This window comes from Virgibacillus salexigens (genome assembly GCF_014905415.1).
GTDB classification, from domain to species: domain Bacteria; phylum Bacillota; class Bacilli; order Bacillales; family Amphibacillaceae; genus Virgibacillus; species Virgibacillus salexigens.
The window spans coordinates 1,095,758-1,211,100 of record NZ_BNEO01000002.1; the positions used below are offsets into that span (position 1 = coordinate 1,095,758).

The 115,343-nt window shown below is 36.4% G+C and carries 108 protein-coding genes, 2 pseudogenes and 2 other annotated features (2 of these 112 running past the window's edge); of the genes and pseudogenes, 24 read left to right on the forward strand and 86 right to left on the reverse strand.

What is annotated here, in order from left to right; translation table 11 throughout:
• From JKP73_RS13520 to JKP73_RS13540, 5 genes are all read left to right on the forward strand, one after another.
• Positions 1-1,554: the 3' portion of a DUF6583 family protein gene (locus tag JKP73_RS13520; RefSeq protein WP_160807041.1), read on the forward strand. Its footprint begins 15 nt before the window's first position; only the last 1,554 of its 1,569 coding nucleotides appear in the window; its start codon lies beyond the left edge, outside the window; its stop codon occupies positions 1,552-1,554.
• A gap of 53 nt (positions 1,555-1,607) precedes the next feature.
• Positions 1,608-2,828, forward strand: coding sequence for an ABC transporter permease (locus JKP73_RS13525; protein ID WP_160807040.1), 1,221 nt, complete (start codon positions 1,608-1,610; stop codon positions 2,826-2,828).
• Positions 2,825-3,967 (forward strand): ABC transporter permease, encoded by a 1,143-nt coding sequence (locus JKP73_RS13530; protein WP_021290918.1) that lies wholly within the window; start codon positions 2,825-2,827, stop codon positions 3,965-3,967. The genes JKP73_RS13525 and JKP73_RS13530 overlap by 4 nt, the downstream gene beginning before the upstream one ends.
• A 7-nt stretch (positions 3,968-3,974) precedes the next feature.
• Positions 3,975-4,622 carry an ABC transporter ATP-binding protein gene (locus JKP73_RS13535; RefSeq protein ID WP_308436502.1) on the forward strand — a complete coding sequence of 216 codons (648 nt, stop codon included), beginning with the start codon at positions 3,975-3,977 and terminating at the stop codon, positions 4,620-4,622.
• Between the two features lie 70 nt (positions 4,623-4,692).
• On the forward strand, positions 4,693-5,313 hold the full coding sequence (locus tag JKP73_RS13540; RefSeq protein ID WP_160807038.1) for a lytic transglycosylase domain-containing protein: 621 nt from the start codon (positions 4,693-4,695) through the stop codon (positions 5,311-5,313).
• A gap of 52 nt (positions 5,314-5,365) precedes the next feature.
• On the opposite strand, the gene JKP73_RS13545 is transcribed toward JKP73_RS13540, so the two are convergent.
• The 5 genes and pseudogenes from JKP73_RS13545 to dut form a co-directional block, all read right to left on the reverse strand.
• Positions 5,366-6,451 (reverse strand): M42 family metallopeptidase, encoded by a 1,086-nt coding sequence (locus JKP73_RS13545; RefSeq protein WP_160807037.1) that lies wholly within the window; start codon positions 6,449-6,451, stop codon positions 5,366-5,368.
• Positions 6,452-6,721: 270 nt separating this feature from the next.
• A pseudogene (locus JKP73_RS13550) lies at positions 6,722-7,838 on the reverse strand (ATP-binding cassette domain-containing protein).
• Complete coding sequence (locus JKP73_RS13555; protein WP_200411410.1) at positions 7,826-7,972, reverse strand: hypothetical protein; 147 nt, start codon at positions 7,970-7,972, stop codon at positions 7,826-7,828. The pseudogene JKP73_RS13550 and the gene JKP73_RS13555 overlap by 13 nt, the downstream one beginning before the upstream one ends.
• 368 nt (positions 7,973-8,340) lie before the next feature.
• On the reverse strand, positions 8,341-8,385 hold the full coding sequence (locus tag JKP73_RS23620) for an erythromycin resistance leader peptide (RefSeq protein ID WP_148530710.1): 45 nt from the start codon (positions 8,383-8,385) through the stop codon (positions 8,341-8,343).
• A 120-nt stretch (positions 8,386-8,505) separates the two neighbouring features.
• Positions 8,506-8,943, reverse strand: a complete 438-nt coding sequence (gene dut / locus JKP73_RS13565) for a dUTP diphosphatase (RefSeq protein ID WP_021290911.1) — start codon at positions 8,941-8,943, stop codon at positions 8,506-8,508.
• 362 nt (positions 8,944-9,305) lie between these two features.
• Between dut and JKP73_RS13570 the strand changes: the two genes are divergently transcribed.
• Positions 9,306-9,698 (forward strand): hypothetical protein, encoded by a 393-nt coding sequence (locus tag JKP73_RS13570; protein ID WP_021290910.1) that lies wholly within the window; start codon positions 9,306-9,308, stop codon positions 9,696-9,698.
• A 408-nt stretch (positions 9,699-10,106) separates the two neighbouring features.
• Here the strand turns inward: JKP73_RS13570 and JKP73_RS13575 are convergent.
• The 31 genes and pseudogenes from JKP73_RS13575 to citZ all read right to left on the reverse strand — a co-directional run bounded on the left by JKP73_RS13575 (position 10,107) and on the right by citZ (position 46,186).
• A pseudogene (locus tag JKP73_RS13575) lies at positions 10,107-10,678 on the reverse strand (TVP38/TMEM64 family protein).
• Between the two features lie 78 nt (positions 10,679-10,756).
• Positions 10,757-11,122: a DUF1294 domain-containing protein gene (locus JKP73_RS13580; protein ID WP_308436504.1), complete on the reverse strand. Its 366-nt coding sequence runs from the start codon at positions 11,120-11,122 to the stop codon at positions 10,757-10,759.
• A 46-nt stretch (positions 11,123-11,168) separates the two neighbouring features.
• The gene (gene rplT / locus JKP73_RS13585) at positions 11,169-11,525 is read right to left on the reverse strand and encodes a 50S ribosomal protein L20 (protein ID WP_021290907.1); all 357 of its coding nucleotides are present in this window, start codon (positions 11,523-11,525) and stop codon (positions 11,169-11,171) included.
• A 67-nt stretch (positions 11,526-11,592) separates the two neighbouring features.
• The gene (gene rpmI / locus JKP73_RS13590) at positions 11,593-11,790 is read right to left on the reverse strand and encodes a 50S ribosomal protein L35 (protein WP_021290906.1); all 198 of its coding nucleotides are present in this window, start codon (positions 11,788-11,790) and stop codon (positions 11,593-11,595) included.
• Positions 11,791-11,844: 54 nt separating this feature from the next.
• Positions 11,845-12,348 (reverse strand): translation initiation factor IF-3, encoded by a 504-nt coding sequence (gene infC, locus JKP73_RS13595; RefSeq protein WP_031335472.1) that lies wholly within the window; start codon positions 12,346-12,348, stop codon positions 11,845-11,847.
• A 72-nt stretch (positions 12,349-12,420) separates the two neighbouring features.
• Positions 12,421-12,543, reverse strand: a sequence feature (ribosomal protein L20 leader region).
• Positions 12,544-12,624: 81 nt separating this feature from the next.
• Positions 12,625-12,921 carry an MGMT family protein gene (locus JKP73_RS13600; protein WP_021290904.1) on the reverse strand — a complete coding sequence of 99 codons (297 nt, stop codon included), beginning with the start codon at positions 12,919-12,921 and terminating at the stop codon, positions 12,625-12,627.
• A gap of 41 nt (positions 12,922-12,962) precedes the next feature.
• Positions 12,963-14,903, reverse strand: a complete 1,941-nt coding sequence (gene thrS, locus JKP73_RS13605; protein ID WP_200411457.1) for a threonine--tRNA ligase — start codon at positions 14,901-14,903, stop codon at positions 12,963-12,965.
• Positions 14,904-15,239: 336 nt separating this feature from the next.
• Positions 15,240-16,082 carry a sporulation protein YtxC gene (ytxC, locus tag JKP73_RS13610; protein WP_021290902.1) on the reverse strand — a complete coding sequence of 281 codons (843 nt, stop codon included), beginning with the start codon at positions 16,080-16,082 and terminating at the stop codon, positions 15,240-15,242.
• A gap of 141 nt (positions 16,083-16,223) precedes the next feature.
• A complete protein-coding gene (locus tag JKP73_RS13615) occupies positions 16,224-17,249 on the reverse strand; it encodes a bifunctional 3-deoxy-7-phosphoheptulonate synthase/chorismate mutase (RefSeq protein ID WP_031335468.1) in 1,026 nt (341 codons plus the stop codon).
• A 34-nt stretch (positions 17,250-17,283) separates the two neighbouring features.
• On the reverse strand, positions 17,284-17,973 hold the full coding sequence (locus JKP73_RS13620) for a 4'-phosphopantetheinyl transferase family protein (protein ID WP_021290900.1): 690 nt from the start codon (positions 17,971-17,973) through the stop codon (positions 17,284-17,286).
• 40 nt (positions 17,974-18,013) lie between these two features.
• Positions 18,014-18,220: an MbtH family protein gene (locus JKP73_RS13625; protein ID WP_021290899.1), complete on the reverse strand. Its 207-nt coding sequence runs from the start codon at positions 18,218-18,220 to the stop codon at positions 18,014-18,016.
• Positions 18,221-18,240: 20 nt separating this feature from the next.
• The gene (locus JKP73_RS13630) at positions 18,241-25,380 is read right to left on the reverse strand and encodes a non-ribosomal peptide synthetase (RefSeq protein ID WP_200411411.1); all 7,140 of its coding nucleotides are present in this window, start codon (positions 25,378-25,380) and stop codon (positions 18,241-18,243) included.
• A gap of 26 nt (positions 25,381-25,406) precedes the next feature.
• Entirely contained in the window at positions 25,407-26,288 is an 882-nt protein-coding gene (locus tag JKP73_RS13635; RefSeq protein ID WP_160807277.1) for an isochorismatase, read from the reverse strand.
• Between the two features lie 30 nt (positions 26,289-26,318).
• Positions 26,319-27,932 carry a (2,3-dihydroxybenzoyl)adenylate synthase gene (locus JKP73_RS13640; protein ID WP_160807032.1) on the reverse strand — a complete coding sequence of 538 codons (1,614 nt, stop codon included), beginning with the start codon at positions 27,930-27,932 and terminating at the stop codon, positions 26,319-26,321.
• Positions 27,933-27,957: 25 nt separating this feature from the next.
• On the reverse strand, positions 27,958-29,133 hold the full coding sequence (gene dhbC, locus JKP73_RS13645) for an isochorismate synthase DhbC (protein ID WP_021290895.1): 1,176 nt from the start codon (positions 29,131-29,133) through the stop codon (positions 27,958-27,960).
• A gap of 30 nt (positions 29,134-29,163) precedes the next feature.
• Positions 29,164-29,949 carry a 2,3-dihydro-2,3-dihydroxybenzoate dehydrogenase gene (locus JKP73_RS13650; protein ID WP_200411412.1) on the reverse strand — a complete coding sequence of 262 codons (786 nt, stop codon included), beginning with the start codon at positions 29,947-29,949 and terminating at the stop codon, positions 29,164-29,166.
• Between the two features lie 494 nt (positions 29,950-30,443).
• On the reverse strand, positions 30,444-31,370 hold the full coding sequence (gene dnaI, locus JKP73_RS13655) for a primosomal protein DnaI (RefSeq protein WP_021290893.1): 927 nt from the start codon (positions 31,368-31,370) through the stop codon (positions 30,444-30,446).
• Positions 31,371-31,391: 21 nt separating this feature from the next.
• Entirely contained in the window at positions 31,392-32,732 is a 1,341-nt protein-coding gene (locus JKP73_RS13660) for a replication initiation and membrane attachment family protein (protein WP_200411458.1), read from the reverse strand.
• 25 nt (positions 32,733-32,757) lie between these two features.
• Entirely contained in the window at positions 32,758-33,222 is a 465-nt protein-coding gene (gene nrdR / locus JKP73_RS13665) for a transcriptional regulator NrdR (RefSeq protein WP_021290891.1), read from the reverse strand.
• 28 nt (positions 33,223-33,250) lie between these two features.
• The gene (locus JKP73_RS13670; protein ID WP_021290890.1) at positions 33,251-33,646 is read right to left on the reverse strand and encodes a hypothetical protein; all 396 of its coding nucleotides are present in this window, start codon (positions 33,644-33,646) and stop codon (positions 33,251-33,253) included.
• A gap of 155 nt (positions 33,647-33,801) precedes the next feature.
• The gene (gene speD, locus JKP73_RS13675) at positions 33,802-34,185 is read right to left on the reverse strand and encodes an adenosylmethionine decarboxylase (RefSeq protein WP_038243289.1); all 384 of its coding nucleotides are present in this window, start codon (positions 34,183-34,185) and stop codon (positions 33,802-33,804) included.
• A gap of 177 nt (positions 34,186-34,362) precedes the next feature.
• On the reverse strand, positions 34,363-35,394 hold the full coding sequence (locus JKP73_RS13680) for a glyceraldehyde-3-phosphate dehydrogenase (RefSeq protein WP_200411413.1): 1,032 nt from the start codon (positions 35,392-35,394) through the stop codon (positions 34,363-34,365).
• A 214-nt stretch (positions 35,395-35,608) separates the two neighbouring features.
• Positions 35,609-36,208, reverse strand: a complete 600-nt coding sequence (gene coaE, locus JKP73_RS13685) for a dephospho-CoA kinase (protein WP_200411459.1) — start codon at positions 36,206-36,208, stop codon at positions 35,609-35,611.
• A 4-nt stretch (positions 36,209-36,212) separates the two neighbouring features.
• Positions 36,213-37,046 carry a DNA-formamidopyrimidine glycosylase gene (mutM, locus tag JKP73_RS13690; RefSeq protein ID WP_021290886.1) on the reverse strand — a complete coding sequence of 278 codons (834 nt, stop codon included), beginning with the start codon at positions 37,044-37,046 and terminating at the stop codon, positions 36,213-36,215.
• A gap of 12 nt (positions 37,047-37,058) precedes the next feature.
• Complete coding sequence (gene polA / locus JKP73_RS13695) at positions 37,059-39,695, reverse strand: DNA polymerase I (RefSeq protein WP_021290885.1); 2,637 nt, start codon at positions 39,693-39,695, stop codon at positions 37,059-37,061.
• 95 nt (positions 39,696-39,790) lie between these two features.
• Positions 39,791-41,182, reverse strand: coding sequence for a two-component system histidine kinase PnpS (gene pnpS / locus JKP73_RS13700; protein ID WP_021290884.1), 1,392 nt, complete (start codon positions 41,180-41,182; stop codon positions 39,791-39,793).
• Complete coding sequence (locus JKP73_RS13705) at positions 41,182-41,874, reverse strand: response regulator transcription factor (RefSeq protein ID WP_021290883.1); 693 nt, start codon at positions 41,872-41,874, stop codon at positions 41,182-41,184. Before JKP73_RS13705 ends, pnpS begins: the two co-directional genes overlap by 1 nt.
• 205 nt (positions 41,875-42,079) lie before the next feature.
• Positions 42,080-42,556, reverse strand: a complete 477-nt coding sequence (locus JKP73_RS13710) for a MaoC/PaaZ C-terminal domain-containing protein (protein WP_021290882.1) — start codon at positions 42,554-42,556, stop codon at positions 42,080-42,082.
• 139 nt (positions 42,557-42,695) lie between these two features.
• Entirely contained in the window at positions 42,696-43,634 is a 939-nt protein-coding gene (gene mdh, locus JKP73_RS13715) for a malate dehydrogenase (protein ID WP_021290881.1), read from the reverse strand.
• 20 nt (positions 43,635-43,654) lie between these two features.
• The gene (icd, locus tag JKP73_RS13720; RefSeq protein WP_200411414.1) at positions 43,655-44,926 is read right to left on the reverse strand and encodes an NADP-dependent isocitrate dehydrogenase; all 1,272 of its coding nucleotides are present in this window, start codon (positions 44,924-44,926) and stop codon (positions 43,655-43,657) included.
• A 141-nt stretch (positions 44,927-45,067) separates the two neighbouring features.
• On the reverse strand, positions 45,068-46,186 hold the full coding sequence (gene citZ / locus JKP73_RS13725) for a citrate synthase (RefSeq protein WP_200411415.1): 1,119 nt from the start codon (positions 46,184-46,186) through the stop codon (positions 45,068-45,070).
• 320 nt (positions 46,187-46,506) lie between these two features.
• Here citZ and ytvI point away from each other — a divergent pair, with 320 nt between their 5' ends.
• The gene (gene ytvI / locus JKP73_RS13730; RefSeq protein ID WP_200411416.1) at positions 46,507-47,613 is read left to right on the forward strand and encodes a sporulation integral membrane protein YtvI; all 1,107 of its coding nucleotides are present in this window, start codon (positions 46,507-46,509) and stop codon (positions 47,611-47,613) included.
• Here the strand turns inward: ytvI and JKP73_RS13735 are convergent, their stop codons facing one another.
• The 8 genes from JKP73_RS13735 to dnaE form a co-directional block, all read right to left on the reverse strand.
• Complete coding sequence (locus tag JKP73_RS13735) at positions 47,614-48,003, reverse strand: FxsA family protein (protein WP_021290877.1); 390 nt, start codon at positions 48,001-48,003, stop codon at positions 47,614-47,616. It abuts the gene before it with no gap.
• 129 nt (positions 48,004-48,132) lie between these two features.
• Positions 48,133-49,893 carry a pyruvate kinase gene (pyk, locus tag JKP73_RS13740; protein ID WP_200411417.1) on the reverse strand — a complete coding sequence of 587 codons (1,761 nt, stop codon included), beginning with the start codon at positions 49,891-49,893 and terminating at the stop codon, positions 48,133-48,135.
• A 42-nt stretch (positions 49,894-49,935) separates the two neighbouring features.
• Positions 49,936-50,895, reverse strand: a complete 960-nt coding sequence (gene pfkA, locus JKP73_RS13745) for a 6-phosphofructokinase (protein WP_021290875.1) — start codon at positions 50,893-50,895, stop codon at positions 49,936-49,938.
• Between the two features lie 297 nt (positions 50,896-51,192).
• Positions 51,193-52,152, reverse strand: a complete 960-nt coding sequence (gene accA / locus JKP73_RS13750) for an acetyl-CoA carboxylase carboxyl transferase subunit alpha (RefSeq protein WP_038243275.1) — start codon at positions 52,150-52,152, stop codon at positions 51,193-51,195.
• Complete coding sequence (accD, locus tag JKP73_RS13755) at positions 52,149-53,009, reverse strand: acetyl-CoA carboxylase, carboxyltransferase subunit beta (RefSeq protein ID WP_021290873.1); 861 nt, start codon at positions 53,007-53,009, stop codon at positions 52,149-52,151. The genes accA and accD overlap by 4 nt, the downstream gene beginning before the upstream one ends.
• Before the next feature lie 108 nt (positions 53,010-53,117).
• Positions 53,118-53,744: a FadR/GntR family transcriptional regulator gene (locus tag JKP73_RS13760; RefSeq protein ID WP_021290872.1), complete on the reverse strand. Its 627-nt coding sequence runs from the start codon at positions 53,742-53,744 to the stop codon at positions 53,118-53,120.
• Positions 53,745-53,764: 20 nt separating this feature from the next.
• A complete protein-coding gene (ystJ, locus tag JKP73_RS13765; protein ID WP_021290871.1) occupies positions 53,765-55,003 on the reverse strand; it encodes an NADP-dependent malic enzyme in 1,239 nt (412 codons plus the stop codon).
• A 121-nt stretch (positions 55,004-55,124) separates the two neighbouring features.
• Positions 55,125-58,475, reverse strand: coding sequence for a DNA polymerase III subunit alpha (gene dnaE, locus JKP73_RS13770; RefSeq protein ID WP_038243272.1), 3,351 nt, complete (start codon positions 58,473-58,475; stop codon positions 55,125-55,127).
• A gap of 141 nt (positions 58,476-58,616) precedes the next feature.
• Between dnaE and ytrH the strand changes: the two genes are divergently transcribed.
• The 3 genes from ytrH to JKP73_RS13785 all read left to right on the forward strand — a co-directional run bounded on the left by ytrH (position 58,617) and on the right by JKP73_RS13785 (position 59,780).
• A complete protein-coding gene (gene ytrH, locus JKP73_RS13775) occupies positions 58,617-58,949 on the forward strand; it encodes a sporulation membrane protein YtrH (RefSeq protein ID WP_021290869.1) in 333 nt (110 codons plus the stop codon).
• Complete coding sequence (gene ytrI / locus JKP73_RS13780) at positions 58,949-59,452, forward strand: sporulation membrane protein YtrI (RefSeq protein WP_021290868.1); 504 nt, start codon at positions 58,949-58,951, stop codon at positions 59,450-59,452. Before ytrH ends, ytrI begins: the two co-directional genes overlap by 1 nt.
• Positions 59,453-59,582: 130 nt before the next feature.
• Positions 59,583-59,780, forward strand: a complete 198-nt coding sequence (locus JKP73_RS13785) for a YtzJ family protein (RefSeq protein ID WP_021290867.1) — start codon at positions 59,583-59,585, stop codon at positions 59,778-59,780.
• A 41-nt stretch (positions 59,781-59,821) separates the two neighbouring features.
• Here the strand turns inward: JKP73_RS13785 and JKP73_RS13790 are convergent, their stop codons facing one another.
• The gene (locus JKP73_RS13790) at positions 59,822-60,775 is read right to left on the reverse strand and encodes a DHH family phosphoesterase (protein ID WP_038245057.1); all 954 of its coding nucleotides are present in this window, start codon (positions 60,773-60,775) and stop codon (positions 59,822-59,824) included.
• A gap of 97 nt (positions 60,776-60,872) precedes the next feature.
• Here JKP73_RS13790 and JKP73_RS13795 point away from each other — a divergent pair, with 97 nt between their 5' ends.
• Entirely contained in the window at positions 60,873-61,166 is a 294-nt protein-coding gene (locus JKP73_RS13795) for a YtpI family protein (protein ID WP_200411418.1), read from the forward strand.
• Between the two features lie 42 nt (positions 61,167-61,208).
• Here the strand turns inward: JKP73_RS13795 and JKP73_RS13800 are convergent, their stop codons facing one another.
• The 4 genes from JKP73_RS13800 to JKP73_RS13815 form a co-directional block, all read right to left on the reverse strand.
• Complete coding sequence (locus tag JKP73_RS13800) at positions 61,209-62,516, reverse strand: DRTGG domain-containing protein (RefSeq protein WP_021290864.1); 1,308 nt, start codon at positions 62,514-62,516, stop codon at positions 61,209-61,211.
• Between the two features lie 73 nt (positions 62,517-62,589).
• On the reverse strand, positions 62,590-62,820 hold the full coding sequence (locus JKP73_RS13805) for a hypothetical protein (RefSeq protein ID WP_200411419.1): 231 nt from the start codon (positions 62,818-62,820) through the stop codon (positions 62,590-62,592).
• Between the two features lie 89 nt (positions 62,821-62,909).
• Positions 62,910-63,677 (reverse strand): prepilin peptidase, encoded by a 768-nt coding sequence (locus JKP73_RS13810; RefSeq protein ID WP_031335457.1) that lies wholly within the window; start codon positions 63,675-63,677, stop codon positions 62,910-62,912.
• A 260-nt stretch (positions 63,678-63,937) separates the two neighbouring features.
• Complete coding sequence (locus JKP73_RS13815) at positions 63,938-64,618, reverse strand: metal-dependent hydrolase (RefSeq protein WP_021290861.1); 681 nt, start codon at positions 64,616-64,618, stop codon at positions 63,938-63,940.
• A gap of 205 nt (positions 64,619-64,823) precedes the next feature.
• Between JKP73_RS13815 and JKP73_RS13820 the strand changes: the two genes are divergently transcribed.
• The gene (locus JKP73_RS13820) at positions 64,824-65,921 is read left to right on the forward strand and encodes a M24 family metallopeptidase (protein WP_200411420.1); all 1,098 of its coding nucleotides are present in this window, start codon (positions 64,824-64,826) and stop codon (positions 65,919-65,921) included.
• 43 nt (positions 65,922-65,964) lie between these two features.
• Here JKP73_RS13820 and ald read toward each other — a convergent pair whose 3' ends face one another.
• Positions 65,965-67,083 carry an alanine dehydrogenase gene (gene ald / locus JKP73_RS13825; protein WP_200411421.1) on the reverse strand — a complete coding sequence of 373 codons (1,119 nt, stop codon included), beginning with the start codon at positions 67,081-67,083 and terminating at the stop codon, positions 65,965-65,967.
• Positions 67,084-67,226: 143 nt separating this feature from the next.
• Positions 67,227-67,388, reverse strand: coding sequence for a hypothetical protein (locus JKP73_RS13830; RefSeq protein WP_021290858.1), 162 nt, complete (start codon positions 67,386-67,388; stop codon positions 67,227-67,229).
• A 125-nt stretch (positions 67,389-67,513) separates the two neighbouring features.
• Between JKP73_RS13830 and JKP73_RS13835 the strand changes: the two genes are divergently transcribed.
• Positions 67,514-67,948 (forward strand): universal stress protein, encoded by a 435-nt coding sequence (locus JKP73_RS13835; protein WP_041203170.1) that lies wholly within the window; start codon positions 67,514-67,516, stop codon positions 67,946-67,948.
• Positions 67,949-67,992: 44 nt separating this feature from the next.
• Here JKP73_RS13835 and JKP73_RS13840 read toward each other — a convergent pair whose 3' ends face one another.
• The 6 genes from JKP73_RS13840 to JKP73_RS13865 form a co-directional block, all read right to left on the reverse strand.
• Entirely contained in the window at positions 67,993-68,475 is a 483-nt protein-coding gene (locus JKP73_RS13840; RefSeq protein WP_021290856.1) for a molybdopterin-binding protein, read from the reverse strand.
• An 86-nt stretch (positions 68,476-68,561) separates the two neighbouring features.
• Entirely contained in the window at positions 68,562-69,752 is a 1,191-nt protein-coding gene (locus JKP73_RS13845; protein ID WP_021290855.1) for an acetate kinase, read from the reverse strand.
• Positions 69,745-70,749 carry a class I SAM-dependent methyltransferase gene (locus tag JKP73_RS13850; RefSeq protein WP_021290854.1) on the reverse strand — a complete coding sequence of 335 codons (1,005 nt, stop codon included), beginning with the start codon at positions 70,747-70,749 and terminating at the stop codon, positions 69,745-69,747. The genes JKP73_RS13845 and JKP73_RS13850 overlap by 8 nt, the downstream gene beginning before the upstream one ends.
• A 218-nt stretch (positions 70,750-70,967) precedes the next feature.
• The gene (gene tpx / locus JKP73_RS13855; RefSeq protein WP_021290853.1) at positions 70,968-71,468 is read right to left on the reverse strand and encodes a thiol peroxidase; all 501 of its coding nucleotides are present in this window, start codon (positions 71,466-71,468) and stop codon (positions 70,968-70,970) included.
• A 156-nt stretch (positions 71,469-71,624) separates the two neighbouring features.
• Complete coding sequence (ytfJ, locus tag JKP73_RS13860) at positions 71,625-72,083, reverse strand: GerW family sporulation protein (RefSeq protein ID WP_021290852.1); 459 nt, start codon at positions 72,081-72,083, stop codon at positions 71,625-71,627.
• A 19-nt stretch (positions 72,084-72,102) separates the two neighbouring features.
• Positions 72,103-72,681, reverse strand: a complete 579-nt coding sequence (locus JKP73_RS13865) for a DUF2953 domain-containing protein (RefSeq protein ID WP_200411422.1) — start codon at positions 72,679-72,681, stop codon at positions 72,103-72,105.
• 188 nt (positions 72,682-72,869) lie between these two features.
• Here JKP73_RS13865 and JKP73_RS13870 point away from each other — a divergent pair, with 188 nt between their 5' ends.
• The gene (locus JKP73_RS13870) at positions 72,870-73,670 is read left to right on the forward strand and encodes an NAD kinase (protein WP_021290850.1); all 801 of its coding nucleotides are present in this window, start codon (positions 72,870-72,872) and stop codon (positions 73,668-73,670) included.
• A 54-nt stretch (positions 73,671-73,724) separates the two neighbouring features.
• On the opposite strand, the gene JKP73_RS13875 is transcribed toward JKP73_RS13870, so the two are convergent.
• The 6 genes from JKP73_RS13875 to refZ all read right to left on the reverse strand — a co-directional run bounded on the left by JKP73_RS13875 (position 73,725) and on the right by refZ (position 80,725).
• Complete coding sequence (locus JKP73_RS13875) at positions 73,725-75,332, reverse strand: amidohydrolase (protein WP_038243264.1); 1,608 nt, start codon at positions 75,330-75,332, stop codon at positions 73,725-73,727.
• 166 nt (positions 75,333-75,498) lie between these two features.
• Entirely contained in the window at positions 75,499-75,699 is a 201-nt protein-coding gene (locus tag JKP73_RS13880; protein WP_021290848.1) for an alpha/beta-type small acid-soluble spore protein, read from the reverse strand.
• A gap of 95 nt (positions 75,700-75,794) precedes the next feature.
• Positions 75,795-76,994 (reverse strand): tRNA uracil 4-sulfurtransferase ThiI, encoded by a 1,200-nt coding sequence (gene thiI, locus JKP73_RS13885; RefSeq protein WP_038243263.1) that lies wholly within the window; start codon positions 76,992-76,994, stop codon positions 75,795-75,797.
• A 7-nt stretch (positions 76,995-77,001) separates the two neighbouring features.
• Entirely contained in the window at positions 77,002-78,141 is a 1,140-nt protein-coding gene (locus JKP73_RS13890) for a cysteine desulfurase family protein (protein ID WP_021290846.1), read from the reverse strand.
• Between the two features lie 94 nt (positions 78,142-78,235).
• On the reverse strand, positions 78,236-79,936 hold the full coding sequence (gene ezrA, locus JKP73_RS13895; RefSeq protein ID WP_200411423.1) for a septation ring formation regulator EzrA: 1,701 nt from the start codon (positions 79,934-79,936) through the stop codon (positions 78,236-78,238).
• A gap of 150 nt (positions 79,937-80,086) precedes the next feature.
• The gene (gene refZ, locus JKP73_RS13900; RefSeq protein WP_021290843.1) at positions 80,087-80,725 is read right to left on the reverse strand and encodes a forespore capture DNA-binding protein RefZ; all 639 of its coding nucleotides are present in this window, start codon (positions 80,723-80,725) and stop codon (positions 80,087-80,089) included.
• A 110-nt stretch (positions 80,726-80,835) separates the two neighbouring features.
• Between refZ and JKP73_RS13905 the strand changes: the two genes are divergently transcribed.
• A complete protein-coding gene (locus JKP73_RS13905; protein ID WP_160807020.1) occupies positions 80,836-81,318 on the forward strand; it encodes a free L-methionine (R)-S-oxide reductase MsrC in 483 nt (160 codons plus the stop codon).
• Positions 81,319-81,453: 135 nt separating this feature from the next.
• Here the strand turns inward: JKP73_RS13905 and JKP73_RS13910 are convergent, their stop codons facing one another.
• Positions 81,454-83,244, reverse strand: coding sequence for a sensor domain-containing diguanylate cyclase (locus tag JKP73_RS13910; protein WP_081674742.1), 1,791 nt, complete (start codon positions 83,242-83,244; stop codon positions 81,454-81,456).
• 326 nt (positions 83,245-83,570) lie between these two features.
• Between JKP73_RS13910 and rpsD the strand changes: the two genes are divergently transcribed.
• The gene (rpsD, locus tag JKP73_RS13915) at positions 83,571-84,173 is read left to right on the forward strand and encodes a 30S ribosomal protein S4 (protein ID WP_021290840.1); all 603 of its coding nucleotides are present in this window, start codon (positions 83,571-83,573) and stop codon (positions 84,171-84,173) included.
• A gap of 118 nt (positions 84,174-84,291) precedes the next feature.
• Here rpsD and JKP73_RS13920 read toward each other — a convergent pair whose 3' ends face one another.
• Together JKP73_RS13920 and tyrS are read right to left on the reverse strand one after the other, a co-directional pair.
• On the reverse strand, positions 84,292-85,416 hold the full coding sequence (locus JKP73_RS13920; protein WP_021290839.1) for a zinc-dependent alcohol dehydrogenase family protein: 1,125 nt from the start codon (positions 85,414-85,416) through the stop codon (positions 84,292-84,294).
• Between the two features lie 156 nt (positions 85,417-85,572).
• A complete protein-coding gene (tyrS, locus tag JKP73_RS13925; RefSeq protein WP_200411424.1) occupies positions 85,573-86,844 on the reverse strand; it encodes a tyrosine--tRNA ligase in 1,272 nt (423 codons plus the stop codon).
• A 78-nt stretch (positions 86,845-86,922) separates the two neighbouring features.
• Positions 86,923-87,137: a binding site (T-box leader), on the reverse strand.
• 120 nt (positions 87,138-87,257) lie between these two features.
• Between tyrS and JKP73_RS13930 the strand changes: the two genes are divergently transcribed.
• From JKP73_RS13930 to JKP73_RS13945, 4 genes are all read left to right on the forward strand, one after another.
• The gene (locus JKP73_RS13930; RefSeq protein WP_200411425.1) at positions 87,258-90,248 is read left to right on the forward strand and encodes a transglycosylase domain-containing protein; all 2,991 of its coding nucleotides are present in this window, start codon (positions 87,258-87,260) and stop codon (positions 90,246-90,248) included.
• A 137-nt stretch (positions 90,249-90,385) separates the two neighbouring features.
• Complete coding sequence (locus JKP73_RS13935; RefSeq protein WP_200411426.1) at positions 90,386-91,039, forward strand: GNAT family N-acetyltransferase; 654 nt, start codon at positions 90,386-90,388, stop codon at positions 91,037-91,039.
• Entirely contained in the window at positions 91,039-91,689 is a 651-nt protein-coding gene (locus JKP73_RS13940) for an acetoin utilization AcuB family protein (protein WP_038243260.1), read from the forward strand. Before JKP73_RS13935 ends, JKP73_RS13940 begins: the two co-directional genes overlap by 1 nt.
• A complete protein-coding gene (locus JKP73_RS13945; protein ID WP_200411427.1) occupies positions 91,686-92,846 on the forward strand; it encodes an acetoin utilization protein AcuC in 1,161 nt (386 codons plus the stop codon). The genes JKP73_RS13940 and JKP73_RS13945 overlap by 4 nt, the downstream gene beginning before the upstream one ends.
• 16 nt (positions 92,847-92,862) lie before the next feature.
• On the opposite strand, the gene motS is transcribed toward JKP73_RS13945, so the two are convergent.
• The 4 genes from motS to JKP73_RS13965 all read right to left on the reverse strand — a co-directional run bounded on the left by motS (position 92,863) and on the right by JKP73_RS13965 (position 96,711).
• Positions 92,863-93,627 carry a flagellar motor protein MotS gene (motS, locus tag JKP73_RS13950; RefSeq protein WP_021290833.1) on the reverse strand — a complete coding sequence of 255 codons (765 nt, stop codon included), beginning with the start codon at positions 93,625-93,627 and terminating at the stop codon, positions 92,863-92,865.
• A complete protein-coding gene (gene motP, locus JKP73_RS13955) occupies positions 93,617-94,441 on the reverse strand; it encodes a flagellar motor protein MotP (protein WP_200411428.1) in 825 nt (274 codons plus the stop codon). The genes motS and motP overlap by 11 nt, the downstream gene beginning before the upstream one ends.
• A gap of 59 nt (positions 94,442-94,500) precedes the next feature.
• On the reverse strand, positions 94,501-95,496 hold the full coding sequence (gene ccpA, locus JKP73_RS13960; RefSeq protein WP_160807015.1) for a catabolite control protein A: 996 nt from the start codon (positions 95,494-95,496) through the stop codon (positions 94,501-94,503).
• Positions 95,497-95,640: 144 nt separating this feature from the next.
• The gene (locus JKP73_RS13965; RefSeq protein ID WP_021290830.1) at positions 95,641-96,711 is read right to left on the reverse strand and encodes a bifunctional 3-deoxy-7-phosphoheptulonate synthase/chorismate mutase; all 1,071 of its coding nucleotides are present in this window, start codon (positions 96,709-96,711) and stop codon (positions 95,641-95,643) included.
• Positions 96,712-96,834: 123 nt separating this feature from the next.
• Between JKP73_RS13965 and JKP73_RS13970 the strand changes: the two genes are divergently transcribed.
• Entirely contained in the window at positions 96,835-99,033 is a 2,199-nt protein-coding gene (locus JKP73_RS13970; protein ID WP_234447112.1) for a cell division protein FtsA, read from the forward strand.
• Positions 99,034-99,485: 452 nt separating this feature from the next.
• On the opposite strand, the gene JKP73_RS13975 is transcribed toward JKP73_RS13970, so the two are convergent.
• The 8 genes from JKP73_RS13975 to JKP73_RS14010 all read right to left on the reverse strand — a co-directional run bounded on the left by JKP73_RS13975 (position 99,486) and on the right by JKP73_RS14010 (position 107,703).
• Positions 99,486-99,905 carry a YtxH domain-containing protein gene (locus JKP73_RS13975; RefSeq protein WP_021290829.1) on the reverse strand — a complete coding sequence of 140 codons (420 nt, stop codon included), beginning with the start codon at positions 99,903-99,905 and terminating at the stop codon, positions 99,486-99,488.
• 26 nt (positions 99,906-99,931) lie between these two features.
• Positions 99,932-100,330: a DUF948 domain-containing protein gene (locus JKP73_RS13980; protein WP_160807013.1), complete on the reverse strand. Its 399-nt coding sequence runs from the start codon at positions 100,328-100,330 to the stop codon at positions 99,932-99,934.
• A gap of 322 nt (positions 100,331-100,652) precedes the next feature.
• Positions 100,653-101,954, reverse strand: coding sequence for a UDP-N-acetylmuramate--L-alanine ligase (gene murC, locus JKP73_RS13985; protein WP_021290827.1), 1,302 nt, complete (start codon positions 101,952-101,954; stop codon positions 100,653-100,655).
• 128 nt (positions 101,955-102,082) lie between these two features.
• Positions 102,083-103,201, reverse strand: a complete 1,119-nt coding sequence (locus tag JKP73_RS13990; protein ID WP_021290826.1) for a nicotinate phosphoribosyltransferase — start codon at positions 103,199-103,201, stop codon at positions 102,083-102,085.
• A gap of 86 nt (positions 103,202-103,287) precedes the next feature.
• Complete coding sequence (locus JKP73_RS13995) at positions 103,288-105,717, reverse strand: DNA translocase FtsK (protein ID WP_234447113.1); 2,430 nt, start codon at positions 105,715-105,717, stop codon at positions 103,288-103,290.
• A 210-nt stretch (positions 105,718-105,927) separates the two neighbouring features.
• A complete protein-coding gene (gene ytpR, locus JKP73_RS14000) occupies positions 105,928-106,530 on the reverse strand; it encodes a YtpR family tRNA-binding protein (RefSeq protein WP_021290824.1) in 603 nt (200 codons plus the stop codon).
• 22 nt (positions 106,531-106,552) lie between these two features.
• Positions 106,553-107,362 carry a DUF1444 domain-containing protein gene (locus JKP73_RS14005; RefSeq protein ID WP_021290823.1) on the reverse strand — a complete coding sequence of 270 codons (810 nt, stop codon included), beginning with the start codon at positions 107,360-107,362 and terminating at the stop codon, positions 106,553-106,555.
• A 23-nt stretch (positions 107,363-107,385) separates the two neighbouring features.
• On the reverse strand, positions 107,386-107,703 hold the full coding sequence (locus JKP73_RS14010) for a thioredoxin family protein (protein ID WP_021290822.1): 318 nt from the start codon (positions 107,701-107,703) through the stop codon (positions 107,386-107,388).
• A 373-nt stretch (positions 107,704-108,076) separates the two neighbouring features.
• Between JKP73_RS14010 and JKP73_RS14015 the strand changes: the two genes are divergently transcribed.
• The gene (locus JKP73_RS14015) at positions 108,077-108,517 is read left to right on the forward strand and encodes a YtoQ family protein (RefSeq protein WP_160807012.1); all 441 of its coding nucleotides are present in this window, start codon (positions 108,077-108,079) and stop codon (positions 108,515-108,517) included.
• 39 nt (positions 108,518-108,556) lie between these two features.
• Here JKP73_RS14015 and JKP73_RS14020 read toward each other — a convergent pair whose 3' ends face one another.
• Both JKP73_RS14020 and JKP73_RS14025 read right to left on the reverse strand, forming a co-directional pair.
• A complete protein-coding gene (locus JKP73_RS14020) occupies positions 108,557-109,054 on the reverse strand; it encodes a DUF84 family protein (protein ID WP_200411429.1) in 498 nt (165 codons plus the stop codon).
• A 27-nt stretch (positions 109,055-109,081) separates the two neighbouring features.
• On the reverse strand, positions 109,082-110,149 hold the full coding sequence (locus JKP73_RS14025; RefSeq protein ID WP_021290819.1) for a M42 family metallopeptidase: 1,068 nt from the start codon (positions 110,147-110,149) through the stop codon (positions 109,082-109,084).
• Between the two features lie 187 nt (positions 110,150-110,336).
• Between JKP73_RS14025 and JKP73_RS14030 the strand changes: the two genes are divergently transcribed.
• Positions 110,337-110,651, forward strand: a complete 315-nt coding sequence (locus JKP73_RS14030) for a PepSY domain-containing protein (protein WP_021290818.1) — start codon at positions 110,337-110,339, stop codon at positions 110,649-110,651.
• Between the two features lie 41 nt (positions 110,652-110,692).
• On the opposite strand, the gene JKP73_RS14035 is transcribed toward JKP73_RS14030, so the two are convergent.
• Together JKP73_RS14035 and trmB are read right to left on the reverse strand one after the other, a co-directional pair.
• A complete protein-coding gene (locus JKP73_RS14035) occupies positions 110,693-111,550 on the reverse strand; it encodes a YtnP family quorum-quenching lactonase (protein WP_200411430.1) in 858 nt (285 codons plus the stop codon).
• Positions 111,551-111,659: 109 nt separating this feature from the next.
• Positions 111,660-112,304, reverse strand: a complete 645-nt coding sequence (gene trmB / locus JKP73_RS14040; protein WP_160807274.1) for a tRNA (guanosine(46)-N7)-methyltransferase TrmB — start codon at positions 112,302-112,304, stop codon at positions 111,660-111,662.
• 76 nt (positions 112,305-112,380) lie between these two features.
• Here trmB and JKP73_RS14045 point away from each other — a divergent pair, with 76 nt between their 5' ends.
• Entirely contained in the window at positions 112,381-112,668 is a 288-nt protein-coding gene (locus tag JKP73_RS14045; RefSeq protein WP_160807011.1) for a YtzH-like family protein, read from the forward strand.
• Here JKP73_RS14045 and JKP73_RS14050 read toward each other — a convergent pair.
• From JKP73_RS14050 to JKP73_RS14065, 4 genes are all read right to left on the reverse strand, one after another.
• Positions 112,655-113,470 carry a phosphotransferase family protein gene (locus tag JKP73_RS14050; protein WP_160807010.1) on the reverse strand — a complete coding sequence of 272 codons (816 nt, stop codon included), beginning with the start codon at positions 113,468-113,470 and terminating at the stop codon, positions 112,655-112,657. The genes JKP73_RS14045 and JKP73_RS14050 overlap by 14 nt on opposite strands.
• Positions 113,471-113,581: 111 nt before the next feature.
• Positions 113,582-114,508 (reverse strand): NERD domain-containing protein, encoded by a 927-nt coding sequence (locus tag JKP73_RS14055; RefSeq protein WP_160807009.1) that lies wholly within the window; start codon positions 114,506-114,508, stop codon positions 113,582-113,584.
• On the reverse strand, positions 114,483-115,064 hold the full coding sequence (thpR, locus tag JKP73_RS14060; RefSeq protein WP_160807008.1) for an RNA 2',3'-cyclic phosphodiesterase: 582 nt from the start codon (positions 115,062-115,064) through the stop codon (positions 114,483-114,485). Before thpR ends, JKP73_RS14055 begins: the two co-directional genes overlap by 26 nt.
• Positions 115,065-115,081: 17 nt before the next feature.
• Positions 115,082-115,343, reverse strand: the 3' portion of a protein-coding gene (locus tag JKP73_RS14065; RefSeq protein ID WP_160807007.1) for a pseudouridine synthase. It continues 449 nt past the right edge of the window; 262 of the gene's 711 nt are visible here — the last part of the coding sequence; its start codon lies beyond the right edge, outside the window — the gene reads right to left on this strand; it ends in the stop codon at positions 115,082-115,084.

Sequence of the window (115,343 nt, forward strand, 5' to 3'; positions counted from 1 at the left end):
AGGGGTAAATTGTCGCCTAAAACACTCATTGCTATTGTTATTGGAGCAGTGATATTAATAGGGGGAAGTGTTTCGGCATTTATTTTTTCTAATTTATCCGGAAAACAAGAATATTTTTTAGCGGAGAAGAATTCTATTGAGGTGCTTACTGAAAAATTCGAAGAACGTTACGAACCAGAGATGAGCTGGTTAGAACAAACCGAAGAAAACCCAACAGAATCTACCGTAGAATTATCAGCAGAGTATAATAATCCAAACGGCTCCGCAGGATATGGCCAAATGGATCCGTCACAGTTTATTAATAACTCGACCATCACAATGAAGAATACTACCGACATGGAAAACAAGAAATTGTCTTCCGAGTTAACTGCAGATATTGGAGGCATCCAAATTGACGGTCTCCAATTTTACCTTACTGGTGAAAAACTAATGGTCGGTCTTCCTTTCATTGAAGATTTACTTTCGGTAAAAGGGAATGACATTGGTAGTATGCTACATGAATTAGATCCTTCTAGCTTTACAGGAGAAGAAAAAGTGGATTTTGCAAGCTTTTTTGAAGGATCGTTATCTGAAGAGGACTTAGATTATTTTAAAGAGGCGTATGGAGAGATGATCTACAATGAAATCCCCGAAGACGCATTTAAAGCCCAGGAAGAAACAATTAAAGTCAACGATCAATCGCTTGATACAGAAAAAGTTACCATGCAATTAAGTGAAAATGAAGTAAAACAAATACTAACAACCATTTTGGATAAGTTAGAAAAAGACGAAAAAGTAAAAGAAATATTAAGTCAGCAGATGAAGTTGCAACAATTAGGCGGGACGGCCATGAATAGTGAAATGGAACAAATGATCACTGACTTTGAAACAGGCTTAGCAGATGCAAAAGAAGCATTAACCGATTTGCAAATACCTAATGGGTTAACATCAACAATTTGGATTCATGACGATGTGATCGCCCAACGAGATTTTCAAGTTCAGATGGGGCCTTCATCTGAAGAATTAGTTACATTAGCAGTAAAAGGAACACAACTATTGAAAGAAGACAGTCAAGTGTTTAATTATGATGTAACTTTTGAAGATTCGGTTGATCAAGGTAAGATGAATTTAGCTGGCGACCTATCTTGGAAAGATAATAAAGCAACCGATTCTATTAATCTAACAATTGGAGATATTGTTCTTTCGTATAACGGTACTGAAACGTTAGATGATAATAAACGGGAGTTTGAACGTACCTTCACCATCGAAGATCCTGCTAACGGCGGAGGTAGTCTACTATGGAACGGTTCATCCACTTATAATAATGATCAAATGAACGCTGAACATGACTTCTCTTTAGAAACAGCTACTTTAAGTCAAGAGATGGCATCACTGCATGCTGGAGTAAGTGGTAAAACGGTAGACAGCGTGAAGATTCCTGAAGGAAACAGTGAAAAAGATTTGGGGAATATGAACGCTGAACAATTAATGCAGTATTTCGAAACAGACGTAACTCCTAAATTCCAGCAATGGTTTTTCGGAAAACTTTCTGAATCTGGCAATATGGGGTTTTAAATAGAACATAAAAACTTCTAGATTCATAATTTATTAAGAATGGAAGTGCTCCTATGCATTTCATTAAAATCTTGGTACTTTTAATCAACAGGAATAGGGTGCAAATCCAGAGGAAGTGGCTCACACTTCCTCTTCTTTTCCTTTTTCCATTTATCATTATCGGAATGGTTTTTGTCATTATTGTCTCATTTCTCTTACCTAATGAATCGCAACCAATTCAGTTAGGGCTGGTTGATAACGACCAATCAGAAGAAACGCAGTTACTTTTAGAGATGATGACAGAAGCTTCAGAACTCGGCTCTTACATACAAATAGATAGCATGAATGAAAATGAAGCAGTACAAGCAGTAGAAAATAATCAATTAAGCTCCTATATTATCTTCCCAGAATATTTTACAAAGCATCTTTATCAGGGGGTTTCTGTAGAATTACCGGTTATCGGAAATGCTAACCAACCTATTCGAAGCCAAATGATAAATGAGTTAATTGAAAGTGTAGCAAGACATATTCGATCTTCACAGGCCAATGTCCTAACCATTAATCATTATGCAAAGGAAATGCAATTAAGTGATCAAGAAAGAAACGCGCTAGTTTTTGAACAATTCAAAGAATTTGTCTTCTATACCATTGGTAGAGATCGGATTATCAATGAAGAACAATTAATTAATCAAGCGACGAACAATCCTCTATCCTATTTTAGCTTAGCTGGTTGGTTTGTTGTCCTAACAATTTGGATGTTATTGATGTATATGTTGCTTTACAAAGAAGAAAGAAAAAAAATGCAGCAGCGACTTGCGTTATACGGAGTCTCAGAACTGCAACAAATAGTAGCAAAAGTGATCACAAGTGGTCTGTTTGTCTTTCCTTTAGCAATTGGTCTGTTTTTCATTATCCAACCGTTTGTACAATGGGAAATACAGGGGCTTGGTATCTGGAGAATATTGCTGATAAGCGGAATGTATAGTATTGGCTTTCTCATTGGATTAGCTATTATCGAAAGGATAATAGCTTCTTACCGCTTGCAATTACTCATTCAGTCGTTTTATACCATTGCAATCCTTCTCTTAAGTGGTGCAATCGTTCCAACGATCTACTTTCCACAAGAAATTCAAAAAGGGTTGACTTTGGTATTTTCTAGTGAAGCATTCCACTGGTTACAAGAGATTATGCTAACAAACCGTTCCTTTGTCGATATACTCCCACTTCTCGGCATGATGGTAGCTAGTATTTTTATTTTGCTTGGTTTTTCAGCCATTAAGGAGCGATTACGATGAAATCCATCTTACAAACACGGATAATATTTTGGAAACATCAAATTTTTTCTCTATTGTTTTGGTTATTGCTCCCTATCATTGCTGTCATATCTATCACCCTCCTATCAGAGTCGATTCAGGAAGATAGCAATATACCCGTTGGGCTTGTAATCGAAGAAGACACACCAATGGCCGAAAATCTGAAAGAGAACATAAACCAAGCAGCAATGATCCATGTAGACATCTTAGATGAAGATAAGGCTTTAGCTCAATTGGAAAAGCACGAACTGGATAGCGTTTTTATTATAAGAGATGGCTATCAGCAACAGATCAAAAAAGGTAGTAGAAATCAATTAATTACAAGTTACAGTTCGGATTTATCATTTGCTTATACACCCGTTTCAGAAATGATTGCGTCTTTTGTACAAGAAGAAACAGGTAGGTCCAAGGCAGCCTATACGGTGTTAAACCTTGCTAAAACCCATTATGAGAATCATTCATGGACATGGGAAGAAATTGTTGCTAAAAGTAAACAAATCCAAATGGATCAAGAATTGTTACAAACAACATTTACCTATGCTAACAGTCAATCGGAAGAAACAACAAATTCAATACTGATCTGGAATACATGGGGACTATGGGCGCTATTTTCTATATTATCAACTTTCTTTCTATTTGATTGGATAATAAAAGAAAAACGGTCATCCTTACGTCCCCGATTTGCTTTTATCCGTTATTCATTTAAAACCTATTGCTTGCAAAATCTCATTATCTACACCTTACTATTTTTGATTACAGACCTTATCGCTATACTTGCCTTTAATATTATTCTCGGGGAGGGGATCCACCCCACAGATGTATGGAATGTATTTTCCTTCCGGTTAATGATGAATAGCTTAGTCTTTCTTATAGCTATAAGGGTGACAAATCTCATTTTTTATTATAGCTTATCATTTATCCTTACATTGATCATGACAATTTCGAGTGGCGTAATACTGCCAGTAGAAAGAATTACCAATCATTTTCCGCTGCTTGAAGTGATTCATCCACTACAGATATTCATGGATGCGAACGTCCATCATATTTGGCTATATGTAACAATTACACTTATTGTAATATGGTTTTTAAGAAAGGAGAAGTCTAATGCTTACGGTAAATAATTTATCTATGTCATATGGTAAGAATCAAATCTTTTCGGATTTAACCTTTACCATTCATTCAGGTGAGATCGTAGGCTTAGTCGGTGAAAATGGTGCAGGGAAATCTACGTTGTTAAGGGTATTAGCTACACTACAAAAACCAAAATCAGGAACTGTTCAATTAAACAACTTCACTTATTTAGCCGATAAAAATAAAATACGACGACTTATTGGTTTTGTACCACAGGAAATAGCTATTTGGGATGAATTTACAGTAAAAGAGAACATGCTTTTCTTTGAAAAATTATCATGGAAAAAACGTTCAGAATCAGAACTTCGTCAATTCTGTCTTGAAATGAATTTAGACCAATGGAATAAACCCGTTAAGACATTATCAGGTGGTATGAAAAGAAAGCTCAACATGGCTATCAGTTTAATACATGACCCTTATCTAATTTTACTAGATGAGCCAACTGTCGGTATTGACCTAAAGTCAAAAAAAGAAATAAAAAATTACTTACATGATTTAGCAAATAACAAAGGGAAAGTAATTGTGTATACCTCCCATGATATGGATGAAATTAACACCCTATGTTCACGTGTTTTGTGTATTGGAAATGACCCTTTTTATAAAGATATTCTCAAAAAGGCTGGAAAAAACATCCACGTTTTTTGAAAATCCTATTGCTTCTCGTGGATTCTATAGTAAACTGATTATAAATACATGCAGAAAGTGAGAACGGGATATGGAGATGAGAGATTTACAACAAGTGATGCAGTACCAAGCAATGTCGGTGCTAGCATCAAATACAAATGGCTTTTCTAATTATTCTCCTATGATAGATTTAGCTTTTAAGCAAATGTTAACCGAACAATTAACCAAAGCTACAAACTTACAAGCAGCTAAGCAGCATTTACTGCCTACAGCCCAAAATAATATGATATCACAAATGAGTAAAACGGCTACAACACAAGACAAGACAAATGCAAATCTAGCCATACATCAATTAATCGCAGATGCCGCTGCTACTTACCAACTTGATGAGAAATTAATCTATTCTGTTGTTCAAACAGAATCCAATTTTAATCCAAATGCACGAAGTAACGCAGGTGCCCAAGGACTAATGCAATTAATGCCAGCTACTGCAAAAGCATTAGGTGTTACAAACCCTTATGATGCTGAACAGAATATTAACGGTGGTGCAAAGTATTTAAGCCAAATGATAAAACGTTACAATGGAAATGTTGAATTAGCGTTAGCCGCTTATAATGCTGGACCGGGAAATGTTGATAAATATCAAGGTATTCCACCATTTCAAGAAACGCAAAATTATGTAACAAAAGTGATGCATTCATATCTCACATAATGACAAAGGTTGTTCCAATATTGGAACAACCTTTGTCATTATCATTCAGAGATTAGTCAAAGATCAAGTTATTAACGGTATTCCGATCTAACTTCTTAATTGTTTCTACAATTAGTTTGACAGCATTATCAAAATCATCACGATGTAATATGCCTGCATGCGTATGAATATAACGTGTTGCAATCGTAATCGATAACGAAGGAACACCATTAGCAGTTAAATGAATGGAACCAGAGTCCGTTCCTCCACCAGCCATTGAAGTAAATTGATACGGAATGTTATTCTCTTCAGCTGTTTTTACAACTAAATTACGAACACCTTTATGAGAAACCATTGATGCATCATACAAGACAAGTTGAGGACCCTTACCTAATTCACTATCAGCATCATGGTCAGATACACCAGGTGTATCCCCTGCAATCCCAACGTCTACACCAAAACCTATATCTGGTTCTACTGCATTCGCAGCGGTTTTTGCCCCTCTTAAACCAACTTCTTCTTGCACCGTTCCAACCCCATAAACAATATTTGGATGATCCGTACCTTGCAATTGTTTTAAGACCTCAATTGCTATTGCGCAGCCAATTCGGTTATCCCACGCTTTAGCTAATAATAATTTTTCATTTTTTAGAGGGGTAAATTCAAAATAAGGTACAATGGAATCACCTGGCTTGACACCAAACGCTTCGGCTTCCTCTTTACTGGCTGCACCAATATCAATAAACATATCTTTAATTTCTACTGGTTTTTTTCGAGCTTCTGCTGAAAGAATATGTGGAGGCTTTGAACCAATAACACCAGTCACATCACCTTCACCACCCATAATGGTAACACGTTGCGCAAGCATTACTTGGCTCCACCAACCACCCGTTGTCTGAAAATAAATAAACCCTTTCTCATCTATCCGAGTTACCATGAATCCTACTTCGTCTAGATGACCTGCAACCATAACTTTTGGGCCTTGCTCATCCCCTGTCTTTTTTGCAATTAAACTCCCTAGTTTATCATAAACAACCTCATCAGCAAATGGCATAATATAATCCTTCATCACTTGTCTTGGCTCTTTTTCATTACCAGGAATTCCTTTTGCATCGGTCAGATCTTTAAACATTTTTACTGTATCATCTAAATTTCCCATATGTACTTCACCTCTTCTAATGATTTAATACTAATTATACCTTTATAGCATGAAGGAATAAATAGGATATTCAATTATTATCCTAGGATCTCTCTTCCTATTGCCTATCATTTACTTGAATGATTGCAAATATGCTTGTTTCCCATCAACTTCTAAGCCCTCTCATTTTATTTCGTATACAGTTTGAATCGTAAAAAGTTTCAATTTATCCTAACGCTGTGTGATAGGATAAATTGAAGCAGAGTCTATCTCCTCTGCTTCTTTTTTACATTAGCTTTGTAAGATCAATTTTTTGTTTTCGATGAGATATACATGATCTGCCACACTATCTATAAACATACGATCATGTGATACAAGCAGAACCGTTCCCTCATACGCCTTTAAAAAACGCTCCAATGCTTTAATACAAATAACATCTAAAAAGTTTGTTGGCTCATCTAAAAACAACACATTATATTTACCTAAAAATAACTGACACAATACTAAACGAACAGCCTCTCCACCACTTAAATTTCGTACATCCTTGTTTAGATCATTTCCTGTAGAAGGATTTGCTCCTTCTTGGGAGCTTCCACCTCTTCAAGCTGTTCCATTCTCTGCTCTATAGCTTTCGCTGCACGTTGCATAGCCTTCTGACTAGTATCCTTTATTTGGTCATAAACATCTTGTTGGCCTTTGCTTTTGTTTCTTTTTTGGACATATGACCATTTCCTTGTGTGATTTTCCCTGCTTTCCTCATCTTTTCCTCTGCGGATTTTTAAAGTCGTATTTTTTCTTTTACATATGTTTCATGTTGTTCTTGTTGGTGCTGCTTCTCAAGTTTCTTTTGGTCAACATAATCCGAATAGTTCCCGGTATATTCGGTTACAGTTCCGTTCTCTATTTCCCAAATCTTCGTCACAAGTTGATCTAATACGTACCGGTCATGACTCACAAGCACAAGGGCACCATAATAATGAGTTAATTCTTTCATAAAAAATTGTATACCCTCTGTATCTAGATGCGTAGTAGGCTCATCTACCAATAATCCTTCATAATAGTTTGAGAAAATTTGTGCTAACTTCATCCTGGTTTGCTCTCCACCACTGAAGTTTTCCATTTTCGTTTCTGGGATAGATAATTTCCTTTTTAGATCATAGTCTATCTCACTTTCATCTGGTGCTGTTACTTGATCAAGATAAGCAAAATTTATATAGCTTTTTACATGCCCTTTTTCTGGTTTTATTTGACCGTTCATCAATTTCAACAAGCTACTCTTGCCAGCGCCGTTTATTCCAACAATTCCAATGCGGTCAAACTGGTGTACAGCAAGACGCAGGACGTGTAATACCAATCTATCTAAGAAAGAAAGTTCAACATTTTCCAATTCCACACCTATTTTTTCCATTCCTTTCGCCCCCTTTCTTCTGCTTTTATTCCGACCCACGTCTGAGTAACAAATGGATGATTGTGCATACAAACAACGCTTTCTTTCATTCCATACTTACAAAATACACGCTTACATACATAAATATAACGCATTGGTTTCCTCTTCCTTTTTATATAAAAAAATCACAAGCATCTACCTGTGATTAAAAGTAAAAGGGAAAATCTATCCTAATTTATGAAACGTAGTTAGATGTCATTAACAGCTAAACCTAGCCTTGCTACAACAAAACAAAAAACGTAGACAAGATTAAAAAAAAGGCAGCACAAGCCGCCTTTCTATACATTACATATTTTTATCTCGCTTCCATCTAGCATAAGAGCCCACTTTCAAAAAGTTAGTGGGGAGATGCTCGAATCCAAGCAAGACGTATTTTTCAGATATGAAATGAAGGATGCTAAAAAAGGACAGACACATTCCATTTTACTCTGTATTCACAAACAGAGCCTTTGAACGTATTCAATTACATGTTCAAAGTTGGGAATCGAAGTCTCATAGCATGTGTCATTTTTTAATAATCCTTCTTACAGTTACGTTCAGTGGCTGTTATAGCTATGTTTGGGTTAAAAGTCAAAGGTAACTAGCGGTTCTGCTATTAATGCTGAACCATATTCTTACCCCATTGGTGTTACTTACTACCAGAGGAACCGAAACCACCTATGCCTCTGCTTGTGTTTGACAAAACTTCCGTCTCCGTAAGTTTGACCTGTAAAACTGGAGCTATAACCATTTGCGCAATTCTCATATGTTTTTCTACCTTAAAATCATCCTTTCCGTGATTAATTAAAATGACTTTTATTTCTCCCCTGTAACCCTCATCAATGGTTCCTGGACTATTTAGAACAGTGATGGAATGTTTTAGAGCTAAACCACTTCTTGGCCTAACCTGTGCTTCCGTTCTCTCAGGTAATTCGATTTGTATTCCAGTTCGAATTAATTCCGCTTCTCCAGCCTTGATCACCTTATCCTCAATTGAAAATAAATCCAATCCAGCGTCAACTTCATTAGCTCGATATGGTAACTTAGCTTCATTATGTATCAATTTAATTTTTAATTCCGCTTCCATTTCTATCCCCCGTTTCAAAACTTGCTGTTTCAACTAGTCTTCCATTTCACTCATGAACAACCATGGAAAAAGACCAATACTATAATAATTACATATAATAGAATGGTTTTCAATTATGGCATGCTTCCACTTCTTAAAACCAGAACTCCTATCGGAAGATGTGATGGAAAGCCTAGATAATGAACGGATGATTGTAACACTGGTTCGTTTCTTTTATATACCTATAGCTCAGTCAAATAGAATAGCAGACTTTTTTCAATTACTATTTTCACCGAATATTACATGAAATAGCAAAAATAGTGAAACCTTATTATGTTATCATACGTATAAATGAGTAATAATTTTTCAGGGAGACAGATGGTATGATTATTATTTTATTCCGTATATTAATTTTTGTTGCAATCGCTTTGCTTGTCTACACATGGATACAATATTATCGAAACCCAGAAAGAAAACTACGCATAGCAAAAGCAGAAGGAAATTTTTATCTTTTAGATGAACCAACTAATAGTAAAAAGAATCTTTTGTTTGTTTATAGAGGCTGCTTATTTGAGGGTGAAAAATACGTAGGAACAACCGAAAATTCCTTTGAAGTTGTGGACATTCAAATTACAGTTAGAGATCCATTGGAACTCCGTGGACTAACTAGAGATGATTTGTATTTTCTAGAAAACGAAATGTTAATTCGATACCCATATGCAAAAATTGAATGGAAACATCCCATTAATAAACTTTTAATAACTTCAATCGAATGAGTACCTCTAACTCTAAATAATCTTTTTCTACCAAATCGAATTCTTTACTTACGGTAGTGATAATCGGCATAAAAAAATGAGGACCCTAAATCGTAATTAACCATCTTAATCGTTAATTTTGTAACCTGAAATACGGCATGCTTTACAGGGACAAAGCTTCAGTTAACTCGGGCAAGAAGTATTGCTTACCCGAGTAGAGCATCATGACCTGTAATGTTGCTGCAGAAATCACCCTTATTTCATTTAACAAGATTCACAGTCATGGCTATTATTCTATACAGTAGTACGTACAATTAAAAAACGAATGATAAATAATCCGAATCCTTTTTCCGAATGCAATTTCGCATTTTCAGAAAAATATTCGGATTATTCATTCTTACATACTTTTGATCCTCCATCGTTATTACCTTAAATACTTTCTTTTGTACTAACATGAAAAAACTCTTGCCATTTTATATAAATTTCTTTCCTTCTTAGTAAGTAGAGACATGGCAATAATAATATTAAAAATACGAAGATATAAAGAGGAGTTAAATTTGAAATCCATTGCCCAATAGACGTATAGACAAAAGCCAAAGGAATATTAGATAATATGGATGATTTCGTATATTCTTTAAAACCTGCAGAAATTTCAAGAAGACATAGTGACAGATAAATGGAACAAGGCGGAGTAAGGCAATTTGTGATGTTGTTAATACAGATTCTTTACCAATTAACCTTGATTTCAATTTTGTAAACCGCTTAACAGACTTTGGCATTTTATTTACAATCATATAAAAGATAATACTCGATAGCGTGATCCCTATTAAAGAGTATACTGTACCAGCAACCGCTCCAAATAAAATTCCTCCTGATATACATATAAATACCACAGGTAAAAAGAATAAAGGCCGCAGCAAATGAAAGCTAATGAATAATAATGGAGCAAACAGCCCCCCTGTTTCAATAACAGCCATAAGATAATTCCCAAATACCTCCATGACTCGCCTCCTTCTTGATGTTCTTCTTCCTACGTATAGGACGCGCATTAGTAAATGTATATGACATGAGACGAGCCATTATGACAAGGAAAAAACAACATAACAAACAATAATGACATGTAGCAGTATTAGAATAGGAGAGCCTATTCGAAATGACATATGCTTGGTTTTATGATGAAACGTTTTCATCCCAGCCCAAAGTCCCAATGATCCACCTACAATCGCAAGCAGCCAAAACGTCCGTTCTGGGATACGATATTGTTGTTTCTTGGCTCGTTGTTTGTCCATCCCCATAAATAAGAAGGTAATGACGTTTACACCAATTAAATAAGGTATTAAACTAGACAACAGTTCCATCCACATTATTCCTTTCTCTGACGGATTATTGACTATCCATAGATTAAAAATGACCAAATTCCTGCTTTTTTGCAAGTATTTGGTCATCTCATTCACAAAATAAATATCGGCCCTACTTTTTAGGACGTTTTCTTTATTTTAAAGCATCTTTTGCTTTAGTTACTAATTGTGTAAATGCCTGTTCATCATGGATTGCTAAATCAGATAGCATCTTACGATTAATATCAACGCCAGCAATTTTCAAACCGTGCATTAACTTACTATAAGAGATATCATTTAGACGAGCAGCTGCATTAATACGTGAGATCCATAACTTACGGAATTCACGCTTTTTCTGTTTACGGTCGCGATAAGCATATTGACCTGATTTCATTACTTGTTGTTTCGCTGTTTTAAATAACGTTCTCTTCGAACCATAATAACCTTTTGCTAGTTTAAGGACGCGTTTACGACGTTTACGCGTAACTGTTCCACCTTTTACACGTGGCATAATAATTCCCTCCTAATACAAATCAAAATAAAATAGTAAATTGTTTATTTTCTAGTTATAAAATGCCTTACTTATATGGAAGCATTGTTTTAATTCGTTTAAAATCTGAAGATGATACGGTTGTACTCTTACGTAGTTTACGTTTTTGTTTTTGAGATTTATGAGCAAACATATGGCTTGTATATGCATGCGAACGTTTTAGCTTTCCAGTACCCGTTTTCTTAAAGCGTTTTTGAGAACCTTTGTGGGTTTTCATTTTTGGCATGTTGATTTCCTCCTTATAACAATAACAGTAAGTTAGCAGTCATTACTGCATAATTTATTTTTCATTTACTGGCGCAAGCATCATAAACATATTACGACCTTCCATTTTCGGTTTTGTCTCAATTGTCGCAATGTCTTTTACTTCTTCAGCAAATCTATCCAGCACTTCTCTTCCTAAATCTTTGTGCGTAATAGCACGTCCACGGAAGCGAACTGCAGCTTTTACTTTATCACCTTTTGTTAAGAATTTACGTGCCTGTTTTAACTTTGTTTCAAAATCATGGTCACCAATTCCAGGTGTAAAGCGAACCTCTTTGACATTAATAACCTTTTGTTTTTTACGTGCTTCTTTTTCTTTTTTCTGTTGCTCAAATCGATATTTCCCATAGTCCATAATGCGACAAACCGGCGGTTTCGCGTTGGGAGCAACCAGCACTAAATCAAGGTTCCTTGTTTGTGCAATATCTAATGCTTCTTGACGGGACTTAACGCCAAGTTGATCACCATTTGCATCAATTAAACGTACTTCTCTTGCACGAATTTTTTCATTTACATTCATTTCTTTGCTAATAATCATCCACCTCCAAAAAGTTTATCTATTTGTGATCATTATCGACAAGTCAACTATTTGTTCATGAAAAAAGTGTGGGCATATGCACCCACACGTCTCCATTCGTCTATATCAGAGTTAAGGACCAGTCAACTACCCAAAGGGTGTCAATCAGGTGAGAAGCGGGTGCTTCTACTTGTCTTAGATCATTCAGTTATCATTTTCAACTTTAATAGAATAACACATCATATATATGTTGTCAAAGCCTATTTTCAAAAATTTGTCTTATTGGTTCCAATTACAGGCAGTTAGTTGAACTCTTCCACGCGTATCAAAAGGGACGCCTTCATTTTCCAATAAAGCTCTTTGCTCTGTAAAAGCAGGGGCTAACTCACCGGTTTTCTTTACTACTCGATGACAAGGTAGGTTCCTATCTGCAGGAGCTTGTCGCATGGCCCAACCAACAACCCTTGCATTATGGGGTTGTTCAAGCGCCCTAGCAATCTGAGAATAAGTGGCAACTTGTCCTTCAGGAATCTTAGCGACTATTTGATACACCTGTTCAAAAAAACCATGATTCATGCTCTTTTTACTCCTTCTAATTTAGACGTTCTGGATCATGCTCACCTATGCATCGATTTGTCAGTGATTTCTTGTTTTATTAATGATGTAAATTCAGCAAGCGAATTGGTTTCTGATTGTTTCTCTCCATAGCGCCGAACATTTACTGCATTCTCATTCATTTCATTATCACCTAGAACAAGAGCAAATGGTATTTTTTGTGTCTGTGCTTCTCTGATTTTGTAACCTATCTTTTCGTCTCGTTCATCAATAGAAACTCGAACACCTTCCAATCTAAGTTTGTCCACTACTTGATTAGCATACTCAAGATGAGCTTGTGGTGCAACAGGAATCACTCTTACTTGTTCTGGTGCAAGCCATGTTGGAAACGCGCCTTTATACTCTTCAATTAGGAATGCAACGAAGCGTTCCATCGTTGATACTACGCCTCGATGAATAACAACAGGACGATGTTCCTTCCCATCCTCCCCTATATAAGTTAAATCAAATCGTTCTGGAAGATGAAAATCTAATTGTACCGTCGATAGTGTTTCATCTTTTCCAAGCGCCGTCTTCACCTGTACATCCAATTTAGGGCCGTAGAAAGCCGCTTCTCCTTCAGCTTCGACATATTCTACTTGCATTTCCTCCATTGTTTCTTTTAACATTGCTTGGGCTTTGTCCCACATTGCATCATTATCAACATACTTTTCTGTATCCTTAGGATCACGGTAAGACAATCGGAAATAATAATCCTGAATACCAAAGTCTTCATATACTTTTTGGACAAGTTCAACTACTCGAATAAACTCATCTTTTAATTGATCCGGACGTGCAAATATATGAGCATCATTCAGCGTCATTGCACGTACCCGTTGAAGCCCGGCTAAGGCACCAGACATTTCATAACGATGCATCGTTCCTAATTCGGCTATTCGTACCGGTAGATTACGGTAACTATATAGTTGATTTTTATAAACCATCATATGATGCGGACAATTCATTGGCCGAAGCACTAATTCTTCATTATCCATTTTCATTTCTGGAAACATGTCATCCTGATAGTGATCCCAATGTCCACTCTGTTTGTATAAATCAACGCTTCCTAATACTGGTGTATAAACGTGGTCATAGCCCAAACGCTCTTCTAAATCTACAATGTAGCGTTCAATTACACGACGAATGGTTGCACCTTTAGGCAGCCATAATGGTAGGCCTTGCCCTACTTTTTGTGAGACAGTAAAAATGTCTAACTCTTTACCTAGCTTCCGATGGTCACGTTCTTTTCGCTCTTCAAGAATTTTTAAGTATTCATCCACTTGACTTTGTTTGGCAAAGGCGGTTCCATATATCCGCTGTAACTGCTGATTATTACTGTCTCCACGCCAATAAGCACCAGAGATACTAAGCAATTTAAAGGCTTTTATTTTATTCGTAGATGGGACATGAACTCCTCGGCATAGGTCAGCGAATTCTCCCTGTTTATAAATCGTTACTTGCTGATCGTGTGGAATAGCATCAATTAATTCTTGCTTTAGTTCGTCACCTTTAAACATGTCTTTAGCTTCTTCACGAGAAACCTCCAAACGTTCAATCTCGTGAGCCTCATCGACAATCCGCTTCATTTCTTTTTCGATTTTTGGAAGATCATCTGGTGTGATGGAATGCTCCAAGTCCATATCATAATAGAACCCTTCCTCAATGACTGGTCCAACCCCAAAATTCACATCTTTATATAAACGTTTAATCGCTTGTGCCATTAGATGTGCCGTAGAATGACGCATAATTTCAATACCTTCGTCATCCTTATTTGTAATAATTTCTACATTGCCTCCGTGTGTCAATTCACGTTTTAAGTCATATAAAACACTACCCAGCTTAATTGCTAGTGCTTGTTTCTTCAATCCGGATGAGACAGAACCAGCTATGTCTTCACCAGTTGTGCCAACCGGAAACGACTTCTCTGCTCCATCAGGAAAAACAAAAGATAATTCTGCAGCCATTACAATCACTCCTCCTTCAATATAAAAACGCTCATCCCTCTGCTTTAAGCAAAGGGACGAGCGTTGGTCACGTCGTGGTTCCACCCTATTTTCCGTAAACTCCTTACGGCTTCATACATCTATAACGCAGATGAAACGCTGCTACTTACTAGTAGGCTTCAATAGCAGGGTTCAAAGGTGGTAAATCATTGATGTCAGTAAGAAGCTCTCAGCCTGTGACTTCTTTCTCTTTCCAGACATACCCAATGATTCATGTCCTTTTCATTACCTATATCACAAAAACTTAAATTAATTTATAATGTGTATTATAGCTTCTAATTTTCGGAAAAGCAAGCCCTAATGTTGCTCTTTTTTACTATAGTAAGGAAATGGAAAATGATTAAACGGCTCAAACGTTACTTTTTCTTGAAAAACATTAATGACCGTCAGAGTCTTCGGTTCGGACGGATGATCTCCATATATATAAATCCTCCTTGGAGACATTGCTACAAGGGGAGCTAAATTTAATTCATCCTCATCCAATCCGACGATGTAAAGCGGTTCTTTTTGCATCAACACTCGCAACTCCATCGTTGAAAAGGGTCTTCCATTTTGCTTATAAAACGAAAATGAATTACCTTGTATAATATGGACTGTATCAACGATAGGCTCGCGATTCGAGATATACTCCCGTAACATATTCACAAATTCTTGATGTTCTTCTTCACGTTTATATTCATCAATTGCCAATCCTACATAATGAATCACATAATCTCGAAACACTTTCAACCTAAACTTAACAAGTGAATCAAAGTGAATTGTTGATGTATCCTTAATATTAGCTATGAATAGGGATTCGAGTACTTGATATGGATCCTCTTTTTTACGAACTGTTAGACTATCTTTGTCTTTCCCTGACATAATCCAATTTGTTAACTCCAGTATTTCCTCCTTTTCATCAAGACTGGTATAATAATAAAAATCTTCAATAACGTTTGTAATTAATTTACCCAATCGTTGCGAAATAAATACATTTGTTAATGATTTAGCAATCGCTGATATAAGTATTTGGTTTGGAATTTGATCATCAAATTGAATATGATTCCCCCATTCCTCATGTGTCTTCCAGTGCAGGTTAATATGTTTATTATATTGCCGCACTTTTTCACAAAATCGAATTACTTCCTTATCTGACTCCATAAATAGTTCCACCAATAAACATCACCCTCATCCAACCAAACTGTTACATTATATGGACAAAGGTTTGAAATAATGAGTAATCCATTAAAACTACTTCTCCATGAAAATATACAAGTTTTATAGAATAAGGTTGATATGTTATTAGACACTTGCTGATAAAGAGAAACGATGTAAAAAGTTATCCAGTTGATCCATAAAAGAATGAAATTCTAAAAGGTCCATTTGTTGCTTTGCATCTGATAAAGCAACTTGCGGATTTGGGTGTACTTCCGCCATAACACCATCAGCCCCCGCGGCAATTGCCGCTTTTGCTTGTGGGATAAGTAGATCTTTTCTCCCAGCTGAATGAGAGACATCTGCAAATACAGGTAAATGTGTTTCTTGCTTTAAAATTGGTACAGCTGAAATATCTAACGTATTTCTTGTAGCTGTTTCGTACGTTCGAATGCCTCGCTCGCATAATATCACATTGTTATTACCTTCGTTTAAAATATATTCTGCGGCCATTTTAAACTCGTGTATTGTTGCAGATAAGCCTCGCTTCAACAATACTGGTTTATCTAATTTACCTACTGCTCGTAGCAAATCAAAATTATGCATATTTCGTGACCCAATTTGAACTACGTCTACATAATCATAGGCTTCATCAATACTTTCCGTACTCATAATTTCTGTTATCACAGACATATTAAATTGTTTTGCAACTTCAGAAAGTATTTGTAGACCATTTAGGCCTAATCCTTGAAAGTCATATGGCGATGTTCGAGGTTTGAATGCACCGCCACGCAATAATGTCATCCCTCTTTCCGACATTTGTTCTGCGACATGATAGACTTGCTCATAACTCTCAACAGAGCAGGGGCCAATGATGAAATGAGGTTGCTGATCCCCAATTAACGTATCCCCTACTTTAACAATTGAATTTTCTAGTTGGTGGTCGCGCGAATGTAAGTATACCTTGCTATCTTGTTCTTTTTTAGATGTTTTACATGCTAGCATTTGAAGAATCTCTATGATGGTTTCTGTTTGATAAGGACCTTTGTTTTTAGAGGCTATATCATCATAGGAAATTTCTATTTTTTGCAGCGATTCCTCAACCATTTGTCCCTTCACACATAATAATTCAATCAATGCATCATCAATACGCTCGGCTTTAAACATGGACATTCTCTCCTTTTCTCGTGTTTGCTTACTACATGGTTTACAGTTCATTCGCTAACCAGCTGAATTGACATTCCGTTAGATCATTAAATGACTTTTTATCTGCTTGCTTTGCACAAACCGTTAAGGAATAGCGGCTTAAATCTTTATATCGTTCACACAGATACCCTTTTACGATGTCTTCGGTTGTTGTATTAATCAGTTGTATATTTCTCATACCGGTAACACTAAAAGATTGAAGTGGTATAGATAATCCCTTGCCAGTTGCCTTCACAAAGCTCTCCTTCCCTGTCCATATCTCATAAAATGCTTGCACCGGCCGATCATGTTTAAGCATATTATTATATTCCCTATGAGAAAGCAGATTCTTAACTACAATGCTTTCAAGAGGTTGTACTTTTTCTATATCTACACCAACAGGATAATGGTGTGTCGCTAAGGCCACCCAATCACCAGAATGTGATATATTATAATGAAAAGAAGGAAAAGTTGGTATATTTGGTTTACCATAATTGGTAATCTCTATTCTCTGTTTCCTTAAATCATATCCGGTATTCAGGTAAAAGAATCGATGTAGTAAAAGGTCACCAATTAAAGTGCGATATGCATCATCGAGAAATCGATACCTACTAATTTTTTGTGTAACCCTAGCTGAGATATTAGGAAGTAATCTTTGAATCTCTTGATAACTTCTTTTGCTAGGAAGTTTGCATACATATAGATTAACCAAACCCAATCCCCCTTTGCCTTTCCCACCATATCTAACCTATCTATTCATTAACTAATATTAGCGACGAAGGTAATAAATCCTTCCAATTGGCTTCGATATAGTTCATACAATTGTCTCTATTATCTTCGCCAAAAATCACATTCCAGCCATCAGGTATATCGAGAAAGGAAGGCCAAAGCGAATATTGGCCATCCTTATTTCTTAATACTACATAGCTTCCATTTGGATTATCCATAGGATTTGTCATTATCGTTCTCCTCTCATTGATTAATTCACTTGTAATTGGAATAGTTTCTGCAATAGAACATCGCCAATTTCGGTTAATGGTTCAGGCTGACACATATCTTTATGACGACAATGAATATCATGCACTTCGATATTTCCATTAATATATGGAGTCCATGTATTTGGTGAAATCTCATCAAACCACTCTGGTATAATCGTGGAACGGAAAAACAAGACGTCACCTGAAAATGCTTTCGGCTTGTATTCACTTAAAATACGTACTGAATTTCCATAAGTCTCTTTTAAATTTAAAATCGTTTGATCACTAAGGCTTGCTAGTGCACTGCCATTATTACGTAATATGTTAAGTGCATTCTCAAAATTCAATGGTTCATTGCCAAGACTTTCAGGATCAAATCCACCTAATGCCAGCAGAGCGACAAGTGACTCTTCATCATCTGGTGTATTCTTTATAGGAAGAAAATGACTCGGATAAGCATCTAGCATGGCAACCAATGATACAGTGTCTCCTAATTCTTGTAATTGCGTAGCCATTGCATGTATAACATTTCCACCTAAAGACCAGCCAACAAGCTGATAAGGTCCCTCTGGTTGTACTTGCTTTATCTGTTGTATATATTCACTAGCCATGGCATCTATTGATGAAGGTAAGTGACTAGAATCCGCAATCCCCCTGGCTTGTATACCATATATCGGAAAATCTTTTCCTAAACTATTTAATAATCCTGCATAACACCAACTTAATCCTCCAGCAGGATGAACACAGAAGAGTGGTGGCTGATTCCCGCTTTCTCTTAATGGTAGTAGTACATCTAAGGCATGATGGTCGCTCTCTTCTGAAAGTTGGTCTGCAAGACCCGCTACAGAAGGAGCAGCAAACAATGTACCAATATTCAAGTCTACTCCGAGTACTTGCTTTATCCGCGTCATTAATTGAACAGCCAGTAAGGAGTGACCTCCCAGATCAAAGAATCCATCATCAATACCAACTTGTGGCAAATCAAGAATTTCTGCAAATAAAGCACAAAGAATTTCTTCTTGTGGCGTTCTTGGGATACGATAAGCATTACTCATACCATATTCAGGGACTGGTAATACTTTCTTATCTAATTTTCCATTAGGAGTTAATGGGAGGGTTTCCATCATTACATAAGCAGATGGAACCATATACTCAGGAAGATGTTTCGCAGCGAACGCTCTCCAATTATCTTCCTCTGTTTCCATGTCATACTTACAAGTGCAATAGGCTACAAGTCGTTCGTCACCTGGTTGATCTTCACGTACCATTACCACGACATCATCAATATCAGGATGTTTAGCTAACACTGCTTCGATTTCACCTAATTCAATGCGAAATCCCCTTAATTTAACTTGATGATCGGCACGACCAATATAATCTAAGGAACCATCATGCTTCCAGCAGGCAAGATCGCCAGTACGATACATTCGACTACCACTAGTTCCATACGGATTAGCTATAAAACGATCGGCAGTTAAATCCGGTCTATTTAGATAACCTAAAGCCATTCCATCACCAGATACATACAGCTCTCCTACTGTATCTGGAGGAACAGGATTTAAATAATCATCCAATATATATACTCCTAAATCTGGAATTCCTTGACCAATGATACTATTTGCACTTAATGAAACACTTGCCTTATCTAACTCTTTATAAGAAACATGGACGGTAGTTTCCGTAATTCCATACATATTAATTAACTGTGGATAATGTTGCTCATGTCTCTCATACCATTCTTCTAATCGATTTAAATCTAATGCTTCACCGCCAAAAATGACATATCGTAGATTTAGATTTACCCCACCCAAATGACGATCTGCTTGGATAAGTTGATAGAATGCAGAAGGCGTTTGATTAAGAACTGTAACTTTTTCATCTACCAAAAGATTCAAGAACGCTTCCGGCGAGCGACTGATCTCATGTGGGACAATGACTAACTTCCCACCATATAACAGGGCACCCCACATTTCCCAAACAGAAAAATCAAATGCATAGGAATGGAATAACGTCCATACATCTTCAGCATGAAAATGGAACCAATGATCCGTCGCTCCAAATAATCGAACGACATTCTGATGTGGAACAACCACACCTTTTGGATTCCCAGTCGATCCAGAAGTATAGATAACATAAGCTGGATGATAAGGAGAAAGTGAACCATTACGATCTCTATTTGTCGGATTTGATGTTTTTTGTTTATGCAATTGTTGTTTCGTACTATTTTCATCTAATATAATAATTGAATGAGGATGATTATTGTTAAATTTATCTTTATGCTGTTGATCTGTAATGAGACATACAGGCTTCGTATTGTTATACATATAAGTAATTCGAGCATCTGGATAATTCGGATCAAGCGGTACATATCCTGCCCCTGCCTTTAGAATCCCGAGTAAACCAGTGATCATATCGATTGACCTAGGCATTGCTAAAGCCACAAATTGATTTGGCCCTACACCTTTTGCTATTAGTAAATGAGCAAGCCTGTTTGCTTGTTGATTGATATCTTCATATGTTAATGAAGTATGATTATTACTTACGACAGCCTCTGCATTTGGATGATGGGCTACTTGCTTTTCAAATAAATCAGGTAATATATTTTCGGCTACTACCATTTTCTGTCTGCTCCAACCGGACAAGATCATCTCTTCCTCGTGAGAACCCAATATATTTAGCTTACCAACTGGTTGATCCATATCGACTACTGCTGATTCTAGCAGTCTCAAAAAGCGTTGGAACATATTTTCAATCGTTTGGTGATTGAATAAATCTGTACTATATTCAACCATTCCTTTTACACCATCTGGGTTGCCTTCCCTATTTTTAAATTCTTGAAATTCAACTGTTAAATCGAATTTCGCAGACCCTACACTCTTCACTGTTATATTACTATCTAGTTCAGGTAAATCCAAACCAGGGTTCGGCGTATTTTGCAGCGCGAACATAATTTGAAATAATGGATGCTTTGAACGAGATCGAATTGGATTCAATTCTTCAACTAATCGCTCAAAAGGGACATCCTGATGTTCATAAGCATTTAAGTTTGTACGACGAACTCTTTGAAGTAACTCTCGAAAACTAGGATCACCAGAAGTATTTGTACGTAATACGATCGTATTAATAAATAAACCAACAATATCTTCTACCGCATCATCATTCCTACCAGCAACTGGAGTACCTAAAGGAATATCTTGCCCTGCCCCAAGTCGAGTTAATAATGCCGTAAATCCAGCTTGCAATGCCATAAAAAGACTGGCACCGTTAAGTTGACTCATTTTTAATAGTTGGCGGTGTAATTCAGGAGTGATGGTAAAATAATAACTATCTCCTTTATAGGTTGACTCTACTGGACGTGGATAATCCGTTGGTAAGTCTAATTGATCTGGTAGATTCGCAAGTTCCTGTGTCCAATAGTCCAATTCATTCGCCATCAAGCTTGTCTGACCATTCTCTGATCCTAATAGCGCTTCTTGCCATAATACAAAATCTGCATATTCCAATGGCAACGCAGACCAATTTGGTTTTTCTCCCTTACTTCTTCGTTGGTAAGCTCTCTCTAGGTCCTGTACAAGTGGCCGAAGTGACCAACCATCACCAACAATATGATGAATCAAAAGTACAAGTACATAGTGATCCTTCTCTATTTGTAAAAGCGTTACACGAAATGGAGCTTCTTCTGATAAATTAAAACAATAGTTTATTTCTGAATGAATGACATCATCCACTTTCGTTTTATCTATTTGCCTTTGATAAATCACAGGATTAGCTTCCTTAGTACTTAAAATTAATTGAAGCGGATTTCCTTCCGTTTCTGGAAAAATAGTCCGTAATGACTGGTGTCTATCCACCACATCATAGATGGATTGTTCTAGGGCATCGATATTTAAATCACCCGTTAATTCAATAACTACTGGAATATTATAAGTTGCACTCGCTCCTTCTAATTGATAAAGGAACCATAACCTTTGCTGTGCAAAGGATAACGGTATATTTACTGGTTTTTCCATTTTGTTTATCGGTGGTCTAGCTTGCTTACCATCATTAATCTCATCCGCAAGACTTGCAACGGTAGGTGCTGTAAATAGTTTACTTATACCAATTTCTACATTAAAAATCTGACGGATGTGATTAATTAACTGCCCAGCAAGTAGAGAGTGACCCCCAAGATCAAAGAAATTATCGTCAATTCCGACACGATGAACGCCTAACACTTTAGCAAATAAATCACATATAATCTCCTCTTGTGGTGTCCTAGGCTCTCTATCTGATACTTCTTGGTCCATATCTGGAGCAGGAAGCGCTTTACGATCGAGTTTCCCATTTGGTGTTAGTGGGAGACTCGGAATAATAAGGTACACGGATGGTTCCATGTAATCTGGAAGCTTCTCTTGTATATGTGAACGAATTTCATTTCTATCCAACGATTCATCTGCAACAAGATAGGCTACCAACCGATGATTACTTAACTGGTCTGTTTGTACAATTACAGCAGCTTGTTCAACATCTGGATGTGTCATTAGTACATTCTCAATTTCACCTAGTTCAATTCGAAATCCACGAAGCTTCACTTGGTGGTCAGACCTACTAATATAATCAATTGTGCCATCACTTAACCATTTAGCGATATCTCCTGTATAATACATTCTCTCCCCAGGATGGCTGAAAGGATTAGCTATGAACCTTTCAGCAGTTAATCCAGGGCGATTTAAATAGCCATTGGCAATTCCTTTCCCTGCAATATAAAGATCACCAGGAACATTGGGGGGTAATGGGTTTAAAGCTGCATCCAAAATATAAACTTTGGTATTATCAATGGGTCTGCCAATTAATGCTTTAGCTTCATTATCTCTAATTGGCATAGCGGTTGACCAAATTGTTGTTTCCGTCGGACCATATAAATTCGTTATCTTACAATTTAACGTAAGTAAGTCCTCCATCAGTTTTGCAGGTAGTGCCTCACCACCAACCAACGCTTGTAATCCTTGAATCGTGTTTGGGCGATATGTTACTAGCGTTTGCCAGAGAGTAGGAGTAGCCTGCATAATCGTAATATCTCTTGTTTCAATAGTCTGTGCTAATTTATCCGTATCTTGAATCGTTTCTTTATCAACAATGACAGTTGTTGCACCATTCAAGATAGGTAGAAATAATTCCAGAGCAGAAATATCAAATGCTATTGTTGTTACGGCTAAGAGCCGGTCGCTAGCTTGAAGATTGAATTTCAATTGCATTGACTCGAGAAAATTAATCAAGCCTTCATTTCTCACTACAACACCTTTCGGCCTACCTGTAGAACCAGAAGTATAAATCATATAAGCTGGTTCACTCCCAGAAACAATAGGAGAGGGAAAGGTTTGATTATTCGAGAAAGTTAATTCTTCTTGTATGTTGTTATCATCTAGGTTTACTACGATTATTTTCTCTTTCTCCAATGAAATTTGATCTTTTACTGTCGTAATAACACAAGCAGGTTGTGCGTCTTCAAGCATATACGTAATTCGATCTTGCGGATAGCTCGGATCAATTGGTAAATAGGCAGCACCGGTTTTTATTACTGCAAGAATGGATACAAGCATTTCATCTGAACGAGGTAACATAATTGCTACAAAGTGCCCCTGCTTTACACCTCGCTTACGAAGCAAATAAGCGGTTTGATTTGCTCGACCATTTAATTCTCTGTAAGAAAGCCTCTTTTCTCCAAACTCTACAGCAATACGTTCTGGATTCGTTTTTACTTGCTCTTCAAAACGAGATAAAAATGGCTTATCAGCAATTTCATGATAGGCTGGATTCCAATCTTCTAGCACCTGCTGCCTTTCCTTTGTTAGTAATAAGTTAAGCTTACCAATTGCTTGCTTCGTTGAGGAATTAGCTATATCTACCACAAGTTTTTCTATTCGTTGTAGATGTAAATACACATCCTGTTCACTATAAATATCAGGGTTAGCATCTAAATCAAATCGTAATCCAGAATCATTCTTCTGATCATAAATGTTTAACGATAGGTCCTCAACAGGCCCTGTTGCAAGCTTGTATATTGTTCCTTTTGCTTTTCCAAATCGTAGTGTATAATCAAAAGGCATAATATTTATCTGTGGACCGAACAACCGTTGGTTATCCCCCAATAATTTGAGATCACGCTGCAAATCTTCATGCCTATAATGCTGATGATTACGTATGATACGGATTTCTTGATGAATTTGCTCGATCAGATTATGTAATGATACATCCGGCTGTAACGATAATCGTAATGGCAGCATATTCATCACTGTTGCTGGAACTCGCAAAGATGATGTTCCAAAACGATTCATCATAGGTAAACTCAAAATCACATTTTCTTCTCCGGTCATCCGATGTACATAAATGGCTAATGCTGCAATCACCATATCATGCCAATTACCTTTATATCTCCTCGATTTATTATGAAGGGAAGTAAGGATTGCATTATCCACATAAGTTGTATCACTTATGTAATAAGCAGGTAACCTCGTTGAACGATCTACTAAACTAACGACTTCTGGATAATCTCTAAAGTGATTCATCCAGAAGTCACGATCAGCCTCAAATTTCTCCGAATTTCTATATCCTTGATCTTCGGTTATAACCTTTGTAAATGAGCCCAATGCACTGCCATCATCTAATTTTTCCCCTTGGAGAAATAATGTATACAACGATGCAACCCTTTGATTAATGAGGGAGAAACCGAATGCATCTGCAGCAATATGATGTATTTTTTGATACCAAAAATATCGATTTTCATCAATTTGAAAGATAACCTGTTTAAATAATAAATCCTTTTCGATGTCGATTGGTTGTGACAAATCATCCTTCATCCATCTTTTCGCAAATTGACTAGGGTTGGATTGATCACGAGCATCGAGGTAATCGATAGAAAAGTCTTTCTCTAATTGAATAGATTGCCTTGGTCCTTCATGACTTTCTTCTAAATGAACATGTAAGCTTTCTGCTTCCAAAACCGTTTGCCTAATCGCTTGTTGCAGATGATTGATATCCAACTTTCCTTTTATATCCACATATTCTCCTGTGTTGTAAATAGGATTACTAGGATCTAGTTTTTGAGCATACCAAATCCCTGTCTGAGCACCAGTTAAAGGGTACCGTTTTTGTTTCATTGTCATGTTACCTCCTATCCATAGACACTAGTTTATGTATTTTGTGGTATCCCAGTAATCATTTCCCACCAATCGTTTAGGGTAGGCCTTTCTACTAATTTCATAAAGTTAACTTCAATTCCCTCTTGCCGCCATTCCTCTACTAAACTCATCATGCGAATCGAATCAAGCCCTACGTCTATTAGATTATCCGTATTTCCTAGCTCTTTAGGATCAAGGTCGAGCAAATGAGCTATTTGCTTTTTTAGATTAGAAAACGAAATAGGTTCATCCTGATATGAGGTAAGATCTCGTAAAACAGTCTCTGTAGTTAAACAATACCCACAACGATGTGCAACGTACTGTAAAGCCATATTATGATCTGATTCCGAAAAATCGGCTACTGCATCTGCAACGAAGAATGATTGGATATCTTCCATAAATGCGTCGGTTGCTGTCACTAAACAACCAATATGCGCATACACGCCAGTGATTATTAGTTGATCCCTACCGCTATCTTGTAATATACGTAAAAAATCAGACCTTTTAAAAGCACTGTAGCGCCATTTTGTTAATAGAATATCGGATTCATCTGGAGTAAGTTCTGTAATTATTTGCGTCTCCGATGCATCTTCGCTTAGTCCAGAACCCCAGAAATCTTGTAAGAGAGCTCGATCAACTGGATCTTGATTACCTGGCTGGGCTGTATAAAAAACTGGTATATTCATTTGTTTACACTGCTCTTTTAGTTGTTGAATATGGTTGATTAGTTCAGGTAACGGTGATTGACTAGAGTCATAAGCATTCATAAAATATTGCTGCATATCATGGATAAGTAGTACCGCCCGCTCCGGGTCAACTTGCCAGTCCACTTTATTATTAGGTAAATCTGTGCTTTTTGGCATCGGATATGTTGTTATAGATGGAAGTCCCATCTTATTCACTCCCTTTCATCCTATAAATGATTATATATTGATTTTTTGTGCAATTTGTTGTCGCAATGTTTTTTTACTAACTTTCCCAAATGGCGTTTGAGGGAATGCTTCAACAATCTCTACACGATCCGGTATTTTATATGCAGCCAAGCCTTTTTCCCTTAAAAAATTCCTGAAATCTGCCGGTTTTTCCGAAGGAGATTTTAAAATAAGGAATGCACAAGTTCTTTCACCAAGGAATTTATCGGGCATAGCAACGATTGCAGCATCAAATACATTCGCATGTGCCAATAAGTGGTTTTCGACTTCCTCTGCTGCGATCTTTTCTCCACCTCTATTAATTTGATCCTTATCACGGCCTTCAACAGTGATATAACCATGTTCATTCACACTTACTAAATCACCGGTTCGGTAAAAGCCATCACTAGTAAAAGCTTTCCGGTTATGTATTGGAGCCATATAATATCCTCTTATTGTATAGGGTCCACGAGTTAATAACTCCCCTACTTCACCTATCGGCACGATCGTATCTTCTTCATCTACAATCCGAATCTCATCATATGCTGACATTGGTTTTCCTTGTGTATGTACAATTATCTCGTCTGGATCATCTAAGCGTGTATAATTAACAAGGCCCTCCGCCATTCCAAATACTTGTTGTAACTTACAATCAAACGCAGGTTGAATACGTTTCGCAACTTCCGCACTAAATTTCGCTCCTCCAACTTGAATTACTTGTAGACTTGTTAAATCATCTTCATGACTTTTTATTGCTTCAAGCCATATAAGAGCAATTGGCGGTACAAGTGCAGTAATATTCACCTGTTCTTTTTCTATTAACGGGAATGCTTTATCGGGACTGGACCCCAAAGATAATACAACCTTGCCACCTGCATACAATATTCCAAGTACGCCTGGTGAACTCATCGGGAAATTATGTGCAATAGGTAGTACAGCTAGAAATACACTATTTTCATTAATCCGACAAATTTGATTACTTAAGTGTAATGTATAGATATAGTCATCATGCGTGCGTGGAATTAATTTGGATAACCCTGTACTCCCCCCAGATAACTGTAAGAACGCTATTTCACTTGCTTTAATTTCTGGCTCTTTAAATTCTGCTTGTAAATACAATTCAGAAAGCGACGTGTATTCATTTGTCTCACCATGAACAATGATATGTTCAAGTGAATTTACGCTTTTTTGTACGTCGTTTGCTAATGCTGTATAATTAAACCCTCCATACGTGTCAGGAATGATATACGCTTTGGCTTCCGCAAATTCACAAAAATAGCTAATCTCACTATACCGATGTGCTGGAAGGGCATATACGGGAATTGCTCCTAAACGAAATAAAGCAAAGACGACATCAAAAAATGCAAGTTGATTAGGCAGCTGTACCACTACACGATCTTCTTTTTGTATCCCTAACCTTTGAAGACCTGCTGCAAGCTGGTCTACGTTTGCATTAAAATCACTGTAAGACACTTCTGTTTCACCGTCAGTCATGGCAATTTGGTTTCCGTATTTATTGGCATTTTCTTGCAACAACTGTCCAAATGTTTTTCCTTGCCAACACCCTTTTTCCCGATAAAAAGTTGCAAATTCATCTGGCCAAGTTGGACATCCTGCTAAAACCATTGTGCCATTCCTCCTTTATCCTTTTTCAAATTCCCATTCCTTGGAGCATCGTACCAAATTTCGCTGCAGTCTCAGCCAACTCATCATCAGGGTTTGAACCAGCTACAATTCCAGCTCCTGCATATAATTGAAGGTTGTTGCCTTGTATTTCGGCACAACGAATCGTAACTACCCACTCCCCATTTCCAGATGCATCACACCAACCTACCATTCCAGTAAAAAAACCTCGATCAAATGGTTCTATTTTCTCTATAGCATTACGAGCATCCTCCGTAGGATAGCCACAAACAGCTGGCGTTGGGTGCAACGCTGTTGCTAAATCGATAGAAGTTACTTGAGAATCTTTTAAAGTCCCTGTAATTTCAGTAGAAAGATGCCACATTGCTTCTGTCTTGATTACTGTTGGCTTATTCGGTACATCTAGCTCTAAACAAAAACCTTGTAGTGATTGTTTCACCGCTTCGACAACTACCGTATGTTCATGTAAGTCCTTCGTTGAGTCGAGTAATTCTTTAGCTTGCTGCTCATCCTCAATTGGATCTTTACAACGAGGGCGTGATCCAGCTAACGGATTTGCCACGATCTTTTCTCCCATTTTCGAGACAAGTAATTCTGGACTTGCCCCAATTAATGTTCGATCTTCTAAATGGTCATTTTCGGTACTTAAATGAGCTGCAAATGTGTAACCCGATTTGTTATCAAACGCCAGATTCTTTAATAATTGATGTGTATCTATTCGATTGGCTGAAGTTATATGTAACGATCTCGATAAAACAATTTTTTGGATCGAACCTGCCTCAATAGCATCCAAACCTTGTAATACACCAGCCAAATATGCCTCTGGTTCTGGTACAGCTTGAATTTCAAATGAACTGCTAGATGCTTTTTTGCATTCATCATCCTGAATTGAAAGAGAGGATCCGATACGAATATCTTTTGGGATGACTAGCTTTGCTGCTGTAGAAGTACTAAATGGAATCGCTCCTACCACTATTGGCTTGTTTTGCCCAGCTAATTTAGCCTGAGTCAATGCATTCCTAATTTGATTCGACAACCCATGATTATTTGAAGTATCGACAGTTGAATATACCCCTCTTCCCAAAATCGTCCGTAACGGTGAAGCTAGGAAAAAATCGCCCTTTTGATAATGCTCAAGTAAAGGTGCTTGTCCCCTTTTATTTGTAGCAGTAGCGTTTATCATTTCTAATATCCTCCTTTTATTGTGCTTGTTTTACAACCCTAATGTTGCTCCACCATCTACACAAATATCCTCCATTGTAATATGACCAGCCATATCAGAAGTAAGGAATAATACAGTTCGGGTAACATCCAATGGATGCCCTATTTTACCTAGTGGAATTCCTAGTCGGTATTCTTCTGCAGTTCCGCTGATCGATATTTGTTCTCCTTGCTCATCTTTCCACAACTGTTTAAGCATATCTGTTTCCGTAGATCCTGGAGAAACAATATTACAACGAATATGATGTTGCGCTAACTCTAGTCCTAAGCATTTAACAAACATAGTGGTAGCTGCTTTTGAAGCTGCATAAGCAGCCATTGACATCCGTGGAATACGTGCAGCATTTGAACTCACAATAACCATTGAACCTTTTTGGCGTGGAATCATTCTTCTGCTTACTGCTTGTGCTATATGAAATACGCCAGTAGTATTAATCGCAAAAGTTGTATCCCAATTCGTTTTTGGTAACGAAACAACTTCGTCCAAATAAAGGACACCAGCTGCATGAATAAGTATTTCTATTGGTCCAACATCCCTCTCAATGGTTTCTATTGTTTTCTCAACTTCATCGTAATCACGAATATCAAGAGGGCATGATGCTAGTTGGATCCCCTTTTGCTGCAAATCACTCACAAATGAATAAAGCTTATCTTTCTGATTATCTATTGCGACTACATATGCCCCATTATCAGAAAGCTGTTCAACTATCGACTGTCCCATACCACCTGAAGCACCTATAACGACAGCTACCTTTCCTTTAATTCCCGTAAACTGCATGGTATCACTCCTTCCAACGTTCGTTTCATATAAATAACTATTATTACCTATAATGATAATGAGAATGATTATCATTATCATTATTTAAACTAAATGATAACCGTTCTCATTGATGGAATCAAGTGATTTTTTGAACTTTTTACCAATTGTATGAAAAGTCCTATTTCTAAAGCATTAGTCTAGAAAAGTCAAATCCTTAAAGTATAAGTCTTTTTCATTACTTCATTTAAAAATGGAATAGCGCTAGAGGGGCGATCTAAAGGTGATAATAAAAGGAGGTTTGTTAAACCCGTGCCGTTCGGTCCGTAACAAGATTACGACGGACATTCGTATTATAAAGTCTCTTTTTCATACAGAAGTGTGGGGGGATTCACTACACTAATCGCTTTAGTCTGACACAGTTGAATTAACTTGGTTTTAGTAATCATCCTCGTAAACGTTATATTCCTATAAAAAAAAGAGCTTGAAAATTCAAGCTCTTGTGCATCCTAACGTTATTTTCTTCTATTTTCAGCGAAAATGGGAATTTCTTTACTAATCTGTTTCATCCGTTCAATAATCCGGCCAGCTTTCACCGTTTCAACGCCCGTCTTCGTTTGTGCAAGATGACTTTCTAACTCTTCCATACTGTAATTAGATGTAAAGAATACCGGGAGTCCCTCCATCATTCTATATTGCAATAACGAGCCAAGAATTTCATCACGAAACCAAGAGGATTGCATTTCGGCACCAATATCATCAAGCATAAGTACATCTGCTTTTTTAAAATAATCTAGCTTTTTATTTATCGAATCATCTTTCATCGAAGCCTTCATTTCACGTACAAACTCCGGCATATAAATAATAGTCGAAGAAAGCTGTAATTCTTTTAGTTTGTTAGCTAAAGCCCCTAGAAAGTATGTTTTCCCTACTCCGAATGGACCGTAAAAATAAATCCCTTTTTCAGGTACACCTGACTTAGCTTGTTCCACAAATTGGAGTAATTCTTTAACCGCTTTACTTCGTTTAGGATCTGTATCAATGTTATCAATCGTTGCTTCAAGAATTTGTTTCGGCATATATAAACTCTGAACCATCTGTTGTTGCTCCCGCTGCTTTTCATAATCCTTCCGATTATGGCATTTTTCATAAGATAAATGGATCTCTTTGTCTTCTACTTGTAAAACAGGAGAATAACCTTGAACCATATTCTTACATTCTTCAAAACATGTACATTGATCACACTGCTTTGATTGTGTTTTGTATTCATGAAGCTTTATTAAATTTTTATCTATTTCCGCTTGTGGCAATTGAGGATGTTCGGCTAAAAATGATTTAATCTCCCCATCACTAAGTATTTCTTGTTTTATTTTTAAATAATTTTCCTGGAAGTTCTCATTTTCTCTCATCCACTTTTGCAGCGAGGATTGTACTGGCTTCATATTATTCATCCTTGATCACACTTATTTATTGTTGCTTGAATATTGTTTTAACAACGCTTCTATTTCTTTTTGTTCCTTAGCTTCATCTAAGACTTCTTCCTGGGCTGCAGCCATTTGCCTTTGCTTGCTCTTCTGATCCTTAAACCAATCAGGAATTACTTCTCTTGATTGTTTTGTTCGATAGGTGTTTGGGCTTGTCTTTCCTTTTTGGAAACTATTTCTTTCTTGTTTCGCAAAGACCATAGCTTCTTTAGCGGTTTTCAAATTAGCTCTTGACCAATGACTTGCTATTTTCCCTAAATAAGCTTTAGAAAGCTTCATGTTAGATTGAAGTAATACATAATGAATTAAGACATTCATAACTGGAGAAGGTAAACCTTGTTGGGTCATGATATCACGAATTAACCGTAAATCCTGTTCTGACGCTTGATTGCCGCTAGACAGATCTTCCAACAGTTGCTTTGGAGATATGGTTTCTAAGTGTTGAATCAATTGCTCTTCCTTTGTCTCCGGTTTCTTTCGATCGGTTTGGTTTCCATCAATAAAACTATCCTTTTCTGTGAGCTGCACTTTATTCCCTTTCGATTTTGATTGAAAGACGTCATGACACGCAGCTTTAAATTCATCCACATGGAGGTAGTTTTCATCTGTTAATGCCCATAAAAGGGACTTTTCAATTTCAAATGTCTCTAAATCATATAAAAACATCATTTGGGAAATCAACTTACGGTTATATGAAGTAAGTACTTTTTGTACTGGGATCATCCGTTGTTTCAATACATGCTCAATCCAAGAAAGATCTGTATGCTCAACCATTCCCACTGGTTCTTCTTCATCTTCCACCTCTATTGTACTCACAGGTCTTATCGTCTGAAAGACATCCAGAAAAGAAGCAGTTATACTCTCCCCATACGTATCCATAGATTGTTGTACAAAATACTGTTTTAATCCGTTATATTTGTCCATACCGATATGGTGGTATAAAAGCTGAGATAACATAGGATCTTTAAAAAAGTTTTTTGGTGAGAATAAAGGCTGTAATTCATACGTATAAATATTGTTTGTTCCATTATTTTTTTGATATGTTTTTAACATACCAATTCCTTCTAATTTTAAACGCGCAGCATATATTTCATCTAAAGGTAGATTTAAGTAATTCATTAACGTATGATGAGTTTGGGGTTTCGTATTATTCATTTGTAGGTCTTTCTCATGTAATAACGTTTGGTATAAAGTAACTGCTTGAATTCCAATTAACGGTTGATATAAATGTGTTAAAGATTTTGCGTAGTCAATCGGTAATGATTCTTTGAGAACAACATAATAACCTTCAACAGGTAAAATCTTGCCAATCCTGTTCATCCTCACTCTAATCCTTTCATGTTGATTAATTTTGCTTATCCGTTTTAATTAAATCTTTTAACTCATCAAGAAAAACGCTGATATCTTTAAATTGTCGGTATACGGAAGCAAATCGCACATAAGCTACTTCATCTAATTGAGAAAGTCGATCCATAACTCTTTCACCTACTTCTTTACTATCGACCTCTGAAATCCCTTCATTGCGAAGCTCTTTCTCAACGCCCAATGCAATCCCTTCAATCCTTTCTAATGGAACTGGTCGTTTTTCACATGCTCTAATAATGCCACGAATCAATTTTTCACGGCTAAACTCCTGACGTGCTCCATCTTTTTTAACAACAATTAAAGGAACATCTTCAATTCGCTCAAATGTTGTAAAGCGAAAACCGCATTGTTCACATTCCCTACGTCTCCTTATCGATTGGCCTTCCTCTATTGGTCTTGAGTCTAATACTTTTGTACTTTTGTTATGGCAATTTGAACATCTCATGCCGTTCAACCCCACTCCTCATATCTACCTATGCCTGTTTCTCTTTTGTTATTAACGGTAATTCTTTATTTATATCTTCATAAAGTAGCTTAATTAATTTTGTACTGTAACCGAAGTCAATTGGTAGCAGCGATTCAGTAGTCACTGAAAAATCAACTGCGGTTTGGTACGGTCTTACCATAATAATGGTTGCTATAATAAATGCTTTTTTTCCTTTTTTAAGGTTTACACTAATCTCTCCATGTTCTTTGGATATTGAGTGTAATTCATATACTTGAGAACGCTGGAATAAATCCTCAAGTAAACTCATCCCTTTGTCTTTAGTTGTTTTATAATAATGTGTTTGGAGTGAGGGATCCCAATGATTATCTCTAGTCTCTGCATGATTACTAAAATATTTAGAAATTGTATTTCGAAACGACAATTTTCGACACCCCAATACAGTATATAGATTCCTATGTATAGTATTACTATTTTAACATGTTTTGTATAAAACCTCTAATAGAAAACAAGAATGGGCTAATAATCTGCCATTCCTTTAATAGCAGACTATCAACCCATCATTATATCTTATTTTATTTACATTTGTACATTTTGAATATTTTTCATTTTTACTGGGCCAATACCTCTTGACACTTCAACTTTTTCATAATTATTACATTCTAACGAGCGAGCAATATATTCAACTGCTGTATTCGGATTTATTTCATCACCGCAAGTATAGACATCAATGCTTGCGTAACCATGTTCAGGAAAACTATGAATGGTTAAGTGGGATTCGGATATAATAACTACCCCACTCACTCCTTGGGGTGCGAACTTGTGAAACGTTACTTCACGAATTTCGGCACCAGCTTTCAACGCAGCTTCAACAAATATTCGCTCAATCATTGCCATATTATTTAATTTATCAATATTACATTCCCATAATTCAGCAATAATGTGCCTTCCCATTGTATCCATCGAAAGTTCCCCCTCATGGTATTTTCTTGATACCTACTTCTGCCAAGGGGGGAATGTTAGTCCGATGAGGCCCTAACCCTTTAGGCAGTAAGACAATCAATCAAGAATACAACGAAAAGTATAAACTGTTTCTTCTTTAAATGCAATCTTTTTATAGAGATAGAGCTGCCCCTATTCTTAGCTAATCTGAGCCTGTTGCTGGTACAGGAAACTGCCGACATGTTTTGCCAAATCTAATACCCTTTTCGAATAACCCCATTCGTTATCATACCACGCTAGAACCTTTATTTTATGGTCATCAATTACTATTGTAGATAAGCCATCAATAATAGCAGAGTACTCCGTTGTCGTATAGTCAATGGAAACTAATGGTGCTTCACTATAATCGACTATCCCTTGATAATCTGACTTACTAGCATTTCTAAAGACTTGATTTACTTCTTTAGCGGTTGCTGTTTTCTTTACATCGACAACAAGATCTACAAGGGAAACATTCGGTGTTGGTACACGAAGTGCCATTCCATGAAGTTTACCATTTAGATGTGGAAGTACTTCTCCTAATGCCTTTGCTGCTCCAGTTGATGTTGGTATAATAGATTGCGTACATCCTCTTGCACGCCTGAGATCTTTATGTGGATTATCAATGTTTTTTTGATCATTTGTAAATGAATGAACGGTTGTCATTAATCCATTTTCGATACCAAAGGAGTCATCTAAGATTTTTACTACTGGTGCTAAACAATTGGTCGTACACGAAGCGTTAGAAATAATAGCTTCTGTTTTTGGATTAAATGTATGTTCATTTACCCCCATTACAATTGTATTATCCACATCTTTCCCTGGAGCAGTGATCACCACTTTCCGAGCCCCAGCACGTAAATGACCGCCAGCAGTTTCTTTTGTTTTGAATTTGCCTGTTGCTTCAATAACAATATCGATCTTTAATTCTTCCCAAGGTAATTGTTCGGGAACTCGAGAATTAACTAATGCAATTTTATGGTTATCTATTATAATCGAATCTTTAAGCGCTTTCACTTCCTTGTTAAAGATCCCATGAACACTATCATACTTTATTAGATGGGTTAATGTCTCCGCAGGATAGCTCGCATTGATGGCCACAACATCAAAACGTTCATCCTCAACTGCTTGACGAAATACCATACGCCCAATGCGTCCAAAACCATTTATAGCAATTCGTGTTTTATTCATCTGTGGTCCCCCTATTTTAAGTTATACTTTTTTCGTTCATTTGTTAATTAGTATAACACATTTATAATTGTGTGTGTTCCTTATTTTTGATTTCAGTATAAGTTTTAGTTTTCAAACAATTCATTATGGAGAGTTACTGAATTTAAAGGCTATTTTAATAAGCAGTTACAAAAAAACAGGTTGTCTGCGATTGAGACAACCTGTTCATGTAAAATTAAATGACATTCCAAGATGCTAAAAGACGTTCTAACTGTTCATAGGATTCATATTTGGTTTGATTATTATTAATAACTGCATCTGCCATTGCTGCTTTAGCTTTTACAGGCATTTGTGATGCAATACGTTGTTTTGCTTCGTGTTCAGAATAATTATTCCTCTTCATTAGACGTTCTAATTGCAATTGCTCATCAACATAGACAACAATTGTTTTCTCAACTAACGTGGTTAGTTTACTTTCGAATAGCAGCGGTATATCTAATACAACACAAGTTGCCCCAGCTTTAACATATCCGTCTCGGCGATCAAGCATTTTTTTGCGTACTGCTGGATGTACAATTTCATTTAACTGCTTTCGTTTTGTTTCTTCATTAAAAACAATGTCTCCAAGTTTCTCACGATTTAATGTCTTATCTTCCCTTAAAATATGGCTTCCAAATGTTTCAATTATTTGTTCATAAGCTATCTCTCCTGGATTTACGACTTCTCTTGAGATTTTATCTGCATCAATAACAGGAATATTAAAATCATCAAACATAAGTGAAACCGTACTCTTTCCAGTAGCAATACTACCTGTTAATCCAATGATTAATGCCATCATCTCACCTCTTTAATACCTGACACGAGGTACAAATATGGGTTCCTCGACCACCAATTTTCATTTTAACAATTGTCTTTCCACAATTTTTACAAGGTTTGTTTTCTTGTCCATAAACAAACAGCTCTTGCTGGAACATTCCCATATCGCCTTGACCATTAACGTAAGATCGAATTGTTGTACCACCCTTTATAACAGCTGCTTGAATAGTAGCTATCGCCTGTTTACGAATTTCCTTTATTTCTTTTTGAGTCAATCTATTCGCTTGCTTTAATGGATGAACTCCCGCTCTAAATAATGTTTCATCCACATAAATATTACCTAACCCGGCAACAATTGTTTGATCTAATAAAGCTGCTTTAATTACTCGTTCCGTCTTTTTTAACTTTGTAATAAAATATTCTGGTGTAAACGCATCATCAAATGGATCTGGCCCTAATAAGCATAAAGGCTTATTATCTTGTTCTTCCCCTTTTTTAAATAAATGCATTGTTCCAAATTTGCGAACATCATTATAGCGTAACTGATCTCCATTAGTAAAAGAGAAAATGACATGGGTGTGTTTCTTTTCTGGTTCTGAGCCTGCAGTTACACTATACTTCCCCTCCATTCGTAAATGGGATACGAGAACATAATCATCCAATTCGAATAACAAAAACTTCCCTTTTCGCTGGATATCTGTAATCGTTTGCCCTATGATTTCTGATTTAAATTGTTCCACATCATCAGGCCGTTTGATGATTTTTGGCCACCTTACATCTACATGCTCAATCGTTTTATTTAAGACAAATTGTCTTAAAGTGTTTCGAATTGTTTCTACTTCTGGTAATTCCGGCATCTCCTTATCTCCTTACTTCGCATCAAACCAGCTATCCCCATACGCATAATCCACTTTTAACGGAACGGCGAGTTCAACCGTTTCTTCCATTATAGCTGGTATAATCTCTTTTAGTTTATCTATCTCAGAACGTGGCGCCTCTACGATTAATTCATCGTGTACCTGCAGCAGCATTCTTGCTTGTAGCTTCTCTTCCTTTAACTTGTTATCCAGATCAATCATTGCTTTTTTAATAATGTCAGCAGCACTGCCTTGGATCGGTGAATTCATTGCCGTTCGCTCTGCAAAACTTCTAACATTAAAATTTCTACTCGTGATATCAGGCAGATACCTTCTACGTTTCATCAATGTACTTACAAACCCTTTGTGTTTCGCCTCTTGAACGATTTCTTCCATATATACTTTAACACCAGGATAACTAGCAAAATATCGGTCAATAAATTTTTTCGCTTCTTTTCTAGTAATACCTAGATTTTGGGATAGTCCATAGTCACTAATACCATATACAATGCCAAAGTTAACAGCTTTTGCTTGACGTCGCATATTAGCTGTAACTTGATCTTTTTCAACATGAAAGACATCCATTGCTGTTTGTGTATGAATGTCTATATTATTTTTGAAAGCAGCAATAAGTTTCTCATCATTGGCTATGTGAGCTAATACTCGTAATTCAATCTGCGAGTAATCAGCAGCAAACATTACCCAACCTTCCTTCGCTGGTACAAAGGCTTGTCGTATTTTTCTACCCTCTTCTAGACGAATCGGTATATTTTGCAAATTAGGGTCAATGGAACTTAATCTTCCTGTTTGTGTCAGTGCTTGATTAAAGCGGGTATGAATCTTGTTTGTTTCTTTATTTACTACCTTCAATAAGCCTTCAATATACGTAGATTGTAATTTACCCAGCTGGCGATATAATAGGAGTTTCGGAATAATTTCATGTTCATCTTGCAACTGTTCAAGGACATCCGCAGCAGTTGAATAGCCTGTCTTTGTTTTCTTAATCACTGGCAACTCCAGCTTTTCAAATAGAATTGGCCCTAATTGTTTTGGTGAATTTAAATTAAATGATTCTCCTGCTAAGTCATGCACTTCTTTCTCCAATTGATCCAATCGATCTTTTAAATTAACTCTCATTTCTTCTAAACGTTCTTTATCAACAGCTACTCCCGTATGCTCCATCTCACCTAGTATTAAAGCTAGAGGCATCTCGAGTTCTTTATATAAATCATATTGTTCATTTGCTTCAAGTTGCTGTTCCATCTTATTTCGTAATTCAAACATCACAGTTGCTTTACTAATTACATGTTCAGCTAAAACTTTTTGTTCAGGCAGCTTTAATTTAGCACCTTTACCATATATTTCTTCATCAAAGTAGCAATCATTTCTTCCGAACCGATTTCCAATTGCCGGTATGTCATGATTATTCTCTGATGGATTAAGTAGGTAGGATGCTAATAGCATATCGAATGTAATTCCTTTAATATGAATATCTTCTCTCAAAAGGGCGACGAGTGTTTTTTTTGCATCAAATACGAATTTCTTCTTTTTTCCATCTTCTAACCAATTTTGAAATGAAGTTGACCTCAATGCTTCTTCTGTTGGTAGAAAATAGGCATGCTCAGCATTAACGATCCCAAAGCCTTCAATTGCTAATTGATGATAGTTTTCCCCTAACATTTCAACAATTAACGCTTCTTCACCAGTTATCATATCAGCTGATAATTCGTTAATAACCGTATAATCAATCTCTGCTTTTTCGTAGACCATATCAGCTTCTTCATCTTGTCCATCTAATCGGCTAAGCAATGATTGAAAACCTAATTGTTTAAAAACTTCACTTACCTTCTTCTGCTCATATCCATTGTAAGTAATATCTTTGGTAGAAATCGTTACTGGCGAATCGCGTTCGATCGTAACAAGTTGTTTACTCATAAATGCGTCTTCTTTATGATTTGTAAGTTTCTCTTTTAGTTTTTTACCACTGACTTTATCTATATGTTCATATACATTTTCTAATGTCTCAAATTGCTTTAAAAGCTTAACTGCAGTCTTCTCTCCAACGCCAGGTACACCTGGGATATTATCAGAGTTATCTCCCATTAAAGCTTTTAGGTCAATAATTTGATCCTGCGAAATTTCCATTTTGTTTTTCAAAAAAGTAGGTGTATATCGCTCTACCTCACTTATACCTTTTTTGGTTAGATTAACGGTAACCTTGTCTGAGACAAGTTGAAGCAGATCTTTATCTCCAGAAATAACCGTTACATCCCATTTGTCTTTTCTTACACGCTTGGACAATGTGCCGATAATATCATCTGCTTCATAGTTGTCGAGTTGATAATGAGCAATTTCAAATGCATCTAATACTTCCTTTAATAAAGGGAACTGTTCAGATAGCTCTGGTGGTGTCTTTTGACGTCCACCTTTATACTCTTTATAAGTTGTATGTCGAAAAGTTGTCTTGCCTGCATCAAATGCAACAAGCATATGGGTAGGTTCCTCTTCCTTCAGGATACGAAGAAGCATCGTTGTAAAACCATATACTGCATTTGTATAAACACCTTTATCATTATTCAACAATGGCAAGGCAAAAAAGGCTCGATAAATAATACTATTTCCATCTATTAATACTAATTTATTGCTCATAGTCTCGCCTCCGAAAATTCATCATTAAACATATTTTATCATTCTAGCTTTATAAAGTGAAACGACAGTATAACACAAAAAAGCAAAAACACACTTTAATCAAGAATGTTTTTGCTTCCAGTTACTTTAGGAAGGATGACAGTGATTGTTGTCCCTTCGTTTACTTCACTTTCGATTTGAATATCCCCGTCATGCACCTCAACGATATGCTTGACAATAGCTAAACCCAACCCTGTACCTCCTGTATTTCTACTTCTCGCTTTATCAACACGATAGAAACGTTCAAAAATACGGGGTAGAGACTCCTTCGCAATACCGATTCCAGTATCTTTTATTTGAAGGTAAATACTTTCATCGTCCTCAGCAGCAGATAAATTAATTTCCCCTGCTTCTGGGGTGTAGTTAATGGCATTATCAATTAAATTTAACATGATTTGTTTTACTTTTTCTTTATCCGCTGTTAATTCTACATTAGGTTCAACATCCGTAGAAAATGATAATTTCTTTTCTGTTAATTTATGTTCAATAATTGGAGTAATTTCATGGATGGCTTCTTTCACATCAAATGTTGATAGTACAAGTTGAAAATTCTCTTTTTCTAATCGTGATAAAATTAATAAATCCTCAATTAAAAGTTGTAGACGATTACTTTCTTTATAGATAATTTCTAAGAATTCTTTGTTTTCATCGGATTGATCCGCAGAATTATCAAGCAATGTCTCTGCAAAGCCTTTAATTGAAGTAATCGGTGTTTTCAACTCATGGGATACATTAGCAACGAAGTCCTTCCTCATCAATTCTAGCTTTTTCATTTCAGTAATATCGTAAAGTACAAGAACTGCACCTTTTAAGATATTGCGATCATCAAAGATAGGTGCACCCACTATTTCAATATAGTATTTATCAAGACCTTTAAAATGGGTGAATTCTTCTTTTATATTTCGTTCGTAGAGAAAGGTTTTTTGTACAGTCTCATGGATAATCTCGTTATTTAACACGTCATAATATAAATAGCCTTGGTAGGCTTTTGAAGAATTACCAAATAGAGTAATGAACTTTTTATTTACAAAGTGAATATACCCTTTTGAATCAATTAAAACCAAGCCACTTTGGGTATTTTCGATAATCGTGGATAACTGTTCGGATTGCATCTGTTCTTGAATAGATATCTCACTTAAATTACGTGCAAGTGAATTTATCTTGGTGCTTAATAAGCCAATACTATCGCTTGTAGGATGATGAAACCTTGCACGATAATTCCCCTTCACAATCTCATCGATTGTATTAGTCGCTTTATTTACAGGCTTTATGAAGCGGTCATAAAAGTTTAATAAAAATAATAATAGTACTATAAATTGAATAAGCAGCACTGCAATTAATACAAAGGAATGGCCGATTAAAAAACTTAATAAAATAGCAGTAAATGCTACAACAAGAAAAATACCAATAACATATCCGAAAATTGGCTTCTTAAACAAAAATCGCATTAACTAGGGTCCTCCATTTTATATCCCAGACCTCTGACTGTTTTTATATAAACAGGTTTTTTTGAATCTGGTTCAATTTTATCTCGTAAATGCGAAACATGAACATCCACGATACGAGTATCTCCAACAAAATCATAATCCCACACACCACTAAGCAACTGATCTCTGGATATAACCTTACCTTTATTTTTTGCTAAATAATAAAGTAGTTCAAATTCTTTTCGGGTAAAGGTGATTACCTTATGATGCATTTCTGCTTCATATCTTTCCGGATAAACAGTCAATTCGCCAATTTGTATATACGAAAAATTGGATTTTTCTACTTTTGTTGACCGTCGAAGAATTGCCTTGATTCTTGCAATGACTTCTTTCGGACTAAATGGCTTTGTTAAATAATCATCTGCCCCAAGTTCCAGACCAAGTACCTTATCAAACTCCTCATCCTTAGCGGTCAACATTAGAATTGGTGTGTCTATTTGATTATTTCGAAGATATCTACAAACATCCATCCCATCCATTTCTGGCAGCATAAGATCGAGAACTATTAAATCGTACCCGGTACTTTCGGCTTTCTGGACAGCTTGATTCCCATCATAAGCAACATCCGTTTGGAATCCTGCTTTTTCAATATTGTAATTTAATAATGTAACAATTGACTTCTCATCGTCTACAATCAATATTTTTTCATTCATGTGTACAGTCCCCGTTTCTGATCGCTAGTAGATTATTTGTTACACTCTCATCTTACAATGAATAGGTATTAATGTGAACAAGCTGAGAGTTTGTAAATTAAAATTTACAAACTAATCTGATGCTTCGTTGAAAGAAAAAATACTATCCTCTTACTGAATAGTATTTCCGAGCAGCGATATTTATTCCTCATTCCATATTTGTCAGTTAAAAAAAGTTTTCTAAAGATTGAGCTGTCAGAGTATTTGGCTTACATGCTGGACAAACATAAAGCTTTCCTTTCACCACTTCATTTCCTTCTTGATCGGTTCCAGAGACACTCATCGCTACGCGTTGATTATGATGATCAATAGCAATGACTTTAATAAGAAATTGTACATTCATGTTGTGATAAACTGGGTTCGGAAATGTCATTTCATGTTGTGTTATATGGCTACCTGGACCTGGTAAGTGCATAGATACGATAGAAGAAATCATACCAAATAGCATTACAGATGGTACAATTGGCTTTTTATAATCAGTTAATGATGCATAATCATGCTGAAGATATAACGGATTCGCATCATTGGATAACCCCAAATATAACAATAAATCGCGATCACCCATCTTCTTCGTCTCTGAATACGAATCGCCAATACTTATATCCTTTAACTCTTTTCCTAATGCCCGCCTTTTTCCTAACACAATATCCCCCCTAAATGTAAATCAGTAAATGTAAGCGCTTTCTATTATATCAAAGTCATCATAATATTTCCAATAAAATTCTCTATACATTATAAAAAAGCTCCTATCTATATTGTTATAGATAGGGGCTTTTATCAACTTATTCTAATACATTTAGTACATTTTTAACAGAATCTGCGGATTTATCTAGCGCAGCCTTTTCATCTTCTGTTAAGTCTAATTCAATAATTTCTTCAATTCCTTTACCACCTAATACGGTTGGTACTCCTAAATAAATATCCGAGTATCCATATTCTCCTTCCAAATAGGCAATGGAAGGAAGAACACGCCGTTGGTCTTTAAGAATTGCTTCAGCCATCACAGTTAAAGATGCAGCTGGAGCATAATAAGCACTGCCATTTCCTAATAAACCTACAATTTCTCCTCCACCTTTGCGAGTACGTTCTACAATGGCGTCAAGTCGATCTTTAGAAATTAATTTTTCTAATGGAATACCACCTGCATAAGAATAACGAATTAATGGAACCATGTCGTCACCATGACCACCTAGTACAAATCCAGTTACATCTTTAACAGATAGGTTTAGTTCTTGTGCAACAAAAGTACGGAATCTAGCTGTATCAAGAACGCCGGACTGTCCAATTACACGTTCTTTCGGTAATCCAGATTCCTTAAACACCGTATATGTCATTGCATCCACTGGGTTTGTTAATACTACGATATAAGTATCAGGCGAATAGTTAACAATTTCTTTTGTTACGGATTTCATGATCTTTGCGTTGGTGTTCACTAAATCATCACGGCTCATACCTGGCTTACGTGCAATACCTGCTGTAATAATAACCAAGTCAGAGTCTTTTGTATCTTCGTAATTAGCAGTTCCAATAATGGATGCGTCAAATCCTTGTACTGGACTTGCCTCTAACATATCAAGGGCTTTCCCTTTTGTTGGATCCTCCATATCTGGAATATCTACAAGTACTACATCTCCTAATTCCTTTTGCGCCATCATTAATGCAGTTGTTGCTCCAGTAAATCCAGAGCCAATTACGGATACTTTACTTCTCTTAATAGCCATTTTAAAATCCCCTTTGCACATTAATCCATGTTTTTAATTAGTTCATCTGCGAACTCTGAGCATTTCACTTCAGTAGCCCCATCCATTAATCGAGCGAAATCATACGTAACCACTTTCGAGGCAATTGTTTTATCCATAGCTTTGGTAATTAGATCAGCCGCTTCTCTCCATTCTAAATGTTCAAGCATTAATACAGCTGACAGAATAACAGAAGATGGATTTACTTTATCTAATCCTGCATATTTAGGAGCAGTTCCATGAGTAGCCTCAAAAATCGCATGTCCTGTGTCATAATTAATGTTTGCCCCTGGAGCAATACCGATTCCGCCTACTTGTGCTGCAAGTGCATCCGAAATATAATCTCCATTCAAGTTCATTGTAGCAACAACATCAAATTCATTTGGTCTGGTAAGTATTTGTTGTAAGAAGATATCAGCAATAGCATCTTTTATTAAAATCTTTCCTGCAGCCAACGCTTCATCTTGTGCTTTATTTGCAACATCTTTTCCTTCTTTTTCAATGATACGATCATACTCTGCCCAAGTGAAAACTTTATCACCAAATTCTTCCTCAGCTACTTCATATCCCCAAGCTTTAAATGATCCTTCTGTAAATTTCATGATGTTACCTTTATGTACTAAAGTAACACTCTTACGTCCTTCATTTAATGCATATTGAATACTAGCACGCACTAATCGTTTCGTTCCTTCCTCTGAAACTGGCTTCACACCAATACCCGATGTTTCAGGGAAGCGAATATTTGTTACATTCATTTCATTTTTCAAGAAATCAATCACTTTTTTCACTTCATCTGAACCTTTTTGCCACTCGATACCTGCATAAATATCTTCTGTGTTTTCACGGAAAATTGCCATATCTACATCCTCTGGACGTTTCACAGGTGATGGAACACCTTCAAAGTAACGAACAGGACGTAAACACGTGAATAGATCTAATTCCTGGCGTAATGCCACATTTAACGAACGAATACCCCCACCAATTGGAGTAGTAAGAGGCCCTTTAATAGCAATTTTATATTCATTAATTTTATCAAGTGTATCCTGTGGAAGCCATTCGCCAGACTGATCAAATGACTTTTGACCAGCGTATACTTCCAGCCAATCAATCTCTTTTTTGCCATTGTATGCTTTCTCAACAGAAGCTTCAATCACTCTACGAGCAGCCGCCCAAATATCTGGACCTGTTCCATCCCCCTCAATAAATGGAACAATTGGTTTATTTGGTACATGCATTTGTCCATTTTCTACAATAATCTTTTCTCCCTGTGCCATATCAATGAATACCTCCTAATTTCATTATGCATTTATAGTTTAGCAAAGATTTCCGTTTATGAACATCTTTGTTCCCAAACAAAAATACATGCGTGCTTTCCTGATTAAATTGGTAAGTTTACTTTATTTAAGATTACTACCTTATCGCTTATCAATTGATACATATTCTGGCGACTTCGGACCTGTATATTCTGCGCGTGGTCGGATTAATCGATTATTTTCATACTGTTCTAGAATATGCGCTAGCCAACCAGATACACGACTTACTGCAAATATCGGAGTAAATAAATCATGATCAATTCCCAAGCTATGATATACGGATGCAGAATAAAAATCTACATTGGCTGGAAGCCCTTTGTGTTCCTTAATGTAATCCTCAATTTTGATCGACATGTTATACCATTTGGATTGGCCAGTTAATTTAGTTAGTTGTCTAGACATTTCTCTTAAGAATTTAGCACGTGGATCACCGTTTCGGTATACACGATGTCCCATGCCCATAATTTTTTCTTTATTTTCAAGCTTTTCTTTAATATATGGTATCGCATTTTCTTCTTCGCCAATTTCGGTAAGCATTTTCATCACACGTTCATTGGCTCCCCCATGAAGCGGCCCTTTCAATGCCCCAATAGCAGCGGTTACGCCGGAATAAATATCGGATAATGTAGCAACACACACACGAGCTGTAAATGTAGAAGCGTTTAATTCATGGTCAGCATGAAGTACGAGAGCCTTATTGATTGCTTCCACTTCAATGTCTTTAGGTGATTCACCATTTAACATGTATAAGAAGTTCTCTGAATAGCTGTATTCCTTCTTCGGTTTAATAGGCGCTTTACCTTGGCGTATTCTTGCGAAAGCCGTTACAATTGTAGCGATTTTTGCCTGAATTCGAACTGCTTTCTTCTTATTCACTTCTTGTTCCATTACATCCGCTTCTTCATCATATAAACCTAGTAAAGAAACGGCGGTACGTAATGCTGCCATCGGGTGAACGGTAGAAAGATCATAGGAACGTAAATGGTCAATAATTGCATCAGGCAATTCCATATTTGCAGCAAGATCTGCTCTTAAAGCCTCTAATTCAGCTTTTGTCGGCAGCTTTTGATTCCAAAGTAAGTAGATAACTTCTTCAAAGCTCGAATTCTTAGCTAAATCATCAATCTTATACCCAACATATGTAAGCTGGTCATCTATAATTGAGCTAATTGACGATTGAGTTGCTACAACTCCTTCAAGGCCTTTCGTTGTTGCTGTCATAACAAACCCTCTCCTTTATAAATATTCAGGATATTATCTTTTTTTCGACAATATTCTAATAATAATATAATTACCCCCATTGATAATTATAAAGTATTATGAATCTAATGTGAATTGAAACCGATTAACTTCACTTATAAATTTTACTAGAACTCCATTTTTTTTGCAAAAAGAGTGACATTTCTTCTAATTTATAAAATGTATGGAAAGCACTTTTCGCTTCAAGTACGCTTTATGTTTTAAATAATTATTCTAACTTCTTCGTTTGTCTCATAAGTAATATAGATAGAATCTATATTACTTTAAAATGGGGTTAAATTATGTACAAGCCATTATTTTATCAACTGTTACGACTGCTCATTGTAGTTAGTTTTATTTTCGCCATCTATATCATAATCACAGCAAGCTTTGTATATTTATACCCTTTATTCATTGCCATTTTAATAGCAATGCTTATGAACCCAACGGTAACAACATTAGAAGTGAAATTAAAATTCCCTAGAATGTTAGCAGTCGTTACAACAATGATTTTATTTATTTCCTGTATTAGTGGCGTCTTTTTATTCATTTTTTCAGAGCTTTTTCAAGGTACGTTATTTCTTGCTGAGAAATTACCACAACACTTCCAGACCTTTAGTGGGTATATCACCGATTTCATCAACAATACGATTATGCCGCTATATCAGAAGGTTTTGTCTTATTTTCAAATGTTAGATACTGCACAGCAGCATGCTATTAGCGATAATGTTCAGCAATTCTTGAATAACCTTACTACTTCAGCAACTGGTTTCTTACAAGATTTATTGTTCAAACTGCCCGGTGTTATTACTTCATTACCAGGATCGATAACAGTATTCATTTTTATTTTACTTGCTGTTTTTTTAATTTCAAATGACTATTCTAATTTACGCCAATTAATGATAAGCATGATTCCATCCATTGTAAAAAGCCCAGGAAAAAAAATAACCAGACACCTTAAAAAAACAGTGGCTGGTTATTTAAAAGCACAACTCATTCTTGTATTAATTAATGCTTTTATTGTCTATGTTGGGCTTCTATTATTCCAATTTGAACATGCCTTTACGATTGCACTATATACCGCTTTTGTCGATTTGCTCCCTTATATCGGCTCAGGGATTATTTTTGTACCATGGATGTTCTATTTATTCCTTATTGGAAATTATTCGATGACCATTAACTTATCAATTCTTTACGGAATCATTATTATTGTCAGGCAGGTAATCGAACCAAAGGTTCTATCCTCAAGTATGGGATTACACCCGCTTGCAGCATTAATTATTCTTTTTATTGGGATTCAACTTTGGGGAGTCTCCGGGTTTATTCTTGCACCTGTTTTTCTAATTGTCATAAATGCCTTACATCGGGCAGGAACTTTTCAAGATGTATGGCGGTTCATCAAAGGTTGATTACCATTTACGATATATGATAGTTCGGTTGGTAATTATATGCTTAATAAATTGCTCTATCCGTCGCTTAAATAGCTTCCTTGTAGTTGGAATTACTAATAAAAAGCCTATTGCGTCAGATATAAATCCCGGCGTTACTAATAAGACAGCACCAATTAATATACAGATTCCATCAATGATATAACCAGTGGGGGCTTCTCCATTTCGCATGGATAGCTGCGCTCGCTGCCATGTTTCAATTCCTTGCTGTTTAGCCAAATAAAAGCCTACAGCACCAGTAAGCAGAACTAATAATACGACCCACCAAGGTCCAATCATGTCACCAATCCATATAAATACACCGATTTCAAATGCAGATAATAAAAAAGCAGTCAATAAAAACCATCGCATAAGACAAGTCACCTCTTTCACTACAGGATAAAAGTTAAAAAGGGCATATCGATTGCTTGTTACAAACACCTGGCATCATGTAAAGAAACAGTGAAAGAGATCAATGCACCTCTTTCACTGTCTTCCATTTTAAAGGACTCTGGTATGTCCTTGATAAATATCCCCTTTTGTACCATCAATTGTAATATCTTCCCCATTATTTATGAGGTCAAATACATTTTTGACGCCTACAATTACTGGAATTCCTAGACTTAATCCAACCACTGCAGCGTGTGAAGTGAGTCCACCTTCTTCCGTAATTATTCCACTAGCTTTTTCAATGGCAGGCATCATTTCACGGTCTGTGCCGTATGTTACTAAGATATCTCCTTCTTCAACTTGTTGAATTGCTTCCTCTGCCGATTTTACAACCACTGCTTTCCCATAAGCACTTTTTCTACCGATCCCTTGACCTTTACCAATTACATCACCAATCACATGAACCTTCATTAGGTTTGTAGTTCCACTTTCACCTACAGGAACTCCAGCAGTAATAATAACGCGATTTCCATGTTCAACTATACCAGTTTGTAACCCACGTTCAACTGCTATATCTAACATTTCATCCGTCGAGTTAGCACGGCGCCCCATTACTGCATGCACACCCCAGACAAGTGAAAGTTGACGATTGACTCTTTCTGAGAATGTTACGGCAAGAATGGGTACTTGTGGTCGATATTTTGAAATCATTCTGGCAGTATGACCACTTTCTGTTGGAGTAATAATAGAGCTTACAGATAGGTTCATCGCAGTATGCGTAACAGATTGGCTAATCGCATCCGTAATTGTCATGTCTACATGTTTAGAACGATCACGTAATATAGAATTATGATCTAACCCGGTCTCTGCTTTTAATGCAATATTACTCATTGTTTGTACAGACTCTACTGGATAATCACCAGCAGCTGTTTCTCCAGACAACATGATTGCATCTGTTCCATCAAAAATTGCATTTGCAACATCTGAAGCTTCCGCTCTAGTTGGTCTTGGATTTCTTTGCATTGAATCTAACATTTGTGTCGCAGTAATGACAGGCTTACCTGCAGTATTGCACTGTTTAATTAATCTCTTTTGTACAAGCGGTACGTCTTCTGCAGGAATTTCAACTCCAAGATCTCCACGTGCAACCATTAATCCATCACTTATTTCAAGAATACTGTCAATATTATCTACGCCTTCTTGGTTTTCGATTTTAGGAATAATTTGAATGTGTGTTGCATCGTGCTTTTCTAGTAATTCTTTTATCTCTAGGATATCTGATGGACGTCTGACAAATGATGCTGCGATAAAATCGACATTCTGTTCAATGCCAAATTCAATATCGTTCGCGTCTTTTTCTGTTATCCCTGGTAGGTTAACTGAAACATTCGGTACATTTACACCTTTTTTATTTTTAATCATTCCTGTATTCAAAGCAATTGTCTTCAATTCTTGATTTGCTCTATCTATTTCTTGAACCTCTAGTTCGATTAATCCATCATCCAATAGGATTTTAGAGCCTTCATGTACGTCATTAATTAATCCCGGATACGTAACTGAAAACCTGTCTGCAGTCCCTTCTAATTCTTTCATGGAGACATAGATTACATTTCCTTGAACTAGTTCAGCCTGTCCATCCTTAAAATTTCCAGTACGAATTTCTGGACCCTTTGTATCTAATAAAATGGCTACGGTTTTACCTGTTCTCTCTGCAGCCTCCCGAATACTTTTAATTCGCGCGCCATGTTCTTCATAATCTCCATGTGAAAAATTTAAACGGGCTACATTCATACCTGATTCAATTAATTGCTCCAACTTTTCAATTGATTCTGAAGCAGGACCTATCGTACATACAATTTTTGTGTTTCTCATTTCACACTTCCTCCTTATAATACCTGTAAAGAAATTCTAAAGTTAGATCGATAATTCTTGGGATAGCTTGTACATATCTTGGTTAATTGTATGCTGCTCATTTAAAATTTTCGTTATATCATGATCGACCAAGGAATTATTCTCGATTCCGACCATTCTTCCTGCTTTTCCTTCAAGTAGCAAATCAACTGCTTTAGCACCAAGTCTACTTGCAAGTACACGATCAGACCCAGATGGTGATCCTCCCCGTTGGATATGGCCAAGGACGGTTACTCGTGTTTCTAAATTGGTTTCTTTTTCAATTTTTTCTCCATATTCGAAGCCGCTTCCTACACCTTCTGCAAGGACAATAATACTATGTTTTTTACCGCGTTTATGCCCACGTCTCAGCTTATCAATGACTGTCGAAAAATCCTCTTGCTTTTCTGGGATTAAGATACTTTCAGCACCATCAGCTAATCCAGCCCATAGCGCCAAATCGCCAGCATCTCTTCCCATTACTTCTATGATATACGTTCGCTTATGAGAGGTTGCGGTATCACGAACTTTGTCAACTGCCTCAATTATTGTATTTAATGCAGTATCAAAACCAATTGTAAAATCAGTACCTGCAATATCATTATCTATGGTTCCAGGAACTCCTATACATGGATAGCCTTTTTCTGTCAATTTTTGAGCACCTCTAAAGCTACCATCCCCTCCAATAATAATTAATCCTTCAATTCCAAATTTATTCAGCTGTTCAATCCCTCTTTGCTGTCCTTCATCTGTTTTAAAAGCTTCACTTCTAGCAGAATATAGAATGGTACCGCCACGATGGATAATATCTCCAACAGAACCAATTTCCATTCGCTCAATATTACCTTCCATTAACCCTTGATAACCATATTTGATGCCATAAACTTCTATATTATGATAAATGGCTTTTCTCACAACAGCACGAATGGCTGCATTCATACCAGGAGCGTCACCACCACTAGTTAACACACCAATTTTCTTCATTAAATTATCTCACCTCATGTCGTACGATTTCTCTTTTAAAAATAATTCCTCTCTTTAAGATAATTGGAAACAAGTAAAATAGCAATCGAAAGCATAATGAATTGAAAAGTTTTTACAACATATAACTAGCTATGTAGTATGCCTTCATTCAAGTTAAACGTCCATTTGTCTAAAACACGAAGTAGAGGTTGACTGTAGTGTCAACCTCTTGTCAGTACGTAAAGACGCAATCAAATCTAAATCAAAACTTTGTTTTTACCTTTTAAGCTACTTCCAATAAATAACAAGCGATTTCCTTTACTGTACTGTCTTATATTCGCCTATCTGCTTGTACTTTTCCCATCGTTGTTCCAATAATTGGTCAACAGAATACTGCATTAAAGATTGAAGTGATTTTTCCAATACTTCATCTAGATAAGCAGCTTGTTGATCTAAATCTCGATGTGCTCCACCTTTAGGTTCAGGTATTATATTATCAATCACATTCAGTTTCTTCAAATCATAAGCTGTTATCTTCATCGTCTCGGCAGCACGTTGAGCATACGCAGAATCTTTCCATAGAATAGATGCAGCACCTTCAGGAGAGATAACCGAATACGTACTATTTTCAAGCATATGAATTTGATCCCCTACTCCTAATGCTAAGGCGCCACCACTACCGCCTTCACCAATAACAATACAGATGACTGGCACCGTTAATCCAGCCATTTCCATTAAATTTCGAGCTATTGCCTCACTCTGTCCTCTTTCTTCAGCAGCTTTTCCTGGGTACGCTCCTTTTGTATCAATGAAACAGATAATTGGTCGTGAAAACTTTTCAGCTTGTTTCATATGTCTTAATGCTTTGCGATACCCTTCCGGATGAGGCATACCAAAATTTCTCCGAATATTTTCTTTTGTATCTTTCCCTCGTTGGTGACCAATAACAGTTACAGGCTTGTCTTTGTAATAGGCTATTCCTGCTACAATTGCTTCGTCATCTCCAAATAAGCGATCTCCATGAAATTCAATAAAATCTTCAAATAGTTTATCTATATAATCTAATGTAGTCGGACGCTCCGCATGTCTAGCCAGTTGAACACGATCCCACGGTTTTAAATTACCATATATATCAGCTTCTAACACAGCTAACCTTTTTTCAAGCGTCGAAATCTCTTCACTAAGGTCAATCTCACTATCTTTTGTAAAACGCTTAAGCTCAGCAATTTTCTCCTTTAAATTTACGATGGGTTTTTCAAATTCTAATACTTGTTTCACTTTTCATTCCCACCTTTCTGATGAAACTTAAGCAATAATGAAAGTACTTCTTTCATTTCTAATCGGTTCACCACTTTGTCAAGTTGTCCATGCTTCAATTGGAACTCAGCTGTCTGAAAATCATCTGGCAGTTTTTCTCTGATGGTTTGTTCAATAATCCGTCTTCCAGCAAATCCAATTAACGCTCCTGGCTCCGCAAAATTATAATCTCCTATCGAAGCAAAGCTAGCGGATACTCCCCCAGTTGTTGGATGGGTCATTACAGAAATCATGAGACCACCTGACTCGCTAAACCGTTTAATTGCTATCGCTGTTTTAGACATCTGCATTAAGCTTAGTAAACCTTCTTGCATCCTTGCCCCACCAGAGGCTGTGAAAATAATGAAAGGAATACCTTCAACTCTTGCATTTTCAACTGCTCTAGCAATCTTTTCCCCGATAACAGAACCCATGCTTCCCATACGAAAACTAGAGTCCATAACTGCAAAAGCAGTAGCTTGTCCATCAATTGTTCCTTTTCCAGTTACGACCCCTTCATTAAGCCCAGTTTTCTTTTGATCTTTTTCTACTTTTTCTTCATAACCTGGAAAAGCTAATGGGTTTCCTGTCGTTAACGCTTGATCCCACTCTTCAAAGGTATCATCATCAAATAACGTATCGATACGATCCCAAGCTTGTAAGGGGTGATGATAGCCACAATTCGGACATACCTGTAAATTCTTATTCATTTCTTTTCGATAATATATTTTGTGACATCCGCTACATTTTTGCATTAATCCTTCCGGAACATCCGCTTTTGCTTGTTCACTTGGGATAGACGCATATTTTTTCCGCTTGCCAAAAAAATCTTTAAGCAAGGCAAATTCCTCCTTTTCAAACAAACCCGTGGCAAATAACATAAGTAAAGAACTACAACCATTATATTAAATCCAGGCTTCGAAAACTGTCAGAAATAGTTGTCAAAACTATGATTTATTCGGGACTGTGTCGAATAAATCGTCAATAGAATAATGATCCTTATCTAGAAAAATTTGTATTAGTTCAATATAAAACGATTTATCAGTCCCAACATTCTCTACAGTCGTAGCGAAGTCAAACATTAAATGCCAAACTTTCCATAGTAACAAATTATTGGTTTTCTCAAAAATATAGGTGAAGAAAGCAGCATGTCTGGCATTTTGCTTGGTATAGGTTGCATTAATAATCGTACTTAAATGACTTACCTCTTTTTCAGTTAAATGATATAAAACTAGTTTAACTGCTTCTTTCTCAAGTAAACGTATCGTTTCCACCAAATCAACTTTAACTTGATCTCCTTGTAGAATAAATGATGACAGTAATTCAACCGTTTGATGTGGTCGATAAGTACTTAAAAAAGTACCCTCCCCATGCCTTGTTTCTATCAAACCTAATAATTCCATAGCTCGCAATGCCTCTCTTATCGAAGATCTGCCAGCTTGAAGGTTTTCAGCAAGCTCCCTTTCGGAAGGGAGCTTGTCTCCAGGTTGTAAATCATTACTATCAATAAACTGGCGTATTTCTTTTAATACACCCTGATATACCTTTTGCTTTGATGGCATGGACACAGCCATGACTCACTCCTTTTAACACATTATTTATCATCAATTTGTGTTAATTTTCTAGTCTTTTCAGCAACATCTTCTGGATTTACTTCAATTCTCGCTACACCTGATTCCATTGCGGCCTGTGCAACACTCTTTGCTACAATCGGAGCTACTCTAGCATCAAAAGGTGCAGGGATGACATAATCCTCATTCAATTCGTCTTCCGCAATTAATGAAGCAATTGCATTAGCTGCTGCAACCTTCATTCTTTCATTTATTCTAGTAGCTCTTACATCTAAAGCTCCACGGAAGATACCAGGGAACGCAAGCACATTATTTACTTGATTTGGAAAGTCCGAGCGACCGGTACCAATTACTTTTGCTCCAGCTTCTTTCGCTACTTCTGGCATAATTTCTGGGTCAGGATTCGCCATTGCAAAAATAATGGAGTCATCGTTCATCTTTTCCACCATCTCTTTTGTAAGTGCGCCTCCAACAGATACACCAATGAACACGTCTGCTCCATCAAGCATTTCTTCTAAACTTCCTTCTTGTTTATCTTGGTTGGTATAAGCAGCAACCCGCTCTTTTACATCATTCATACCATAGGAACGTCCTTCATATATTGCCCCTCTAGAGTCACACATAATCATATCGCGCACACCAAAGTTATATAATAATTTAATAATAGCTATTCCTGCTGCGCCTGCTCCATTTGCGACAACTTTTATATCAGAGAAAGATTTTCCTACGAGTTTAAGAGCATTAATTAAACCTGCCACGGTGACAATGGCTGTTCCGTGTTGATCATCATGAAAGATAGGTATATTTGTTTCTTTTTTCAAACGTTCTTCAATAATAAAACAGTTTGGTGCTGCAATATCTTCTAAATTCACTCCACCAAATGTTGGCTCCATTAATTTAACAGTTTGTACAATCTCGTCTATGTTTTGCGTACCCAAACAAATTGGAAAGGAATCCACACCAGCAAAGCTCTTAAATAAGACAGACTTCCCTTCCATTACGGGCAATGCCGCCTCAGCTCCAATATTACCAAGCCCTAAAACCGCTGACCCATCACTGACAACCGCAACCATATTCCCTTTCATTGTATAATCATAGACTGTTTCTTTACGATCATGAATTGCTTTACAAGGCTCAGCTACACCAGGGGAATACGCTAGACTTAACTCCTCTGCATTCGTAACTGGGATTTTTGAGTGAGTTGTCAATTTGCCTTTATTTACTTTATGCAAGTGTAATGCTTGATCTCTTAAGCTTGCCATCTTTACTAATCGCTCCTTTTCGCAGAAAAATACGATACTATATGGTTGCACGAGTGGTCTGACCACATTTAACTCTTCCATTATAACAGATGGTTTTTGTGTGTAAAGTAATCCTGATTATTTAACCTTTGTCTAAAACCACGCTATCCTTACCAAAAAAAGCTTTTAAGTCTTTTAAACAGTCGGTTGTTGGCTGCAGAAAATACGCCTCAGAAAGTTGATAGGTTTTCCTATTTTGCTCTTGAAAGATAATTACAGGAATATTTCCAGGGTAATAGTGAGCCATTTGTTTTAATTTTTCTATACCAGCTTCACTAGCTTCTCCTGTTAGTTTAATAAATAAACGAGTGGATTTCATTTCCTCCAATCGATCATCTGTTAGTTCAATAATAGAAGATAGTAACCACTGAACACCTTGATTTCTACTTTCCAAATTCCCTTCAATCAATACAAGCGTTTCTTCTTTTAACCATCGATTTACATTGCGGTATAGCTCTGGAAAAACAACTGCTTCCATCTCACCTGACTCATCTCCTAATGTTAAAAAAGCCATCGGATCTCCTCTTTTTGTTCGGATTGTTTTAATAGATTGAATAACAGCAGCACTTTTTATATTTTTTTTACCAGCCAACGTAAGCGCAAGTGATAAAGAAACATGACCATGTTGTTTTAATTGCATTCTATATGATTGTAGAGGATGACTTGACATATAAACACCAAGGAATTCCTTCTCATCAGCCAATTTCTTAAACTGTGAAAAATCCTCTATATCTACATAATCGCCTTCAAGTTCAATTTGATCTTGAAACAGGTTAGGCTGGCCAAGAAATTCTTTAAATAATTCACCTTGTTCCATTGCTTGATCAATGGTCGCCAACAAGCTTGCTCTATTTTGATTACTTTCATCGAATGCACCAACCATAATTAATACCTCAAGTGTTTGTCGGTTGACTGCCTTCGATGAAACACGTAAGCAAAAATCAAATAAATTTTTAAATGGCCGTTCTTTGCGAACGCGAATTATTTCTTGTACGGCTTGTTTGCCTAATCCTTTCACTTGTAATAAGCCCATTCGAATTTTATTTCCTTCTACTGCATATTTACCAAAACTTTTATTAATAGAAGGAGGCAGTACATCTAGGTGCAAAGCCTTCAGCTCACGTATATAGGATTGCAATTTCTCTTGCTGATTAACAGAAGAGCTGAGTAACTCAGCGAAAAATGCCGCAGGGTAATGGGCTTTTAAATAAGCCAGCTGATAAGAGATGCGGCTGTAAGCTACTGCATGACTTCGGTTGAAACCATAATTCGAAAAACGTACAATCCATTCGAAAATTTCTTCAGCAACCTTTTTTGAGTAGCCATTACGGACACATCCAGCAATAAAATCAGTTTTTTGCTCTGCCATAAGTTGTTCTTGCTTTTTACTTACTGCTCTTCGCAATATATCTGCCTTACCTAAAGAAAATCCTGCTATTCTATTAGCTATCTGCATAATTTGCTCTTGATAAACTAATACCCCGTAGGTCTTCGACAATATCGGAGCTAAGTCAGGATGTGGGTAAGTGATTGCTTCTTCCCCATGCTTTCTCCTTATAAAGGTAGGAATATATTCCATTGGTCCAGGTCGATAAAGCGCATTAACCGCAACGATATCTTCAAACTCAGTTGGCTTTAATTGCTGCAACACGCGTTTCATCCCCTGTGACTCGAGCTGAAATACACCGTTTGTTTTTCCATGCTGTAACATGGAAAAAGTTAAGTTATCTTCTGGAGGTAGGTTTTTTAAATGGGTATCGTCATTGGAAATATAGCGAATGGTTTGCAGGACTTTTTCTAGCAGTGTTAAGTTACGAAGCCCTAATAAGTCAATCTTTAATAATCCTATTGCTTCCAGGTCATTCATCGGGAATTGTGTTAAATTGCTATCCCCAGTACCCATTGTTAAAGGGATATATTCATTTAACGGCTTTTCCGTGATAACAATACCTGCTGCATGTGTGGAAACATGTCTAGGTATTCCTTCCAACTTTACAGCGACTGTAAAAAGTAATTTTAGCGGCTCAGATGTTTTGATATAATTTTTAAGCTCGTCTGATGCAGTTATGATTTCAGAAATCCGTTGTTTGGCTTGTACAGGAATATGCCGCAATATAAATGATGCATCTTGTTGATTTATATTCATTGTTTTGATTAATTCTCTTATTAAAGAACGTGCAGCAAATGTACCAAAAGTAATGATTTGTGCTACATGATCCCTACCATATTTATGTTGAACATAATCAATCACTTCATCCCGACGCCAATCCGAGAAATCAATATCAATATCTGGCATTGTCATACGCTCTGGGTTTAGAAAACGTTCAAATAATAAATCATATTTGATCGGGTCAATATCGGTTATTTCTAAAACATAGGCAACTAATGATCCTGCTGCAGACCCCCTACCTGGGCCAACTACAATGGGTTGTTCTTTTGCATATTGAATAAAGTCTGCCACAATTAAAAAATAATCACTAAATTGCATTGCTTTAATGGTATTGAGCTCAAACTTTAAACGTTCTCTGATGGTTTTCGTGATGTTAGCATATTTATCATGTAACCCTTCCCAGCATCGATTTTCCAGCCATGTATGAGCGTTTACACCATCAGGGAGTGGAAACGATGGCAGGAAACGTTGATTAAAATCAAACACTACCTCACATTTTTTTTCTATTCGTTCTGTATTTGTTATAGCTTCTGGCCAAAACGAAAAAAAATGCTGCATTTCAGCTGCTGTAGACAAATGACGGTAATAATAAGCAGAAGGGATGTTTTTACCATCCCAATTCTCATTATTTTTGATTGCTTGTAAGCAATCAAAAGCAATTACATCCTTTTCTTGGAGATAACGCACATCATTTATAGCAACTGGTGGAAGCGAATAGCTTGTAAGAAACGACTTTACTGCTTCGTAACGATTCGTCTCCTCGTTCACGCTACTTTCAATCCCTACATAAAAGTCGCCTTCAATAAACATATCTTTTATAATTGCTAATTTTTTAAATGCTTCTTCATAATCATTAGCTTGAATATTGGTAAAGATGCTTGATTGTTTCTCAGAGAATATCCCGATACAGTTTTTGGTATACGCTGCTAATTGATGATCTTCTATATATTTGGCCTCTTGCTGTTGAATCAATGTACTTAATTTAATTAAATCATGATAACCATGATTGTCTTTTGCTAAGAGGGTTATCTCGTCCAGTTTATCTTGTTCCGCGTGGACGTAAACAGACATACCAATAATTGGTTTAATTCCATACTTTTTACATGTTTTATAGAAAGTAATAGCCCCATATAGTACTTGCTCATCTGTCAAAGCTAATGCTTCAAATCCTGATTTTTTTGCTTTCTTAACTAAATGATCGATCGTTATTGTACTATTTAACAGGCTATAACTACTTCGTACTTGTAAATGTGTGTACGACATTTTATCCCGCCTTTAAATTCTCTATGACCCATTATACCAATCTATGTAGAACATGCATACGGAAACGCTGATAACTTTGCATAACTCGTCCCATGTAATCATAAAATGGAAACAACATGACTCACAGGGGAGTGCGTCCTTATGGAAGAACGATTCTTTGAAACTTTTATACACTGTTACTTTATCGCATTTGGTGTAATTATCGGTGGAGCAATTATTGGCAGTATTGGGGCATTTGTGACTGGAGATCCTCCCTTAACAGAAATAGGACGAATAGCAGATCGATTACGGATTTGGGCAATTGTTGCTGCTATTGGTGGTACATTTGATGCGATAGCTAACTTTGAAAAAGGAATTCTAGATGGTTCTACAATGGATTTATTTAAACAAGCTATGTTTATTCTTTCCGCTATGGGCGGGGTTAAGACGGCAATTCTTCTTTTAAACTGGTTAATTCAGGAGGAAATATCGTAATGCATATACCTCCCTACCATAAAAAAGTAACTTGGCAACGTTTTTTCGTTGGTGTGATGGTTGGTGGAGTTGTAGCTTATTGCACTCTGCTTTATATGTATGGATCCATGTATGAATCTCTAATTGCACAAAATAATGCGTTTCGTAGTGAAATAACAGAACTACGGAATCAAAATGATTCATTATTGGAAGATAATGATGACTTAAGTGAAAGACCTTCCGAAGAAGTAACTGTAGAGTCAATAAACTTAACTATCGAAAATATGGAAGAGTTACGGCTCGACCGACTTATAGCTGACAAGCTGAAAGAATTAGTACAACAAGAATTAAAACACGTGGTGGGGAAAGATCTGTCCATTATAGGAGAAAGTGATCAATTACTAGAATCAACTGTCGAAAATAAGTCATTTGAGGTAGAAGAGTTTACATATACGCTTACTATTACTAAATTGATCATTTCTAAAAATATTAAAATTACAGCCAAAGCCGAGCGGACTACATAATGTGAACGTTTCATGAAATATCCGAAAATTCATGGCATTTTCTTACAAATCCAGTTATGATAAAGATAACAAGAGAGTCATTTTCCCGTTTACTTTCATATAATGCTTCAGATGAAAGGAGTGGATTTTCATGTTGGTAATGGATCATCGTGAAATGCGAGATGAAAAAATAGCTCGCTTAAAACAAGGGAACTCCGCTTACGCAGAGTCACGAGAACTTATTCGTTTAGTAAAACGTGGCATTGAAAAAGAACACCTAGATGTATTTTTAGATGAAGCATCTTCAGGATGCTGGTTCATTCCAAATAGCAGTACAAAAAGTAGCTAATCTAAATAACACGCCGTTTCCCATGGCGTGTTATTTTTTCGTTACATTTTTTGTTGATATTGTTCGCATATTTGTTCTAAATCTGCTATAACGTCTTCTGTCTCTTTCCAAGTTGATACAGAGGCTCCCGATGCCATAGGATGACCTCCACCATTATATTTAGCAGCCAAATCATTAATTACGGGGCCTTTAGACCGCAAACGAACTCGAATTGTATCATCTTCTTCGATAAAGGTTACCCATGCTAAAATCCCGTCTATATCGCCTAGCACTCCCACAAGTTGGCTGGTCTCGCTCGGTTGTACTTCAAATCGATTTAGAATAGCTTTCGTTAATTTTATAGCAGACATACCGTTATCAGATAAGCTGAACTGTTCTAAGATATAACCCTTTAAGCGAGCAATATTATCTTTCATCCGATACATACCGTCGTACAAAGCAGTTCGATCAAATGAGAATGTAACTAATTCAGCTGCAATCTTTAAGGTTTGTTTGGTCGTACTAGGGAATAAAAATCTTCCAGTGTCCCCAACAATACCAGCATAAAGTAATCGAGCAGCTTTATCATTACACTTCAACCCATATTGCTTTGTTTGTAAATAAAACTCATAAATCATTTCACTGGTAGAACTAGCAGTTGTGTCTACCCATTGAATATCGCCATATTCATCCACATTTGGATGGTGGTCAATTTTTATCCATTTAGCTGCATATTGAAATCGTTCATCGGATATACGTGCTGTGTTAGCTGTATCACAAACAATTACAAGCGCATCTTTATATTGTTCATCTTTAATAACATCCATTTTTGCTAGGAAAGTTAGCGTTGGTTCTTCCTCTCCAACCGCAAAGACCTGTTTATCGGGGAAGGAATATTGAATGATTTCTTTTAAACCCACTTGGGATCCTATGGCATCTGGATCTGGCCTTACGTGCCGATGAATGATAATTGTATGATACTGTTTAATTACATCAATAATGTCCTGCAATACTATCACCTTTTCTTGTCAATTCTGAAGTCGATATGGCTTATTCACTAAAAAAACGGTACAATGAGTGATGGAAATGGTAAATTAAACTAGGAGCGATAACATGATTATTTTTTCAATACTTATAGTTCTCTCTTTAGTACTTTATGTATACTACAAAGTAGCAATCGTAAAAAGCAATGACGGATTAACCCAAGCTTATTTTAATGGGAAATCACGTATTTGCTTAGGAACATTGGTAGTATCTTTTACAATTAATCAGTATATTCTGTATCAAACCAGAATCGCTTTGTTTATAGGGATTATCCTGATTATTGTTGGAATACCTCAGATCTATCGCGGCATCAAAGAAGTAAAGCATTACCGCAGAGAATGGAAAAGATTAAACCCCTCCTAAATAGCAGCTGACTATCTTTGGTAGTCAGCTTTCTTTAATCGGTTAACGATTAATTAATTGTGCCATTAGCAAGCCCTTTCCTACTAATTTTTGCTCATCGTATACTTCAACATCAATCTTCGCATATACTCTACCAATTTCTAATAATTTTGGTTGTATGTGTAATGTACTATCAATCTGTACCGGTTTAATAAAATAAACGGTTAGATTCTCGGCTACTAGATCCCCTTTTTTATATTGAAGCAACATTCTTCTGCTTGCTTCTGTTATTAAAGCAGTAAATACTCCATTCGATAACGTCCCTAATTGATTGGTCATTTGTGGAGCAACTGTTGTCAAATATACGTCTTTTTTATGCTCGTCCTCGATGATACTTCTAGAAACAATATCATCAATTGTCTCGCCAATTTGAGGTTGTCTTTGTATTTGTTGCAATGCCTTCAGTACATCTTGACGCGATATAATCCCTTTCAAATGATTTGTTTCATCTGCTACTGGCATTACTTCTATGCCTTCCCAAACCATCATGTGCGCGACAGAAGCTAATGATGTTTTAGCTTGAACAATTTTCGGGTTTCTACTCATGACCTTATCAATTATTGTCTGTTCATCGACACCAATAACATCCTTGGATGTAACCATACCGATTACACGTTTTTTATTATCTACCACAGGAAAACGTGTATGGGTAGAATTATTATTTAGTCGATACCAATCTTGAACGGTATCTTTACTGTGTAAATAAAAGGAACTATCAAATGGAGTAAATATATCACCAACTACTACAATTTCTTTCTTAATTAGTTGATCGTAAATCGCACGATTAATCATTGCAGCAACGGTAAACGTATCATAGCTTGTGGATATAATCGGTAACTGTCTTTCATCAGCTAAACGCTTAATATAATCCTCCGTATCAAATCCGCCTGTAATTAATACAGCTGCTCCTTCTTTAATAGCCAGTTCATGTGCTTTAATACGATTTCCAACAATTAATAATGAATCGGCTTCTGTATAACGCATCATTGCATCAAGCTGCATAGCTCCAATGACAAATTTATTTAATGTCTTATGCAATCCTTTTCTGCCGCCTAAAACTTGACCTTCTACAATATTAATCACTTCTGCAAATGTGAGGCGTTCAAAGTTTTCTTTCTTTTTTCGTTCAATTCGAATCGTACCTACACGTTCAATTGTACTAACTAATCCTTGATTCTCCGCATCTTTAATTGCACGATAGGCTGTTCCATCACTGACATGTAGTTCCTTCGCTATTTGTCTTACAGAAATCTTATGACCTATATCCAATGATATAATATGCTGAATGATTTGCTCATGCTTACTTGCCATTAACCCGCACACCATCTTTCAACTGTACTAATGAATTATTTACCATTTATTATACAGTTGAAAACAATGAAACTCAATGATTATAGGTTTGCCGTTGTCTTTCTTCCTGCTGTTCCATAATTGGTGGTCTTATCATTTGTAATAATGAAGCAACATTTGCGCCAACTACGAATAGAAAGAAACCGATCCAGGCTGCCCAGAAAATTTGTTCCATTACGGTTGAGGCATATGGAATAGATGGCCAGGCAACATATAACAAAAATCCTGCCAGCAACAGTCTTAAGATCGTATAATGTCCTCGCATACTCATCCCCTCCTTCATACTTAATCTATGAAAAAAAACATACCTTAAGAACCTAGAACTAGGACAACCTGATAATCATAGGTCAGAGCTCAATTGAATGGTATATGATAGAAGTTAGAATACCATAAAATCAACGAATCACCGTAAAAGTATGTAATTAAACTAGCAGCAATAATGTAAGGAGCAAACGGTATTGGTTGATTTCGTCTACCTAATTTTAGAGCGATAAGAAAGATACCAATGATTGCCCCGATCACACAGGATAAAAAGAAGCAGAAGCATAGTTTTTTAAAACCTAACACAATACCAATAAGTCCAAATAATTTCATATCACCTCCTCCCATTCCTCCTTTACTAACAATAATGATAGACATCGGGATAAGGATTCCGGCAACACCCCCAGTAATCGTATCCCACCAAGGAGTAAGTGGATCGATAATTCGAAAAACCACAAAAATAGGAAGAAAGAATAATAGAACTTTATTTGGAATAATCATATACGTTATATCTGATACTAGTACAATAACAAACATGGACACCAGAGCTAAAGCTAAAAATAATTCAAATTGGATACCAATAATAATGTAGCAATAAACAAATAACATACCTGTTATTATTTCCATAATTGGGTATAAGCTAGAAATTCGGACGCCACAATATCTGCATTTTCCTTTTAGTAAGGTAAACGATAAAATGGGGATAATATCTTTCCATTGAAGGGTTTTTAAACAATAAGGACATTCGGAGCGGCTTGTAGTAAATGATAACTGCTGTGGAGAACGTAATCCAACGACATTCAAAAATGAACCAACGACTGTTCCAATAAGAAAGACAAACCATATAATATAGTTATCCAGTTAACTCCCTCCTATTATAAAAGTGCATTTAGTAAGATATACCTATATAATATATCAAGCTGGAGGAAATGGCTAGATAAAATAATAGACTTTCTTGAATTTTAGAATAATTAAATTTAAGCTAACAGGTTTCCTTTCCTTTCATAATTAACTATTTCCCACGGTTTACGAGAATTTCGTCTATTTAAATAAGAAACTCTCCTTTCACCCACGCTAATGAAGGAGAGTTTCTTTATCAAATACAAACGATATATAGGTCGTTACACTTGCATGGGTTCACCGATGGCCATTACTTGTCCTTTACCAGGATTAACTTGCTTGGCAAACGCTTCGCCGTCCTGTTCAATTAATGGGAACGTATTATAATGTATCGGAACAACAACCTTTGCGTTAATCCATTTCGAAGCGATGAGAGCATCTTCTGGCCCCATTGTGAAATTATCACCAATCGGTACAAAAGCAATATCAATGTCATTCATTTCCCCTATTAACTTAAGGTCAGAGAATAATCCTGTGTCTCCAACATGATAAATCGTTTTTCCTTCCACAGTAAGTAAAATTCCTGCTGGCATACCAGTATAAATAGAGGAACCATTTTCTTCTGTATACGCGGATCCATGAAAAGCTTGTGTTAATTTAACCGTTCCAAAATCAAATTGATGTTTCCCGCCAATGTGCATAGGATGTGCATTTAATCCTCTACCACTCATATAATCTGCTAGTTCGTTAGGCGCTACAATTAAAGCGTTCGTTCGCTTGGCAATATCAATCGTATCTCCTACATGGTCATTATGACCGTGTGTAAGAAGGATAACATCCGGTTCAACCGTCTGCGCATCTAAATCGCAAGCTTCATTCCCTGAGATGAATGGATCAATAAGAATTTGATGGGAGTCCGTTTCTATCATTACTACTGCATGTCCATGATAAGATAATTTCACGATTATCCTCTCCTTTTAAATTTATTTCCTATTATAACAAATTAGCTTTACTTTTGAATGTACCCATTTCTATTTTTAATTAACCTTCTCTTACAAATGCAACCTTCATGGTCATTAAAATGATTGAATACAAACTCTCCATTTTATTTCTATACCCGAAATTTGTTATAATAAAAAACATTACATGGTAAAAGAGGGTGTTAGAATGGCAGAAAGAGTTGAAGCATTATTAAAAAACATGAAAAGTAATAACATTGATAGCATGTTTGTTACATCACAAGCAAATGTATATTATATGACAAATTATTATACCGATCCACACGAAAGATTAGTAGCAGTGTATATCAGCAATAATTTCGACCCCGTATTAATTATCCCAGCGATGGAAGAGGAAGATGCAAAAGCAGCAGGCTGGCAATACGAACTAATTACGTATCAAGATCATGAAAATCCCTGGGAAAAATTCTATCAAACACTGCATCACAATAAGAAACTTCCCCAGACAATCGGGGTTGAAAATAGCCATTTAACGTTGGATCGATATCAAACATTACAAAAATTCTTTTCCAATACTACTGTTATAGACGGAGAGGAATTACTAGCCAACTTACGCGTTATCAAGAGTAAGCAAGAATATGAACGGTTGAAAACCGCTGCAGACCTTGCTGATTTCGGGATCAAAACAGGTATTCAATCAATTAGAGAAGGTGTAACTGAATTAGAAGTAATTGCTAATATCGAATATGAATTGAAAAAACAAGGCATTCAAGAAATGTCCTTCTCAACCATGACTTTATCAGGAGCAAAAACAGCTTCTCCACATGGAACTCCCTCCATGAAGAAAATTAATTCTGGAGATATAGTTCTGTTTGACCTAGGTGTCGTTTATGAAGGGTACTGTTCTGATATTTCAAGAACCGTTGCATTCAAATCCTTAACAGAGGAACAAAAAACCATATATAATACAGTACTACAAGCAGAACAAAAAGCAATTGACGCCTCAAAAATCGGGGTAGCTACAGGACAGTTAGATCAAATTGCAAGAAATCATATCGCTGATGCAGGATATGGTGACTATTTCACGCATCGAATTGGTCATGGCTTAGGAATTGAAACACATGAATACCCTTCAATGCATGGTAATAATGATCTCCCTTTAAAAGCTGGCATGTGTTATACGATTGAACCAGGAATTTATGTTCCAGGAGTGGCTGGTGTTCGAATTGAAGATATGATTTATTTGACCGAGCAAGGACCAGAAGTATTAACTAAATCACCAAAAGACTTACAAATTATAGACTAAGCAAAAGCTATCGAGGTTTTCACTCGATAGCTTTTTAATAGGATTAAAGATTAAGCAATGTATGCGGGTCAGCAAATTCTAATCCGTGAGATACAGCTACTGCTTCATAAGTAACATACCCATTTAATGTATTAATTCCTTTTAATAATGCTTCATTGGCTTTGCACGCACCCTGATATCCTTTATTGGCTAATTGCATGGCATAGGGAACGGTAACATTTGTTAAACCAATGGTTGAAGTTCGTGGTACTGCCCCAGGCATATTAGCAACTGAATAATGTAAAACCTCATGCTTCGTATAGGTCGGATGATCATGCGTCGTAACATGATCACTTGTTTCAAATATGCCGCCTTGGTCAATAGCTACATCTACAATCACAGATCCAGGTGACATTGCTTTTACCATCTCTTCACTAACTAATTTTGGTGCTTTAGCGCCTGGAATGAGTACTGCACCTATAACTAAATCAGATTCAGCTAATGCTAAACGGATATTCAAAGGATTTGACATCATTGTATTAATCGATGATCCAAATATGTCGTCGAGCTGACGAAGGCGTTCCGGGTTCAAGTCAATAATTGTAACATCTGCACCTAGCCCTACCGCAATTTTTGCCGCATTTGTTCCTACTACTCCACCACCAATAACGGTTACTTTCCCACGTTTCACACCAGGAATACCACTTAAAAGAATACCTTTACCGCCTTTGGTTTTTTCAAGAAATTGCGCACCAATTTGCGAAGCCATTCTTCCAGCAACTTCACTCATAGGAGTTAATAACGGTAGAGAGTGATTTGGCAATTGTACCGTTTCATAGGCAATCCCGGTTACCTTATTATTTATTAACGCCTTCGTAAGACTTTGCTCCGCAGCTAGGTGTAAATAAGTAAACAAAATAAGCCCTTCATAGAAATAATCATATTCTTCTGGTAAGGGTTCTTTGACTTTCATAACCATTTCTTGTTGCCAGGCTTCTTTTGCTGTAGCAACAATAATTGCACCAGCATCCTGATACTGATTATCTGTAAAACCAGATCCGATGCCTGCTCCTGTTTCAATATAAATTTCATGTCCAGCATTTTTTAATGTCAATACACCAGACGGGGCCATAGCTACCCTGTTTTCATTGTTTTTAATTTCTTTCGGAACACCAATTCTCATACTATTTACCTCCAATTCATATTATCAGTTAATTGCTAATTATCTAATTATGTATAATTTACAGTACCAAATATTTTATAAAAGGAAAAGAGAAGGGGGGAAATAACCCACCTCATCAACAACAAGGCGGGTTATTTCAACTACTAATTCTTACGGTTATTAAACGTATAAATCCCCTTATTGTTATGCCTTTGTTCAATTACACCGCTTTGGTAACTTTCATTCAGTTGGTTTTGGACAGCTGCTACACCTTTTTCGTCTTCAAAGATGTTCTGTGGCTGATTATCACGCTTTTCCTTTGACAAGCTGATCACCCCCATTAATAGTGTGTCCGTAACTTTGTAAGATTTACTCAAATTATTTTAGCAAAAATGGAAAATCCTGATTGTATCTGGTTATTTTCGGGTATATAACTAATAAGAAAGGAGAGATAATTGTGGAATATAAAAATATTGTTGTAGCAGTTGATGGGTCAGAGGCTTCTGAAAAGGCTTTTGTTAAATCCCTTGATATTGCAAAACGAAATCATGCTCGGCTTATTCTTGCACATGTTGTAGACTCTAGGACGTTTGCAACAGCGGAAGCATATGATCGATCCTTAGCTGACAGAGCCGATGAATATGCAAAAGAGTTACTTGATAGCTATGTGGAGAATGCCAAATCAGCTGGCGTCAATGATTTAATTCGATGTATCGAATATGGTTCTCCAAAGGTTAAAATTGCGAAGGATATAGCCAATGATTTTCATGCAGACTTGATAATCTGTGGTGCAACAGGAATGAATGCTGTGGAACGCTTTTTGATCGGAAGTGTCTCTGAGAATATTACAAGATATGCCTCTTGTGATGTATTGGTAGTACGATAACCTCTAATGGTCAAATTTCAGTTGTTTTCCTGTTAAAACAACTGCTATGCGCCTATCACATAATGACTGACAATTTTTTTAAGACTCGGGATGATTAAATAATTCATGGTATGTCTCATTGTTTCAACGGAGCCAGGCAGCATAAAAATGGCTGTTTGATGTTTGACACCTGCTACTGGCTTCATATGAACATACGGTTCTAACAATTGCATGTCTTGAAATAAATTACCGTATCCAACAATTGGATAATCAAAAAACTCCTCAATAAAATGGGAATTCATCAATCTATCTGAACATTGATACCCGTCGTTAAGGATGATGATATCTATAACAGGGTTTATTGAACTACGCTTTAATGCGGAATGGATGGATGTTTGATCTTCTTCGATAATATCGCGAATTATGTTTGTATATCCATTCTCTTTTAAGCAAGATTGGATTATCCCACCATTCATATCTGTTTCTAATGTGTGCGTGTTACTAATTGTGATAATCATGAAATTTACTGGCAGCTGGTCTTCTTCCATTTTATCTATACCTCCCATCCATTTCTAAAACATTCTATATTTAAAAAAAGGTTTTGCTATGGATAAACCATACCAAAACCTTATTATTAACCAATTTGTGAAAATCGAATCGTGTCTCTTGCAATAACAACTTCTTCATTTGTTGGAATGACAATAACTTTCACAGGAGAGTGTGGGTAATTAATAAATTGTTCTTTTCCACGCACTTTATTCAATGCAGGATCCCAATAAACCCCCATAAACTCTAATCCATGTAATACTCTCTCTCTTATCGTATCACTATTCTCACCAACACCAGCAGTAAAGATAATAGCATCTACCCCAGACATTTTAGTAGCATAAGACCCTAGATATTTATGAATTCTCCCAGCGAAAACCTCTAGCGCCAATTCAGCACGTTCATTTTCATCTGCAGCTTGCTCAATATCACGTAAATCACTCGAGAATCCAGACAATGCTAACATACCACTTTCTTTATTCAGTACATGAACCACTTCTTCAGCCGTTTTTCCGGTTTTTTCCATAATATAAGGAATTAGCGCAGGATCAATATTACCTGATCGTGTCCCCATTGTAACACCTGCTAATGGTGTAAAGCCCATTGATGTATCAATTGATTTGCCGCCTTGGATTGCTGCAATACTTGCTCCATTACCTAAATGACAAGAAATCAATCGTAAGTTCTCTAAAGGCACACCCATTAAATCTGCAGCCCTTTGTGACACGTATTTATGAGAAGTCCCGTGAAAACCATATTTACGAATGCCATACTCCTTATAATACTCGTAAGGGAGACTATATAGATAAGATGATTCAGGCATCGTTTGATGAAAAGCTGTGTCAAAGACTGCAACCATTGGTACATTAGGTAAAATCTCTCTAAATGCATGGATACCTGTAAGATTGGCTGGATTATGCAATGGTGCCAACTCAGATACTTGTTCAATTGTCTTTATCACATCATCAGTGATTAAAACGGAATCACTGAAATGCTCTCCTCCATGAACCACACGGTGCCCTACAGCATCTACTTCGTCAAGGGAAGCAATGACACCAGATTCTTTTAAACCTTCTAATAATTTCTTCACAGCTACTTCATGGTTTGGAATATCCCCAACGAATTTATCTTTCTCACCTTGAACATCCATCGTAAAAACAGCCTCATTAAGGCCAATTCGTTCCACTAGCCCTTTTGCTAAAACATGTTCTTCTGGCATTTGTATTAATTGGAATTTCAAAGATGAACTACCGGCATTAATTGCCAATACATTACTCATTGCTGCTCAACTCCTTCTTATACGTTTGGAACCAATTATTTATCTGTCCTAATATATCCCCCATTGCATTCGTATTCGTAAAAGATGGCATCTTTACCAATAACGGTTGTTTTGGAGAATGGGTATGATGACCTTTTTTCTGTAGAATGAGTATACTTTTTTGATGCTTCTCTGATTTAAAGGCAGTATCTGGCAGTCTTAAAACACCAACCATATGTGCATGCTCATGGATAAATTGTTGTAATTGATCGGATTGATCACTATCGAATAAAAACTCTGGAACAACAAATAGAAGATATCCACCAGCAATTGTATAATTCAAACTTTGTTCAATAAATAAATGATGTGCATAGGAATGGCCTTCATTTGCTTTTAACTTAAATTCATTTGCTCGTAAATCATCCGGGTAATAACCAACAGGTAAGTCTGCAACCACCAAATCAACTGGATCCAATAAGAATGGACGTAAACTATCCTGATGAAAGAATTCAATATTAATTTTTTGTAAATTTGCATTCCATACTGCCAATTGGATTAAGGTTGAATCTACCTCGCTAGCAAAGGCCTCTTTTTCTTGGACTAGTTGATTTAAAACGGCAGTAATTAGATTTCCTGTCCCACCTGCTGGATCAAAAACACGAACAGGGTCCGTTTTGTCACTCAGTAATTTTCCCGCTAAATAACCAATCATTAATGAAACCGTTTCAGGTGTCATTAAATGCTGTTGCTGGGTAGAACCAGTCATTCCTTTTATAATAGCAAGTTGGTTGGCCTTTCTTTTTTCTTCTGATGAGTACGCATCAATGGTTAATTCATCTAATGCTTGTTTTAACTTCGTAGATAAACTTTCATCTATGTCAACTGGTACTTCTTGCGAAAATACGATTTCCATTGTATAACTTAAGCTTTCCAGATAAGGCTCATTAACATGATGTTGAATAAGTTCAGTTGTTTGATCCAACCACTCGTATAGTGTTTCTACATTCGTCTTCTCCATAATAGATTCCTCCATTCGGCCCCTTTAAAAGGTTGGTCAAAAAGTATTCTATTCATAAGTAATAGTTTACGTAAGAATTCTCTTTGAGCACACTTACATAAAGAGCGTTTCTATTGTACCAAATGAATAAGGTCTATGTACAAAGTAATGCAAATATATGTGAACAGGCGATGACAGTAAAAATCCCTCTCAACTTTATGAGAGAGATTCCGCTCATGTTATTCTGCTTGTCCAGCAGCTTCCAGTGCAGCATCATAATCTGGATGGTTACTTACTTCACTGACATACTCAACATAAGTAACCTTATTGTTCGAATCAACGACAAAAATAGATCGTGCCAATAGGCGAAGTTCCTCTATCAATACACCATAATTCTTGCCAAAGTTGGCATCCCGATGATCGGATAATGTATCAAGTTTATTAATATCATGCTTATTTACCCAGCGCTTTTGGGCAAAAGGTAAATCCATGCTCACCGTTAAAACTTTTACATTTCCAATTTTGTCGGCTTCTTCATTAAACCGTTTTGTTTGATCAGCACATACACCTGTATCAATGGAAGGAACAACACTTATTAACTTTACCTTGCCTTGATAATCATCTAAGGTAACTTCTTCTAAATCATTTGAAAGTACTTTGAAAGCAGGTGCTTCGTCTCCTACTTTCACTTCATTACCTACAAGCGTAACAGGATCATGTTGGAATGTAACATTTGCCATATGAATCATTCCTCCTAAAATAATTGTATTCCTCTATCATTATGAAGTGAATAAAGATGCATGTCCAATAATTTACGCCTTCGATTTAGGGAAAAATTTGTGAACAAAATGGCTAGCGCTTTCAAATATAGAACATGTAAGTAATGGATAGGAATCTTATATATCATACTGTGTAGAAATATCTTTTTGTTTCTTGTGTTCTTGTTTCTTCGGTTGTTGTTTATTTCCTGAATCCTTAATGATTTGCTGTACCTTTTCTACAACCTGTGGCGCGAAGTCCAGCATTTTTTCATAAATATGAGCATGGTGATCTAAATGAACCATTTTTATTCCTTTTTCACTTACAATTAAAAAGGCAACTGGTGTAATGGATACTCCCCCCCCACTTCCTCCACCAAATGGAAGCGTAGCCTCTGAATCGTCTTGGGACTGATTACTTGATGAGTTAAATTCGCTACCTCCAGCAGCAAAGCCAAATCCTACTTTTGAGACAGGGATGATAACACTCCCATCAGGGGATTGTACTGGATCACCGATAATCGTGTTCACTTCTACCATATCTTTTAAATTTTCCATTGCGGTCGTCATCAACCCTTGAATTGGATGTTCTTCCATATTAGTCAACTCCTTTATACTATTGCTCTTGTTTTACAGTATGTCTTTTAACAGCAATTTCCCGCATTACCTGAGTACATGCGTTTATAGCTTGTGCTATTCGAATCGAAACCATACAAGAAAATTCCGTTTTAAAATAGATTTGCTGAAAAAGAGGGATAACTTGTAAATCCGGTTTACATGAACCTTTACTTTTTTCAAGAATCCAACCTGATAATATCCCTTTCATTGTCCAAACCCCGCCCGATGCCATTCCTGTAAGAGAAGCATCACCTGCTCCACCTTTCGTATGCCATCGCAACTGATGTAATACGAGCGATCGAAATACGATGGTTAATAATCGATTACTTTCTTGAATAAGTCCAATTAGTTCATGTAGATTCGTTGGCAGGTCTTTAAAGTGAGATTTTTTATCCTCTTCTTTATCTTCTAAGAGAATATCTTTTTTAAACAGTCGAATCGAAAACCAATACACATAAATAGTAATAGAACCATGTTTCTCAATATAAGATGCTTGTATACGAATGAAAAGTTTAGATAGAAGTACAAAAGAAACGAATAAAACCAAGCAGAAAATGAATATAAACCAACCCCACATCGTCTTGTCACCTCGATTTCATATCTGTTCCTATTTTTCCTCAAATTTCCTGTTTTACTCAAAAAAATTAACTTTATTAGGATAATGATTTACAAACATGATAGAATGGGGATAAGCTTCATATTTACACTTATCTATATGAAGAACATAAGTGGTTACATATTAAATAGGAGGGTGACAACAAGATTATGTCAGATCGTAAGAATATTTTTTTCTACTATTTAAATAGTGATGGTCTAAAAAACAAGTTAGACGCATTGTATCAATTAGCAGAGTCTAATGGTTTTACAATTGTAAGCGATTCCGATAATGCCAATATTATTGTAAGTATTGGTGGAGATGGTGCATTTCTACAAGCAGTACGTAAGACTGGATTTCGGCAAGATTGCCTGTATACAGGCATAACTCGGTCTGGCGAATCCGGGTTATATTGTGATTTTAATTTGGATAATTTTGATGAAATGTTAGATACCATTCTACATGAGGAGATGGAAGTTAGACGTTTTCCTGTTATTCATGCGGATGTTAATGGAGAAACCAACTTCTACTGTTTAAATGAAATTAGTGTAAGATCTACCATCATTAAATCAATTGTTATGGATGTCTTTATTGATGATATTCATTTTGAAACATTTCGTGGAGATGGGTTAATCGTCGCAACTCCTACCGGAAGTACTGGCTATAATAAATCGACCAATGGAGCCGTCATCGACCCACGTATCCCTTGTTTTCAAGTTTCTGAATTAGCTTCCATTAATAATAATCGTTATCGTACTTTAGGTTCTTCCTTCGTGCTTCACAATGATCGTAAATTACAATTATCTGTGCAGCAAGATGGAAATGATTACCCTATTATTGGCTTAGATAATGAAGCCTATTCTATTCGTAATATTAAAGATGTCACCGTTACTTTAAGTGATAAAGTCATTAAAACAGTAAAATTAAAAAACAATTCTTATTGGGATAGAGTGAAGCGTACATTTTTATAGAGCTGCGAGGGCGGAGAACGCAATCCTTAAAAAAACAGAAAAACCCATCTTCCTTTATGTTGAAGATGGGTTTTTAACGTACACAATTTCTCCATCTATTACTGTCATTTCAACCCCAATACGATGAATATCATGCGGATTAACATGAAATATATCTTGGTCAATAATCGTAAAATCAGCTGCGTATCCTTCTGCAATAAGCCCCCTTGTATCCTCTTGGTTAATGGCATAAGCGCTTCCTGTCGTATATAGCTGAACAGCTTCAAATATAGATAATGCCTCTTTTGTTAAGTACCTTTTACCATCATATGATGATTTCCTTAGTACTGCCGCTTCTATTCCATAGAGTGGATTAACCTCTTCTATTGGTGCATCTGACCCGCCAGCACAGTGTATGCCATTTGCTAACATGGTTTTCCATGCATAAGAAAGATCTAATCTTTTTTCTCCAAGACGATCAATGACCCAAGGGAAATCAGAAGCAACAAAAGAGGGTTGTATATCAATAATCGCTGGAAGCTCCTTTAATAGTTGTAAAGATTGTGGATTTAAAATTTGCCCATGGATAATCCGATCTCTCCATTTATTTGGCAGCGGATATTTCTTTAATGTCGATGCTACTTCCAAAATGGCTTGATCTCCAATTGCATGAACCGCTACTGGTAAACGATACTTCCTAGCATCTTGAACAATTCTTTCTAATTCTGCCGTACTATGAATATTAAAGCCACAATTACCTTTGTCATCAGAGTAATCATTCGTTAACCAAGCAGTCCTTCCACCTAAAGCGCCATCTGAAAAGATCTTAATTGCACCTAATTCTACATATTGCTCACTACTTAACTCGCCTAAACCTGCCTGAATCGCATCCTGCATAACTTCATGATGTACTAATAAATGTGCTTTGAATTTATTCTCTTCATTTATTGCATTTGTAAATGCCCGATACGTTTTCTCAAAGCCTCCAAAATAATTAAGATCTTCACTGTGCCCCCCTACTAAACCTTTTGCAGTTAGATCACTAATCGCAATCGAAATAACCTGTTCCAAATATGCTTGTGAAACGGATGGCATTGCTTGCTTAATCAATTCCTGTGCTGTATCTAAGAAATATCCGGTTGTTTCCCCTGAATTATCACGTATAATAACTCCCCCCTGTGGATCTTCCGTGTTGTTAGGATAATCAATTTTTGCCAGCTCCATTGCTTTACTATTTGCTAACACAGCATGCCTACAAACTCGAGACAACATTACTGGATTATCTGGAATAATTTCATCTAACGCCGACTTATGAATAATCAATGGTTCTTCCCAGTGATTCTCATTCCATCCTTCCCCAACTAACCATTCACCTTTAGAAAGATGAACAGAACGATTAGATAATGCCTCTAATACTTCATCTGCTGATTGCATAGCTGAAAGATCCAAGCGCAATAATTTCTCTCCGTGCCAAACAATATGTAAATGACTATCAATAAACCCCGGAAGCATAGTTTTCCCCTGTAAATGAATAGCTTCTTCTATCTCATTATAATACGTGTGATATAAATACTCGTAAGTACCAATCGCTATAATTTTATTTCTTTGGGTAAATACTGCATCTACCACAATGTCCTCTTGCTCCATGGTATAGATCGGACCACCGAACCATAATTTTCCCATCGTACTCTCCCTTTCTATGGATGCTTCATCTCCAACATAACCTAACTGTACTTTTTTATTTTCACAGAATCAAGTATTGATGCAAACTAACTTCTTATTATATAGATAGTAAAAGAGCTACCCGTGTAACGGATAGCTCTAAAGCCATTTCACTATTTTATTATAATTATTTGGTACCACCAAATTGTTGTTCAGCCATTTGAACAAGACGTTTAGTGATTTCACCACCAACAGAACCGTTGGAACGAGAAGTTGAATCTGGTCCAAGTTGAACACCAAATTCTTGAGCAATCTCGTATTTCATTTGATCTAGTGCTTGTTGAACACCAGGTACTACTAATTGGTTTGAAGAATTGTTAGTTGCCATGTTAACTCACCTCCTTGGTACTTATAGAATGTGTACAAAGGGTGGAAAACATTCATTTTTTTAATTGGTAGTTCCTGACAATCTTTTTAAAGAAATTAAAATAAATCTTCATACGCACATTGATTTGTTTTAGCAGTGATTTTTATGGTTTCAATCCCATTCACGGCTTCTTCAAGGGAGTCGGTAAAATCCGTTCTTGCTTCAAACAGATTTGCCTTTTCACGTTTCGGTTTTGTTTTCGGAGATTTTGGTACAAAAATAGTACAACAATCTTCATATGGAAGGATAGAAGTCTCATACGTACCTATCTCACGTGAAATTTTAATAATTTCTGTTTTATCCATTGCAATTAACGGACGAATAATTGGATAATTGGTGACTTCATTGATGGTATTCATACTCTCCATCGTTTGACTAGCAACCTGTCCAAGATTTTCACCAGTTGTCATGGAAAGGATTTCTTGACTATGACAAACTCTTTCACTAATACGCATCATCATTCTCCGCATAATCGTCATGGCATACTCATTAGGCATCTCTCGGAATATTTCCTGTTGTAATTTTGTAAATGGTACAATATGGACATTAATGGACTTACCGTATTTCGTTAATTGCTGTGCTAAATCAAGAACTTTTTGTTTTGCACGTTCACTTGTAAATGGTGGAGAATGAAAATGTATGGCTTCAATGTGTACACCTCGCTTCATTGCAAGATACCCGGCAACTGGACTATCAATTCCGCCTGAAAGCAATAATAGAGACTTTCCAGATGTACCTACCGGAAGTCCTCCCAGTCCTTGAACAACACTAGAAGTAATATAAGCCGCTTCCAGTCTTATTTCAACTTTAATTTCTAAGTCGGGTTCATGTACATCAACCGAAATTCCTTCCGTATTCGTTAGCAAATGTTTTCCCAAGACTTGATTCATTTCTTGTGAAGGGATGGGAAAATCTTTATTAATCCGTTTTACAGATACTTTAAATGTTTTTACATTCTTCCCTTTTTTCAACGCGTATAACGAAGCTTCTTTTATCTTTTCCGGATCATTTTTCACTTTTATTGCTAAACTCAAGCTTTGTATACCAAATATGTTTTTACATTTATTGATTATTGGTTCCGGATCATGGCCATTTAATAAAATAAACATTCTTCCTTGTGTACGTTTCACCTTAATATTGGAGAAATCCCTTAGTTTATCTTGAATATTCTCTTGCAAACGAATAATAAACTGCTTAATGTTTTTTCCTTTTAAGGCCATCTCACCATAGCGAATTAATATATGATCATATTGCATTTTTTATCTACTCCATAACTTCTTTAAATTGGCGAATTTTTTCACGTAATACGTTAATAAACCTCTTTAATTCTTCTTTATTATTTTCATAACTCATACTCACTCGTAAAGCAGAAGTGGTTCGATCTTCTGACAAGCCACATGCAGCAAGGATTTTACTTTCATCTGTTTTCTTTGAGGAACAAGCTGACTTCGTTGAAATAAAAATATCTTCATCACTCAACATATGAATGATTACCTCCGGTTTTATACCAGGAATGGAGAAGTTAATAATATGCGGTGCAGCTTCTTTTGGAGAATTCAGCTTTACTTCCTTTATACTTTCTAACTCTCTAACCAAATATTGCTGTAACTCATACAAATGAAGTTGATCCTTCTTTTCTTTTTCCTTCATTAATCGAATGGCTTTCACTATTGATACTGCACCAGCTAAATTCTCTGTCCCGGATCGAATCGCTTGTTCTTGTTCTCCCCCATGAAATAACGGAAAAAGTGTTGTACGTTGCTTCACATATAAAATCCCTGTTCCCTTTAGTCCATGTATTTTATGTCCGGAAATCGTGCAAAGATCAATACCGCTGTCTGCAAGATCTAGAGGGATTTTACCAAAGCCTTGGACGTGATCTACATGGAAAAATAATTTCGGATATTGGTTAGCAATCTTACCTATCTCATGGATAGGCTGAATAGATCCCATTTCATTATTAACATGCATGATACTGATTAAAATCGTATCTTCTCTAATCGCATTTTTAAGGTCCACGATATCAATGACACCGGATTGATTTACTGGTAAATAAGTTATCTCAAACCCCAGTTTCTTAAGGCTCTCGCAGGCATTATACACCGACGGATGTTCAATGTCGGTCGTTATAATATGCTTCCCTCTATTTTGGTGTTCCAATGCAATCCCTTTTATTGCAATATTATTTCCTTCCGTACCACCAGAGGTAAACACAATTTCATTCGGTTCCACTTGTAAAAGATCGGCTGCTTGACGTTTAGCCTGAATAAGTAATTTCTCAGCTTCACCACCCATCGGATGAATCGATGATGGGTTTGCAAAAAAAGCAGTGGACACTTGTTCAAAACTTTTTAAAACAGAAGGGGCAGGTTTGGTTGTTGCACTATTATCTAAATATATCATAACTAGTTAACTCCTATCTTAGCAAAACACATGTGTTCCTTTACGCTTAGAAAAAAGGATATTAAATAATATCCTTTTTTCTACGTATTTTTATTCAATTAAGCGTTACTTCACCTTCTTGGTAAGCCTCAATTCGCTTTAATGCACCAGGATCAATTTCTTCCACAGCTTTTGCTGCATGTTCTAGCGATAGCTCATATTCATAATTTCTAAATAGCCGCTCCGATTCAGCTAATTTTGCTGCTAACATTGGATATTGACTACGATACCTATTCGCATATTGGATGACTTGTTCCGTTAAATAAGCTTGTTCTAACATGAGATCGGTTTGTTCCATTGCATATTCTACTGCATTTTTAGCGTCATTTAATGCTTGCTGCACTTCAGTCATATCTAAGGGCTGACTCTCCAACGTTTTTAATACCCGCTGGTTTTTATGGCTAGCCGTTTCGATTAGGTTCCAAATAAAATTAGGAATACCTGGAACATTGCTCTTTTTAAGTTTACGCTGGATATGATATAACTGATTGCGCATTTCTGTCAATTTTTCTTTTGCTTCCAGTTCATCTTTGCGTAAGTTATTAATTCGTTTTTTAAACGCTTCATGTTTTTCTTTTAGTAGTTCAATTTGCTGAAAGCCTTCTTCAATTTCATCTCTAAGCTTTGTATGAGGTGTATTATCATGTTCCATATCCGATAAGAGCTCTTCAAGCTGCCCATTTAACTTAGTAATTGATTTTTCCAATGACAGGTATTTTTCCATATCTTCATCTTCAAAGTAATACGCTTTTTTCAATTGTTCTACATCATGTTTCGTATCAATAAACGTGTTATTCATCTCTTCTAATGTAGTTTGATAGGATGGAACTTTTGTATCAACATAATTTTTAGCAATTGCCTCTTTTTCAAGCAGTTGATACATTTCTTTTATTCGTGCATCTACCTCCTCAATAACCAGTTCAGCATCGGTAAAGTCTCCTGTTTCTAAATCGCTCACGATATGTAGTAGCCTATCTTGATAACCTTTTATTTCTTTTTCAAAAGCTAAGTGATCAACTCGATAACCTTCTTCTTTCATTTCTTTTAATCCGCCATGAAGTTCATCTAGTTGGGAAGGTAACTCTTGCTTACTCTTTTGATAGAGCCTTGGAAATTCATCGAGCTGCACTTCTACCGCGTCTAGTGAAGCTCTTAATTGATCTACTAGCTTTTTTGCTTCTAAATAATTTCCATCCGCTATTAATGCATAATATTGGGATAGTTGTTCTGCCAATTCATCGAGCTTACCTTCAAAAAACATGTCTGCTTTCCCAAATTGATATCTATTTTGGGATAATTGCTTACGTAATGATTTAATCGTTGGTTCTACATGCTCAACTTCTTTTCGACTTGATTCTTCAGAATGAAGTAACTCTTCAACTTCTTTTAAAATGTCCTCAATTTCCACTTCTATTGATTGTAGGATACGTTCTACATCAGCTAATACTTTTTTAGCTTTTGTAAAGCGATAACGATCAGCAGATTCTTCTGCATCAAAGAGAAGTTCCTCAATATCCGTTAACTCTTTTGTGACTATATGCTCCCATCGTTCTTTCCATGCTTCAAACTTATCCTGTGTCTCACCAGATAAGTTCAGTATCTTGATACGGGAGAGCTCAGAATTGATGTTTCGACCCATAATATCCATTTTCCAGGCTTCATAACGATCGACAACATCATATACTCTTTTACGTAAAATAAGTCCAATAATGATTAGTGTAATGACTACAAGTATACCGCCTATGATGTATGCCATATAATGCCTCCCAACTAAATTCCTATAAGAGGATGGACGTTTACAATTTACAATAATAACCGTCGCAAATAGTAATCTAATTATAATAATACCATGTTTACCGCCATTTTTGCTAAAAAAATACAAATAAATTGCGGATTCGCATATTTTTTATTTACAGAAAACTTCATTTACTATTTCTCTTTGTTGTTCCACAAGAAAATCCAACCATTGATGGATTGTTTTTGTGTAGTTTTGAACAAATAATTGATGGGAAGATTCACCAATAATATGATCCTTCCATTCATTATGCATCATATACGGTGTTACAAGCATCCCTTTTAATTGCATCAATAAATAATTCCGATCATTAATTGAAGTTGCTCGCTTGTTTACAACCTCAAAAAAAGCTTTACTTATAAAATGATTTTCTTTGGCTAAATACGTAACAGCCATTTCCCGAACAAATACGGAGTCTAACGAAAGTTCTCTATGTATAAAACACGAGAATTGATGATTGTCTTGCTTGTACTGTATAATAATGAAAATTAATTCCTTTAATTGATCTAGTGCATTTAAATCTTTATGTTCTTCAAGGGCCGTTTCCAGGGTATTTAGGTAATTTTCGTAATAGTTCGTAACAGCGAATTCTAAAAGACCTTGTTTACCTCTAAAATAGTAGCTAATAAGCGAAACATTAACATTTGCTTTATCTGCTATATCACGTACAGAAGTGCCGTGAAACCCTTTTTGAAAGAATAATGACGATGCAGCTTCGATTACTTTCTGTTTTGAGAGATTATTTTTCATAAGATTCACTCCTTACATCTCAAATACGACAGTGAGAGGATTTATCCTGCAATTTTCGCTCGACAATATAATTATGAATGTCGAAAAAACAAATAGAAAGGAAAGTGTATATGTTCCAGGCCAGTATGTATTCAGGAGATAAAGTAAAAGATTATGGTTTATTAATTCGTCAATTACAAGCATTAAGTGAAGACGAAAAAGATCCTATAGCAATCCTATCAAATGCTTCCGCATTATTGAATCAATTTCTAGAGGAGACGAATTGGGTTGGATTTTATCTATGGAAAGAGGACGAACTTGTTCTTGGACCTTTTCAAGGCCTACCAGCTTGCATTCGAATCGGTTATGGAAAAGGTGTATGTGGTACTGCAATTCAAGAAAAAGCTACCCAACGGATCTCAGATGTCCATCAATTCCCAGGACATATCGCTTGCGATAGTGCTACTAAATCAGAAATTGTTGTACCTGTTATCATCAACGGTACGATTTATGGGGTTCTTGATATTGACAGCCCTGTAACAAATCGATTTGATGAGACAGATCAAGAATACTTAGAGAAATTTGTTGATACGTTGCAAGGGTATTTATCCTAAGTTATTTAGAGTAAAAGATAGTGTATTATACTGCCACCTGAGCTGTCGAGTCAATTTCGACAGCTTTTTTTGGTATCGGCTTTAGATTCATCAAAAGAAAACGATGTATAGATGTATAGATGTATATATACCAAGCTATTTAAGTTTTACATTTTTCACCACACTGTTTTTCCCTGTATTTTTCGCTTCATAAAGTGCTTTATCTGCTCGAATAAACAATTCACTGACTGAATCATTTATCGTTCTTGTCCAGAAAGAGACCCCGCAGGAAAGTGTAACAGAAGGTGATGTAGAAGTCTTCACTTTTCCGCATATTTTATCCGCTATTTGAACAGCTTCATTAATCGATGTATTTGGTGCATAAATCGCTAACTCCTCCCCTCCCCATCTAGATGGAACAAATGCTTGTTTTGAATAATCAATGATAATATTAGCAACTTGTTTTAACACTTCATCACCAATAGGATGGCCATGTTCATCATTTATCTTTTTAAAATCATCAATATCAAATAAGATCAGCGATCCCTTCTCAGCCACTTTCATTTCCTTGATAATAACTTCTTCTAAATGATTGCGTGAATATAGATTGGTAAGATAATCCGTAATAACTGCTCTTTGTAATTCTTCCTTTAAAATGGCATTAGACAGGGCTAATGAACAATGCTGGATAAGCGATTGTAATAACTTATATACTTCAAATGTGAAATAATAGGGTGATTCATGCATGATTACAACAAAACCATACACTTCATACTCTTGACGCATGGGGATTACCATAAGAGATCGATATGGTAAATGCGGATATTCATCATAATCACCTTTAAATACTGGATAATCTATTTCCTTAAATAAAAATGCAGTAAACGCTTCGCTGTTTTTTGATTTAAAATAACTTGTACTTGCTGATAGTATATCTACTCTATTTTCACTATGTCTAAAAATAAACCCTATCTCAGAAGCTTGGCAAACCTCTTCAATCTTATCTCGGACCGATTCTGTAATATCAGTCAAATCTAAATTTGAATTCACCTTATGTGTGACATCGTTAATTAGTTTTAAATCGGAAATTAAATGATTAGAAGTTTCAAGTAAACTCACATTTTCAATAGCCATACCAGCAGTATGCGCAATATGCGTAATACAGGATATTTGCCGCTCTAGCAACATACCTGGACTATCTTTCAAAAGTAGTTGGATGACACCATAGACTCCTTGTTTTCCAGTAAGAGGTGCGTATATCTTTCTACTATCCTTATCAACATTCTCCAATTGGACTCCCCCGGTTACAAATGCCTTGGAACTGTAGCTCTTTGTTTCATCATCTGTATAAGCGATTGTTTGAATGGGAATATCGTCATCGAGCTCTGTATCATGAGATAATAAAAATTGGATTACATTGTCTGGATAGAATGTTTGAATGGTCCGGTATACTTCCTTTAATATTTCTGATTTATGTGTCATTGTAAAGACGCTTATGGAAAATTCATATAAGAATGGGTAGATATCCTGGTTGCTCATCATTTGCTGGGCTAGCTTTAACACTTTCCTTGTCTCTGATTGAATTGTTTGCAAAATGGAAATAGAATTTATATCAGAAAACCTCACATATAAAAGCAGCCCAGAAGTTACATTTAAGTAATAATCCTTTTCGTATGAATAAAAGCAAAACAGATCCTTAGAAATATCTTTGCTATTTAACCCTTCTTCCAACAACTCCTTACTAACTAAATCCGTTGAAATTAAGTGATATGTAGAAGACTCTTTCATCCACTTATACATACCGGTTAATTGAATACATGGAAGCCGATTTATTTGAATGGCTATGAGGGATACGAATTCCTCATAGGATCGGCAGTCCCAATTAGTTATTACATCAAAATAGTACTGCTGTAATTCTCTCTTTACAACTTGTGAATTCATCATCATTCACCTATTCTCATGAATTAATTAGTTCAAATTACATATCCATTATATACCAAATAGTTCTTTGTGCCTATCAAGAACTTTGTCGAATACTTTTTTTATAGAAAGGTTGACTCACACCAATAAAAATTATATACTATTCTTTGTGTAAAATAATAAAGTAGCCTTAGTGAACCGACGTTTGCAATTTCATGTTGTTCCTCTCTATTGAGGTGTATCGCGTAACTCTTAGCTGCTGGAGCGATGGTACATGAAGACAACATGGTCAAGCGTAATGGAACACGGCCTTTTATTTTATGCAAAATAAAATAAAAAGGAGGAAATGTCTTATGGCTCGTTATACTGGATCAGTATGGAAAAAATCACGTCGTCTTGGCATTTCATTAACTGGAACTGGTAAGGAATTAGATAAGCGTCCTTACGCTCCTGGTCAACATGGACCAAATCAACGCAAGAAAATTTCGGAATATGGCTTACAACTACAAGAGAAGCAAAAACTTCGCTTCACATATGGTTTAAATGAGCGCCAATTCCGTACATTGTTTGACAAAGCTGGCAAAATGAAAGGTATCCATGGTGAAAACTTCATGTTACTACTTGATTCTCGCCTAGATAACCTCGTTTACCGTTTAGGGTTTGCTCGTACACGTAGACAAGCTCGTCAACTAGTGAACCACGGACATATTACTGTTGATGGTGGTCGCGTTGATATTCCATCTTATTTGGTAAAACCAGGTCAAGTTATCAGCTTACGTGAAAAATCAAAGAATCTTGATATCATTAAAGAAGCAATCGAAGTGAGTAACTTCGTTCCTGAATATTTATCATTTGATGCAGATAAACTAGAAGGCACGTTCACTCGCTATGCAGAGCGTGAAGAGCTTCCAGCTGAAATTAACGAAGCGCTTATTGTTGAGTACTACTCTCGCTAAAAAGCAGTTAGCAGTTAAACCCCAACCCCTTTTCCTAAAGGCTGTTGGGGTTTTTTCTGACTTAAGCTTTAATTTAAGATCTCGGATAGGGCGAATTGGACGTTTATCAACGCACCTCTTACATTTTAATAATGATCCGTGATGTTTCTCCATTTGCTAGCTTATCAAATCCTTCATTTATATCTTCTAATCGAATCGTTTCAGATAGTAATTGATCCACCTGTAAACGACCTCTCTCAAACAATGAAAGATACTGAGGAATATCTCGCGCTGGAACACAGCTACCAACATAAGATCCTTTCAGACTTCGTTCTTCTGCTGTAAGGCTAACGTAAGGAAAGGAAAAGTGATGTTCTGGATCTGGTAATCCTGTAGTCACTGTCGTACCTCCCCGCTTTGTAATACCATACGCTACTTCCATTGCAGATACGACTCCAGCAGTTTCAAATGTGTAATCTAGACCACCAGCTGTTGCTTCTCTCACTTTATTCACTATATTGGTATCGTTGGAATTAAATATATCCGTAGCGCCAAGTTTTTTGGCTTGCTTCAACTTTGATTCATTAAGATCTATGGCTATCACTCGGCTTGCTCCAGCCTCTTTTGCACCAAGCAATGCGCTTAATCCTACACCTCCTAATCCAACCACGGCAACTGTGCTTCCAAATTTAATATTTGCAGTGTTTACAACTGCACCAACACCAGTAATAACAGCACAGCCAAACAAAGCAAGATGTTCAAAAGAATGATTTGATTCGACTTTAATTAATGAATTCCTGGACACTACTGCGTATTCTGAAAACGCTGAAACACCAATATGATGATAAATTGGTTCATTATCAGCATACAGTCTAATGCCTCCATTTATTAATGTACCTTCGTTATTAGCATAAGCAGCTGGTTCACACAAAGCGGGGCGCCCCTCCTGGCATGGTAAGCAATGGCCACAGCTAGGTACAAACACACATACAACATGATCGCCAACTTGTAAATCGGTTACACCTTCACCAAGCTCTTTAACTATACCAGCTGCCTCATGACCTAATGCCATTGGTAAAGGTCTAGGACGGCTTCCATTAATCACAGATAAATCAGAGTGACATAGACTTGCGGCTTTTATTTGTATTAAAACTTCACCTCTTTCAGGTCTCTTCAATTCTAAGTTTTCAATCGTAAGCGGTTTACTTTCAGCATACGGTTGGGCCAAACCTGATTCCCGCAACACAGCTGTTTTGGTTTCCATCTCTAATACCTCCTTTAAAGCAGAATTGAATATAAAGTTCATTTTTATTATAGCAAAAATTCGAAAGTACAAATAATTCCCAACGATGTTTACTAGAGTTGTTGTATGTTAATATAAAAAAACACAGGACAATGCCTGTGTTTTAAATGATATGTTCTATGCAAATGTAATAAGAAAGTACTTCTTCTTACCTCTACGGATAACCGTAAAAGTCTCTTCAATTCGGTCATCAGCCTGTAAATGATAGTTTACATCTTGCTCACGTTCTCCATTAATATATATAGCGCCATTTGAAATATCTTCCCTAGCTTGCCGCTTTGATGAAGAAATTTTTGCACCAACTAGTAAATCGACTAATCCGATTTCTTTATTTTCAGCATTATAGGTTGGAACATCTTTAAACCCTTGTTTAATATCACTTGCAGTTAATTGTTTGATATCTCCACTAAATAACGATGCTGAGATTTTTTGTGCTTGTTTAAGTGCAGCCTCACTATGAACAAGTATTGTCATTTCTTCAGCTAAACGTTTATGAGCAACACGTTTCTCCGGCTGTGTCTTAATCTCATCTTCAAGTTCTGCTATTTCTTCTTCAGCGATAAATGTAAAGTAACGAAGAAACTTAATAACATCTCGATCATCTGTATTTAACCAAAACTGATAAAACTCATATGGAGACGATTTTTCCGGATCAAGCCAAATGGCTCCGCCAGCTGTTTTCCCGAATTTTGTTCCATCTGCTTTGGTAATAAGTGGCACAGTTAAACCGAAGACATTAACTTCATCGTTTTCATTTTCTCTAGAACGACGAATAAGTTCCATTCCTGCTGTAATATTCCCCCATTGATCACTCCCCCCTATTTGTAATGTACAATCCTCTTCTTCATTCAATTTCATATAATCAAGAGATTGTAAAATCATGTAACTGAATTCTGTATAAGAAATCCCTTGTTCTATACGAGCAGACACTGATTCTTTACTAAGCATATAATTAATACCAAAATGCTTTCCCGCATCCCTTAAGAAATCTATAACTGTCATACTGGATAACCAATCATGATTATTTCTTGAAACTACAGGGTTTTCGCCTTTGTCAAAGTCTAAAATTCTGGCAATTTGCTGTTTGATTTTCTCACTGTAACCTTTAACCACTTCACTTTCATTTAAAGAGCGCTCCGTATTACGACCACTAGGATCACCGATCATTCCAGTTCCTCCGCCTATCAATGCAATTGGTTTATGACCAGCTTTTTGAAAACGTTTCAGCATGGTGATTGGAACTAAATGTCCAATATGCAAACTATCTCCAGTGGGATCAAATCCGCAATATAAAGTAACTTCATTTTCCGATAAATGTTTTTCTAATCCCTCTCTATCTGTTACTTGATTAATAAGTCCTCGTGTTTCTAGATCTTGTAAAATATTCAATTTCTTTCACACTCCAATAATTTTTTTGAAAACTGATAACGTAGTGTATCAGACATTAAAAAAACTCCTCCCTCTACGAAAAGGGACGAGTTATTATTCACACGCGGTACCACCCTTGTTGCACATCTATGCCACTTGGGGTTGTTAACGATGTTGCCACCGTTTCTTCATTCTAATCATAAAGAAATTGCTCCAGAATGTAATTCACTTTACAAATTTAACCTAGCTTCCACCAACCGCTAGTTCTCTATACAGGAATTTGCAAAATTACTCCGTTCCTTCTCAGCATCTTATATTCGGTTATTATCTATCTATACCATATCTTATTAATAAAAGCAATTTATAAACGAAAATCAGTTATACCAATTTTCTCTAGTATGCTATAATGAATAAGGAATTTAGGAGGGTTAGTCATGAATTTTAAACATAGGCTTCATACATATATCAACAAAGTGAAAGCTCATCCTTTTATGGAAAAAATTAATTCTCAACCTTTTATTGAGAAACTCAAATCACTCTGGAAAGCAGGAAAAATTCAGCAATCAACACGCATTTCATATAATGTCGTCTGGAATGTTATCCTGTTTTTCATTGTTATCGGTTTAATTGGGGTATTTTTTGCCGGTGGTTTAGGAGCAGGTTATTTTGCTTCGCTTGTTAAGGATGAACCAGTTCGTTCCTATGAAGTTATGAAACAAGATATCTATAACTATGAAGAAACATCGAAACTCTACTTTGCAGGTGATACTTATTTTGGCGATGTAAGATCTGATCTATACCGAGAAGAGACCACTTTAGAGAATATTTCTCCACAGCTTATCGATGCTGTTATTGCAACAGAGGATGAATACTTTAATGAGCATCACGGAGTTGTACCTAAAGCTATTTTACGTGCCGTCTTGCAAGAAGTAACCAACGCAAACACGAAAACAGGTGGCAGCACGTTAACGCAACAATTAATTAAAAATCAAATACTAACTGACGAAGTATCTTTTGAGCGAAAGGCAAAAGAAATACTATTAGCACTTCGCTTAGAACGTTTCTTTAATAAAGAGGAAATATTAGAAGCGTACTTAAATATTGTTCCTTATGGTAGAGATGCCTCCGGTAACAACATTGCTGGAATACAGACTGCTGCACAGGGAATCTTTGGGGTCGATGCCAAAAACGTGAGCCTTCCGCAAGCAGCTTATTTAGCAGGTTTACCGCAGAGCCCATCTGCTTATACCCCCTTTACGAATAATGGGGACATGAAAGAAGGAGAAAGTTTAGAGCGAGGTATAAATCGAATGAAATCGGTTCTACATCGCATGTACGAAGCCGAATACATTACAAAAGAAGAATATGACGAAGCAGTCGCATATGATATTACGAAGGACTTTACCAATAAATCAAAATCACCAATTGAACAATATCCATATTTAACATTTGAGCTTGAGCGTAGAGCTACAGACATTTTGACACAACAATTAGCTAAAGAAGATGGTTACTCCAAAGAAGATTTAAATAAGGATGACGATTTATTAGCTGAGTATAATCAGCTAGCGAAACGCAATTTACGTATGCAGGGCTATCATATTCATACTACAATTAATAAAGGTATTTATGATACCATGCAGAAAACAGCGCAAGCTTATGAAAATTACGGCCCAACCCGTACAGTTAGAAAAGAAAACCCTGAAACCGGTGAAGTCGAAGAAACCAAGGAACGGGTACAAACCGGGGGCATCCTAATTGAAAATAGTAGTGGTAAGATTATCAGCTTTGTTGGTGGTCGAGGCTATGATGAGAATAATAACATAAACTATATTTCAGAGACGGTTACTCGCTCAAATGGTAGTACAATTAAACCAATTCTGGATTATGCACCTGCTATGGAAGAAGGCGTTATCCAACCAGGAAGTGTGTTAGCTGACTATAAAAAGCAATTGCCAGGATGGGATTACGGAAAACCTGGTAACTATGGTGGTGGCTATCACGGGATCGTTTCTGCTCGAAAAGCATTAGTTAATTCCTATAATGTTCCAGCTGCAGAAATTTATTCTAAAATCATTAACCAAGATCCTGCTGCCAAATATTTAGAAAAAATGGGGATTACCACACTGACGAAAGCAGATCACGTAAATCCATCTTTATCCATAGGTACAATGGAAGCAAGAATTGAAGAAAATGTTAATGCCTTCGCAACCTTTGGTAATAATGGCAAATTTGAAGATGCATATATGATTGAGAAGATTACTACAAATGATGGCGATATTGTCTATGAACATGAACCTAATCCCGTAAACGTGTTTTCTCCACAAACAACATATCTGACTATTGATATGATGCGTGATGTAATCAGCAATGGAACTGCAGGCTACTTAACCAGTCAATTAAAATATCAGCGTGTCGACTGGGCCGGCAAAACAGGAACATCTCAGGATTACCATGATGCATGGTTTGTAGCTACAAATCCAAATGTAACGTTTGGAACATGGATAGGATATGATACCCCTTATCCAATTAACAATACCAGCATGTCCTATAGTAATCGAAACATAAAATTATGGGCAGAACTTATTAACTCTGCATCTGATGTGGATCCAGAATTAGTTGCTCCAGGCGCTAATTTCCAACGACCGGAAGGCATCGTCCAACGTAGCTATTGTTCCATTTCAGGCATGCTGCCATCAGAGCTTTGTGAAAAAGCCGGATTAGTAAAGACAGACTTGTTTAATAGCAAATACGTACCAACAGAAAAAGATGATAGTTTAGTCTCAGGCAGTACGGTTATGGTGAATGGAAAAGCTATAACAGCTGGACCAAATACACCAAGTGAATTTACAACTGGAGATGGCTTAGCCTTTAATCCCGAATTTTTAAAACGTAATGGCTATGATAAGTTGAATGATATAACTCAGTTGTACCCACGTACAGAAAGGGAAAAGTGGGAGAAAATAAGTGCTCCAAATATGGACTCAAACAATGTGCTTGAAGATGATGGAAAAGCACCTCAGGCACCAACGAATGTGAAAAAGTCTGGAAACAAATTAACATGGCAGAAATCAGGAAGTGACGATGTTGTAGGCTATCGAATTTATCGTTCTAATGGACCAGGGGACAACTTCACAAGAGTTGGAAATACGACATCGACTGAATTTGAGATTGGCGATGGAGATGCACGTTATCACGTAAAAGCTGTTGACTACTTTGGGGTAGAATCCTCTGCTTCAAAAGAGATTATTATAGGCGATACGGGGGAAAAAGAACCGGAAACACCTGATAAACAAGAGAAATCAAAAGAAAAAAAGGATGATCAACAGAAAGAGAATAACGATGAAAGCAAAAACAACGAAGAAACCGAAAATAAGCAAGAAGAGGATAACTCCAGTAATGATTCATCCGAAGATACAGGACAATAAAGCATGTGCCCATTAAGCTAGTAAAGATCATTCTTTACTAGCTTTTCTTTTTATAAATCTTTCGCTTATGTTACTAAAAATTCAAAGGATTTTGCTGTATAATAAATGTAAGCGCAATACAAACAGGTGGTGAACCAATGAAGCATGAAAAAAGCTATTACACGAGCACGCGCGAGACATCTGAAGGAACCATAATTATCGAAGGACCACTTGAGGCAAGTGACCTAAAAAAATATGAATTTCATGAAGAGCTGACGGCTTTTCGTCCTGCTTCTAAACAATTTGAAGCAATCATAACGATTTCCACATTTTCTGAAGCACGGATCATTATTGCTAGAACTGCAGATACAATTATAGGGTATGTTACCTACTTACACCCCGATCCATTAGAAAGATGGTCCACCTTTGAGATGGAAGATTTACTTGAATTAGGAGCTATTGAAGTTATTCCTGCTTTTCGTGGAGCTAAGATTGCATCTGGCTTACTTGAAGTTTCTATGATGGATGACTTTATGGAAAATTATATCATCATTTCTACCGAATATTATTGGCATTGGGACTTAGATGGAACAAAATTAAGTATTTGGGATTATCGAAAAGTAATGGAAAAAATGATGGCTGCTGGTGGATTACTACCTGCTCCTACAGATGATCCCGAAATAATTTCTCACCCTGCCAATTGTTTAATGGTACGGATCGGTAAAAATGTAACAGCAGATTCAATAACGCAATTTGATACGCTTCGATTTTTACAGCGACACAAATATCGAAATATGCGGGAGGGATTGTAATGCTGGTAGAAGAAATAATGAAAACAAATGTAATTGCCTTGCCTCCAACGGCCACCATTGAGAGAGCTTTACACCTACTTCATGAACATCATATAAGACATATCCCCATCGTAAATGAACAAAATCAAGTTATTGGGATTGTTTCTGATAGAGATGTAAGAGATGCAAGTCCATCTATACTTAATACTGGTACCTCATCAAGAGAATTAGAACATGAAATTCAAACCATCATGAGTCAACCAGTAATTACTATACACCCTTTAGATTTTGTTGAAGAAATCGCGAAAGTATTCTATGAAGAAGAAATTGCTTGTCTTCCAGTTATTCGACAAAATCAACTTGTAGGGATTGTTACAGAAAAAGATATGCTTTATACGATGATTCAATTAACTGGAACGCATGTACAAAGCTCTCATATCGAAGTTAAAGTTCCTCATCGGCCAGGTATTCTTCCTGAAGTAACTTCCATTTTTAGTAAGCGCAAGACCAATATAATTTCAGTACTTGTTTATCCGTTTAAAGATGATCCTGATTACAAAATATTAGTTTTTCGTATTCAAACAATGAATCCGCTTCCCGTCATAGAAGATCTTCGTGAAGCAGGTTATGAATTATTATGGCCAAATAATTTGGAGGGTCCAAAGCAATGATTTGTTCATCAAAATTTGTTTTTTCTAATGATTTTTTACATTATTACTTCCATGGGGACCATCCATTTAATCAAAAAAGACTCTTATTAACAAGAGAATTATTAGAAGCTGCTCATATGCTTAAACCAGAAGCTATATTATTGCCTCGAAAAGCAACAGATGATGAATTAGCCCTGTTTCATGACCGTTCATACATCGAAGCAGTTAAGCAAGCTAGTGTTGGACGATTATCAACGGAAGAAGGATTGGCATTTGGCTTAGGCACAGAAGATACACCAATATTTGAGGGAATGCATGAAGCTTCTGCCTATCTAGTCGGCGGTACACTTGAAGCCGTTGATAAAGTATTAACTGGTCAATCTACACATGCATTAAACCTAGGTGGGGGTTTACATCATGGTTTTAAACGCAAAGCATCTGGATTTTGTATTTATAATGATAGCGCAGTAGCCATTCGTTATATAAGAAAAAAATATAATCTGCGCGTACTATATGTCGATACAGATGCTCATCATGGGGACGGGGTTCAGTGGGCTTTCTACGATGACCCAGATGTATGCACTTTTTCCATTCATGAGACTGGCAGATACCTGTTTCCTGGTACAGGTAATGTTAATGAGCGCGGCATAAAAAATGGGCATGGATTTTCCTTTAATTTACCAATCGACGCCTTTACTGAAGATGCTTCTTTTCTTGAGGTTTATCAAACCGCATTAATAGAGATAGCTTCTTTTTTTAAACCAGATGTTATTATCACACAGAACGGAGCTGATGCACACTGTTATGATCCATTAACCCATTTATGTGGAACAATGAGCCTTTTTGAACAAATCCCTCTTTTAGCTCACGAAATAGCACATCAATACTGTAAAGGAAGATGGATAGCACTGGGTGGTGGTGGATATGATATTTGGAGAGTAGTTCCAAGAGCATGGGCACAGCTATGGAATGTAATGTCTAACGGTGAAATCGTTTACGGAGCTTTACCTGATCAATGGTTATCAAAATGGCAAGATGAAAGCCCTGTTACTTTGCCGAAAAATTGGCAGGATGATCCAACTACAGTACCAATCATCCCACGCAAGCAAGAAATTACAGAGAAAAACAAAAATACATTAATTCAGCTACTTAAATATACGAAAACCATAGAATCTTAAAAAGGAGATAACCAGTTTATTGGTTATCTCCTTCTCTTATTGTTTCCTCTAGCTCTAAAATTACAATCTCTACTCGTCTATTCTTACTCCAATTGTCAGCTGAGTCATTAGGTACAATTGGTTGTGTGTCTGCATAGCCTACGGACGAAAAACGATTGCTATCTAAGTTATTCTCCTGTAATAAGTAGCGGATTACACTGCTTGCTCTAGCGCCAGATAATTCCCAATTCGAAGGATAGCGGTAATTGGCAATTGGCCTATTATCCGTATGTCCTTCAACATAAATATGATTGGGAAGCTCTAATAACAAAGACCCAATTTTATCTAAAAACGGCTTTCCTTCATCTAAAATTTCTGCCTCACCAGAAGCAAATAAAATACGTTCTTGTAGTATTAACTCTACTCCTTGGTCCGTTCGATTAGCAGCAATCACTTCATTTAAATTATTGTCATTTAAATAAGTGTTAACTTCTTGCATTAACCTGTCTAAAGAAGATTTCTCCTCCAGATCATCCATAGATGGTAACGCAATCTCCTTCGTTAATGTCTCTGTTTCTTGGTTACGTGATGGATGCTCCAGTGGCACCAGTGATGAATAGGAATCAAAAATCATGTCGTTTCGAAAGGATTTAGAAATAGCCTCAAATTTCTCTAAGTCAATCTGCGACATGGAGAACAATAGAATGAAAAAGACTAGAATTAGGGTAACCATGTCTGAATAGGTAACCATCCATTTAGGAGCACCTGTCTTATGCGACTTTCTGATCTGCCTACGCTTCATGAATGCTTTCCTCAACAAATTCAGAAGATTGTTGTTCTGTTTGTTTGCGCTTTACATCATCTGAAAGAAAGGCACGGAGCTTTTCTTCTAATATTCTTGGATTCTGCCCTGATTGGACACCAATGACACCCTCAATAATTATTTCTTTCATAAAAACTTCTTCTTCGGTTTTACTCTCTAGTTTGTTTGCCATCGGTATAAACACTAAATTGGAAAGAACCGTTCCATACAACGTTGTAAGTAACGCTACAGCCATACTAGGGCCAAGGGTGGAAGGATCTTGTAAATTATTAAGCATTAATACAAGCCCCACCAATGTTCCTATCATTCCCCAAGCAGGTGCATATTCCCCTGCTTTTTCAATTAATGATCTGCCCTTATAATGTCTATCTTCTAAAGCTGTTATTTCAGCTTCCATGATATCCCTAATTATTTCCGGATCGATACCATCTACTGTTAATAGGATTCCTTTTTTTATATATGGATCTTTGATTTCTTCCAGTTCATTTTCTAAAGCTAGTAAACCTTCACGCCTTGCACGATTGGATAATTGAACAAACAACCGTATTAATTCTGTTAATTGCTGATCATTTTTGTGAAAAGATTCACTTATAACGCTCTTCGTCAACTTAATCTGTTCTAACTTAAAATTAATTAGCATCGAAGCTGACAATCCTCCAATAACAATAAAAATGGAGGAAACATCTAGAAACCTCCATGCGCTGCTTGTATCACCTTTAGAAATGATAGCAAGCATGATCATAATAAAACCTAATGTAATGCCGATAGGAGTCAAAATATCACGTTTTCTCATCGTACCCTCACCTCAGAAAATCGATTAATTATCTCTACTCCTATTATCGGCATGTTCCATTATTTTGTTGAGTTTCTTTTTTCAATTCGGTGAGGCAATACAACTTTACTATCTTGAACCTCTTCTTTATTCATATATTTCGTTAATAGTCGCATTGCTACTGCCCCAATATCATACATCGGTTGGACAATGGTAGATAGCGTTGGGCGGACCATCGTAGCTAGTCGCGTATTATCAAACCCAAATACTTGGATATCCTCAGGCACTCGATAGCCTTTATCTTGCGCTCCGTGAATAACGCCAAGTGCCATCTCGTCTGAAGCTACAAAAATAGCTGAAGGAACTTGATCGTCGTCAACAAACTGATTGAATGCCTCAATACCTGAACTATATGAATAGTCACCTTTAACAACTAAGGATTCGTCTACAGAATGGGAAGCTTCACTCAACGCCTTTGCATACCCCTTGTATTTCAATTGATTAATATGTGTCTCCTCTAATCCAGAAACAAACGCAGGTATATTATTGTCTTCATCAATTAAATACTTTGTTGCTTCATAAGCAGCTTGCTCATAATCAATGTTAACGGATGGGATTTCGTTATTTTCATCATAGGTTGCTGCAAGTACAACCGGAACAGAAGAACTCTTGAATTGCTGTACATGCTGTTCTGTAATATTTCCTCCCATAAAAATAATTCCATCTACTTGTTTTTCTAACATTGTATTGATTAACTGTAGTTCCTTATCTTCATTTTGATCAGAATTACTTAAAATCATATTATACTTGTACATCGTTGCAATATCTTCTATACCTCTGGCTAATTCCGCAAAGAAGATGCTAGAAATATCTGGTATAATCGCGCCTACTGTAGTTGTCTTTTTACTCGCAAGACCTCTTGCTACAGCATTTGGACGATAACCCAATCGTTCAATTGTAGCTAATACCTTCTTACGTGTTGTTGGTTTTACATTCGGGTTCCCATTAACTACACGGGACACTGTTGCCATTGATACATTTGCTTCTCTTGCTACATCGTATATTGTAATATTCATCTTATTTACCTCCTAGAATATAGAAATCGTTCTCTATTTTCTATATCATACTCTACTATGAAAAATTTTTCAAAACAAAAAAGGCTGAGGCACCTCGAAGGGTGATCAGCCTCCCTATTCAGAACAGATGAAATAACCAGAGTATTATTTCATTCGATTAGACATATCTACAATTTCTTCCATAAATTGGTTGAATGTAGGAATATCCATTTGTTGAGCTGAATCAGAAAGTGCAACTGCCGGATCTGGGTGTACTTCTGCCATAACACCATCAGCACCGATAGCGATGGCAGCTTTTGCTGTTGGTAATAGAAGATCTCTTCTACCAGTAGAATGCGTAACATCAACCATTACAGGTAAATGTGTTTCTTGTTTTAAGACAGGGACTGCTGAGATATCCAAGGTATTCCTTGTAGCTTTTTCGTATGTGCGTATCCCTCGTTCACATAATATAATATTTTCGTTGCCTCTGGAAATAATATATTCTGCTGCATTGATAAATTCAGAAATGGTTGCGGATAAACCACGCTTTAATAGAACTGGTTTATTCACATCACCAGCAGCTTTTAGTAATTCAAAGTTTTGCATATTTCTAGCACCGATTTGGATTACGTCTACATAATCAAGGGCTTTTTCAATATGAGCTGGGTTCACAATTTCACTAACAACTGCTAAATCATGTTCATCTGCTGCTCGTTTTAATAGCTGTAAGCCTTCTAAACCCAATCCTTGGAAATCATAAGGTGATGTTCTCGGTTTGAATGCTCCTCCACGTAGCAGCTTTAAACCTTTATCTTTTACCGCTTTAGCAACACTAGCAACTTGTTCGTATCCTTCGACAGCACATGGACCCATGATAAAATGTACACTTCCATCGCCGATGTTCGCTCCATTAATATCAATAACGGTATTCTCTGGTTTTTTCTTTCTAGATACAAGCAATGCTTTACGATGATCATCTTCTTGTAATTCTAAGCTAGCCTTAAAAATCTCTTTGAAAATATGTTCAATAGTCGCGTTTTCAAACGGACCATCGTTACTAGATGTAATTTTATCTAACATATCCCTTTCACGCACAGGGTCAAACCGATTGATGCTCTGTTTCGCTTTAATATCTCCAATTTGTTGCACAAGTTTAGCGCGCTCATTAATTAATTTTAAGATGTCTTGGTTTACTTGATCCAAATGATCTCTCACTTGATCTAATTCACTCATATTATGCTCCCCCTATGCCTTTGATTTTTAATAATTAGTGACAATTATAGCTAAAAATTTTTTCTTTGTCGATAAAAAGTTTATAATTAATTCATATTAACTGTTTGAAAGGATTTTTTATGGATGAAGGATCGGATTTTTGCCCTAGATATCGGCACGCGCTCAGTAACAGGAATCATATTACAAAAACAAGATCAACGGTATCATATGCTAGACTTTTTTACCTTAGAACATAAAGACAGATCCATGAGAGATGGACAAATACATAATGTTGTTGCAGTGGCTGACACAATAAATCAAGTTAAGCATCATTTGTCAGATAAGTATGGAACATTAGAAAAGGTGTATGTAGCTGCAGCAGGCAGAGCATTAATGACTACTCAGGCTACTGCCTCAGTGAAACTTCAAGATAAACCGATTACTACAGAGGAAACCATTAGACATCTTGAACTTAGCGCTGTTCAAGCTGCTCAAGCAAAACTAGCCGTTGAAGAACAGACAGCGAATCTATCAACCTATTATTGCGTTGGATATTCTGTATTGCATTATCAGATAGACAATCAACAAATTGGGTCCTTAATTGATCAGCGCGGTGATGAAGCAACAGTTGAGATCATCGCTACTTTCTTGCCTCGTGTGGTTGTTGAATCATTGTTAGCTGCATTAACTAGAGCGAATTTGCAAATGGAGGCGCTCACTTTAGAACCAATTGCTGCAATTCATGTATTGATACCAGAATCGATGCGAAGATTAAATGTAGTTCTGGTGGACATAGGTGCTGGTACAAGCGATATCGCGATTACGAATCAAGGAACAATCGTAGCATACGGTATGGTTCCATTAGCAGGTGATGAAATTACAGAAGCAGTCAGCGATCAATATCTACTAGATTTTTCTATAGCAGAAAAAACAAAACGATCTATTGTAAATAATGGTGAAGCAGTAGTGAAAGATATTTTAGGATTTGAATCCACGATAAATTACGATACATTTGTAAATGATATTTCGACTGCAATAGATTATCTTGCCTCGCAAGTAGCTGAAGAAATACTTCGTCTAAATTCGCATCCTCCCAAAGCAGTCATGCTTGTTGGTGGCGGAAGTTTAACCCCTAACATTACCAGCACTATTGCTGAGAAATTACAACTTCCAGTCAATCGGGTTGCTGTACGTGGGATAGATAATATTGACCAGCTTAGCTCTTCTGAGAATCTTCCAATTGGACCTGAATTTGTCACTCCAATTGGAATTGCGATTTCTGCGAATCAGCATCCTGTTCAATATGTAAGTGTCAGCGTAAATAATAGTACAATTCGGTTATTTGAATTACGTAAGTTAACCGTCGGAGATTGTTTGATTCAGGCAGGAATAGATATCAAAAAATGGTATGGCAAGCCAGGTATCGCTTCTATGATAACTGTCAACGGCAAAGAAATTACAATACCTGGCCAGTATGGACAGCCTCCAGAAATTCAAGTGAATGAATTCTTGTCCTCAGTGGATAAGCCAATAACTGATGGAGATCAAATCTCAATAAGGAAAGGTGAAGATGGAGATTCTCCATATGTAACGATTGAGGAGTTGCTTGGAGATATTCGACCAATAGCTATCTATGTTAATGACCAATTACGTCCATTATATCCTATTTATAAAGTTAACCAACAGCGACAAAATAAAACGTATACGCTAAAAGATGGGGACAAGATCCAATGGCATCAATCCTGCCGTGTAGGTGAAGTTATTCATACTGTATCCAATGAAAATTTAAGTACAGAAGAATCTTTTATTGTTTATGTAAATAAGGAAAGTATAAAATTCTCTGTTGGAACAAGTATATTTGTAAATAACAGGAGAGTAGATCCAGGCCATAAGCTTAGACAAGGTGATCGTGTACATTATGTTCACACAAAGGAGCCAACTGTTAAGCATTTATTGGATCGACTTAAAAAAGATTATTGGTATTCGATAGCGATTCATTTTAATAAAGAAATCATTCAGTTATCCCAACCAAGATATAGCATAAAAGGACAACAAGGCTTGATAAACCAAGATACGGTATTGAGACACAATGACCATATTGAAATATTTGAGAAGGAACAACCTTCTTTTATATTCCAGGATATATTTCGTTATATTGACTTAGATGTAACAACCATGAACGGAAATTTCTCCATATTAATAAATCAAAGGGCCATCAGGCTTTACGGATCCAATACATCATGGAGATCGATTAGAAATTATTTGGTAAAATTCAAAAACAAAAATATACACGTCTATATAAGAAGAGAAGCTGTACCACCATTAATTGTAACTTACGAGTAACAATTCAAGTGTGGACAGCTTCTGTTTGTAGTTTTAAGCGGTAGATATTCGGCGGAAGGTATTGATAACGTGTGATTTATGAAAGTGCTAGGTACGCTATAAAAATCAGCAACGCATCAAATCCAATAGCATAGGCCAAAAAAGCTGGGTTAATCATACTGGATGGCTCCTCGTTGCTTTAGAATCACGATCAAGGTCATTATCTTTTCTATCTACTTCTCTTCCAACTTTTATAGTGAAGAATCTATAGTGGCCAGTAATGCACTCAATAGTATTAAGAAATACATATAATCCCCTTTTTTTATGCTTTATCTAAAGGAAGAAATTATACATAAAAGAACGTAGACGATTCTGATGTGTCACAAGCCTATTAGAATATTATACCAATTGTGAAATTAAAAGAAGCTTGTAGAAAAGGTGATTGAACCTTTTCTACAAGCTTTAACCCAATATCAATTTTTCTTTTCTAATTCTTCCGCAGCATCTTCAATTGCTTCTGCAACTTCTTCAGCCGCTTGTAATGCTTCATCTTCCTTTTTTCGTTTATCTTGTAATTTAGATTGAACATTTTTAGTTAGATCTTTTGTCTTTTCAGAAGCAGATTTTGTAATCTGTGCTGTGGAATCCATTGCTTTTTGTTTAAGCTCAGAACCGGTTGTGTATGCCTTATCCTTCCAATCTGCCCCTTTCTCAGCAGCAACATCTTTCCATTCGTATGCACGCTGTTTTACCTGATAAGCACCACTATTTATATCTCCCCTAAGTTCTTTACCAGCCTTTGGTGCTAATAATAAAGCAGTTACTGCACCGACAACCCCACCAATAAAACTTCCTATTAAAAAGTCCTTCGTATTTAAATTATTATCTGACATGTCTATCTCCTCCTGATACTAGTTATTTATTTTTTCTTCCAAATATCTATTAACGCCGATCCCCATCTAATTGCTTGAGAGGTTTTCTCAGGGTCTTTTTCAGCAGCTTTAGATACGCTATTCGTTAACTGTTTCAGTGATTGATTGAAATCTTTAACCGTCTCACCAATCCCTCTAGCTCCATCAAAAAGCCCGTTTAGTTTTGTTGACTTCTGATTCATATCATCTGCTAACTTATTGGTTTTTGTTAACAACTGCGTCGTTTCATCTGTAATTCCTTGCATTTGCTTATCCAAACTTTCTAAGGTGTTTGCTACGTTATGTAGAGTTTGTTTTGCTGCTTTCAACGTTATAACAAAATAAATAACGAGAATAACAAATGCGAGGGCTGCAATAATAGCTGCTATATATCCTATTATCTCCATGACCTTACACTCCTTCAATTCCTTCGATGTCTATTTAGTGATATATAATGAATCGTTCAAAAACATTCATGTATACCAATAAAGTATAGCAAATATTGTTATAAAATAAAAATACCCCCATTATGCATGGGTGAAACATGTTTTATTTTTCATTTGTATTCCTTTCCTTTGTTATTGCTTATAATAACCATTTCGACAGAAATCTATAAATTCCTTTATTTTTTTTAAAATTTTGGAAGACATCGCAATATCACTTCACATTTTTAGTTTTTAAAAGAAAAGAAAGAGCCTGTTGCCATCGGCACAGACTCTTTTCAATTTGCTATTTAATTGTTAGTGCTTCTTCATATGCCTGCTGGAATTTTTGAATATCCCCAGCACCCATGAATATTAATACACTATCATCGAATTCTTTTAGTGCTTCCGTTTGAGATAATTCCAAGATCGAACTATGATCAATAAGCTTCTGTAAATCGTCAATCGTCAACTGACCTGTTTCCTCTCGAGCTGAGCCAAATATATCACAAAGATAAACTCTGTCAGCCTGAGCAAGACTATCAGCAAATTCTTGTAGAAATGTTTTCGTCCGTGTAAATGTATGTGGTTGAAATATCGCAACAACCGATTTATCTGGATATTTTTTTCTTGCTGACTCAATAGTAGCAGTAATTTCTTTTGGGTGATGTGCATAATCATCAATTAGAATTTGGTTGCCAATTTGCTTTTCAGTAAATCGGCGCTTCACACCTCCAAAAGTTGCTAAATGTTTAATACTCTCTACATCCACTTCTTCATAATGACAAATTGCAATTACAGCCAGAGCATTTAAGACATTGTGATTTCCATACATTGGTATCGTAAATGTATCATAATAGGTATTACGAACAAACACGTCAAATGACGTACCATTAGGTGTTTCTGTTATGTTTTGGGCTTGGAAATCATTGGTATCAGCAAACCCATAATATACAACTGGTACTTTGGCTTGAATTTGCTGTAATTGTTCATCATCGCCACATGCGATGATCCCTTTCTTAACTTGATCGGCCATCGATTGAAAAGCTGCGAATACATCATCAATACTTGTAAAATAATCCGGATGATCAAAATCAATATTCGTCATAATCGCATAGTCTGGTTCATACCTCAGAAAATGGCGCCGATACTCACAGGCTTCAAATACAAAATATTGACTATCAACATGCCCCTTACCTGTGCCATCACCAATTAAATAAGAAATAGGAAATGTATTTTTCAATACATGTGATAACAACCCAGTTGTAGATGTTTTTCCATGAGCACCCGTTACAGCTATGCTTGTATATTGTTTTAACCATTCACCTAAGAAATCATGATACCTATAAAATGTTACGCCTTTTCTTTTCGCTTCCTTTATTTCAAGATGGTCATCTGAAAATGCATTTCCAGCGATGACAGTATAGTCTTCTTTGATGTTGCTTTCTGAAAAAGGAAATATGGGAATGTTTTTATCTTCTAAGGCTTCTTGTGTAAAAAAACGTTTCTCAACATCTGAACCTTGCACTGTTTCCCCAGAATCATAAAGTATTTGTGCAAGAGCACTCATTCCTGTTCCCTTTATACCAATAAAATGGTAAGTTGTCATAAAAGAACCTCCATATTTTACGTAAAAAGGATTCAATCATCTTTTTATCTATTTTTTACAGCTATTTTTTTATTATAGCAAATCCTGTTTTAGAATAAAATGAATTATAGTTTTTTCATAAATTCGTTTTAATATTCATTTCCACCAATATAAGGCACCTGTTCCAAGCGAGGATTGGGACGATAACGCCGTCCCTCTTTAGCTTCAGGTGTGCCGTTTAATAAAACGTTATCACCGGTAAAGCCAATATTCAATTTAAGTAAACTTCTTCCAACCCCATACATATCAACAGGTACTCCTAATTCTTCAAATTGCACAATTCGATCTTCCGTAAATCCACCGCTAACCATTATTTTCACATGAGAGTAGCCTTCTTCATCTAAAGCATTTCGTAAGGCGAATATTAGTTCAGGATTTACACCTCGTGGATCAAAAGTACCCATTAAATGATGATTTCTTAAGAAATATTTATCCACTAATGTTCGAGAAGTATCTAATCGAACGGATTTTAATTCACTTCCAAACTCACTAGCCACTTTAAGAGAATCCGTAATAACATCATTATTATAATCAACAAGTGCAGCTAGATCATCCTCAGGAAAAAGCTCATGGTACGCTTTACAAGCAGCTACAATATCACCACGGAACATTTGAATAAGCGCATGAGGCATTGTTCCCATTCCTTCTTTTCCCCACCATTCATTCATAGCATGTGTTGCCTGAGCTGTAGAACCACCAATAAAAGCAGCATAACCATCACCTGCTTGCTGGGTGTAATGATCGTCTCGATCTCCCATAAAAATAACAGGCTTTTGCTTACCAGAGGTACGGGCGGCTTTTACAACATTGTATACATTCGTGGCTACAGATGTTCTTCTTGATAGAATCCCATCAATAATTCCTTCCAAATAGCCAAACTGGTGGTATCCACCTGATACAGTCAATACAGATTCAAACGGCCGTACTTTATCACCATCTTTTAAAGAATGAATTTCTAATGTTTCTGGATTGTCTGCAAAAGTATGTAGTAAAGCAATTGCTTCATCCGTTCCACAAAGTACTGCATCTGATTTTTGAAAGAATTGCATGGTTACTTGATTATCTGGTAATTTCTTTTCAGCTATGTCTTTCGTTTTAAGAAAATAAACGGCAGAGAACCAGCCCTCTTTAATTCGTTCATCAAACTTAAATGTTTTATTGGTTAACCGTTTTATTTTGCCATTTAATTTTTGTTCGATTTCCTTCATGTTTTTGTTTTCTCCCTTAGCATATAATCCTACAGTTAATCATATATAAATTTGGTTGAGGAAACAAGACATACAGCCACCATTGTTTAAAGCATTTCCTCAACCTGCGATGCTGTAACTAATACTTCGCGAGGCTTACTTCCGTTTTGACCGGATATTATCCCCCGCTGCTCCAAACTGTCAATGAGTCTTGCAGCACGATTGTAGCCTATTTTAAAGTGGCGTTGCAACAACGACGTACTAGCTCCATTTTGCTCAAGAACAAATTTAACAGCATCTTTCAAATGATCATCCTCCTCCTCATCCATCGCTACTTGCTCTAACAACTCCTCTTGCTCAAACAAGTAATTAGGTTCAGCAATACTTCTAGTATAATTGGTGACTCGTTCGATTTCTTCATCAGATACAAACGGTCCCTGAAGGCGCATGCTCTTTCCTGCTCCATTTTCAATAAATAGCATATCCCCTTTTCCAAGCAACTTTTCAGCTCCACTTGTATCAAGTATCGTACGTGAATCCACTTGAGAAGATACACTAAATGCAATTCTTGTAGGTATATTTGCTTTAATAAGTCCAGTGATAACATCTACCGACGGACGTTGTGTCGCTAGCAATAAGTGAATTCCGCATGCTCTTGCTTTCTGGGCAATTCTGCTAATTGCATCTTCTACATCCTGAGGGGAAACCATCATTAAATCAGCCAGTTCATCAATAACAATTACAATAAATGGCAGTTTATCTTGTGTGCGTTGCTGTTTGTCCATTTTTTGATTATAGCGCTCAATATCGCGTACTCCCTCATGCACAAACTTCTCATATCGGTCTTCCATCTCTGTCACAGCCCATTTGAGTGCGGCAGTAGCTGCTTTCACATCCGTTATTACAGGGGAAACCAAATGTGGAATACCGTTATAGGGTGCTAGCTCTACCATTTTAGGATCAATTAATAAGAATTTAACCTCTTCGTGACTTGCCTTGTATAATAAACTGATTAATATCGTATTGATACAGACACTTTTACCAGACCCCGTTGCACCAGCTATTAATCCATGTGGCATCTTTTGAATATTGGTTATTAAAGGTTGCCCTTCAATACTTAACCCTAAAGCGATTGTTAAAGGAGATGTATTTCTTTTAAACGCATCTGTCTCAAATATCCCCTGTAGCCCTACCATCTGTGCTTTGCGATTTGGAATTTCAATTCCGATTGTATTTTTCCCAGGAATAGGGGCTTCAATTCGAATATCTCTAGCGGCCATATTTAATTTTAAATCATCGCTTAGATTCTTCACTTTACTAACCTTAACCCCTAATTCAGGTTGTACTTCAAATCGTGTTACAGAAGGTCCTTGAGTTGCGTTTACTACCTTAGCTCGTACATTAAAATGCTTTAAGGTTTGTTCAAGCAATTGTTGTTGTTGTTGAACCCAGTGATCATCATCTGCATTTGTTCGATCGATATCATCTAATAGATAGTACGGAATACTCGTATCCTTCTTATTGAATAATTCTTGTTTGGTTATTTCTGATTTCTGTTCAGATTCTCGCCTTTTTGCTTTCTTTGATTTTTCCATTAAGTTTTTCTTATCTCTGGGAGTCATCATCACGTTGAATGGAATAGTCGCCCTTCCACTTTGACGCTCTTGTTTTTTATGTTCCCGTTGGTTGACCCGTTTAGATGACCGTCTTCTATCTTCACTAATCGAACAATTTTCTGTTTCTTCTGATTTTCTCGGCTGCTGCTTACTACTATCTTTTACTTCTGAAATATTAACGGAAGCAGGCGTAGCATTTTCTTCATGTAAAAGTTCGCTAACTTTTTCCTCCTCTATTGTTTCAGCTGCAATCTCCCGTTCTGCGATTTCCACTGATTCTTTTCGGATTTCTTGATTTATTTCGCTAGAAAATGGTTCTTTATTTTTCTCATCTACTTTACGTTGATATGCCGGAATATTTTCTACTTTTGCTTTTTGTTCATCTCTAGGGCGAAACCCATAGATAGGGGAAGGTACTTCTGTTGGTTTAAAGGGTACATCTGGATCTTTTTTATAAACTTTATTTGCCGATTGCTCCCTTTCAACATTTCTTCCTTCTTCCTGAGACAATGAATGACTAGTATGATACGTACTCCTATCAGAATTTGATCTTCTTGAGCGTTTTCGTTGGTAAGCTGGTAGTTCTTCACTGTTCTCCATGTTCTTTTTCTCAAGTCGCACACTACTCTGCTGTTGTTGTTCCGGTTCAATTCTCGAGCTTCGATCCTCGTTTAGATTATTATTCATGAAATTATGGTTATTTGTTTTTACTGAATTTCGATTTTTCTTTCGTGTATTTTCTTTTCTTTGTTCAGCTTGATCAGGAATAACGGGAAAGCGAAACGATTTATTCGTAGGATATTGATACATCATTTTTGCCTCGAGATTACTTTTCTCCGTTTTATGATTTTCCTCTTGCTGTTCTTCAATTTCACTTTCTGCAAAAAGACTTTTAATTTTCTGTTTCCAATGATCCCACACATCAATTCACTCATTTCTGTATCTAAAAATCTTGTGTTCCTTTATTGTAGCAGGTTTCATCCATTCTTTGGAAGGTTTCTTGTGAATATAATCCTATAGACAAGTTCTTTAGATTGTATCCTTTTTCTTTACATTTCTCAAAGAACGTTGATCTGCTTAACAAAAAGAAAAACAACCCTCGTAATACTTGCAGGTTGTTTTTGTCCTTTACTAGATCACGAATGGTTCTCCAGCTCGATAAGAATTGTCTAAAACATAGATCCCTTTTTCTTTTGGTGCATTTGGCAAACCCAACTCTTTCTGGGAACATATCATACCATTCGAAGGAACACCTCGTAATTCTGTCGGTTTAATTTTTAATCCACTTGGCATCGTAGCTCCTACTTTGGCAACAACTACATTCTGCCCTTGATCCACATTTGGAGCACCACACACAATCTGTAACGTTTCATCTCCAACATCTACTTGACAAACACTTAATTTATCAGCATTTTCATGTTGCTCTTTACTCATAACATGTCCAATAACGAACTTAGGACGTAAGTCAAAATTCAAATAATCATCTAATTCTAATTGGTTAAATAATTGCTTGAGTTCACCTAATCCCTCTTCAGTTAGCATTATTTTTCCATTGGTTAAGAAAGAAAAATAAGTGGACGCATGAAAGATGTTATAACCTAAAACTTTATCTGAATCACCGGTAATCCGAACAACATCACCAATCCTTTCATGTCTCACGTCATAACGATTTCCTTCTGAGATTGGGATAATAAGTACATCACCAATACCATTGACATTGTAAAATACATCCATTCGCTTGATCATCCTTTTCGGTTTATTGATTCTTCTCGGGTTTGTTTTTAGCTAGTATAAACACAGGCTCTAATGATTTTTCTTCATAAATCATTGGTAAAGATGTAATAGGAATTCTTCCTTCAGCAAAGAATTTCATAGTCATCTGAGCTAGAATATCATATCCAGCTTTGTTCTGAACATCTGTAACAATTAAGACATCTTGATGAGGAACAGCAACAGCTAACTCCCCTTTACTATTCGCTTTCATTTCTTCTAAAAATGCCTCATTTAAAATTCGGCTCGCATCATACCCATCTTGTGTGGAAATAAAATAAAAATCATTTTCAGCCACTTGCTCATGTTTGTAATCCAAGGATAACGAACGTAAATTGAAAGTTGCAATTTCATCTATCCGTTCTTTGGTCCAACCTTCATTATGAAGTAGTTCTTCATCAATTAGGCGATAGGATTTTCCTAAATCTAATGCGTAAAAGATTCTTGTTTCCGCTGTATGATCTTTAAAAATCAATTCAGTTCCAGCATTGGTGACTGTTGGAAAGGAAGTAGCTCGAATAACCGGATAAATTTGTTTTTCCATTCCAGCTAGGTGTTGCTCTTCATTCATGATTCGTAATGCTTCCTTAATATGATCAACTAATTCATCTATGACGATTTCCCCGCGCTGGTTATATTTCCCTACTACATTCGGCAAGGTGATGGTAATCCCTTTTTTTGTTTCTTTCCTTTCAATTCGAAACGTATCCTTATCCCGGTTATATGATGTTCGAAAATCGTCATTTGCTAAATGTTGTTCTAGAATTTGTTTTAATTTTAAGCTTGTCATTTTCATTTTGATTCCCTCCTAACACAAATCTAGTTTGGAAGATTATTAAGGAATTGGACAATCTCTTCTTTCGTCTTACGATTCTTACTTACAAATCTACCCGTTTCCTCACCATTACGGAAAGCGACAAAGCTAGGGATTCCAAATATTGCGTACTCCTGGCAAATATCAATAAATTCGTCTCTATCTACTTTTACAAAAGTATAGTTTGGAAATTCTGCCTCTATTTCTGGTAATACAGGTTCAATCACTCTACAATCTGGGCACCATCCGGCAGTAAAATAGAATACGATATTCGACTGATTGATCCTTTTTTCAAATGTTTCATGAGATCGTAATGTTTCCATTTATATCATCTCCTTTGTTTATGACAGAATAGAATGGATAATGTTTCTAATAGAAGAAACAACGGTATACCATTGTCTAAAAAAATCGATGCATTTTCGTATTTTAAATTAAACCTTATAGGTATATTATTTTACTTTTATATCCTGCATCCACTTGCAATGAATTGGCTTGTCTTTTGGATTACACCATACGTATATTAGAGCCCCTAATTGAATGAACGAATTGTACAGCTACCTATTCCTTTACCTATATTACTATGAATTTCATAGAATGTGAAACGTTCGAGATCAATCTACTACGTAAAATGCTTTTCAGTTATTTTAATTTTGTATACTATAGATATAGAAGGATTTATGAGGAGGGAGAAAGCGCATGGAACTCACAGTATATTTAGCTGGACAAATTCATGATGATTGGAGAGAAACTATAAAACAGCTGGCACAAGAAAAGGGATTACCTTTAACCTTTGTTGCACCACAAACCAATCATGATCGCTCAGATAATATTGGAGAAGCGATATTGGGTAACCAGCCGAGCAAGGTTTATAAAGATGAAGCCGCTTCGAAGATAAATAACTTTAGAACCCAGGTTTTGATGGAAAAAGCAGATATTGTCATTGCGCTATTTGGTGAAAAATATAAGCAATGGAATACCGCTATGGACGCAAGTCAGGCGATATCATTAAATAAACCAACAATTATCGTTCGACCAGATTCACTTATCCATCCTTTAAAAGAGTTGTCGGAAAAAGCAAATGTAACTGTCGAAACAATTGAACAAGCAATAGATGTTATTCATTATGTATATGAGTAAACATAGTGAAAGATAAATAACCGGTTGAGCAGAACAGCTCTACCGGCTATTGTATTCCCATTGACCACGTAATAATTTAACAACATGGCTAAACATCGTTTGTCTCGAAATCATTTCATTTGTAAATATGCCAATAGCTCCCTCTTTCTTCCCTACATTTTTTCGTTTGGCATACGCATTCATAATGTCTCCAAGTTCCATCCCGTGTTCTAATTGGATATCTATTTCCTTCGGTAAGGGAATACGAGCACCGCTAGCAGTAAAAATTGTCTGATCAGGAATTACTAATGCTCCCCAATTACAAAGAAAGAGTTGCTCTTCAACATACATCACTCCACCTTCTAAACCAATCCCCATTGTATCACTAGAAGTGCAAGCTACTGCTCGGTTAATTGCTCCTTGTCTCGTCTCATCATCAGAGAAAGGTTGAGGAGAAACATGTGATGGAACAACTTTTGAGTCAACCATTTTCTCATGGAATACTTCTTTTACTGCATTTACTTTAGCAGGATTAGTGGAACCGACAATTATATTCATTTCTTTCATCCTCTACAAGACCTTAGATTAAACAGATTGGTGAATGTAATTTAATGTGTTTTGGTCTGTTGATTTAATTAATTGTATTAATAGTTCTTTAGCAGCAGCGTAATCATCCACATGAATAATAGAAGCAGAAGTATGGATATAGCGTGAGCAAATTCCTACAACTGCTGAAGGCACTCCATGATTAGTCATATGGACACGTCCAGCATCTGTTCCTCCTTGCGATATAAAATATTGGTACGGAATATCATGGCTTTCCGCCGTATCTAATACAAAATTTTTCATACCTTGATGTGTAATCATCGAACGATCAAATATACGGAGTAATGCTCCTTCGCCTAATTGACCGAATTCTTCTTTATTACCGGATGCGTCATTAGCAGGTGAAGCATCTAACGCAAAGAATATATCTGGTTTAATCATATTTGCCGCTACTTGAGCACCTCTTAACCCAACCTCTTCCTGGACAGTCGCCCCAGAGTACAAATAGTTAGGTACAGATTGGTTGTGTAATTCCTTCAGTAGTTCAATGGCTAATCCACATCCATATCGATTATCCCAAGCTTTCGCCATAATTTTCTTATTATTGGCCATAGGTGTAAATGGTGTCAACGGGACAATGGGTTGCCCTGGCTTAATTCCAATTTTTTCTGCATCATCTTGATCATCGGCACCAATATCTATAAGCATATGTTTCATTTCCATTGGTTTTTTCCGTTGTGCATCTGTTAAATTATGTGGTGGTATCGAACCAATAACTCCAATGACTGGTCCGTTTTCCGTCATAATTTGAACGCGTTGAGCTAATAAGACTTGGCTCCACCAACCGCCTAATGTTTGAAAACGAATCATCCCATTTTTTGTAATTTGTGTAACCATAAATCCAACCTCATCCATATGACCAGCTACCATTACTCTTGGACCTTTTCCCTTTTTAACACCAAAAACACCACCAAGATGGTCTTGAATCACCTCATCAGCATACTTGTCAAGTTCTCTTTTCATAAATGAACGGACTGGGTGTTCATTACCCGGAGCTCCCTGTAATTCGGTTAATTCCCTAAACATTGCTAATGTCTCTTGATTCATCTCTCATATCCCGCCTTTGCTATGTAATATAGCTAGTATAACGGAAATAGTCGATGTATATCCACTATTCCTTAATAAATAAACATACCTTGATTTATTATTTTCTATTTTTTTCAGAATACGATATACTAACATTTGTAGACCCAAAACTACCGATTTTAATATTATAGCAAGAGGTGAACATGATATGAGTGTAAAAAAAGCGGTTCTTGCAGCAGGATTAGGTGTAGCCGTCGGTTATATTGCTAAACAACAATTAGATCAAATCCAAAAAATAACACCAGAAAAAGCTTTAAAACAAGCAAAAGAAACTTTTAAAAAACAAGGACCAATTAGTGGTTCATGGATTTATATGAAACCACAAGAAGTAGAAAAAAACGGTTTATTGTACAATGCCTATCGTGGTGGAGTAACACGCAGCCTCGATGGCGAAAATAAACAGTATGAATTCTATGTTGATGTTGAAACAGGAGCAGTCATTGACTCTGTTCAAACCGTATAATGAACATCCAAACGGAAAGCTGCTCAAGTTCTGAGCAGCTTTTAATTCCTATCTGTATAGCGTGTTCGCTCAACTAAATTTTTGATTTCACCATTTTTATTAAACTGAATCGCACGATAATAGGCATCATGATAAAACGTGTACCAAGCTTGTTTATCATAACCATATTTCATCCATTTTTCTTTTTCATGTACTGTGGTAACGGGATAATCATCATACGCTAATGCCCACAGTTTATTTTGATGCGCATGTGTCGGCATAATATCCGCCATATGGATAAAACACTCATTTCCTTCTTCAAATACGAGAATAGAATGTCCATTACTATGTCCCCCCGTATGAATCATTTTTAGACCTGGCGTTATCTCTATTTCCTTATCGAAAACGTGAACCTGGTCAACGATTGGTACCCAATTATTCTCCCAATACGTATTAGATGATCGAATATTCGGCTTCTGCATTTCTTTCCATTCAATTGAAGATGTGTAAATGATTGCATTTTGAAAAACAGAAGTTAAGGAGTCCCCATTCTTCTTTGTTAATCCACATGCATGATCAAAATGAAGATGTGTCATAAGGACAGCATCGATATCATCTGGTGTTAATTCTATTTGTGCTAAAGCGTTCTCGATGTAGGATTGTTCGATAACGCCAAAATTACGGATCTGTTTATCAGACAACTTACCTGCGCCTATTCCAGTATCAATTAAATAGTTTCTATTGTCGATTTCCACTAAAATTGGATCTGTTCGTAACTCAATTTGATTATTATTATTGGATGGATACTTCTTACTCCAAAGTGGTTTTGGTACGACACCAAACATGGCTCCACCGTCCAAAAAAGTAACTCCACCGCGCAACCAAGTTAATCTAGCTCTACCTACTTGCAAATTCTCCATTTATATTCCCCCCTTTTCCTATTAGTTTAGCAAAGAACAGTCAGCTAGCAAACGCTCTCTAAAATGCAAAAAAACAATCGATCGAATATATCGTCGATCGATTGTTTGTCTACATATTGTGGAAAGATACACGACATCTATAGATTGGCTGGCCTTTGCTCGAAAACTTCTCCTCATATTCTGTCATCCTATTGGTTGGATCATGAATACGATGCAGATCCAAATTGACTTCCTCAAGTTGCATCCCAAATTGAGAGAAGCTTGTTAACGAGTACTCAAATAATCCCATATTATCGGTTTTTAGAATGACTTCTCCCGACGGTTGTAACACTTCTTGATATTTTTCTAAAAAGGTATGATAGGTAAGTCTCCGTTTTTCATGCCTGTTTTTAGGCCACGGATCCGAAAAGTTCAAATAAATCGTTGCTAATTCGCTTTCTGCAAATATTTCTTTTAGATTAGCAGCATCTTCATTAATCAACACAATATTATTTTGTTTCGATTCGTTGATTTTTTGAGCTGCTGTAACAATGATACTTTTAGCGAGTTCAATTCCAATAAAATTAACTTCTGGAAACTGTTTAGCCATCTCAACAATAAATTGTCCTTTTCCTGTTCCAATTTCAATATGAACGGCTTTATCATTACCAAAGAATTTTTTCCATTTACCTTTGTATTCTTGCGGATTTGGAATAACAATATGTGTATTCTCTTCTAAAAAATCGTCTGCCCACGGCTTATTTCGTTGACGCATCATTTAAGCCTCTCTTTCTGTATTTAGAGGTATAGAAATGTAATGATGAACGATACTAAGGAAGAGGTGATAACGAATGACATTAAACACAAACAATCAATTAACATTGTTAATAGACCTTTTAGATGAACAAAAAGGCGAATGCTGTGGCCATGTTTCGGAGTATCAACAAATCTCTAGACTCGTTCAATCTTTAATGAATAATAATAACGTTACGGATCAAGAACTACTTCGTATTCTTCCTGAAATATACAGCTATGGAAAAGATGGGGAAATTGTTGAAAATATAGAAGGTCATATAACCGCAAATGATCAAAATTTAGCATCATGGCTTCATGCGCTACATCAAACTAGTGAACGTTAAATGCTCTAATTTGCTCGTTTAATTCTTCTAAGTCCGTTAATCTTTCCCTGTATTTAATCAATTCATCTCGTTCTAAATGCCAACATAAATAATGTAACACATCAAGAAGTAAATACCAGTACATCCGTTCAATTAAATGGTCGTCACTAGTGACACCATAGTGCTCTAACCACTCATTCCAATTTTCTTTAGGAATATACCAGTTTAATATCATTCCATAATCTGTTACAGGATCTGCAATCAGAGCATTATCCCAATCAATCAAATGAAGATGTCCTTCTTTTGAAAGTAAAATGTTATTATGATTTAAATCACCATGACATACGACCAATTTTTGCTTTCTAGTAATTGGTAATAATTGCTCCAAAAAAACAAGTGCTATTCTTACTTGATCTTGGTTAAATAAACCAATACGCTCTAATCTCAATCTTATATTAGAAAAACTTTCATCAGATGTGACAGGTTTTTTCCCTAATCGCATAAGCATATATAATAATTCCGAGGAATGGTGGATTTTGTGCAGCAGCTCAGCAACACGTAAATGCTGCATTTCTGCTGGCTTCAATTCCCTTCCTTCAAGCCATTCCTGTGCTGTAATCACATCACCATTTTCCATACGTTTTGTCCAAATTAGCTTGGGAACAATTCCTTCGGCTGATAATACAGCCAAAAATGGCGAAGAATTACGTTTTAAAAATAATCGTTGATTCTCTTTTGTAGCTAGATAAGCATCTCCAGTCAATCCCCCTGCTGGAGTAATCTCCCATTCATAACCTAGAACTCGCTTCAGCCAGTCCACCATAAATTCCTCACATCTTTCAAAATTTAGCGTTCAATAATACATTTTATCTAGTTCTAAGCAAAAATACAAATATGTGAATAGTTTAGCATGTTCTTCGCTTCCCCACCACAGTCAATTATTTTCTTCTGTGAATCCAAAAGCATACGTTTCTTCATCCCATTCCGGCCGCTTGACTGAGCTTGTTTGACAATGTTTTAATAATGCATCTGCCACTCGCAATTGCTGGTTTTTTAATGGTGAAGACAAACTACGCATTGTTAAGAACCATTCTTCATATTGCTTTCTACCAACGAGCTGAGTATAAAAAGGTTCGTCAGTATACAGTATTTCGTTTGTTTTTGATAATACTGTCTTCTTAATTGGAAATTCTAAATCATGAAAGGCAAGTACACTTTTTATGATTTGTTCAGTCCGTTTTAAAGCGATATGAGGATTTATAATTTTATATCGCTTATCTTGTACATCCACTGTCCATGTTCGTTCATCACTAGCGATAATCATAGCATCTTTACCCTCATCCATTAAATATATAATTTCTATATTAATCGGCGTAATTACAATGATTTCTCCCTCTATTGGTGCTTTTTTTATATTAAAAATTGGATAATACATAATGAGATATGTATCTGGAAAGCGCTGAAGAAAATATTTTATTTCCGGATCATAGCTGTATTTTTGATTAATATAAGAAATATCCGTTATTGTGGAAGTTGCCCACTTCATCTGAATCTCCATTAAACGATTCAAGAAATAATGCTTTAGCTCTTCTTTGGTAGGTGGTAAAGATTCTGTATGATCTCGCTCCCCTGTTACATCTACCCTCGGTTTCTGTTTCCACCGTTTCCATTTGGAAAAACGTGATGATTTAGGAGATGCTTCTTCTTCCTCCGGTTCCTCTACGATCTGCTCCCATTCTACAGTCAATTTTTTCCAATTTTCTTGTTTCAATCGTATAAACTGACTTGGATAGCGAAATGGGTTCCATTCATAGCGAGAAATATAATCTTGAAGCTTAATTAATTGAGCCAGATGCTCCACCCCCTTGTTCGTGAAACGTAGCAATTATTCTATATTTTGGAATACGGTTCGGATAAATACGAAATAGTGTAAATTCACGTACATCTATTTTTATGGGCCCCTGGACATTTGCTTTAACTTGATCCAACTTATTCAACCAATCGTTCTGTCCAATCCATTTTTTAGCTAACGTTATATGTGGTATATAAATTCTGTTTTCCTTTGAAAATCCAACTTCCAAAGAAGCTAGTTCTATTTTTTGGTATAACGCAGTCAACTGCTTAGATAATTCGACAGAGACATATAATACTCTGGGTCTTGCTGGATTACCAAACGTTTCGATATTACCTGCTTTTAAAGTGAATCCCCGAAAAGAAATTTGATGTAAGCGATGAATCAATGCTTTTAATTTAATATCGGAAACAGGGCCTAAAAACTTTAATGTAATATGCATATCTTGCCAATCCGTCCATTGTTTGTATGGCAGATTGCTTATTTGCTGTTGCGTTAAAGAAAAACGTTCTTTCACATCATTAGACAATGGGACAGCTATAAAATAATGCGGTTCTCCAGTCATGATAAGCCTCCAATGTTTTAGGGGTTGTTTAATAATTGAAGTTCTTCTTCTGTAAGTTCACGATATTCTCCTAAAGCTAAAGATTGATCAAGCTTTAATCTCCCCATTTGCATGCGTTTTAAATAAATTACTGGTTTATCAATCGCATGAAACATCCTTTTCACTTGGTGGAATTTTCCTTCAGTAATGGTTACAAGTACTTCAGATATTTCCCCGCGATGTAAGATGGACAAACCAGCGGGTTTAGTCACATATCCATCATTTAATTGAATGCCATTA

Bases quoted from the DNA above. Each gene is read 5' to 3' on its own strand.
- JKP73_RS13525 (WP_160807040.1), top strand. From the start codon at position 1,608: ATGCATTTCATTAAAATCTTGGTACTTTTAATCAACAGGAATAGGGTG.
- JKP73_RS13530 (WP_021290918.1), top strand. From the start codon at position 2,825: ATGAAATCCATCTTACAAACACGGATAATATTTTGGAAACATCAAATT.
- JKP73_RS13535 (WP_308436502.1), top strand. From the start codon at position 3,975: ATGTCATATGGTAAGAATCAAATCTTTTCGGATTTAACCTTTACCATT.
- JKP73_RS13540 (WP_160807038.1), top strand. From the start codon at position 4,693: ATGGAGATGAGAGATTTACAACAAGTGATGCAGTACCAAGCAATGTCG.
- JKP73_RS13545 (WP_160807037.1), bottom strand. From the start codon at position 6,451: ATGGGAAATTTAGATGATACAGTAAAAATGTTTAAAGATCTGACCGAT.
- JKP73_RS13555 (WP_200411410.1), bottom strand. From the start codon at position 7,972: ATGCGTTATATTTATGTATGTAAGCGTGTATTTTGTAAGTATGGAATG.
- dut (WP_021290911.1), bottom strand. From the start codon at position 8,943: ATGGAAGCGGAATTAAAAATTAAATTGATACATAATGAAGCTAAGTTA.
- JKP73_RS13570 (WP_021290910.1), top strand. From the start codon at position 9,306: ATGATTATTATTTTATTCCGTATATTAATTTTTGTTGCAATCGCTTTG.
- JKP73_RS13580 (WP_308436504.1), bottom strand. From the start codon at position 11,122: ATGACCAAATACTTGCAAAAAAGCAGGAATTTGGTCATTTTTAATCTA.
- rplT (WP_021290907.1), bottom strand. From the start codon at position 11,525: ATGCCACGTGTAAAAGGTGGAACAGTTACGCGTAAACGTCGTAAACGC.
- rpmI (WP_021290906.1), bottom strand. From the start codon at position 11,790: ATGCCAAAAATGAAAACCCACAAAGGTTCTCAAAAACGCTTTAAGAAA.
- infC (WP_031335472.1), bottom strand. From the start codon at position 12,348: ATGAATGTAAATGAAAAAATTCGTGCAAGAGAAGTACGTTTAATTGAT.
- JKP73_RS13600 (WP_021290904.1), bottom strand. From the start codon at position 12,921: ATGAATCATGGTTTTTTTGAACAGGTGTATCAAATAGTCGCTAAGATT.
- thrS (WP_200411457.1), bottom strand. From the start codon at position 14,903: ATGGCTGCAGAATTATCTTTTGTTTTTCCTGATGGAGCAGAGAAGTCG.
- ytxC (WP_021290902.1), bottom strand. From the start codon at position 16,082: ATGGAGTCAGATAAGGAAGTAATTCGATTTTGTGAAAAAGTGCGGCAA.
- JKP73_RS13615 (WP_031335468.1), bottom strand. From the start codon at position 17,249: ATGTCCATGTTTAAAGCCGAGCGTATTGATGATGCATTGATTGAATTA.
- JKP73_RS13625 (WP_021290899.1), bottom strand. From the start codon at position 18,220: ATGACAAATCCTATGGATAATCCAAATGGAAGCTATGTAGTATTAAGA.
- JKP73_RS13630 (WP_200411411.1), bottom strand. From the start codon at position 25,380: ATGACAATGAAACAAAAACGGTACCCTTTAACTGGTGCTCAGACAGGG.
- JKP73_RS13635 (WP_160807277.1), bottom strand. From the start codon at position 26,288: ATGGGACTTCCATCTATAACAACATATCCGATGCCAAAAAGCACAGAT.
- JKP73_RS13640 (WP_160807032.1), bottom strand. From the start codon at position 27,932: ATGGTTTTAGCAGGATGTCCAACTTGGCCAGATGAATTTGCAACTTTT.
- dhbC (WP_021290895.1), bottom strand. From the start codon at position 29,133: ATGATAAACGCTACTGCTACAAATAAAAGGGGACAAGCACCTTTACTT.
- JKP73_RS13650 (WP_200411412.1), bottom strand. From the start codon at position 29,949: ATGCAGTTTACGGGAATTAAAGGAAAGGTAGCTGTCGTTATAGGTGCT.
- dnaI (WP_021290893.1), bottom strand. From the start codon at position 31,370: ATGAAGCCAGTACAATCCTCGCTGCAAAAGTGGATGAGAGAAAATGAG.
- JKP73_RS13660 (WP_200411458.1), bottom strand. From the start codon at position 32,732: ATGAACAGGATTGGCAAGATTTTACCTGTTGAAGGTTATTATGTTGTT.
- nrdR (WP_021290891.1), bottom strand. From the start codon at position 33,222: ATGAGATGTTCAAATTGCCATAACAAAAGTACAAAAGTATTAGACTCA.
- speD (WP_038243289.1), bottom strand. From the start codon at position 34,185: ATGGATACAATGGGAAGGCACATTATTGCTGAATTATGGGAATGTAAT.
- JKP73_RS13680 (WP_200411413.1), bottom strand. From the start codon at position 35,394: ATGAATAAAACACGAATTGCTATAAATGGTTTTGGACGCATTGGGCGT.
- coaE (WP_200411459.1), bottom strand. From the start codon at position 36,208: ATGGCATTAATCATTGGATTAACAGGTAGTATTGCTACTGGAAAGAGT.
- mutM (WP_021290886.1), bottom strand. From the start codon at position 37,046: ATGCCGGAATTACCAGAAGTAGAAACAATTCGAAACACTTTAAGACAA.
- polA (WP_021290885.1), bottom strand. From the start codon at position 39,695: ATGAGCAATAAATTAGTATTAATAGATGGAAATAGTATTATTTATCGA.
- pnpS (WP_021290884.1), bottom strand. From the start codon at position 41,182: ATGCGATTTTTGTTTAAGAAGCCAATTTTCGGATATGTTATTGGTATT.
- JKP73_RS13705 (WP_021290883.1), bottom strand. From the start codon at position 41,874: ATGAATGAAAAAATATTGATTGTAGACGATGAGAAGTCAATTGTTACA.
- mdh (WP_021290881.1), bottom strand. From the start codon at position 43,634: ATGGCTATTAAGAGAAGTAAAGTATCCGTAATTGGCTCTGGATTTACT.
- icd (WP_200411414.1), bottom strand. From the start codon at position 44,926: ATGGCACAGGGAGAAAAGATTATTGTAGAAAATGGACAAATGCATGTA.
- citZ (WP_200411415.1), bottom strand. From the start codon at position 46,186: ATGACAGCAACAACGAAAGGCCTTGAAGGAGTTGTAGCAACTCAATCG.
- ytvI (WP_200411416.1), top strand. From the start codon at position 46,507: ATGTACAAGCCATTATTTTATCAACTGTTACGACTGCTCATTGTAGTT.
- JKP73_RS13735 (WP_021290877.1), bottom strand. From the start codon at position 48,003: ATGCGATGGTTTTTATTGACTGCTTTTTTATTATCTGCATTTGAAATC.
- pyk (WP_200411417.1), bottom strand. From the start codon at position 49,893: ATGAGAAACACAAAAATTGTATGTACGATAGGTCCTGCTTCAGAATCA.
- pfkA (WP_021290875.1), bottom strand. From the start codon at position 50,895: ATGAAGAAAATTGGTGTGTTAACTAGTGGTGGTGACGCTCCTGGTATG.
- JKP73_RS13760 (WP_021290872.1), bottom strand. From the start codon at position 53,744: ATGGCTGTGTCCATGCCATCAAAGCAAAAGGTATATCAGGGTGTATTA.
- ystJ (WP_021290871.1), bottom strand. From the start codon at position 55,003: ATGGCAAGCTTAAGAGATCAAGCATTACACTTGCATAAAGTAAATAAA.
- dnaE (WP_038243272.1), bottom strand. From the start codon at position 58,475: ATGTCGTACACACATTTACAAGTACGAAGTAGTTATAGCCTGTTAAAT.
- ytrH (WP_021290869.1), top strand. From the start codon at position 58,617: ATGGAAGAACGATTCTTTGAAACTTTTATACACTGTTACTTTATCGCA.
- ytrI (WP_021290868.1), top strand. From the start codon at position 58,949: ATGCATATACCTCCCTACCATAAAAAAGTAACTTGGCAACGTTTTTTC.
- JKP73_RS13785 (WP_021290867.1), top strand. From the start codon at position 59,583: ATGTTGGTAATGGATCATCGTGAAATGCGAGATGAAAAAATAGCTCGC.
- JKP73_RS13795 (WP_200411418.1), top strand. From the start codon at position 60,873: ATGATTATTTTTTCAATACTTATAGTTCTCTCTTTAGTACTTTATGTA.
- JKP73_RS13800 (WP_021290864.1), bottom strand. From the start codon at position 62,516: ATGGCAAGTAAGCATGAGCAAATCATTCAGCATATTATATCATTGGAT.
- JKP73_RS13805 (WP_200411419.1), bottom strand. From the start codon at position 62,820: ATGCGAGGACATTATACGATCTTAAGACTGTTGCTGGCAGGATTTTTG.
- JKP73_RS13820 (WP_200411420.1), top strand. From the start codon at position 64,824: ATGGCAGAAAGAGTTGAAGCATTATTAAAAAACATGAAAAGTAATAAC.
- ald (WP_200411421.1), bottom strand. From the start codon at position 67,083: ATGAGAATTGGTGTTCCGAAAGAAATTAAAAACAATGAAAACAGGGTA.
- JKP73_RS13840 (WP_021290856.1), bottom strand. From the start codon at position 68,475: ATGGAAGAAGACCAGCTGCCAGTAAATTTCATGATTATCACAATTAGT.
- JKP73_RS13845 (WP_021290855.1), bottom strand. From the start codon at position 69,752: ATGAGTAATGTATTGGCAATTAATGCCGGTAGTTCATCTTTGAAATTC.
- JKP73_RS13850 (WP_021290854.1), bottom strand. From the start codon at position 70,749: ATGGAGAAGACGAATGTAGAAACACTATACGAGTGGTTGGATCAAACA.
- tpx (WP_021290853.1), bottom strand. From the start codon at position 71,468: ATGGCAAATGTTACATTCCAACATGATCCTGTTACGCTTGTAGGTAAT.
- ytfJ (WP_021290852.1), bottom strand. From the start codon at position 72,083: ATGGAAGAACATCCAATTCAAGGGTTGATGACGACCGCAATGGAAAAT.
- JKP73_RS13865 (WP_200411422.1), bottom strand. From the start codon at position 72,681: ATGTGGGGTTGGTTTATATTCATTTTCTGCTTGGTTTTATTCGTTTCT.
- JKP73_RS13870 (WP_021290850.1), top strand. From the start codon at position 72,870: ATGTCAGATCGTAAGAATATTTTTTTCTACTATTTAAATAGTGATGGT.
- JKP73_RS13875 (WP_038243264.1), bottom strand. From the start codon at position 75,332: ATGGGAAAATTATGGTTCGGTGGTCCGATCTATACCATGGAGCAAGAG.
- JKP73_RS13880 (WP_021290848.1), bottom strand. From the start codon at position 75,699: ATGGCAACTAACAATTCTTCAAACCAATTAGTAGTACCTGGTGTTCAA.
- thiI (WP_038243263.1), bottom strand. From the start codon at position 76,994: ATGCAATATGATCATATATTAATTCGCTATGGTGAGATGGCCTTAAAA.
- JKP73_RS13890 (WP_021290846.1), bottom strand. From the start codon at position 78,141: ATGATATATTTAGATAATAGTGCAACAACCAAACCTGCCCCTTCTGTT.
- ezrA (WP_200411423.1), bottom strand. From the start codon at position 79,936: ATGGCATACATCATAGGCGGTATACTTGTAGTCATTACACTAATCATT.
- refZ (WP_021290843.1), bottom strand. From the start codon at position 80,725: ATGAAAAATAATCTCTCAAAACAGAAAGTAATCGAAGCTGCATCGTCA.
- JKP73_RS13905 (WP_160807020.1), top strand. From the start codon at position 80,836: ATGTTCCAGGCCAGTATGTATTCAGGAGATAAAGTAAAAGATTATGGT.
- JKP73_RS13910 (WP_081674742.1), bottom strand. From the start codon at position 83,244: ATGATGATGAATTCACAAGTTGTAAAGAGAGAATTACAGCAGTACTAT.
- rpsD (WP_021290840.1), top strand. From the start codon at position 83,571: ATGGCTCGTTATACTGGATCAGTATGGAAAAAATCACGTCGTCTTGGC.
- JKP73_RS13920 (WP_021290839.1), bottom strand. From the start codon at position 85,416: ATGGAAACCAAAACAGCTGTGTTGCGGGAATCAGGTTTGGCCCAACCG.
- JKP73_RS13930 (WP_200411425.1), top strand. From the start codon at position 87,258: ATGAATTTTAAACATAGGCTTCATACATATATCAACAAAGTGAAAGCT.
- JKP73_RS13935 (WP_200411426.1), top strand. From the start codon at position 90,386: ATGAAGCATGAAAAAAGCTATTACACGAGCACGCGCGAGACATCTGAA.
- JKP73_RS13940 (WP_038243260.1), top strand. From the start codon at position 91,039: ATGCTGGTAGAAGAAATAATGAAAACAAATGTAATTGCCTTGCCTCCA.
- JKP73_RS13945 (WP_200411427.1), top strand. From the start codon at position 91,686: ATGATTTGTTCATCAAAATTTGTTTTTTCTAATGATTTTTTACATTAT.
- motS (WP_021290833.1), bottom strand. From the start codon at position 93,627: ATGAAGCGTAGGCAGATCAGAAAGTCGCATAAGACAGGTGCTCCTAAA.
- motP (WP_200411428.1), bottom strand. From the start codon at position 94,441: ATGAGAAAACGTGATATTTTGACTCCTATCGGCATTACATTAGGTTTT.
- ccpA (WP_160807015.1), bottom strand. From the start codon at position 95,496: ATGAATATTACAATATACGATGTAGCAAGAGAAGCAAATGTATCAATG.
- JKP73_RS13965 (WP_021290830.1), bottom strand. From the start codon at position 96,711: ATGAGTGAATTAGATCAAGTGAGAGATCATTTGGATCAAGTAAACCAA.
- JKP73_RS13970 (WP_234447112.1), top strand. From the start codon at position 96,835: ATGAAGGATCGGATTTTTGCCCTAGATATCGGCACGCGCTCAGTAACA.
- JKP73_RS13975 (WP_021290829.1), bottom strand. From the start codon at position 99,905: ATGTCAGATAATAATTTAAATACGAAGGACTTTTTAATAGGAAGTTTT.
- JKP73_RS13980 (WP_160807013.1), bottom strand. From the start codon at position 100,330: ATGGAGATAATAGGATATATAGCAGCTATTATTGCAGCCCTCGCATTT.
- murC (WP_021290827.1), bottom strand. From the start codon at position 101,954: ATGACAACTTACCATTTTATTGGTATAAAGGGAACAGGAATGAGTGCT.
- JKP73_RS13990 (WP_021290826.1), bottom strand. From the start codon at position 103,201: ATGAAGGAAATCGAACAAAAATTAAATGGCAAAATAAAACGGTTAACC.
- ytpR (WP_021290824.1), bottom strand. From the start codon at position 106,530: ATGGATGTATTTTACAATGTCAATGGTATTGGTGATGTACTTATTATC.
- JKP73_RS14005 (WP_021290823.1), bottom strand. From the start codon at position 107,362: ATGAAAATGACAAGCTTAAAATTAAAACAAATTCTAGAACAACATTTA.
- JKP73_RS14010 (WP_021290822.1), bottom strand. From the start codon at position 107,703: ATGGAAACATTACGATCTCATGAAACATTTGAAAAAAGGATCAATCAG.
- JKP73_RS14015 (WP_160807012.1), top strand. From the start codon at position 108,077: ATGGAACTCACAGTATATTTAGCTGGACAAATTCATGATGATTGGAGA.
- JKP73_RS14020 (WP_200411429.1), bottom strand. From the start codon at position 109,054: ATGAATATAATTGTCGGTTCCACTAATCCTGCTAAAGTAAATGCAGTA.
- JKP73_RS14025 (WP_021290819.1), bottom strand. From the start codon at position 110,149: ATGAATCAAGAGACATTAGCAATGTTTAGGGAATTAACCGAATTACAG.
- JKP73_RS14030 (WP_021290818.1), top strand. From the start codon at position 110,337: ATGAGTGTAAAAAAAGCGGTTCTTGCAGCAGGATTAGGTGTAGCCGTC.
- JKP73_RS14035 (WP_200411430.1), bottom strand. From the start codon at position 111,550: ATGGAGAATTTGCAAGTAGGTAGAGCTAGATTAACTTGGTTGCGCGGT.
- trmB (WP_160807274.1), bottom strand. From the start codon at position 112,304: ATGCGTCAACGAAATAAGCCGTGGGCAGACGATTTTTTAGAAGAGAAT.
- JKP73_RS14045 (WP_160807011.1), top strand. From the start codon at position 112,381: ATGACATTAAACACAAACAATCAATTAACATTGTTAATAGACCTTTTA.
- JKP73_RS14050 (WP_160807010.1), bottom strand. From the start codon at position 113,470: ATGGTGGACTGGCTGAAGCGAGTTCTAGGTTATGAATGGGAGATTACT.
- thpR (WP_160807008.1), bottom strand. From the start codon at position 115,064: ATGACTGGAGAACCGCATTATTTTATAGCTGTCCCATTGTCTAATGAT.